This is a genomic window from Chryseobacterium pennipullorum, assembly GCF_003384725.1.
GTDB lineage: Bacteria > Bacteroidota > Bacteroidia > Flavobacteriales > Weeksellaceae > Chryseobacterium > Chryseobacterium pennipullorum.
In genome coordinates this window covers 230,687-346,029 of sequence record NZ_QNVV01000001.1, presented here as the reverse complement: position 1 = coordinate 346,029, position 115,343 = coordinate 230,687, and the positions used below count along the sequence as shown (strand labels likewise).

Sequence of the window (115,343 nt, the reverse complement as noted above, 5' to 3'; positions counted from 1 at the left end):
CAGAAGGCATTTCATAATTGATCTTAAGCTGAAAACGTCTTAAAAGGGCAGTATCAATAATCTCAGGATGGTTGGTAGCACATATTAAAAGCGCGTTTTCAGGATAATAATCAATCAACTGGATCAGGGTATTTACCAGCCTTCTCATTTCACCTACATCTTTATCATCACTTCCTCTTGCTTTACCGATCTGATCCAGCTCATCCAGAAAAAGGACAGATCTCTCCCTGGCAGCTTTATCAAAAATCATTTTAATATTCTGAGATGTTTCCCCGATACGGGACGAAACAATATTGCTGAGATTCAAAATGATAATGTTTTTCCCCAGGGCATTGGCAATGGCTTTTGCTGTCATCGTTTTTCCACATCCTGAGCTTCCCTGAAGTAAAATCTTATGGTTAACCGGGAGGCCATACTCCTGCAGTTCTTTTACATAAGTATATTCTTTGATAAGCTGTACCAGTTGCTCCCTGTTGTTTGTATTGAGAAATACCTCGCTAAGGTGTACTTGTTCTTTATCCTGAATAATGAGGTTATACAGATTCATAATGACGATTAAAATATTCAACAAAGATAAAACTTTACAGCATGAGTGAAGGAATCCTGAATAATAATAAAGAGGTAGACCAGGGAGTGACAACCGCAAAATATTTGGAGAAAAAAAATAAAGCCAGACTTGCGGCCGGCTTTATTCGTTGGATATAAAAATTTGTTATGAAACTAAGATCTTTCTGTTTATGTTTTTGGGCCCTTTTACTCCTGTTGAGTAAAAGAGCAATCTGATCTCTCAGACTAAAAACATAAAACAATATAATGAGTATAGATGTTCTATAGGCTTATTGTATTTTGAATTAGTTTCTTTCTCTTCTTGCTGTCATGAAATATGATGTGAACACTACTAAACATGTTGCGATACCGATGTAAGTTACCATTTTGTATTATTTTTAATTATTTGACTATTTTTTATTAATATTTCAATTGCAATATTACTACTTTCAAATCATGTGCCAAAGTAAAATACTATGATGTATATCAGTGTATTACAGTGCTTGTTGTTTAGGTATTGGTAAAATTTTGTTTACATTAAATTAATGTGTTATCGAAAATTTATTAACACTTTTATTGTTATTTATTTAAAATTATATAAAAATGATAATCGTTTATCGACTTCTATAGTGGAGTTGATAAAACAAATAATAAATAATGCAAAGCATAGTATTGCTTTGAATCGCATTTTCAGACTGAATATTTTCCTCCTGAAACAGAATTTGATGTTAAGAAAATTTATTTTTAATGCCTGTTTTTCGGCAGGAATTTTTGTCAGGTGTCACATTTCATGACAGAAGAAAATATAGAATGCTGGTCACAATGTAAGAATAAAGATGTTTGCCGGCGTATTTTCTGATGAACGGGATAGAGTGGTACAATTGAATTGACTTAAAAATACGTGACTTATGAAAAAAATACTTGCAGAAAAGAGCTAAGGGGATTTTTTGGAATTCATTATACCCAAAATGAAGCATATAGGCTGTCATTTAGAATAAATGGGTACACCAGTCAGTTTCATTTTTGGAATGACACCAGCACTTTACTACTTTTGTATAAATAATAAATATATGGGACGCAGTTATATTTTTCTTGCTTTGGCGATTGTATTTGAAATCATCGCGACTACTTTCCTTAAAAAATCTGAGGAATTTTCCAAGCTATTACCCTCTGTAATAACGGTAATCGGATATGCCTGCGCTTTTTATTTTCTGAGTCTTACCCTTCGCCAGATTCCTGTAGGAATTACATACGCCATCTGGTCCGGGGTGGGTATTGTTTTTATAACCATGATTGGAGTTATTGCATTCAAACAGGTTCCGGACCTTCCTGCCATTATAGGAATAGCCCTTATTGTAATCGGGGTGGTGGTTATCAACGTATTTTCAAAGATGGGGACTCATTAGATAATGATGTCCTGCCGCATTTGTTGTTGTTTCCAGTGGTGAGATCTGTTTTTGTATAAAAAGAATTTGCCCAGCTTATATTTGAATTTCAGATACCCGCGGAATTCAATTCCATCAAATATGGTAAAAGGAATATCCGAATCTTCTCTCAGTGCCTGCCTGATCCCTTTACTGAATACGGTGGGGCCTGTAGTAGCATGTACATCATTAGGGTAGCGGTGGTTTTCTATATTATCCAGCATGATTTCAAGGGTTTCCTTCAAAAACTTATGATCCTTATTGAAGATTAGCGCCCATTGAACGTAGAGATTGTCATGTCTTTCCCGACTGATAATCGCCTCATCATGCTCCTTAATCAACATTCTGAAAGGCTTTGTGACCGTACTGTCTATATCCAGATAGATCCCTCCTTTTTTATACAGGATGGCATATCTGAAAAAATCAGCCTTTGCCGCACCAATTGTTAGCTTGTTATAGTTTTCAATATACCGGGGCGGAAACTCCTCCGTGAGAAACTTTTCAATATCGCGGTCTGTGTAAAAGAAATACTGGTACTCGGGATTTTTTCTTTTCATCCGCCATATGTAATATCTGGTAATTAACGGAAGTTTTTCCGTTCTGAATGTTTGAAATATTTGTTTGGGTACAGGCATATTCTATTTTTTACTAAATTCTTATACTAAAATCCTGAAATCGTTTCATCAATCATTGGCATGCGAGGTAATAAGATTTTTCATGAAAGAGAATTCCTGGCTTGTGTTTTTATGAAGATTGGATTGTATTTTATAAGAATGGTTAAATGCAGGAGAGAAAAAATTTTAATTTTTTTTTAATCTCCCGATTTCGGAACTACGGAAATAAGTTCCGATATTGCAAAAATCAAAAATAAATTCAGTGGGGGCCATTTATTTTAGAAGTTTATTTTAAAGGGTGGATGACCGATTGAAAAAAATTGAAAGTAAAAATCTTTTCATAAAAGATATCCAGACTGTTTTCAATAATTGCATCTGTATAGATGGCTGTGTCCGGAATGGAGGTCTCCTCTACAAAAACAAACCAGAGCTCCGAGAGCCCGTACCTTCTTCTGAATTCCTCGGAAGCATTACTGTCCGGCACAGCAGCATGTTTCAGATCACAAAAAAGAATTCCTGTTTTAGTTCCCTGATACTCAATGATATTAATGGGATGGTGGAGGTAGCTGAGAATTTTTATGTTACGATCAAAGCATTCTACAAAATGGTGAAGATCAATGAGCTGTATCACCTTTTCTTCCTGTTGAGCTTCTGTCATAAAAAAGCATTCTGATGATATTTCCTGAGTCAGTTCGTGAAAATCTGTTAATTCCATATGTGTTCATTTTACAGCGCAAAGGAATACAGAAAAGTGTATGGCAAATTTGTTTTTATACCAAACGGCCAGTATTTTATACAAAATCCCCCAGGCAGATCATTGGTATAATAAAATAGAGGTTTTGTATAATAAAGCAGTTGTAATTTGCGTTATTGTGTATTTTTGTTAATGATAAAATAAGTCTATCGTATGAAATACAGTCCGTGGAAATTTGAAGAAACCTTTGTGATGGATTTTTTGGTGGAAGCGAAGTATGGATTCCGAAGGCATTTGCTCTTTCTTATCTTCTTTTTCTTTTTGCTGTACAGCGCGAGGTTCTGGCATTGGTATGCAGGAATGTATCAGTACTATGTTTTATTCTTTGTATATACCATACTCATTACGATGGTTTACATTAATATCTATGTGTTGGTCCCCCGGTTTTTCTTTAGAACAAAATATCTCACCTATCTTGTGCTGCTTGTACTTATGGGGGTGGTAGGGCTCAATTTTATTGGATTGGGTTTTAAACATCTCTTTGCAGACTTCCGGATAAAAAATATTTTGAGAGAAAACGAAAAAGGAGGCATCTATGAAGGGGTCCTGATGTGTATTCCGATTATTCTGACCACGACTACCATAAAGCTTCTGCAGAAGTGGATCAATGATAATAAACGGATCAATGAGCTGAGCAATCTTACCCTGAATATGGAGCTGAATGAGCTCAGAAACCAGATCAATCCCCATTTTCTGTTTAATATGCTGAACAACGTAAAAGCACTGATCCGTACCGATCCGACGAAAGCTTCAGTGGTTATCGTTAAGCTTTCAGAATTTCTCAGATATCAGCTGTATGAAAACAGTGAAGAAAAAACCTTGCTGACTTCAGAAGTTGAGTTTTTATCCAATTTTTTAAACCTGGAAAAAATAAGACGCGATCATTTCTCTTTTGATATTCAAGCCGATGTTGATAAAAGATTGATCAATAGTACTTTTATTCCACCCAATCTCTTCACTACTTTCGTGGAAAATGCCGTAAAACATAGTGTTGACATTAGTGGAGGGAAGTCGTATGTACATATCAGAATCAGTATTGAAAATAACCAGCTTCACTTTAGGTGTATCAATTCAAAAAGTGCAGGCTATGCTGTTTCAGACAAAAAAAGCAGCGGGCTAGGCCTTGCGAATATCACCAGAAGGCTGGAACTGCTCTACAGCAAAACGTTTAACCTGGAGATAGAATCAGGTGAAAAAGAATATATTGTCAATTTAAAAATTCCCGTGTGATGAATTGTATTATTGTGGATGATGAACCCCTGGCAAGAGCAGAAATGAGATCGATGATCACTGAAATTTCCAGTATTGAGATCCTTGGTGAATTTCCAAGTGCTCCCGCTGCGCTCGACTTTCTGAAAAACAATGAGGTGGATCTTATCTTTCTCGATATCGAAATGCCTATGGTAACAGGCCTTGAGTTTGCAGAAATGCTTCCTGAAAAATCATTGATCATCTTTACCACAGCCTATTCCCAGTATGCATTGAAGAGCTATGAGCTGGATGCGGTGGACTATATTTTGAAGCCTATAGATCCCCAGAGACTGAAAAAAGCGATTGACAAAGCGGTACTCTACACCGAACTTTTGTCTAGAGATACAGTGAAAAATACAGTAGAGTCGAACACTGCAGACTTTTTGTTCATCAAAGCAGATCGTAGATTTTATAAAATCAATTTTTCGGATATAAAGTTCATAGAAGGACTTAAAGATTATGTGGTGATCCACACCAAAGGCCAGAAACTGATTACTGCAATGAATCTGAAAACCATTCATCAGAAAATTTCCGGTGAAACCTTCATAAGAGTCAGTAAATCGTATGTTGTCAATATGAATTATATTGATTCATTCGATAACCATACCCTATACATCGAAGACTCCGAGATCCCTCTTGGCGAGGTCTACAGATCAGAGTTTTTTACAAGATTTGCCGGTGGTCATCTGAACTCAGACTAGCATCTGTTAATGAGTAAAAAGCGAGCTGCTAAGAACCTTCCTTTATTGAATAGCGTTTCTGATCTTTTTCACAATAGAAGCTTCTCCTTTTTCCAACCCCGGTTTGTTTCTTAACCAGCTTTTGTCCGCATATAGGACATACAGAGCGAGTATGGACGAGCCAGTGTTTTTTCAAAACAAACTCTCTTTTCCACTCCAGGAAGTCAAAGCTGTAGTTTCTCGCTTCGGCAATCAGTTCTTTTTTCTTTTTAAGGGGAAGGCCTCCGACCAGGCTTTCCGGCTGAACTTTAATTCTAAATAGAACCTCATTTTTAATAATATTTCCTACTCCCGAAAATATATTCTGATCCATCAGTGCATCACACACCATCATTTTGGGATTAGCCTTCAGTTTTTTCAATGCATTTTCAGGACTCCATGCATCACTCATTATATCCGCTTCCCAATCAATGGAGGCCAGGAATTCTAATTCAACAGATTTCACGGAGCAGGTATAAAAATACATTCCTCCCTTTGAAAAAAGAAGGGCCAGACGCAGACTTTTGTCGGGTTTTGTCTGCTCGTCAATGCTATAAGAACCGAACATCAGCAAATGGATCCTGACTGCGGCTTTTTCAAAAACAAGATAAGTCTGCTTCCCATAAGTACGGATTTCCAGCAGGGTCTGGCCAATCAACGGCTCTTTGTCAAACTTCGCATTTCCTGAAGCTTCTGTGACTTTCTGACCGACAAAAGGCTGCAGGTTTTCTTTCATTAATAGGATGGAGGGACCTTCAGGCATAATTTTATTTTAAGATAAAGATCCAAATAGCATTCCATACCGCATACAACCTGAAGTTTATCCCCAATAAACTTGTGTAAAATACCTGTGGTACCATTCAGACCGGCTTTTGGCCCACAAAGCGAACTACAGAACCTGTTCCGTTGTGATATAAGCCTTCCTTAAGTTCAATTTCAGTTTCCGATAATTCTATAATATGATAATCCGGGAAGTCAGTCTTAATTTCATCTATAGAGAATAATGATTCTATATCCTTCGGTCCGCCTACTTTTTCATTCTTTGCAATATATTCAAGATGATTTTTACTGAAAGCTTCGAAAATTATATATCCTCCCTTTCGAAGATATTGGTTTAACATCTGGTGTATAGGAGACTTAATCGCTGCCGGAAAATGAGCATAGATAAGGGCAATGGCGTCAAACTGCCCTTCCTGATAATTCAAAGCTGAAAGTTCTCCCACCTGATAATCGATTGTTGTTTTTTGATGTTGTGCCAGTTGTAAAGCTTTCTTTCTTCCATTGGCACTGATATCGAAAGCAGAAACCTGCCATCCCTGTGTTGCTGCAAAAACGGCATTTCGTCCTTCACCTTCCGCAGGAAAAAGTATGGAGCCGGGTTCTAACCGGGAGAGTTGTTCTTTCAGGTAATGATTGGGTTCTATACCATACGCAAACTCTTCGTTGCTGTATCGCTCATCCCATCTGTCTAGCCATGTATTGTCTGTCATAGTAAAAGGAATTTTAAAAATCCGGATGAAGACGAATCGTAGATGTTCACCGGTTTCATTCGTCTTATCAAATGTAGACTATTTTTCCAGCTTTATGATGCCTGAATAGTCGTGACCGCAATAGATTTTTTGAATGAAAGTTCTGTTTAATAAAAATCTAAATACTATTCCATACCATTAAAATTTGAAGTAATTTTGAAAAATGATGAATTTAAACCAGATTTTTACCAATCAGCGCACAGGAAACAATCCACATACCAAGGCTTCAAGAACTGATTTTCAACGGGATTTCGACAGAATCATTTTCTCCTCTGCCTTCAGGAGACTTCAGAATAAAACTCAGGTTTTTCCGCTTCCGGGAAGTGTTTTTGTACACAACAGGCTCACTCACTCACTGGAAGTATCATCAGTAGGCCGTAGTCTGGGAAGTATTATTGGTGAATTTATTGCCGAAGATTATAAAAATGATCTTACTGAAGATTCAAAAAACTTTTATCTCTATAATTTAGGAAATGTGATTGCGGCGGGATGTTTATGCCATGACGTGGGAAATCCGGCCTTCGGACATTCCGGAGAAGATGCGATTGCGAGCTATTTCGAAAGAAATGAAAAAGATCTGAAACCCAAATTCCACGAAAAAGAATGGGCAGATCTGGTCAATTTTGAAGGAAATGCCAATGCCATCAGAGTCCTGGCCCAGCAGCAGCAAGGGAAAGACGCCGGAGGTATTCAGCTTACCTTCTCTACTTTGGCCAGTATTGCAAAATATCCTTGTGAAGCGGTCGCTAAGAAAAAAGGAATTATTCACAGGAAAAAGTTTGGATTTTTCCAGAATGAAAAAGATATATTTCTGGAAATTGCTAAAGGAACCCATCTGATCTCAGAATGTGAGGAACCGCACATTTTCAAAAGACATCCGTTTGTGTGGCTGGTAGAAGCCGCAGATGATATCTGCTATAACATCATCGACATGGAGGATGCCCACCGGTTGGGAATTGTTTCAACTGCAGACTGTAAAAATTTATTTTTCGAACTGGTAAAATCTGAGACGGATGATGTTCAGAGAATCGAAACCAAACTAAGTTCGATCTCCAACGAAAATGAGCAGATTTCTTATTTAAGAGCAAAAGTGATCAATGCCCTTATCAATAAATCGATTGAGATGTATAAGGCTAACTTTGAAACCATTTTGGAAGGCAATCTTGACAATGGTCTGCTTGATATTTACAAAAAGGAAAATAAGGCGCTGCAGGATATTGCCGGTTTCTCTGTAGAAAAGATTTACAATCATAAAGCGGTTGTAGAAATTGAAAACGCAGGCTACAATGTAATGTATGAATTGCTGGATCATTTCATTCCCTCTATTCTTAAAGCAGAGGATGAAAGAAAATCCTATGATAAAAAAGCCTTGAAACTGCTTCCTAAGCAGTTTGTCTATGAAAATGGAACAGATTACCAGAAAGTCCTTGGCATCATTGATTTCGTTTCAGGAATGACGGATAACTATGCGACTGACCTGTATCGAAAAATCAAAGGAATTGACATCGGAATGACCGTTTAATTTTAAAATAAGTAGTATATTTATAACTGATGATAACTTATTGAAAAATAAGCCACAAAGATGAATTCGTACAAACCGTATACATCTCAATGCTTGTCAATAAATAAGGAGCAGGTTTTAACAAAACATGAAAAATTACTACTTATCAGAAAAAATTAAACTATGGGAATTTATTTAGCGCCCGTTATTTTCTTCGGGCTTATTATCTTGTTTGCTTCGTTTTTTGTGGTTAAACAGGAAACAGCAGCTATTATCGAGCGTTTCGGAAAGTTCAGGGGAGTAAAACATTCGGGACTTCACCTTAAGCTGCCCATCATCGATCAGATTGCAAAGAGACTGAATTTGAGAATACAGCAGCTGGATGTCATGATTGATACTAAAACACTGGATAACGTTTTTATCAAGATGAAAATATCTGTTCAGTACCAGGTGATCAGAAGCCAGGTGGGAGATGCCTATTACCGGCTGGAAAACCCGGAAAACCAGATCACCTCTTTTGTATTCGATGTGGTGCGTGCTGAGGTTCCGAAACTGAAACTGGATGATGTTTTTGTAAGGAAAGACGATGTGGCTATCGCAGTAAAAAGTGAGCTGCAGGATGCCATGAACAGCTACGGATATGATATTATCAAAGCTTTGGTTACCGATATTGATCCGGATGAGCAGGTAAAGCATGCCATGAACAGGATCAATGCTGCGGAAAGAGAAAAAACCGCTGCAGAATATGAATCGGAAGCACAGAGAATCAGAATTGTAGCTGTTGCAAAAGCTGAAGCAGAATCCAAAAAGCTTCAGGGACAGGGGATTGCCGACCAAAGACGAGAAATTGCTAAAGGACTGGAAGAGTCTGTAAGAATGCTGAATAATGTGGAAATCAATTCGCATGAAGCATCAGCACTTATCGTTGTGACCCAGCATTATGATACGTTGCATTCGGTAGGAGCCAGCAACAGAAGTAACCTGGTTCTTCTTCCTAATTCGCCTACCGCTGCCAGTAGTATGCTAAACGATCTTGTCGTGGCAATGACGACCGCCAATACGGTAGGAGAGGCGAGTAAAGGCAAATATCCGGATCCACCCAAAAAAGAATCAGATTTTTAATAAATAAAGAACGATGTAAAATAAAAGCGCTTCAGAAATTTCTGAAGCGCTTTTATTTTATTTTTTTGTTTTGGAAACCTGCTCTACCAATGTATATTTGATGGAAGAGGCATCTGCCGGTGGGTTGGCGATTTTTTCCGTTTTTACTTTTAGAACATACTCGTAGCCTGGCTCGTACGTGAAACCTTCGATGTTGCTGTAGAAGTTGCTCCAGCTGTCAGAAGTATTTTCTTTCATCTGCAGACACTTCATACGTCCAGCTCCTGCTGAACAGTCCACGGTCTGAGCTCCGATGATAAAGGTCTTTTCACTCGCTGCTGTTCCTTCTTTCTTCGTTTTGGAAACCTGCTTCACTAAGGTATATTTTATAGAAGATCCGTCTGCCGGCGGATTAGCAATTTTCTCTGTTTTTACTTTCAATACGTACTCATACCCAGGTTCGTAAGTGAACCCTTCGATATTGCTGTAGAAATTCGTCCAGTCTCCGGAAGTATTTTCTTTTACCTGCAGACATTTCATAGGAGCTACTCCTGTACAATCTGCTGTTTGTGGACCCACGATGAATGTTTTTTCATCACCGGATACACCTGCTGCCGTTGTACATTGTGTCATGGCAAATAACGCTAATGCGGGTACTGCCCCTTTTAGAATTGTTACTACATTTTTCATAAACTTGATTTTTAGCCCATACCTCGCAATTACCATGCCGGAATCCGATTTTCCTGAATTTGTCGTACTTCTGCTATTGTTTTTTAGCTTATTAATCGTTTAATTTGAAAGTTCTTAGTGAACATAACCAACAACATAATTCTTATAATAAATATGGAAAATCAAATTCAAGTTGAAAACTACAGGATTCAGAAACCTGAAATGTGGGCAGGAAATATTGGGGACCAGGAAATAACAGACCGAATCAAAGACTCCGAATTTGCCAGGAAACAGATTGATGAAGGCAGGGATTACTGCTATTTTTTAGATAAGAAATACTACACAAGCAATAAAGAAAACAGTGAATACCTGTGCATGGCCTATACACTGAATGAGCCCGGCAACCTTGAAAGAGCTTCTGTATCTGATATTATTGTGGAAGAAAATGAAGTCTATCTGATTCACAGGATCAGTGTTTTGAGAGATGGGGTTTTGATCGATAAGATCCCGGATACCAAAATTAAAGTTCTCGACAGTGAAAATCAAAGCAGCGGAGGAGTCTTAAGCAGTAACAAAAAAATCAATATTACGATTAAAGACCTCAGGCTGTATGATGTACTTATTTTGGAAGATTCCAGAATCAAGGTATTTACAGACCGTGATTTTCTCCGTAAAGAGTTTTCAAAATATGTATGGGTAAGTCCTGACAATTACTGGGCTTACGGAAGCTTTAAATTTACCTTTATCAATGAGCGTGAGCAGGCCATCGCTTATAAAAAAACATTTTTCAGAGATGAGCAGGGCAATGTTCTGGAACCTGAAATCAACCGTTTAAAGAAAGGGGAACGCTTTGTTATAGAAGAGCATAATTACATCAATCCGGTGGACTCGGGACGGGAGATTTTTCCTTACGTTGATTTTGCGACAGAAAGCAATTGGAAAGATTTATCGAATTATATTTTTCCGATCTATGAGGAGATTTTCACAGCATCTTCCCTGAAGGATTTTGCTCCAAATCTTATAGAGAAGCTGGACGCTGTTGCCGGCCAGGATGAAAAGATCCGGTTTGCAATAGAGTATGTACAGAACCATATCTATTACATCTTCAATGCTGATGAAATGAACGGGCACAAGCCACAGGCACCGGCAGTAACGTACGAAAACAAGCAGGGAGACTGCAAGGCAAAATCTGTTTTATTGAAAGTTATTCTGGATTATATCGGCGTGGAGGCATCAGTAGTGCTGGTTAATTTCAATACGGATTACTATATTAAATATTATCTGCCTTCTCTCTTAAGCTTTAACCATGTGGTTGTAAAAATAAACTATAAGGATCAGGAATATTTTATTGATGCTACCATTCGGGATGAATTTGGTTTGCTCGAAAACAGAGGCTTCATTTATTTTATGCACTACCTCGAAATAAAAAAAGATCAGGAGCTTCAGGTAAGAAAGCCACATCGTTTTTCTTACTACTGTGTTGATGAGAAAATCGATTTTAATGTTCAGGGAAATACAGGAAAGCTTCATCTGACAACCACCTATAAGGGGAACAGAGCGAACGCAATGAGAAAGTATTTTAAGAGTACCAACAAAAGGGAAATCATCGACAGCTGGAACAGTTTTCTCTTCTATGGCCTTAATTATTCCAGTGACAGGAATGGTACAGATGTAAGAAACATATTCAAAGATGCCGCTATTGATGTGGTGAGCGACGATAAAAAACTGAATGAAGTCAGGATTCAGTATACTGCGGTCGTGGATAATCCGTATTATGTGGATCCGCAAAATAACCGCTTCCTGATGTATTTTGACAGAAATGTAGTGAAGGCCAGTGCCCGGGATTTTATGCATAAAGATCTACCGTTCTGGCATAATTTCGACAGCGAGAAGTACGAAATCAATCTGTATACAGATCAGAAAATTGATACAGAAGAAAAATATACGGTTCAGGAAAGTACCATCAATAATCCCTATTTTGATTACAAAAGCCGCAAGAAAGTGGCTAAAAACGGAGCCAGTGTATTTATTGAATACAATCCTCTGACCAACCTTGAAATTCCGCAGGAGGAGTTTGAAAAGTTCAGAAATGATCACCACACTGTGGCGGACAGTAATTTCGGACTTGGGGTAGATATTATAGAGCCAGGGTTTCTTAACAGCCTTAAATTCAGCTTTAAAAAGAAATTTAAATAGTTTCCCGGCTGATATTGTCTAAGCTCGGGGCGGCCTTGCCGCCCCGAGCTTAGACCTACTGATTATTCGTTTAAACATACCATAAAGAATATATGATGAAAAGGAGTATTTTCCTTGTTTTTTTGATGACTCTATCTTCCCTGATGAGCGCTCAGAAACTCAAAAAAGAAGATGTTACCGGGTTCTGGAAACTGAAAGAAGCCGGATTTTATGAAAATAAAAAGAAAGTGGTCAAGGATTTTGACCGCTGCCGCCTGATGAGGAATTATGCCTTAAGGGAAGATGGCTTTGCGGTCTATAATTATATTGAAGGAAGTGTGGAAGATTGTCATCCGGGTGAGCCCAGGCTTTCCTTTTGGAAAATCGTAGACAATCGGATTCAGTTTTATGTGGATGATAAACATATTCTTGAGGAAGTTATCGTTACCATCAATGCTGATAAAACCATCACATTGACCAGTTACATTCCTGAACAGGTGGAAGTAAAGGGAGACGCTTTTGCCTCAAAAATAATGAATACCGTTCATTATAGTGTTCTGGAAAAACAATATTAAATGGGGAAGCAATGAATTATGTTAGCCTAACTTATCTTGCGAACCTGTTTTTATATTCACTTTATTTTTTGAGCAGAAATGGTGCGGAAACAGACGCTTCACCTTTGGCATATACCATTTCAGGAGTCTTATCGCTTTTCCTTATAGGAGCAGGGTATTGGAATGCAAAAAATAAAATGACTTACAGATCTGTATTGTGGATGTTTTTCGTGAATATTTTGCTGTTCATTATGTCTGGGGTGTTTGACCGGTTTGGTGAGGACTTCAATATTCTCTCAACGGCAGGCGATGAAAGTTTTATCTTTACATTGGTGCTCGTTGCCTATAACGGATATCTTTACCCTATGATCATTGATCTTGACGGGTCAGGGTTTCCACTGGTGCTGCCCGTGATATTGTCCGGTGTACTGCCTTCTCTGGGATATCTCGCAGGAGCTGGATATTTTTCAAAAAACCGTATTTCCGGAAACAATGATCAGCTGTTAAAAAAATAAAGCAGCAATGATCAATTTTCCGGCTGAAAATACTACTGCCACAGATGCTCTGTCTGTGGCATTTTTTTTATAAGGTTAACAGATAAAGATTTTTAGTGATTACTGTTTTTGAGGTTCGTTATGGTGTTCCCGGAATTTTTGTTTTCCGATCAACAGCTCGAAGAACAGCCTGAAATCTGAAATGAGTGACCATAATGGATATTTAAAAGTAGCCGGCCTGTTCTTCTCAATAACCGCATGGCTGAACCAGGCAAAGCCATACCCGAAGATGGGAATATACCACAGAAATCTTTCTTTTCCTGAACTGATAACGTATCCTATGACGACAAATATAAGCAAGGTACCGATGAAATGGAAAATACGGGTTCCCGTTTTACTGTGCTCAGTGAGATAGAACTGATAAAATTCTCTGTATGTTTTAATTCTTTCAGACATGGCTTTATAGTTTAAGGTTTCTGAAAAAATGAAAGCAATAATTCTGCCGGTTTTTCATCAGCTGGAAAAAACAAAAAAGGCAAAATGACAAATCAGTCTTTCTGTACATTCAACCTTTTTGCCATTTTGCCTTTATGCAATACTGTTCTTATGTTATTTATTCTTCAATTCTTTCCCCAGCTTACTGTTTTTATAGCCGTAGCAGAAATAGATCACCATACCGATCAGGAACCACATTCCGAACCAGAACCAGTTCTCGTGGCTCATTCCTGTGAGAAGATATAAGCATGAGCTTAAACCCACCAAGGGAATTAAGGATAAATTCTTTATAAAAGTCACCACACAAAGGATGAGGTTAATGATGATAAAAAAGAAAATGGATGCCCGGAATTCTCCCTCGTTAGGATCTGACCAATCTGTAAGATTCTGGAAAAACTCAGGCTGCCATTGGTAGAAAGCGATCAGCCCCCCGATAAAAACAACAGGAAAGATGATCTTACCATTTATATAAGGCAAGTGAAATCTTCCTTTTATTTTTTCCTTAGCCGGCAAAAGAAGTACTCCTGCGCAAACCAATACGAACGCGAAGATGGTACCGATACTGGTAAAATCCAGAATGAAGGTTTTATCTGTAAACAGAATAGGAATTCCTACCACAACTCCGGTTACGATAGTCGCGTAAGAGGGTGTTTTATATTTGGGATGGATTTTCTGAAACCTCTGAGGCATCAGTCCGTCACGGCTCATTGCGTACCAGATTCTCGGCTGTCCCATCTGGAATACCAATAATACCGTTGTAATGGCAACAATCGCTACAAAAGACACCACCAGTTCCATCCAGGCCACATTGGCATTTGTTTTTTCAAATATAAAAGAAAGCGGATCTCCCACACCGTCGAACTTTTTATAATCTACCATTCCTGTTAATACCAGAGTTAAGGCAATATAAATGGCAGTACACAATACAAGAGAGACGATCATTCCCTTCGGAAGTGTTTTCTGCGGATCTTTGGTTTCTTCAGAGAGAACACTTAAGGCATCAAATCCAATGTATGCGAAGAATACCCCCGATACCGCACTCATTACTCCTGCAAAACCATTTGGCATGAAAGAAGGCGTTCCGGTTGTAGGGCTTATCGGTGTCCAGTTTTCAGTGTTGATATATGAAAAACCAACAAGGATCACCAGGACAATAACGCCTAATTTTAAGATGACAAGAGAATTATTGAAATTTTTACTTTCTTTTACGCCTACATAGCAAAGCCACGTGATCAGGCCGTTGATGACCAATGCGGGAATGTCTACAATAAATTTCAAACTTCCGATGAGTGGGGCAGTCTTCCAGGCATTTAAAAGCTCTTTGTTTTCCGATCCGTACTGAACCGCTTTTCTGGCTTCTGTATAGCTGCAGGTAAGATAATCTGGAATATGCATTCCGAGACGTCCCAGAAAGCTGGTAAAATAATCGGACCACGAGAAGGCAACATAAATATTCCCGAAAGAATATTCCATAATCAGCGCCCAGCCGATAATCCAGGCAATAAGTTCACCGAAGCTGGCATAAGCGTAGGTATAAGCGGAGCCGGCAGTGGGAATTCTGCTGGCAAATTCAGCATAGCATAAAGCTGTAAATCCGCAGGCAAAACCGCAAATCAAATATAGAAGGATAACACCGGGACCGCCTCTGAAAACGGCTTCTCCCAAACTGCTGAAACTTCCAGCTCCGATAATAGCCGCAATACCAAAAAATACGATGTCCCATACACCTAAGACTCTTAAAAGTCCCGTTGAAGTATCTGTATCTGAATAGATTTTTCTTCTAAAAAGTTGACTCATTCAATAACTATATTTGATTTGAAAAAAAGCAAATGTAATGATTTTTTATTTTTGTGTTAACAGTCGTTAACGATATTTGGAAAAAATGCATTCCCGGAAGTCTTTAGTCTTTATAGACAGGGATTTCCACATAACTGTCATTGTACCATTTTATCTGGAGAGGTTCCCCGGAATCCTGTATCGTTTCATCACTTACATCCTTACCGGTTCCGTAATTGATCTGCCAGGCAGGGTTCTTATTAACGCCCACCACGAGCAGCAGCCTGCTTCCTTTTTCTATTTTCTTACTCATAAATATAGAATTGTTGATCGGGATCTGCTCTAATTTACCAGGCGCAAGAAGCTGTCGTACTTCATTGTTTTTTGAGTAGCTGGCTCTTACAATGTGAGTGGACAATAAGAACGACTGGCCATCCGGCTGGATCTGATAAAGGTAAGTATCCGTATCAAAATCTTTTTTATTAATGGAAACATTAAAGACTCCGGAAAGGTTACCGCTGATGATCATATCCTTATCCAGCACTTCACTTTCGAAATAAACCGAGTGGGTTGTCTTGATGCTGTCTTTCTTGCTGACGCGGTAATATAAATCCTTTTCCGATCTGTTTTTAAAATCAACCGTTTGGGTGGTAAAGCTTTTGTTTTGCGGTTTATTGAAAACAGAAGAGCTGTTTTTCCGGTCCTGCAGGTAAAACTTCAGAGTTGAGGTATGCATTTTGTCGAGGGTAGGCACATGCTTCCAGGTATTTGTATTCATGACCTGGAAATTGATCTTATCTTTCAGAATGTCCGGTTTTTTTCCACCTTTCAGAATATAGTCAAACCAGGAGAAGGCGAGATCGTCAATGCTTATTCTGGCCGCCGGATCTATTGGGTTTCCATTCACATAAGTGAATCCGAAGCTTTGAGCTCCTCCGTGATTATAAGGCCCGATCACCAGGTAATGGTCAGCATTTTTGTTGTATTGATGGTGCTTCTTAAAATAATATAATGCACCGATCTGATCATCATCATAATAGCCGGTTGTCGTAAGAACAGGAATGTTGATCCTGGAAAATTCCTCTTTATAAGGCACCATTTTCTGCCAATAGCTGTCATATCCGGGGTGATCCAGCCACCGCTGAAAGATTTTACTCGGTTTGCCGCTGATGGTATCCAGTGACCTGAATGATTTTCCACTTTTGTACCATGCGGTATTGATGGAATCCCATTTCGCAAAATTACTGAAATCAGCTTCATCTGTAAGCTTGTTATTCGTGACGTACTGGATCCACTGCAACATATAGCTCATAAAGATATTATTCTGCGCTGGATAATCTATCCCGATTCCTACTGCAACCTGTGGGACAATTGTTTTCAGAGCCGCATGAAGCTTCTTCACCGCCGCCCACTGGCTGAAACCCAAATAGCTTCCACCGATCATTCCCACTTTCCCGTTACTCCACGGCTGCTTGCTTACCCAGTCGATGACCTCATAAATATCCTGAGCTTCATGCTCAAACGGATTATTTTCATCGGGGCTGTTTCTTTTACCTCTGGTATTCACCACCGCGCCTACATAATTGTAAACAGCAGCCCGTTTTCCAAAAAACTCATCAAATGGACCCGCGTAGATATTGCTGGTAAGAATAACAGGAAGCGGAGATTTGTTTTCCTTCTTTCTCACAATCGTAATCGTTAGAGTATTGCCGTTTTTCGTTTTGAGATCTTTTGTTTCTGCAATGAACTTTTCCTGGTCTTTCACAGTCACCAGCTGGGTAACCTGCGGTTTGATGGCAGAGTAGGTGATAGCGTTCAGATAGCTTTTGCATAATGCCAGAGCAGCCCTGTAGTCTATACTGTCTTTTCCCTTTTGTTTGGCCAGCGTTTTTGTAAGAAGCTTCCGGGCTTCATTCACATCCCCATCCACAGCAAGTCCTATTCTGGGAATCTGTTTTTCAGGAATACTGCCATACTTTTTATTGAAGGCCTCCCGGAGTGCGTTGGGAAAAGAGGTCTTCTTTTCCGTGGCATCCATTTTTGCCATACTATAGAGTTCGTATCCTATAAATTTGTAGTCTGCCATATGATGATCAGCATACTGATTACGGTATTCGGAAAGGGTATTAATAGATTTTTTATACTCTTTTGCCACGATTTGCAACCGGAAAAGGGCATCTGAAAAATCTACATCATTTTTCGGTTTGTTTTTCTTCGTCTGAAGACTGGAGATGACCTGTAAAGCCAGACCCGGCATTTGCTTTTCTAAAATAACAGAGTCTGTTACAGTGGTTTGAGGAAAATAAAATTTTTGTGCCTGCAATAGGTTGACAAAAATTAATGCTAAAAGTATCTTAATTTTCATTTTATGGTATGTTTTTAGCTGCTGTTCAAAAAGTAAAAGCTCAAAATGTATTTTTGATAACTGTTTACTAAAATTGTTTACATTTTATCAGACTAAAGTAAGAAAATTTATCATGCCATGGTGAAATTGTTTCATTATGTTGCATTGATATTTTAAGGTAATAGGTCTGCTAAAACTTGCTTAAACAATAAGTTTTTAATATTTTCGTTAACTTATTTAGACTAATTTTCTTATATCGAGAAGAATGAAATCAAAAAAAATACTTTTAGCGGCTGCCGTGATCTATTTCGGAATCTCCGATGCTCAACAGTCCCAATATTTTACCCAGAAAGAAAATTACAGATTCAATCTAGCTGAAAATCTTTACCAGACCAAAATATACAACGCTTCCCAATACGAATATGCAAGACAGTATTTCTATAATCAGAATCTGCTTCGTTCGAAAAAGGAGGGGGCTCAGTTTTTTGACAACGTGATCGGGGTGATCCTCCAGAAAAATCATGCTGAGGAAGGATTAACAGCTTTTATGAAGGAGTATCCTAATTCTGCCTATTTTGCTCAGGCTAATTTGCCCCTGGCTGATTACTATCTGGCAAAAAAAGACTTTGACAAGGCATTGGAAACCCTGAAAAAAGTAAACCAATACCAGCTTTCGAAAGAGGAAAATACCCAGTATATTCTTAAACTGGGATACGCAAAATTCATGACGGGAGATTCCAAAGGAGCTATTGATGCCCTGGAGGAGGCGTATACAACGGCCGACCAGTCGCAGAAAGGAGACATAGCCTACATGCTTGGCCATTTATATTACAGCAATGGTCAGAATGATAAAGCATTCCAGTATTTTGATTCTGTAAAAGATCAGGAGAAATTCTCAAAGCTTGTACGTCCGTATTATGTTCAGATGTATTATAACGATAAGAATTACGATAAGGCAATCTCCGAAGGTACGGCATTGCTGAACGAAAATATTTCAGAATCCTATAAAGCTGAGGTGCATAAAATCATCGGTGAGAGTTACTTCATGAAAAATGATTATACCTCGGCCTATCCACACCTTAAAGATTATCTCAGCGTACAGCAGAACCCTTCAGAAAATGATCTGTATGAAATGGGATTTGTGGCGGCACAGCTGAAAAAATACGATGAAGCAGTTTCTTATTATAACCAGCTTCTTAACAGCAATTCTGCTCTGGCTCAGAATGCATATTACCAATTGGGGAACGCTTATCTGGCCGTAGACAAAAAGCAGGAGGCTCTTTCTGCATTCCGCTCTTCTTACCAGATGGACTATGATGCAAAAGTAAAAAAGCTGGCTCATGAGCAGTATGCCAAGCTCAGCTATGATATCGGGAATCCGTTTGAAAGTCCTTCAGGGGTTATTCAAAGCTATATCAACGAGAATCAGAATGCAGCCAATGCCACAGAAATGAGGTCGCTGCTTGTAAAATCATACCTGTATTCAGGAAACTACAAAGAAACCCTGAATGCGATCGACAGATTGCAGAGTTCTACTCCTGAGATCAACAAAGTTGACCAGGAGGTTTCTTATTTATTGGGGACGGAAGAATTCAATAAAGGGAATTATGACGAAGCAGAAAAATATTTTCTGAGAAGCCTAGGATTTAATATTAATAAAGAATTCAACAGCAGAGCATTGTATTGGCTGGCGCAGGTCTACTACCAGAAGGGAAATTATCCTTCTGCCATCGCACGCTACGAAAAGCTGCTAGGTGAAACCTTCCCTGAAAAACAGCAGCTGCCATACGATTTAGGATATGCTTATTTCAAAGCTAAAAAATTCGATCAGGCGGCTACCTATTTCAAACAATATCTTGCCAATCCGAAACCTGAATTTAAAAATGATGCAGAACTTCGTTTAGCAGATATTCATTATGCCAATAATGACCTGACGGAAGCGATCGCCATCTATGATAAAAACGAAGACGCTACGGATTATACCGTGTATCAGAAAGGAATGGCGCTTGGTTTTAAAGGGGATACTCAGGCAAAGATCAATACCCTTAAAAATCTTTTATCAAAATATCCGGATTCAGAATATTATGATGATGCCCAGTATGAAATAGGGACAGCTTATGCTGCTCAGGATGACTTTGCCAATTCCAATGATTATTTTGGAAAAGTGATCAAGGGATCATCCGATAAAGATCTGATCGCAAATGCTTCTATCTACAGAGCACAGAATTATATCGACCAGAATCAGAGCGATAAAGCACTTTCTGAACTGAAATCCCTGGGTGAGCAGTATAAAAACACGGCCTATGCACAGAAGATTGTTCAGGCTGCCAAACCTCTGTTCACGAAAAATGGTGATGTATCAGGATATGAAGCCTTTGCCCGAAATATTGGGGTGAATATAGATGCTTCGGAAATTGATGAGATCAACCTGTCTACTGGAAAACAGTATTTTGCGAAGAAAGATTATAAAAATGCAATTTCCTATTACGAGAAATACCTGACGCAGAATCCTACAGGAGAAGGTCTTTACCAGGCGAAATATGAGCTGGGAGAAAGCTATTATCAGACCAATAATTCTACGAAGGCTCTTTTGGTTTTACAGGAAGTAGCTGGAGTTCAGAACGATTATCAGGATGATGCACAGACCCGTTTGGCTCAGATTTTAATTGCTCAGGGAAATACAGCAGAAGCTAAAAAATATCTTGAAGGCATTAAAAACTCTTCCAATATCAGCATTAAAAACTATGCTAATGTTGAGCTGATGAAGCTCTACGCAGAAGAAAAGAATTTCTCAGAGGCCGAAAAGCTGGCCAATGCAGTTATTTCCAATTCTAAAAACTCTGCAGCGGTCATTGAGACTGCAAAAGTAATCAAAGCACGAAGCCTGATGAATTCAGGAAAAGATAAAGACGCCCAGTCTGCCTATACTTCACTGGAAAAATCTTCCAATACTTCCGTAGCTGCTGAAGCATTATATGCAAAAGCCTATTATCAGAATAAAGGAAAAGCCTTTAAATCTTCCAATGAGACGATCTTTAAGCTTGCCAATAATTACTCTTCAGAAGAATATTGGGGGGCAAAGGCGCTGATATTGATGGCAAAGAACTATGTTGGCCTGAAGGATAACTACCAGGCAAGCTACACATGTGATCAGATCATTGCCAATTATAAAGATTTCCCGGAAATTGTGGCTGAAGCCAAGGAAGTTAAAAAGCAGATAAAAAAGTAAAAATGCAGTATCCTATTCATGCGGGTATGGTAGAATACATCCTGCATGGATACTAAATACACTCATCGTAATGAACAAGAAAATTCAATTATTATCCATATTATTCTTAGGGGTTTCGCAGTTTGCGTTTTCCCAGATCAAGGAGGAAAAGCTGGTTCTTAACAAAAAGAGAGAGCCGGAAGTGAAGAAGATCGAGAAGAAGAAAACTTCTGTGGAAACGATTAAAAATTACCCGCCTGAGGAGAAGTCTCAGAATCCGGTAAAATATACGATCACGGATGTTCCTGCGGTATCAGATTTTAAAACCTCCACCATTCAGGGCGAAGATGTAACTCCAAAATTTGACGGAACCGCTCAGAACAATTACGTTCAGTTTGGAATGGGGAATTACGGAAAAATATTACTGGACGGAAATATTTCAAAAACCCTGGAAAATAAATTTGAAGTAGGTGCCGATGTGCATCTTCTTTCTACAAAAGGTCTTAGAAAGGACTATGACTGGAAATCAGGACAGACAGCAGCCACCATTGGGGCATTCCTTAACTCTTACGGAGAAAAAGGGAAATTCAATATCAATGCTGAATATGGTCTGGACAGCTACAATTACTACGGGATCTATGCTCTTCAGCCGGCTGGGGATGTAGACCTGAAACAAAAAGTAAATCAGTTTAAAGTCAATGGATATTATGATTTCTATTCCAACGAAATTCTGAATGATGTAAGGGTGAAGTCATATTTCCTGAAAGATCATTTTGATGCACAGGAAAACCAGGTCGGTATCCTTGCCAATTTTTCAAAACATGCCGTTGAGCTGGGGAAATCAGGAATCAACCTGAATGCTGATTTAGGAGTAGGGCTGGATGCTGTGAAAACAGACTTTGCCATCAGGGATAAAAACTCTGCCAACTTCTTCAATATGAATCTGGCACCGAAAGTGACGTTCAGAAAAGGAGAATCCTATTTGATGATAGGATCTTCATTCTCTTTCCTGAATGCCAAGAATTCAAATACCCTGATGCAGGAACAGCTTAAGAACAATAAAACCTATTGGTTCCCGCAGGCAGAATTCCAGGTAGCTGCTGCTAAAGAATTTAAATTTTATGGTGGGGTAGACGGAGGTCTAAAACTTAATACGTATGCCGATATGCTACAGGCCAACCCGTTTGCGCTTTCTGATCAGTATTTAAAGCCAACGGAGACAAAATATCACTTTTACGTAGGATTGCGGGGCGATATTGATGAGACCCTGAAATATGACTTCTCTGCAGGTTTCGGAAAAATGAAAGATATTATGTTCTTTAAGGCCAACAGCCTTTTCGACAATGTATATACCCTGAACCGTTCCGCCTATGATTTTGCCAATACCTTTTCTGCTGTATATGATGACGGAAATGTAAGTGATATCAAAGGAAGTGTTCAGTATTTCCCGTTGGCAAATCTTGTTTTAGACGGAGAATTAAGGTTCACAAAGTACAATCTGAAGAATTTTGACAATATTTATAACGTTCCATTGTTCAATGCAAGCATCGGAGCAAAATATACAATGCTCGACAAAAAGTTGCTGTTAGGGTTTAAAGGAATCTTTGCAAGTGACAGAACAACAAATTCTTACGCCATCGAAGGAGTAGACGCTCCTGGTATGATTTTTCAGTCTACCGAGAATACAAATGATAAAGTTGGGGGGTATGCTGATTTAAATCTTTCCGCAGAGTATAAAATTCACAAAAATTTCAGTATTTTTGCACTCGGAAATAATCTTCTGAGCTCAAAGTATCAGACGTACAAAGGATATAAAGTCCTGGGTGCCCAGATATTGGGAGGCGTAAAGATTACTTTCTAGATCATCGGTAATACGCAATGAATGATCGTAATCCTGGGATTACCCATTTTTATGCCTTATTACTTACGGATACGGCTGCATAGTTTAATGGATAGAACTTCGGATTTCGGCTCCGACAGTGAGGGTTCGAATCCTTCTGCGGTCACTTAAGGAGACAACTGTTTTATAGTTGTCTCTTTTTTTATTCATAAATATTTCAAACTTTTAAAATCTGACATTCTGTATTCGACATTTTAAGCTTAAATACTTAGTCTGTTTAAAATAAACAGATTAAAATACCATAATTGGCTTGTGATCTACAATCATTACGAGTTTGAAATCTCCTTAAACTCTCTTTTTTAATGCAATATTAAGTTAATTTTTATAGAACAAGAATCGAATCTTCAGGGTTATTATCTTCTATGAAAGTTTTCTTCTTGTCATCTTTACTATCCCGGAATTTTGAAGTTCTTCAAAAAGAACTTTTATGTTTTTATATGTTTGGGGCTGCATACCAAAACGACCATTTTCCCTAATACTACTAAATGTAAACACAACTCGTTCTTTCGCCCTTGAAAGAGCTACAAAGAATGCACATTTATCTTCATCAGGTTGGCGCTGAAAGTTCCAAAAAGCTCCGTCTTCGAGACCAATAAAAATTACGGTGTGATATTCTAAGCCTTTGCTTTTGTGAATTGTCATTACCGGAATTGTATCTTTTCCAACAAGCATGTCCAACGCAGTGATTATATTGCTTGAAATAGCATTGTTTTTAATTAATTCATCCTGAACATTATTAATTGAACTAGTGAGTTCTTTAAGATTACGATATTCGGGATAATATGCTAATATACGGTCTTCGTTGGCAAATATGATGATTTCGGAAATAAGCGCTTTAATGCTATCGTCATTCAACTTGGCCCCAGCATATTTTTTCCTTGCCTCCTTTATAAATTTCATTAGTTCATTTTCCAGTTTTAATAACTGTTCATCTTCTATTTCAATACGAATATTACTTATGAAATCGAAGACTTGTTTTTTTGCTTCAAAATCTTTTCTATTAAAAATTAGATAAAAAGCATTAATTATATACAGACAGACTTCCTTGGTAAGAATATCTTGAAACTTACTTTCGTCCCGGGCATTTATTCCGTTAGTATTGAAATATTCAATCAGTTTACCCGCATAGCTCTCCAAGTTTTGTTTAATAAGGATACAAATATCTCTTGGATTTAAACCATCATTCTTCACCCACTTCGATACGTCTTGGAAGAGTACTTCCATTTCTACATTAGGATTTTCAAATGTCCAAACAAAACACTCACCCTGATCAGGGTGCCATTTAGGCGATGGTCTGGCAAAATCTGTCTTGCCAAGCAAATGTTCAGTAAGGTAGTTTAATAGATGAACTAATCGAGGGGCACAACGAAAATTCATAGTAAGTGAAACGCGAGATGCTCCGGTATTTTTAGTGAAATCGTCAAACACTGTTTTTCTTGCCCCTGCCCACATCATAATTCTTTGTTTGTCGTCGCCAACTGCGGTAAAAAAACTTTCACTTCCCAGAAAGCAACTTTTAAATAACTCGTACTGCATATCTGTTGTATCCTGAAATTCATCAAGGAAAACATACTTGTAAGTTTGTTGCAGATATTGTTTAATCTTAGGATTTGAATTGATAATGAGTTCAGCCAATCTCATTATCATGGGAAAGGACAAAGGAGTAGGATTTGATTTTAATATTTTTTGCCATACTTTATTTCTAATATTTTCTGCAAAATTGTTACTACTCTGTGGTAATTTGCCACTATGTAATACCAATATTTCTTTATTACCCGTAGTATTAGCATAGTCAATGTTTTCGGATTTATAATAATCCAAAATAGCTGCGTCTTTAACTGCAACTTCATATTCATTTTCCATTTTATATTCATCTGGCAGTGCCTGCTTAAATCTATCTAAAATCTGCTTGGCAAACGAATCAAAAGTTAATGAATCAAATCTTTTTGAAAGCTCATCACCGCACCTTTCTCGTACCCGATCTTTCAAATTATAAGCAGCATCTTTTTTAAAACTGATAGCTAAAATTTTATAAGGAAATGGACAGGTATTTGTTTGTAAAAGGTAGCAGGCTTTTTGAGCCAGCAATTCTGTTTTTCCCGCTCCCGGTCCGGCAACGACTAAATGGTTTTCAGATGCCTTAGCAATATGAAGAGCACTCGGTTCGAGTTGCATATCATCCACAGGTATCCACAATTCTGGTTTAATTCGTTTCATCTTCTTAATGAGCTTTTAGAATAGAAGATATACGATCGAAAATTTCGGTAAATACAGGTGGTAAATTGTCTTTAATATCCTCATCAGTCATTGATGACAATACTTGAATATGAGTGGTTGGTTTTCCCCTGCCTAAAAAATGGTAGTGATACCAGATCATTAGTTCCTTTTCTTCCTCAGAATAGGTGTAACCGGTTGCTTTTTTTGATTTCAATGTGGCTTGTATAGACCCTGTTAATTTTTCTTCAAATTCCTCTGGTTCTTTATCTTTATCAGGGATTTGAGGGCCACCTCCTTTTGGTATGTTTTTTTTTATAAAACTCAGGATAGTGGGTAAGCATTAGAAAGTCCAGATCGAGTGGGGCAGAATAAAAAACGTCGTACTCTTTTAAGCGTCTAAGCCATCCTTGAAGCGTTTTAACTTTCGTTAAATCCCAAGTATTCATTTTTTCAAGTTGTTGTGCTGTTAATATGCTATTATCCTTTAGCTTTAATAACTCATTCTTTTTAATCTCAATTTCCAAAAGCTGTTTCAAAGCATATTTTATTCTTCCCCAACCACCTCCTTCCCTTTCTCTATCCAAGTCGAGTAACGTAACATAGGGAATATGCAAGGCGTTTAATAATTTCCAGATATGGTTAACAAACCTATGTCCCAAAGGAGCAAAAGTGATGATGTTATCATCAAAGTCAACATCCTTAACATCCATTAACCTGTTGAATAAAACTTCTTCACTATCGCCTTCACCAATAACAACCAATCTGGCAAAATAAATTTCAGGATAATTGCGAACGGCTTCTTTTACGTATTTATACGCTTCATCGGCCTTGTCAGGAAGTAATATCGGATTCACTTTAGTTTCATACTTTTCTGTAATTCTAAAATGAAGGATTTGTTCCGGATCAAGTCGTTTGATGATAGCAGGTGTATGGGATGATAATAATACTTGTGAATTTTCTTTTTCTGAAATTGATTGAAGAATTTTAATAACCCTTCCTAGCAACTGCGGAGCAATGTGGTTTTCCGGTTCTTCAATAGCCAAAATAGTAAGTAATGGTCTTGTTATTCCAATGGTTTCTTCGTCTTCTTCTTTGGCCAATTCTTCTTCTACGTCCAGTAACGAACATACCAGAGTCAGATAAAATAGCGAACGATAACCTTCACCCAACTCATCAATACCAAATGGTTTGTGCGTACCCGTAGGGCTAAAGGATATTTCCAGCTTTTTAAGAATGGAGTCAAGGTCACTTCCTCCAAAGCTTAACGTTGTTTCGCTATAACGTTCATCTTTGTGAAATTTTTGCCAAAAGGAAGTAATGGAAGTTTGAATAGTATTAAACTCTGACAATCCTTTGAAGGCATCATTGATCTCACTTATCTTGGCATCAAATTCTTCTTTGAAATCCTCCTTCCAATTGATTTTTTTTAATAGCCGGTGCAGGATACTACCAGACGCATACTTTAATTGTTCACCTGGCTTTCGGATTGCAGGAACATAATTTATTTGAATAAGGCCTCTAAGATGACTTGGGAAAATTTTCTTTGTGTCTGCCCCTTCCGGCACGCCTTCTGCTGCCTTGATGAAATAGGTCTTTACTTCTATTTCCCCTTGCTGTATTAGTTCTGATTTTCTCCAGCTTGATTCAAGTCGTATCCGTAAATAAGGATCTTCATCCGTATCGTCCACAACCATATCTGAAAAGAAATGAGGAACTGAATCATCTCCATTTGTTGGAAAATCAATTTTTACTTCAATAGAAAGTTCTCTTTCTGTAATATCTTCAGGCCTTTCATCTTTTCCGATGTGAAAGTCTGATGCGAATATTTCCCGTTCCATCAAAGATGATCCAAAAAGCTTTCTAAGTGCTTCTAATGCGGAAGTCTTTCCGGCACTGTTTAAACCAATAAAGCCGGCCAGCTTATCCTCTAAAGGAATGGTTACTCCTTTAGAACCATATGATTTATAGCCCCTTATTGTAACTGATGATATTCTCATAATGATATTTCGAGTTATTAGATTATTTTCTGTTCTTATCTATCACATTTTTAGTATAGATAGAAGTCTCTTTAACATTATACTTCAAACCAATTTATAAAAGTTAATGCTATTAAGGTTATGGTTTTCCGTAATTAATTTGGATTGTTATTGATTAAAGTTACTACCTAACATTTATGGTTAGTTTTATTAATTTCTTTAAAGTGTATTTTCCAAATTTACAAGGCATTATGCATATCTTTATAGAAGTCACATTGTCCCCATAAGTTTTTATTGCCGATGACATAGATTCGTTTCTTTGCACGGGTGAGGGCCACATTGAGCATATTGGGTTTTTGGGAAGCCCAGTTTCTGGCTCCCGGAGATTTTGGATCACTACCCAAAACAAGGAATACAACATCCGCTTCCTTGCCCTGAAATCTATGAATAGTTCCGCAAGATATTTTTGGATCATTTTTAAACTCCCATTCACAAAAGCCGGCGACCAAAGCAAAAGGAGAAATAATAAAAATTTCACCCTGGTATTTTTCACCTCTTAATTCCTGTATTTTTATTTTCAGCAATTCAATCTCACCTTTGAGTGTATGTTTGTTGACCAAGGTTGTATCCTCCACATGAAACCAAGTAGAGTTTCCAATAAATTTATTCATGGTATCATCTTCGGTATCTTTTACCATCTGCCCGTCATAAGCTATTTTGTTCGCAATATCAAACATCGGGTTATCGCATCTTCGGTGGGTACGAAGTGGAAAGCCTGTCCATATTTTTTCATCCGAATTCGCAAGCGGCATATAGGTTCCTTTTTCCGAGATTCGATCGGCTAATTGTTGCACAGAAGTGTGCACGGGCGACCATATTTGATCTACCTTCTCTTGTTGCATGAGTTTATAGACCAAGTTTTTCGGAATGGTTACGACCGGTTCAACCTGTAAAGGATCTCCAACAATCACGCATCGCTTAGAACGATAAATGATGCCCGCTGCCGATTGTGGAGTTGCCTGTCCGGCTTCATCAATCAATAACCATCCGATTTGATCTTTTTCTTTATTCGGGAATAAACGGCTAACTGAAGCGAGAGTAGTGGATACAACGGGTACGCATAAAAAGAAAGTACTCCATAAATTGCTAACAATATTCTCTTGAACATTTGTGTAGCCAGAAAGCATTTCAAAAAAGAGATTTAGATTATTGCGTACATATTTGGCATTTGCCATAATTGCATGTTGATGAAGCTCTATGCTTAATAGAAATATTTTGCTTCTCAATTGTGCAATTTGCGCAGAGTGATAGGGCATCCTTTTTTGCAGCTCACTCATTGGCAGAAAACTAAAATCAGTATCTACTAGATTTTTGTATTCAATACCGTAAAAAGTATGAAGCTCTTCCCGCTTATTAAGATAGAGTTGGATAGTATGTTTTAACGAATCTAATTGTTTTGAGATTTGTTGTAGTTTGTTTTGGACTATTGATAATTCTGTCTCACATTCTTGCTGTTCGATGCGAAGGGTTTTGTATTGTGATTGCAACTGGTCATACTGATCAAGATACTGTTCAACCTTCATATTCCATTGCTGATAAGATGACGTTTTAAATAATTTTTGGAAAAAGAATAATGAAGGTTTTGTGTTTTGTAATAATTGAAGGTTGGTTTGCAAATTCTGGATAGCCGATTCTCGCTCCGTTATTTGTTGTCCAAGTGCAGTGCTTTTTTCTGACAACACTTTTTTTTGAGCATCCAATGAAATTACTTCCTGTTCCAGGCCGGTTTTTTCTTTTACATCTTTTTGATACTTCACCAAACCATCATGAAATGCTGTTGCTTTTTGTTGAAATACCGCAAAGTCTTTCAAAAGAACAGTCAACTTTTCTTTGGTTGCTTCAAAATTTGCAAGATGTATTCCGCTCTGATTATCTTCTTTATTTTGATAAACATTGTAAAGTAAATCATGAAAGCCAATAAAGTTTTTGTTTGCGTCAGATTTCCAGAAAGCATCTCTGAAATTCTTTCTGTTTTCTGCATTTCCCAACGCAGCGCTTAACGTTCCCCAATTAGGGTTTTCTGTTAAATTCTGTGCCTGCTCCGTAAAATATGCTGCTTGGGGAAAAGCCTCGCTGTCTATCTTCTTCAGAGAAGGTAGTTCTTTGGTAATATTTTCCACTGCCGCATTATTATTACTGACTACTACAATACCATACCGATTAAGCAGGCTCTTGTGAAGATGAAAATAGCCGGCAAAGCCCTCATCTTTTTCTATTTTCTCATACTTCTTATGAAAAATATTATCACATCCTAATTTCATCATTTGTCTGGCTCTTTTGACAATCACTTCGGCCACAACATCAAGCAATAAAGTTGTTTTTCCTGTTCCTGGAGGGCCATTGATACCTTTTATTCCGCCATGTTCTTCAATAGAAGAAAACAAATTGTTTACCGCAGCAGCTTGCGCAGTGTAAAGACTATAAGACGGTGAGGAAGGCCATTTCCCGGCAGACATATTTTTAGGATGAATACAATCGAAAAAATATTTGCGATCAGCTAAAACATCTTTTCTTTGGCTTTCGTTATTTTGGGAATTCAGGTATTCCTGTAATGATCCATTGTAATTTTCTGGGTCTAAAGAACACAAGTAATTAAGATCATCTAAATAAAAACTGTTTAGAAAATTGACTTCCGGTTTACTTTTCTTGTGAACTTCTTTTGCTAATAAAAATATTTTAATAGGTTCCTCATTCCAAGTCCGTATTTGTTTTTGCAAGTAATCCAGTTCATGATGCAACAGTTCCCTTGTTACGACCTTTCCCTTTCTTGCAGGCTTTTCATCTTCATCAGTTATCTTTTCAGGAATAGGAGGAATGTTGTAACGGAGTTCAAAATCTGCTTGCACTGTGTTAAGCAATGATGAAACCAGCTCGCAATTTTTGTTTTGTGCCAGCGCTTGCATCCCGGCGATATAGGATGCAAGCACATAGCTTCTTTCATCAGGTCTGCCTTCGGCATCAAGAAGAATCGCAGCAAGACAAGTATCCCCGCTTACCTGTTGCTCCCAATCTGCCTGAACATTTTTCACCTCTAACAAGGCATCAATCTTTTCTATCACTTTTTTCTTCTCTAATTTTCCAAAAAGTAAAGTGTATTGCCAAACGTAATTTTTCTTTGCGGGTCGTTCTCCTTGTAGCCAAGGCAAAGGGCTATTTTCTATTAGTGGATAACTATCTTTATTAAATTGAGGAAGATCGAAAACCTCTACATTTCTCCAAAAATTAAGTACATGTTGCTCTGATGCGCTCATCATTTATTAGTTTGTGCCACTATATTACGAAAAATAAGTATATTTTTGGTTGGCAATTCTACTTATTATTGAACAACAAAGCAGTATAATTTATCGATTAGAAGGAGAAGAAGATGTAAGTGAGAAAATTATTAACTCCTATCAAAGGGAAGTCTCCCAAAACATAACAACCTCATAAAAATCGGTGTAAAGAAAAGACTAAACTACTTATGAGTATACCAAAGAACCACCATTATATTTCGCAAGCGCACATAAAAAATTTCTTCAATAAAGAAAAGAAGGAGATTTATCTTTTTGATAAAGATCAAAACCGGCACTTTAAAAAGAACACTACAAAAAGTATTTTTAGTGAAAAGAATCTGAACACAAAACGTACAATAAATGATGAATATGATTACTCTACAATTGAAGAAGAGTTGAATCAAAATTTTGAAAAGGATTTTCCGGGTTGTGTAGAAATTGTAAAGAAATTGGTAGAAACAGATAAGCTGGATGATGATGCCCATGAAGCGCTTCTTTATCTGGCAGGCTATGGCCTTATTGCAGAATTAAGAACTCCTGCCCGCAAGCGGGAAACAGATAATGCACTCAAAAATGGAATGAAGATTATAATGGAGATGGGAACCGAGGAATTAAAATCGGCATATAAAAGACACTTTGATTTCAATGATGAGGTAAAATATAGCAACAACCTTGACTATATTAAATTTGCTCACGATGTAATCAATGCAATGGGTGATCTCATTCTTTCTGTTGATATACCAGAAAATGAAAATGATTATTTCATTTTACCGGACTTTGGAGCTGCCACCATGCGCGGCCGCATCAATAATTATTTCAACCCTGATGCACTAGATAGGGTCTATATTGGGTTGCCATTAACAAGTAAGTTATACCTCCATTTTAGTTCTTCTAAACTGAAATCCCTGCCAAGACCTCCCGGAATTCATCGCGTTACCACTAATCACGTTTACTACCTTAATAAAGAAAATTATGATTACAGCAGACAAATCATAGCTTGTGAAAACGAGCACTATTTACAAGATTTTGTTAGAAAGATAAACCCTGAATATACCTAATAATTATAGGCACTCAAGTTCTGCAAGTTTTATTAAATCTTCTATAAAAGTGTTCGAAAACTGTACGTTTGGGGTCACAAAGCTCCTTTTTAAGGAGCTTTTTTTATGTGTGGTCACAAAATACTTCCTACTACTATCTGCTTTAAAAAAAGCATTACTAACAAAGTGAGATTTTTCTAATGCCAGCTACCTTATTGCTGCAAAAAAAGAGTCTATCCTGATTTTACACAAGATAGACTCCTATTGATACAAATAATATTTTCTAGAATGGATACGCTGTTGCAATGAATTGTTTGTCTGTAGGAGATAATACTGTATTATTACCGACACTGAATCCGTTGGTGGTCAACGTTGAGCTAATGCTGTAATGCATAATTGACAGCTTATCGTAAGCACTGTATTGTGTTTGTGAAGTTGAATATTTTGCAAAAAGATTATTGTCAACCTGGGCTTTAGTCCAGTAATTTGGATATCCTGCATAATATGAATATACTTTTGGCTTATCCCATGGAATAGCAGCTAGAGGATGCTGATGCTCATGGATCATACCAAGCGCATGTCCGAATTCATGAATGGTTGTTCTGCTGAATTCTGTATCACTTGTTGAATCATTAAACCATCCAAAATTCATGGTTTCCTTATTGGAAGCTATGCTGAGAGCATCTTTTCCAATATATGAATAAGATCCTGCATTGGGAGTGAAGGTAACACGGATCTGTGCTGTTCCACTGGTAATAAAGTTAAAAGTGATATTGGCATATTGAGACCATTCTTTAGCGTATTGCATCACTTTATTACGAACTTTAGTAGTACCTCCATTAAGGCTTACCGTGATTACACTTCCATTCGGCCATTTTTTACTGGTAATGACGGCTCCTTTTGAAGAGGTTCCCGGAATATTGCCCTCTCCAGGAAGATAAACATCTTTGCACATGTGCGTGTTTTCAAAACCTGCAGGAATATCTGATGCGGGTACGGCTAGCAATCCTGAGCTTGACTGTTGTTCTTGTGGTGTTTGTTCTTCTAAGGTATCGTTTGTCGTGTTACATGATACGATAGCCATTGAAATAAATGAGCCTAATAAAATCTTTTTGTTTAATTTCATAATAATATTTGGTATTTGTTGAATAATGTTTTGTAAATCGTTGAAAAAATTAATTATCATTTATATGGGAATTAAAACTATGATAAAAAATATAATTCTCTATTATTTTCTTTTGTAAATTAAGAACTGAGGATGTCTACACGGATACTACACTTCATTGAATGGCCTTTCTATAAAGAGATAGATGTATTTCAGAAAATGACGAAGACTGCGAAGTACTCATTTAATTTTTGGACAAAAAGAATGTGACTCTTAATAAAATAGTTGATGGACCAGCATTTTTAATTGTCTTAATTGAAGGACAGAAGGGACTAAAGTATTGATGCTTAAACATTCAGGGATTTGGAATTTTAACCTCTATTGAAGAGCCTTTTTTGTTATATTTGTGCAAAGCTACTCATCATGTCAATATCAAAGATTAAGTCTAATATATTTGTTGAGATCAAATTTAGATTTCTGTAAATATTTCTGTGTTGGCAATTCTTCCACGGTCAGTTTGAAATGTAAAAATAACGATGAAATTTATTTTAAAAGTATTTAAGTTTTTAGGTAAACTTATATTGGGAATTCTAATAGTAGTACTGCTCTTAGGGGTATTTTACCGATTATTATCTCCGAAACCCGTTCCGCCCGGCCAATTGGTTGATGTCAATGGAACTGGTATCCATATAAGAGCAGAAGGACAAAAAAAATCGTTACCTACAGTTATTATCGAAGCTGGGGCACATGCCAATACAGATATGCTGCATTGGATTGCGGAAGGTTTGAAAGATAAGACGAGAGTTATACGCTATGATAGAGATGGAAAATGGTTTAGCGAATTGACAGATACCGGTAGCAGGCCTCCTGAGTTTTATGCCCGTCAACTTCATGAATTATTAGAGAAAACTGGAGAAAAGCCGCCTTACATTTTGGTTGGCCATTCTATGGGAGGCCCATATAGCAGGATTTATAGAGATCTTTATCCCAATGAAGTTAAAGGAATGGTTTTCATAGATTCAAGCCATCCGGAACAATGGAATCGGTTAGCACAAAAAGAATTGGTTCCCAAAGGACAAGCAAAATTATTTAAGATAGGATCCATACTGGCGGATTTAGGTATCTTGGGTATTTATAACAAAACATTTGGTAAAGCACCGTATCAAGGAGATGATTTGCCAAAAGAAATGTATAGTCGCTCACAACTGCTAACCTATCATTCTGGTGATGTTTTTAATATGTTTCTGAGAGAGAATAAGCTTACTCATGATGTACTCAGACGTGCAGGACAAGCAAAGAAATTAGATTCATTACCTGTTTTGGTTTTTACTGCCACAGAACAGTACAAAGAGTTCCAAAAAGAAAAATACAGAAAAGCCGGAATCGATCCCGAAAAACAGCTTCAGTTATGGTTTGATATGCAAAGAGAAATAAAGGAACTTTCTTCAAATGGAAAACAAATCATAATGAACGCAAGTCATGGCAGTATCATTACGAAAAAAGCAAATGCAGAGGCAATCAATAAAGAGATTCTTCTATTATCAGAAAATATTGGAAAAGAAAAATAAAAGTAAACAATAAAGCCCCAATCAAGGGGCTTTAATTATTGGGTACTATATCGGCCATGGGAAAAAATCCATGGCTGATGGGTAGATAAATTGGTTGTCATCAACATGTAGCATTGACGAGACGCTCATGATGATAAATATTTTGCATTCATTATTTTTTTGGGGTCAGCGAAAGATTGTCCATATAAACTGCCTGGTGGATGCCGTTCAGTAAAACTTTCAGCCCCAGATGGGTATCTTTTTTCAGGGAAAGATTATATGTTTTTTTATCTCCTGTGATCTTTGAAGGTTTGGCTATTGAAACATAGGATTTGGGATCAGATGAATTGTTAACTGAAAAAAGTTCCAGTGTTGTTTCTCCGCCGTTGTCCGAAACATCAAAAGTAAGCGTATAGTTTCCGGCTTTTATTTTTGGAGTGACCAGATACATATTCTCTCCGGGACTCATCATCGAATAGAATACGATTCTTTTATCACTTGCATATAGCATCGCCTTTCCTGGTTGTGCGGTCCAGCATTTGTCAATGTCTTTCCAGGTATCAAAATTTTCCACCAGTGTGGATGTGGTTTTACACTGTGCATTAACTGTTAGAAGTCCTCCAAAGGCTATTATTCCGGCAAGTATGATTGTTTTCATGTATTAGATATGTATAATGAGGTAAAAATAGCGAAAAAAGATGGCTTTGAGAACCCTGTATACAGAAATTTTCACCAGATGATCAAGAGGAAAACGGTTTGGTTACAAATAGTAGGTTTCAAAACATGATTATTGTTCGGAGGAGTATATTTTTAACGTATATTGGCGTATAAATTGATATTGTAAAGTCTGTTGAAATTTTTGATGAATAATGACTAAACCGACTGTAATTCTGATGTTCCTCGTAAGCTGCTTTTTTTGTATCAAAGCACAGGAAAAAAAAGATTCACTGTACTACAAAATAGAAGAATTTTCTGATCAGAGAAAAGTGACCAAATTCATTCACCGGCTGATATTCCGTAGGGAAGCGGATTCTACCTCCGTAAAATCCAGAACTGAAAAACTGCTTCAGGAGACCCACAATAAAAAATACATCAGAAATATCCGTGTAGAAACCATAGACCCGTTCGGATACGGCTCCCAGGACAGTAAGGAAAAGCTGAAATGGTACGACTGGCTGACGGACCATCTTCACGCTACCACAAAAGTATCAACCGTTAATCATTATTTGCTTTTTGAAGAAGGCGAAGAATATAATGCTCAGAAACTGTACGAATCGGAACGTCTGCTCAGAACAATGCCTTTCATCAACCGGGTAAATATCAGTGTTTCCGACAGTACATCAAATAAAGACTCCATCGATGTTGTTGTCAAGATCCTCGATTCATGGAGTTTAAAGCCGAGGGTCAGTTATTCCGGTAGTAAAATTGGTTTGGGCGTGACAGAAGAAAATGTTCTTGGGCTGGGTCATACATTGGATTTTCTGTATAGAAACGACTCTAAAGAAAAGCAAAATTACCTGTTGGGAAGCTATACAGCCTATAACCTTTTTGGTTCTTATATCAATGCCCAGCTTCTTGGGGAGCGTGATTTTTTCAGAAACGAAAGAATCAATTTCAATGTCAGACGTGATTTTTTCTCCCCATTGACGAAATGGGCGGGAGGCCTCAGTTTTGAATATTTTATGCGGAATGTTTTACTTCCGGTAGAAACAGATACCGCTTATCCTGAAGTTCAGATTAAGGTGTACAGCCAGGATGTATGGGGAGGTTACCAGATCCCTGTTTCATCTGATCCCCGTGAAAAAGTATCCAGCAATATTGCCGTGATTGGTAGATTTCAGAACTATCAGTATAAAGACAGCCCTGGAATTGACCGCTACGACTATTTTAAGTCGTACAGCAGCTTTCTGATGTCCATCGGATTTATCCGCAGAAACTTTTCAGTGCAGAGGAATATTTTTCAATATGACCTTCCGGAGGATATTGCATATGGCAATTCAGTGAATATAACTGCCGGAGGTTTGTCAAGAAGTAATGAAGTGAAGCCTTACGTGGGAATTTCCGCATCGTATGGAGATTTTACAAAGATCGGTTACTTCAACGTGAGAGCTCAGTTTGGTAGGTTTTTTAATGAAGACAGCCGCAACCGGGAGTCTTTTCGTCTGGATGGTACCTATTTTACCCCTCTCCAGGATTGGAAGTTTGCCAAAGCCAGACACTTCTTTTCACCTACTTTGGCATTGGGGAATCCACAGCACAATTATTCTTACAAAGACAGGATTAATCTTACTGCTGCTGACGAATTTCCAGTGTACAATGCAGATTATATCGGAACGAAAAAACTGGTTTTAAGATACCAGCTTCAGCTGTTTATCAATAAGACATGGAAAAACTTCCATTTCAGTCCTTATCTGACGGCGGCAGTCGGCTGGCTGGGAATGCCCGACGACCAGCTTCTGAAAACAAATGCAAATACAAAAATAGGAATAGGAGTCCTGATTAATAATCCGTTTCTGGTTTTCAACAGAATTCAGATTTCCTTTACCTATTATCCGAAGGTTCCTTTTGATAATCATTCGGTCTTTGATTTTAACAGCAATAGAAACAACCTTATGCCATTGAATAATTTCGGTACAGACATTCCACGTTTTGTGAATTTTGGAAATTGATTCTGAAACCTTTAATAGGCTAAAAAAAAAAATAAAACCTTTCCTTTTGGGGAGGTTTTTTTCTTTCCGGTCTTTCCTATCGGGTAAATAGTATGAGCACTATATTTCCTGTTTATATTTCTTTGTTAAATATTCATTCATAACGTTTTATATTTTGATGAAGAAAGATCATATCCTGATTTTGGCAGATTAATTGTTGCATTATCGGGAGAAGTAGTAATTGACTTCATTATTAATCACCATTTAAAATTATTATTATGAAAAAATTTGTTGTAACACTTTTTGCAGCAGCTGCATTAACAGCCTGTAAGAAAAACGAAACGACGACAGTAGACCGAACCACAGAAAGCACAGGAGTTGCGGCTCCTATAGATTCCGGAATGCCGGCTACCGATACTGCTAATACTTCCCATCCAACAGGCAAAATGAGTGACCTGAGTGATCAGGATAAAAAATTTGCAGATGCCGCTGCCAGAGGAGGAATGATGGAAGTAATGATGGGTAAACTGGCAGAAACCAACGCTTCCGGTCAGGCTGTAAAATCGCTGGGTGCCATGATGGTAACAGATCATACCAAAGCCAATGATGAGCTCAAGGCATGGGCTTCAGCCATAGGGTATACTTTACCCAACAGTCTGGATGCTGAAAAGCAGAAAATGTATGATGATTTGAAAGCAAAGAAGGGGGTGGATTTTGATAAGAAGTATACCGATCTTATGGTGACTGATCATAAAAAGGATATCGCAGAGTTTAAAAAAGAAGCTTCAGACGGTAAAGAGGCTTCTCTAAAGTCTTTTGCCAGCAAGACCTTACCTACGCTGGAACATCACTTAAAAGAATCAGAGAAAACTAAAAATGGGGTGAAATAACAAGCTCATAAGTACTTTTATGACCTGTGTCATAATCTCACAGGAATAAGTTCAGTACTTTTGATTTACTTATCTATCATTTTTGTATTCGATTAACGTGCTCCTCTTTCATAAGGGGAGCTTTTTTTATTCAGGTAAAGAGCTGTTTTCTTTAACCCTTTTCCTTAAAAGCTATCTGATTGATGCATGAAAAATTTGAACTGAATAAGTTTATATGGATTATTTTATAAACATGATGTCCGCTAATATCATAAAATAGCAATACCTTTGACGGTCTCATTTAATTTTTTGATGTATACCATGCAGGGAAACGAACTTGCTTATCAGATTTATTCGCCCGGATCTGTACTGGGATTGTTCAGTAATGCGCTGAAGCTCAATGCAACGGTTAATCTTATTTACCTGAAGGGAAGGTATGCCTTCGGTGGGGGAAAAGCGTATGGCAGCTATTATTATGACAATCTTTTTTCAGAATCGGACAATATCTCTATAGGGATACGTATTTCCGCATTATTACGAAGTAAAATCGAAAATAATGACGTGTATACGCTGAGAGGCTATATTGAGAAAAGCATTAAAAACTCTTCGGTGGAACTGCGATTTGTAGTTGATGAGATTATTCAGCAGGAGGAGCGGGCGATTTCGGAGGAAGAACTGCTGCGCTATGAGCTTATTCAGAAAAAACTTGAAAAAGGATCGAAGGATCTGGAAACGATGATCAGGGATAAAATTCTTAAAGACGAGCAGATCAGGGTTGCTAATATATATGGCAATAATGCCATTGTTCAGCGTGATTTTGCAGAAGGTCTGGATGTTTCACAGAAATATTTCAGCGTTTCTGACTATACATGCAATATCACTTCATCTACATCTATTGCTGCCAGGATCAAAGAAATTGCTTTGTCAGAGTATGATATCATTGCATTGGTGAGGGGTGGGGGCGACCGCCAAAGCATGGAGGCCTTCAATGATATACAGCTTTCCGAACTTTTTATAGGTCTGGATGCAGTAACTGTAACGGCTATTGGTCATACGGTGGATGAAACTTTGCTGGATAAGCTTGCCGATAAAAGATTCCATTTACCACATGATTATGGAGCCGGACTGCATGCGGTCGTAGAAAAGCTTTCACACGAAAAGTCGAATTCCAGGGCACTGCTGATTGACGAGGTGAAAAAAGATGTGACCAAGCAGTTTGCAGAGCAGGTGGGAACCCTCGAAAAGCAGCTTAAAAAGAAAAATGAAGAGTTTACAGAAGCGCAGAAAACCTTCAAAGAGCAATCGGAAAACCAGGCTAAGGCTTTTACTGACCAGCTAAAGGTACGGAATGAAGAAGTGGAGAAGCTTAAAAAAGACCTTTCAGAAAAACATGGCGAGCAGGTAAAGACCCTTACGGAGCAGCTTTCGAAAAGAACTGAAGAGTTTCAGAAGTTTCAGGAAACCTCAGCCAGGCAGCTTCAGGAGACCCAGAAAAATTTTGCCGAGCAACAGAAACAGCGGCAGGAAGAGATGGACAGTTATACAAAAGAAATAATGCTCCTTCATGATAAAAATATGCAGTCTGCCATTAATGAAAAGACAGCTTCCTTAAAGGCCGGAATGGAATCTTTACAGCAGGAAAACGCCAGGTTGATTACTGAAATAGAGAACAGTAAAACTGATTATGTAAAAATTATTATGGCTGCGGTTGTGGCTTTGATACTAGGATTTGTTGCTGCAAAAATGATATGAAATTTTTGAGGCGCCCTCCCTGCAAACGGTGGAAAGGCTATGTCTTTTCTGAAAACCGGAACCCTATCCCATGAATATTTTCAATCAGTATATTGGACTCATGAATCAGAATTTTCCGCAGTCTTGAGATGAATACATCCAGGCTCCGTCCCATAAAATAATCATCATCACCCCAAATGGATTGTAAAATATCCTGTCTTTTTAAAACCGTATTTTTACGACGGATAAAATATAAAAGCAACTCAGATTCCCGTTGGGTAAGTGTAATGTGCTCGTTACCACAGGTGAGGGTGTAATTTTCAGGATCAAAGCTGAACTTCCCGACTTTGTACTGTAAAGGCAGGATCTGGGTTTTCCGGGAACGCTTCAGGAAAACTTCAATTTTCAGCATCAATTCCTCGATACTGAATGGCTTTACCAGGTAATCATCTGCCCCGATTTTCAGACCTTTGATCCGGTCTTCTTTTAAAGCTTTGGCAGAAATAAAAATAATGGGGATTTCAGTATTGTCCTCACGGATTTGTTTGGCCAGATCAAAACCATTGATCTCAGGTATCATAATATCCAGTAAGCAGATATCAAAACTCTGTTTGTGGAATGCCTCCAGTGCAGATCTTCCGTTGGAGTAGTGGTTGATGTCATAATAATTTTCCAGACTGTCCTGGATCAGGAAAGCGATGGTTTCATCATCTTCGGCATATAGAATCTTTGATTTTTCCATGATAAGCAGTTTAAAAATTAAGACGAAAATGAAAGTCTTGTGGTAATTCCATGATCCGCATTGTTTTCAACAGATATTTTCCAGTGATGCTGCTGCACTATTTTTTTTACGTAAAACAAGCCCAAGCCAAAACCGTTGACCTCCTCACTTTTAAAGGTGTTGATCCTGTAAAATTTATCAAATATATAAGGAATATTTTTAGCAGGAATTCCGATTCCGTTATCTTTAAACATCAGGTGGAGACCTTTAGAATCGCTGATGGAAGAAATATGGATCTGAGGATCAGATTCACAGTACTTGATCGAGTTGTCTACAATATTATACACAATATTGGCAAAATGGAATTCATCAGCCATGATGGAAATTGAGGGATCAATATCTAAACGGATACTGACGTTTTCATTTTTCTGTAAAACAGTGCCGGCAATATCTTCAATAAAGGGCAGTAAAAATATCTTCTGGGGCTTCAGCTGAAGTCCTGAAGCTTCATTTTTTGCAATATTCAGTATTTTTTCAATGTGACTGTTCAGTTTCAGACTCTGGTTGGTAATAATGGAAGTGTAGGTTTGCAGTTTGGAATTTTCAAGAACAAGCTGTTGCTTGCTCAATGATTCGGATGCCAGCAGGATGGAAGATAAAGGCGTTTTGAATTCATGCGTCATATTGTTGATGAAATCACGCTGCAGCTCTGAAAATTTTCTCTGCTGGATAATCGTATAAATGGAATAGACATACACCAGGAGAATAATAATAAGGGCAAAGGTGAGCAGGTACCAGAACTTGAGTGAACTGATCAGATAGGTATTTTTATCGGGAAAGCGGATCGAAAAATAATAGACCAGATTTTTATGTTTCGGAAATTTGATCACTTTGGTTTTTGAATTTTTCTGAGCAGAAGATACATATTTCCCGTAGATCATTCTGTCGTTGTGACAGTTGTATAAGGCATATACATAATCGGTATGGATCTGGAAACGGGTAAACTCTGTCTTCAGATAGTATTCCAGAATGGTTGGATGAATTTCTTTATTGATGCTGACCAGATAATAATCATTGGCGATATTCTGAACCGGATTTTCGGTAAATGTACTGTCTCCGCCGGATAATTTTTCAACGACCTCCATCAGCGCGATATTGACTTTCTGATTGAACTTCTGATCTTCGAGATGATAAGCCTGCCGGGTCCAGAGAAGCTGCGCTATCAAAATGCCGATAATCGCTACAAACCCCAGGGTGATGATGATATTAAGTTTTTTTATTTCCATTAGCCGAAGCAATATTATCCAAAAATATCTATTAATTCTCTGTTATTAACAACTCGTTAACAAATGTTTGAAAGTGGTTAACAATATCTAGGGACCTCCTGCTTTACATTTGCTGAAACAAAAGGTAACAGCGGTTATCTGAATGTAACAATTAAAATGTATCCCTATGAAAAACTTAAAGATCTCGGCACTTCTTGCCGTTTTAGCATGTTCTCCTTTCTATGCCAGCACAATTTCTGATGGCGGCCCTTCACTTATCCATGTCATTGCAGATGCGGTGAAGTGGAATAAAGAATCCATTGATGTAGGAAAGATTCCTCAGGGTAAGCCAAAACTGATCCGGTTTGAATTTACCAATACCAGTTCAAAACCGGTGATCATACAGAATGTAGCACCATCGTGCGGATGTACAACAGCGGACTACACAAAAACACCTATCCAGCCTGGTAAAAAAGGATTTGTAGAGGCCAGTTACAACGCAGCCGCTGCAGGAGCATTTATGAAAACAGTGAATGTGACAACCAGCGACAGCAAAACGCCAAAGACCCTTTCGTTCAAAGGGGTGGTCATCTAATACAGTATGCGGATGGTCTTCCTCTTGTATGCAAGGCCATCTTTTTTTACCGCTTTAGCGCAGAAGGTTATCGTTACCATTCACCGCTGAAGGTGATGTCTATCTTATGATCAACTTCAATACATTTATAGAGCCGGATTGTTTATCACGGCTTTTTTTATTTTCATTCAATGCCTTTTTTTTAAGTCTCCCAAATCATCACTTCTCTGAATGGGAGTGGTATGATTTCTCCAGAATTACGGTTTCTGTTAATGCCAGGCTGCTCTGACGGGCATGTATCTCTTTCCAGATGTATTGATATGCATATTCTTTAAATATAATGAGAGCATATCACTGCTTCTGTTTGTGGTACATTCAGGGTAGCATGCAAGAGGATATATAGTACTACCTTTGAAATCTTGTTAAATTTATAGTATTACTATTATATGGTTATTGATGAAGATGTACTTCTCGAAAATGGTGCCGAAATTGAAAAATATACTGCCGGGCAAATTATCTTTCCCGAAGGAGCATTACCCAGGTTTTATTATCAGATTTGTTCAGGACTCGTCAAGTTAAATTCTATCAGGGATGACGGCAGCGAAATCATTTACAGTCTGCCGTCAGCAGGCCATTGTTTTGCAGAAACCTTTCTGTGGCACGATGTACCTTATTGTCTCAATGCTGTAGCCATAGATAATACAGCTGTTTTAAAGCTGCCAAGACCTAACTTTATGCAGATTGTCAACTCGAATATAAGCTTAATGAAAACCTTGATGACGTATACTTCGGAAAGGATGTTCTACCGATACAGGATGCTTGATATCCTCTCACTGAACAATCCGTCACGAAGAGTCTATGAAGTTTTGTCTTTCCTGAAATCTCATTATAAAGTGAAGGAACCGTTTAAGTATATCGTTCCACTCACCAGGCAGCAGCTGGCAAGCATTACAGGACTTCGCGTGGAAACAGTAGTGCGCACGGTGAAAAAGCTGGAAAAAGAAAACCTGCTGATGATCTCAAAAGGAAAAATATGCTTATAGATATTCAAATTGACCTGTCTGCTAAAAAAAATTCCGTACTCTGTCGTCGTAGAAGCAATATATAGTCATTTTTCTGAATTTATTTCTTTATTTGATGAATTATTTAATATATTTACAATATGCAAAAATAAATGATAAGGATAATGGAAATTATTGATTGAGTAAAATAAGTTCAACAATAATTTAAAATTTACCATTATGATTATCAACAGATTCATCTTTTTCAAAAAGCAGTTCTTTTTGCTTTTTATCTTCACTATGGCTTGTTCTTTGAAAGCGCAGGTCGGTATCGGAACGACGAGTCCCGATCCCAGCTCGCTTCTGGATCTTACTTCTACTACAAAAGGCTTGCTTGCCCCACGGATGACAACGGTCCAGCGAAATGCAATTCCCACACCGGCTGATGGTTTGATGGTGTACGATACCACCGCAAGGCTTTTTTATTATTATGTTGCTGCCACCAATACCTGGTCTTCGGTAAGCAGCAGCTCTTCCGCGAGACAGAATTTCAAGCGGATAAAATCGACCGATGTTTTATCAACCGTGCTTTCTGCAGAATTGGCTGCAGGTGGTGGTGCACGATATGTTTTGAACGCTGCAACGCTGTATGAGATCAACGGTCAGGTGGTTCTTGATCGGCCTGTTGAGCTTAATAATGCATATGTTCAGGGTCTGGATACCAATGAAGATGTCATCGTGCGAACCAGCGGTAATATTTTTGAAGGGGCAACAGGAGGAAGTATCAGAAGTGTTACACTGAGCGCTCCTGCTGGAAGTGTATTTAATATTTCCGGAGCACCCACCCAAAACCTGATATTCAGGGATGGTATAGTCGCAAACTCAAACAGTGTAGGAACTGTTTCCGGCATGGGACTTGTATTTTTCAGCATTATCCAGTTTGCCGGTAATTCTAATGGGATCACCTATAACAATATCGGACAGCTTCTCCTTAGCAATATGGGATGGGCCGCGAACAATTCCGGGACCTACGAAAGACTTACAGGAACTTTCACTTCGGTAGAAAAGCAGGGAGGCTTTAGTCAGGTTAATGGCTCAGCCGTTGGTTTTGATGTGTCTGCCAGCGGACTTACAATTACCGGGGATGCGGTGATGGAATCCGTTGTTTTTACGGGAACCAATACGGCGGGTTATATCAGGCCTTATGCCACAGGGACTTACCCGGGATATAACTTTAACAACAGCTGGACGGTAAGGGCAGCAGGAATTCCAACCGAAGCTGATACCAATGCGGTAGGGGACTTTTCTGTGGATTATGCGGTAGGAACAGGTATTGGCGTCTCATTCAATAACTCCAATCCCAGCAATATTGTGAAGATCGGTACAGCATCGTCTGTTTCCACCTCCTTGAATCTGTTCCGTTTTTCTACAGATGGTGTTCCCAACAGGCTTAAATACCTGGGAAAAAAGAAAAGAATTTTCCAGATAACGGGATCCGTTTCGTTTCAGGTACCTGCTTCCGGAACATACATTATTTATATTGCCAAAAATGGCAGCGCCATCAGCCAATATAAAGTGTACGGAAGAGGAGCTGCCATTAACGATATTGTGGTGCTTCCCATTAACGGAACCACCGAGCTGGCAACGAACGATTATGTAGAGATATTTGCACAGCGGTATACAGGGATTATCGGTGATATCGTTGTTCCGAATATGACGATTACCATAAAATAAATAACTATAGAGTTACCATCAACTCTTATTAACAAAAAAAAATACCTATGAAGTATAATGAAGCATTAAAGTACAAGAACGAATCGGTAAAAAAAGCAGATCATTCTGTACTTGAGAACTATCATATTGTTATTGTTCCTGCTGATACAGATGAGAGTGCCAGATATATTGCAGACTACTCCAAAGAGCCTGATCAGTTTAAAGACAGCAGCTGTAAAGAATATTGCTCAAACGGAGAATTTGAGGTGGTCAGTTTCAGAAAGGAGCCTGAAGCCGAATAAGATTGTAATATTCTGACCATTCCGGCAGTTGGATTTACTCATAAAAATTAAAGAGACCTGTGGGGTCTCTTTAATTTTTTATCAAAATGGATAGACTTACACAGCCTTACTGTTGAGGGCGGTATCTGCTACTTTTGTAAGAAGCTCATCACATTTTTTCTCTTCACCTAAGGTATCGGTGAAATTTTTAAGACATTTCTTTTCCTTCAGTACTTTGGCAAATGCAGCAAGCGTACCATATGTTGCGATTTCGTAATGTTCCACCTTCTGAGCAGCGGCTATAATTCCGGCATCTCTTACAGCGCCCGGTTTCGTCTCTTTGACGATACTTTTGCCTTCATCAAGAAGTCCCTGCATCGCGTCACATTTCTTAGCCTGGGCTTTCTTACCGATTGCTTTAAAACAGTCTTCCAATCTCTGTACATGAACTTTTGTTTCAGCGATATGATTTTCAATGGCTGTTTTTAGCTTTTTATCGGTTGCATTTTTCATCATGGTCGGCAATGCTTTTACCAATGCTTTTTCTGCCCAATAAATATCTTTTAGGGATTCTTCAAAAAGATCCTTAAGATCCTTGGCCGCATCTTTTTTTGCAGGTGTTTTGGAAGTGCTTCTTGCCGGTGATTTAGCTGCTGATTTTGTTTTTGCGCTTGCCGTTCTTTTTACGGGTGCTTTTTTCTTTTCCATAATCAATAAATGTTGTGGTTAGTTGGATATAGAGCTGCAAGTATAAGGCCATTATAGCGTGGAATGCATCGAATGTGGTATATAAAGACATAGCTATTCCCGTAACGATGGTACCGGGAACAGATAACCGTCCGGATAATAGTATAGAAACATTCTCATTATTTCTCTTGACGCCAGATGGAAATCCTTTTTCCGGCAACGGTCTGCATTGAGATCTATTTCAGATAATTCTTTTCGGATAAAGAATGATCTGCAGGCCGGTCTGCTTATTTTCTGCTGATCTTCCCGGGAGTAAAACCGAAATGTTTTTTGAATGCAGCTGTAAAATTCGTCGAATCGCTGTAGCCCATCATAAATGCTGTTTCATTCACGTTCATGTCTTCGTTCAAAAGAAGACTTTTTGCTTTTTCCATTCTTCTGCTGATGGTATACGAATAGATACTTTGGTGATAAAGTGCTTTGAAGCTCTTTTTCAGATGGTATTCATTGATGCCGGCGAGCCGTGACAGTTCAGAAATAGAATAGGGATGCGGCAAGTTCTGATCGATCAGCTCCCTGATCCCGGAGATTTTCTTTTCAATGACTGAGGGCACCGGCTTTTCATTTTTCTCAGACAAAGCACTATATTGTTCAATCTGCAGAAAAAGCAATTCATAGACACAGTTTTCAATATAAAGCCTTCGAAGCCCCCCGGCATGTCTGTTGGCAATAATTTCATTAAGTAACAGGTGCATTTTGGGAGTGATATTCAGATGATGATCAAAAAGAGCGGTATTTCTCTGCCGTTCCATATTCTTTAAAAAATCGCTGTACTGTACTCCTTTCAGATACCGGGCAATATTTTCAGGATAGATGGTGATGGTGACGGCTTTTTTGCCTTTACCACACGGCCAGACGCTTCGATAGCCGCTCTGCGAATAATACACAATATTATGCTGGTTGCTGTCTATCGATACCGAATCTGAGTTTCCGTCCAGGTAAAGAACCGTACTGCCGGAAAGGAAAAACATCATTTCGATCACCGGCTGATCTGCCTGAACATAAAAATCAATATCCCGTAATGCATCGATCTCTATATTGGAAATGCAGATATCGGAAAGAGCAAGAATAAGATTCCGGTCTTGGACGCCGTCCGCAAAACTGGTTCTCTGAGTTTCTACAATTTCCAGAAAATCTATCTTTTTTGGGATACCGTTGATGACCGAAATACCCGTGGGGGACAAACTGTCTACTTTAATCTTCATTTTTACTTTTTTCATCGAAATTATTCCATCTTTCATCTTATGGGATCTTGCTGGAATAAATATCTTAGCACTTACAAATTTATTTAAAATTATTCTAAATAAAAAGAACATAAGTTTTTAATAATAGAATAATACCAACAAAGTCATTTTGCTCAGAACCGTTATATTAATATTATTTTTAATTTTTTTATCTTTTGTCTCACTTTTTGTTGGGGCAAAAGATATTTCAATAGCAGATATTATCCGTCAGGAGCCGTTGGAAAGTCTTGTCATGGCAGTCAGCAGAGCTCCCAGAACATTTAGTGTTATTCTGGCTGGTGCAGGACTGAGCATTTCCGGACTGATCATGCAGCAGATCACACAGAATAAATTTGTTTCTCCCAGTACGGCAGGCACACTCGAAGGTACGAAACTCGGTCTGCTTCTGGCAGCCGTTTTTATCCCCACTTCGGGTATTCTGCTCAAATCTGTATTTGCCTTTGTTTTCACTCTTCTCACCACCCTTGTTTTTCTTAAAATGATCAGGCATATCCGCTTTCGGAACGTTATTTTTATTCCGCTGGCGGGATTGATGTTTGGGGGAATTATCAACTCGGTTACAACGTTCTTTGCGGTGAATTTTAATATCGTTCAGACCGTTAATACCTGGATGCTCGGTGATTTTTCTGGTGTTCTGCAAGGACGTTATGAAATGATATACCTCAGTATTCCACCGGTAGTCATTACCTATTTCTACGCAAACCGCTTTATGGCAGCAGGAATGGGCGAAGACTTTTCGAAAAACCTTGGGCTCAATTATCAGGCTGTTCTTTATCTGGGAATGGTATTAGTTGCCGTCACCGTCTCTGTTATTACCGTTACAGCCGGAGCTATATCATTTGTAGGGCTGGTGGTTCCTAATATCGTAAGTCTCATCTCCGGAGATAATACCCGCAAAATCTTACCCTATGTTGCCCTGTCGGGTGCCTTGCTCTTGCTGGTATGTGATCTGATCGGGCGTATTGTTATCTTTCCTTTTGAAATACCGATTGGCCTGATGGCCGGCTGTCTTGGCGGGGGTATATTTCTAATCCTTTTACTGCGCAAAAGATGAAACAGAACAAAAAAATAGGAGGTCTTTGTGCGCTTGCTGTTATCAGCGTGTTGTTTTATCTGTTCTTTGGGCTCAGAGGAGACTGGAGTTTTTCTTTAGAACTGCGCTCTTTTAAAATCCTGGCTATTGCCTTGGTTGCCTGTTGTATCGGATATTCATCGGTTGCATTTCAGACTATTACAGCCAACAGAATTCTTACCCCTTCCGTTATGGGCTTTGAAGCGGTATATATGCTGTTGCAGACTATACTGGTTTTTGCCTTTGGCGAAAAGATGGTAACGGTTGTGAACAGCCTGCAGAGTTTTGCGCTGTCTGTGGTGTGTATGGCTGCCTTTTCTGCCGTTGTATATGTTGTAATGTATAAGAGGTCAGGAGCCAACATTTATCTTATGGTCCTGGTAGGCCTGGTATTCGGAATGGTAATGGATTCTATGAGCTCTTTCATGCAGCTGATCATCGATCCCAATGATTTCTTTATCCTGCAGGGTAAAATGTTTGCTTCCTTCAATAAGATCAACAGGGAAATTCTATGGTATGCTGCTTTTTTGATTATTCCTGTGCTGGCAATAGGCTGGCGTATGAATAGCAAACTGGATATTATTTCTCTCGGAAAAGAAAATTCGGTGAGCCTGGGAGTACATTACAAAAAAACGGTCCGTTATGTACTCATGCTGATCGCGGTAATGGTTTCTTCCTCTACTGCGCTTATCGGCCCCGTAGGTTTTCTGGGATTGCTTACGGCAAACCTTACCTATGTGGTGCTCAGCACGTATAAACATAAAATACTGATTCCGGGTTGCTGTCTGGTAACCTTCATCACCATTGTGCTGGGGCAGCTGATTACGGAGCAGGTATTCAATCTGAAAACACCGCTTTCCACAATTATCAATTTTGTGGGCGGAATATACTTTATGGTGCTCATCTTAAAATCTGAAAAGCTGTGATAGAAATTAAAGATATTTATAAAAGTTTTGGAACCCGGGATATTCTTAATGGGATCAACCTGAAAATTCCTGAGGCTAAGATTACTGCCCTGATCGGGAGTAACGGTGCCGGTAAAAGTACGCTGCTCTCTGTCATTAGCCGATTGCTGAAGCAGGACAGTGGTTTGGTTCTGGTAAATGAAAAGAATATACAGGATTTTAAAAATAAAGTCCTTGCCCAAAAGCTGTCAGTTCTTAAGCAGTTTAACCATATTACCATAAAAATAACCGTACGGGAGCTCATCAGTTTCGGACGGTTTCCTTATTCAGAAAACCGATTGTCCGATCATGACCTGCAAAAAATAGAGGAAGCCATCCGGTTCTTGAACCTTGAAGATATTGCGGATTCCTATCTGGAAGAGCTCAGCGGCGGACAGAAACAGAGAGCTTATCTTGCGATGGTGGTAGCTCAGGATACACAGTATATCCTTCTGGATGAACCCCTGAATAATCTGGATATGAAACACGCCGTTCAGATGATGAAAACTTTAAAGAAACTTACCGAAGAATGGGGGAAAACTATTATTGTGGTTTTGCATGACATCAATTTTGCTTCCGCGTATTCCGATTATATTGTTGCCTTAAAGAATGGGGAAATCTGCTGTTTTGATGAAACCAATAAAGTGATCGATGAAAAGACACTTGCCGAAATTTTTGAAATTCCTTTTACAATTTCAATGTTGAACAATAAAAAATTCTGTAATTACTATAATACTGATTAATATGAAAAAACTATCGCTAGTGGTGGCTGCCTCAGCAGCTTTTCTTTTTACGCAATGTAAAGAGAGTTCTAAAAATACAGCTTCCAATAATGAATCTGTAAAGATCGTTCACCAGCTTGATACGGTCTCCGTAGTTAAAAATCCTCAAAGAATGGTGGTGCTGGATTACAGTGCTCTCGAAAACCTGGATTATATAGGAGCAAAGGTGGTCGGAATTCCTAAATCTGGCTTGCCCTCCCATTTAAAAAAGTATGGTGATGATCCTTCAGTCACCGATCTTGGTAACCTGGTGGAGGTAAACATCGAAAAAATTAATGAACTTCATCCGGATGTTATTATAATGGGTGGCCGTCTTCGCGATTCCTATGCTCAGATGTCAAAGATAGCACCTACTGTTCTGGTGGAATGGGATACCAAAAACCCAATGGGTGCACTGAATAAGAACCTGGATAACCTTGGAGCTCTTTTCAACAAAAAAGAAGAATATACAAAAGGGTATAAGGATCTTGTGGAAAAAGGAAATAAGATCAGATCCAAGGCTGAAAAAGCAGATAAAAAAGCATTAATTGTCTTGCATAATAAAGGCAGAATGAGTGCGTATGGAAGCGGTTCCAGATTTGGGATGATTCATGACGTGCTTGGGGTAAAGGAAGCGGCAACGGGACTTGGAGTGCACTTGCACGGGACCAGTGTTTCCAGTGAGTTTGTAATGGATAAAAATCCGGATATCCTTTTTGTCATCGACAGAAGTGATGCCATTGGAGATAAGGCGCTGAATAAAGAAGAGTTTGAAAATAAGCTGATCAAGAATACCAATGCTTATAAAAACGGCAAGATTGTGTACCTTAATTCTTCTGTATGGTACCTTTCCGGAAATGGCATTGAGTCAGTCAATATGATGATGGATGAGGTAGAAAAAGCATTAGACTGATATCAGTTTCAATACTTGTTTCTTCTGTAAATAGATGGCCTGCCATGTACATATCGGGTATATGGCAGGCCATATTATATGGTGTCAACAGAAGGTTGTCGTTTTCTTTTGCTGTTGCTGATCAGTGATGTCTGGTCCCTTTTTTGTGATAGTTGATGTTTTTGACCGGTACGGGAGCCTTGGCTGAAAAGCTGTTTTCTGAATTGAAGGAACGGTTTTCACTATGTACTTTTTGATGATCCTCCGGAACATCAAAATGAATTTCTTTCCCGTTTTGATACAATTTATGATCGTACGTCTGATATATTGAATCTTGCTCATACGTATTTCCATCTGGGGCTACAAATCGTTGCCGTTGAGGTTTTCTTCTTTTTGAAAGGCCCCACAGAACGATACCGCCGGTACCTATAAGTGCTAAGGCTAGTTTTACTTTAGTATCCATAATAATAAATTTGGTGGTGAGAATAATGTTGTGCTTTACAACATACTCTATGACCATCAAGGAACATTCCAAGTTGTGAAATGTGGTATTTTTTATTTAGTACATAAACAGGGTAAAAACCTGCAGGAAATTGAGGATTTAAATTTTAAGAAAATTTTAACAAAGTATTTCTCTTTTAGGTATGGATGTTGTTTATTTATATACCAAATACTTAATTATAAATATTATGAACAATTCAGATTACAACAAAGCGGAAAAAGCGGTTAATGAAACGGAAAACTCTTTAAAAAATGCAGCGACTGATGCCAAATGGAAGGTGAGTGATCTTGCAGATAAAGCAAGAGATTACATCAATGAAAAAAGAGAAGGTGATCAGGAAGCAAGCCAGGAAGGTTGGCTGGAAAAAGTAAAAGCCAATGTATCTGACGCTTGGGAAGATATTAAAGATAAGGCAGATGAAGCTTGGGAAAAGACCAAAGATGCTGCAGAAGACGTTAAGGCAGAATGGAATAAGAAAACCAATTAATTCTATTCTCAAAACCATAAAAAAACCAGAATCACAAGATTCTGGTTTTTTATTTGGTTTATTTATGTACCACATTTTTGGTGGCATATCTCATTAAAAAGTAGGTAACTGCTCCTCAATTTTGCATCAGGACTGGTGTGGTCTGAGTGTCTTTTTTGATTGTAAATCCTGGAAGTTGAGCATTTAAATTTCACCCATCACATACATATTCTCCATGGTAGGAGCAGGGCTTCCCCCTTCTTTTTCAAGCGTGATGGCGAAGGCCTGTGCCTTGGAGATACTGGCAAGAGCTATCTGGCTGTCTTTTTCCTCGGTATACATTCCTGCACTTACGGGTTTGCCGTCTTCAATGGCCCATAGTTGGTACTGCATTCCCGCCGGAGCCTCAGGGAGACTTTCCGCATTCAGGTACACTTCTTTTGTTTTCTGATCCCAAAAAACCATAGCTTTAGCATCCTGATGTTTTTCGACTCCTTTTAGCATGACCCTCTGCATATCCGGATTGGAAAATAAGCTCAGCTTCCTGTTCATCTTCTGCATTGCTGCATCCTGAGAATTATTTTCTGCTGCCAGTTTTGTCATTTCCTGCTTGGCAGCAGACTGTTGGTTTATCCAGAAAACATTGCCCGCTATACTTAAAAGCAACAGCACCGATGCTGCAATAGCGTACGGCTTCCAATTGGCCTTGGCCTGGATCTGCACAGGGACAATCCTTTCATTATATTCTTTACCCTCCGTACTCTCTTTGGAAATAAGCTTTTCTTCTTCAGCAGGCTGTTCCTGAATTTTCTTCCAGATCTTGGATTTTAAATCTCCGGAAGGGCTTACTGCCTGTGCCGTAGCAAGAGTTTCCAGGGTTTTCTGCGCCTCCTCAAAAGCCGCTTTTACTTCAGCATTATTCTTCATCACACACTCCAAAATACCCGCTTCCTCGGGAGAAGCATGGCCAAGAATATAAGATTCTATAATTCCGGATGATATGTATTCTTTAGTGTTCAATTTATTGATAATCTTTTAACAAATCCTTTAATTTCATCAATGCATTCCGCATTTTCGTTTTTACCGTTCCCAGCGGGATCTTCAGTTTCTCAGATATTTCGTTTTGGGTATAGCCCTGATAATAGGCAAGATCAATAAGTTCCTGCTTATCATTTTCAAGACCTTCAAGCACGTTGTTGAGTCCGATATAATCGGATGAATTGTTTGTGGTTGAAAGTTCTGCAGTGTTATATACGAAATCCGGAAGTGATTGGTTTTTAAGATCGTTTTGAAATCCTTTAGACTTCAGATAATCGATCGCAGTGTTTCTGGCAATATTGATCATCCAGGTATAAAACCTGCCTTTGGAAGCATCATATTGATGAATAGAATTCCATATTTTAACAAAAACATCCTGAATCACCTCTTCTGTACATTCTTTAGACTGAACAATACGGAGAACGATTCCGTAGAGCGCACCAGAATAGTGGTCATACAGATAATGAAAACCATTTTCGTTTTTTTCTTTTAATAAAACGATAAGTTCCGCTTCCGAATAGGTTGTTTTAATAGTTGTTATTTTTCCATCCAAATGTAATCAAATAAAACATATACGCAACAAAATCCGGATAATATTTTATTGTTCGTCTGACAGTAAGAAAATTTTTAATGAAAATGCATAGATCAGAAACACATCCTCAAAGTAATGCTGAATCATTCTATGACAGCTTCTGCAGAAATATTCAAAACAGACTTTTTACAGCAAAACCTTTATGTACTGGTTGCAGAAGTCTATTGAAAATAAGCATTATGAAGAGAATGAAATTTTGTAAACAGAGCGTTGTGGCCGGCCGGGGATGAAGACGTAGAAAGTCTTTTGACCGAAGCGTATTATTTCTTTTTACTTCTTCAACGATGCTTCTGACCATAGCTACAGAAGCTGTAGGTTACAGATGTTTTTCTCGTCTTTACTGATTTTTGATAACGGACAAAATCAACAGAAAAATAGCTCCGGATGAACTCAGATTGCATTTTTTTAGATTCGGATGAAAAATAATATACTGATTTACAGTTATTTATATTTTATTTTGTTTTTTTTCAATCTAAACTGAAGCCAAGCTCGTAAATGATTTTAAGAACACAAATTACATATACTAATTAAAAAATCAATCTAATGAACACACGATCAACAATCACAATTTTAGCAATGACAGCATTATCATTTGCTTTCGGCGGGAAGGTAAGTGCACAAACGATGAAAGAAAAAACAGTAATGGTAGGCGGTGCCCCCATGTATCCATCAAAGAATATTATAGAAAACGCCGTCAACTCCAAAGATCATACAACACTTGTAGCCGCAGTAAAAGCTGCAGGGTTGGTAGAAACATTGCAGGGAGCAGGACCATTTACCGTATTGGCACCTACTGATGCAGCTTTTGCAAAGCTTCCGAAAGGAACTGTAGAAAACCTGGTGAAACCTGAAAATAAAGCAATGCTTACCGGCATATTAACCTATCATGTTCTGCCTGGTAAATATAATGCGAAAGAAATATGGGCTGCTGTAAAGGCTGGAAACGGGAAAAGCATGATGAAAACATTACAGGGAGAAGGGCTTACATTCTGGACTAAAGGTAAAGACCTCTATGTAACGGATGCTAAAAATAACAGTGCGAAAGTAACCATTACGGATGTGAACCAGTCTAACGGAGTCATTCATGTAATAGATACGGTTTTAATGCCGTAATCTCACAGAAACCAAACAGCATATCAACGTGCTGTTTTTCCATTTTCAAGTAATCAAACACTTAAAAATCAATATTATGAAAAAAACAATTCACGTTTCCAATCAGGGGGCAACCCTTGATACAGGCAGAAGAAACTTCCTGAAACTGGGTGGTGTAGGATTGGCGATTGCCGGCCTCACATTAATAGGTTGTGACGACGATGATTTTCAGATGGTGGATGACAGCAAGACCTTTGATCTGGGAACCGGGGATGTAGGGATATTAAATTATGCCTACGCGCTGGAACAGCTGGAAGCCGATTTTTATACCAAGGTGGTTAATAATTTTTATACCGGTATTTCCAGTGTAGAAAAAGAGGTTTTTACAGATCTTTATCATCATGAAGTAATTCACCGGGACTTTTTCAAAGCGGCCATTAGTGGTGCGACCCAAAATGTACTTCCGAAGCTTGACTTTCAGTACCCCAATGTAAACTTTAGTGACAGAAACTCGGTGCTGGCAACTGCCAAAGCATTGGAAGATACCGGAGTGGCGGCATACAATGGTGCCGGAAAATATATTACCAATCCCGAATATCTTGTGATTGCCGGGAAAATCGTTTCTGTAGAAGCGAGACATGCTTCTGCAATAAGAAATCTGATCAATCCCGGATCGGCAGATTTTTCCGGAGATGATGTAGTGGATGCTAATGGGCTTGATCCTGCCAAAGAACCGAAGGATATTGTTTCGGTAGCAGGAGGCTTTATAAAAACCCGTTTCACATGGAAAGAACGGGGTATCGTTTAATTATTCATCTTCAAAAATTGGTATTATGAACATTCTTAAATTATTAGATAAGCTTTCTCATGATAAATTTTTTACCACAGAAGCTTCACGATTAGAAACGATCACAGAAATGTCTTTATTCGGAAAAAAAGCAGCGGTAGCTGCTGTACCTCTGGGACTGGGAGTGATGATGGCGACTCCCGCAAAAGCAGAGACCGGGAATAATAAATTTACAGGAGCAGCCTTAAAAAGTACCTTGACTGATGCCTTACAGCTTGCCCTGGTCCTGGAATACCTTGAAAATGAGTATTACAGTATAGGATTGGCTGCTCCGGGACTGATTCCTAATGGAGACAGAACCGTTTTTATGCAGATTTCCAAGCACGAGTCAGCGCATGTCAATTTCCTGAAAAGTACCCTTACCTCACTGGGAACGACTCCCGGAGCTAAGCCGACATTTGACTTTACCGCTAGCGGGAATTTTTCACCTTTTACAGATTATAATCAGTTCCTGATTCTGGCACAGGCTTTTGAAGATACCGGTGTACGGGCATATAAAGGACAGGCGGGAAATGTGATGTCCAATAAGGTGGTCCTTCAGGCTGCCTTACAAATTCATTCTGTAGAAGCAAGGCACGCTTCGCAGGTGAGAAGAATGAGGGCCAATAAAGGCTGGATAGAACTGGCTAACGGTGGGAATATGCCAGCCGCTACCAATCCTGTCTATGCAGGTGAAGACAATGTGAATCAGGGAGGCTTCAATACCGGAACCTTATTTGGTGCAGCAGCAGGTTCTGCTGCCTATGATGAAATTTTAAGTGGCAGTGATGCACAGGCTATCGCTTCACTGTTTATCGTATAGTTGTGATTGATGATGGTGTTGTGGTGTGGTCCTTTTCCGGTATGTCCGGGAAAGGACTTCTTGTTGATATCGCCGGGGGCGGTGTCTAAGGCTGTACCTTTTTCCTGACCACTGTTATTTCTCCCGTATGTTCTATATAAACAGCTTTAATTAAGCTGAGATCATCTGTTAATGCCGACTTCCTGATACCTTGCAGAATATCTTCTTTACAGATCAGCGCTCTGTTCATATTGGACTGCAAAAATCGTCCGTCCTCAAAAACAAGGATTTTTTTTCCCTCAATCGCTTCTGTGAACCGGACACTCCTGCTTTTCAGCCAACTAATGAATCGGTGAAGCACTACGATAGCCAGACAGGTGACAGCAACCGGTACAAAAGGGGAGGCTCCTACCACAGCACGACTTAAAATTGCTCCCAGAAGGATCACAATAATATTATCAACAGGTGAGCCGATGCCGAAAGATCTGCGGCCTGAAATACGTATGAATAATAAGGCCAGTATGAAAACCGTAATCCCACGAATCACCATCTGAAGACTATCAGGCGAATCCCCGACACCCCAAATTTTTTCCAGAATATGCATAACTGAACTTTTAAGACAGGGTACAAAAATAATACCGTGGTGTAAAAGAAGAATAGCCAAAAGCGTAACCCTAATGATCCTTCAGACGATCAACTGCTGATGAATAAAAATAAGCTTTCCGGTGAGGAAAGCTTATCTGATTTCAAGTAAGATGCAAATTATAAACAATTTGTTCAAAAGTAGACGATATATTCCTTGCAAGTTATGATCCTGGTCATAATAGCACAGTGTCGGAAACGTATCAGATAAACAGATACAGCGGCCGGATCAGTAGCTCTGTTCTACGTAATCACTGTCATTCTTCCTAATATATGGTAGGTGTTTAGCAATCTGAAATAGCCTATTTCAGTGGTTTTGTCTTCCATAAATTTAATTCAATAATGTGGGATTAATAGTATAATTATATAACGCATGTTTAATTTTATTATGTTAAGTTTGATTATTGTATTGTTATTAATATTTAATTATGCATACATTTTAAATATTAATATTGTGTTTTTAATATTGTATATTATGTTTTTGTCTCAACTGTTGTTCTTTCTCCGGAATTAACCTTTTAAGATAATCACAAAGAATGAAATGATCCTTTTAACCATAAAAAACTTTAACCAAATTACTTATGAGCATGTCAAACACAAAACAAACACCGGGGGCTCAGCCATTGGGGGCTGCCAACGTATTGCTGTCTGCTGAGGACAGAGAGAAACTTTTAACCGGATTTAATAAAACAGGCTGGGAATACGATGACAAGGAAACATTGGTATCTCGATTCCGGACACAGGCGGAATTGCATCCCGGAAATATTGCTGCTGTCTTTAAAGACAGGGAAATCACATACAGAGATCTGGATGTAAAAAGCAACCAATTGGCACAGGCTTTATTATCCAAGGGAATAAAGGAAGGAAAGTTTGTTCCGGTATGGTTCGACCGCTCTTTGGAGTGGGTCATTGCTATTCTGGGGGTTCTAAAGACAGGAGCTGCGTATGTGCCTGTTGATCCCACTTATCCTGCAAAAAGAGTAGAGTACATAGTCTCCGATACCGGCGCCTCTGTTATTCTTACCAACAATCGTTTGGGAGGAATTCTGAAAAGAAACGATCATGTTGAGATCATAAATCTGGATGACGGGAAAGTCTTTGATTCTTTTTCTTCCGGACAGCCAGAGGTCGCCATTCCCCATCATGCAGTGGCGTATACCATTTACACGTCGGGTTCTACCGGAAAGCCCAAAGGGGTTATGGTAGACCACCAGGCTATTCAGCATCTTGTCACCTGGCACAATCATCATTTTCATGTAGATTATACTTCCAAATTGACACTTGTTGCAGGGCTTGCATTTGATATTTCCGTATGGGAAACATGGTCTTCGCTTACATCGGGTGCTACACTTTTTATTGCGGAAGATGAAGAAAGAACAGAACCTTCTGCTTTAGTAAGGTATTTTCAGGCAAACAGCATTACCCATGGCTTTGTACCCGCTGTTTTGGCTCCTGCTGTAGTAGAATACAGCAAAAGTTTTCATATACCCTCTATGAAGTATCTCTTTACAGGAGGCGAAAAGCTTAAGCCCGTACTGACCACCGAATTGAGCTACGAATTAGTAGATTATTACGGCCCCACAGAATGTACTGTATTTGCTACATTCAGAAAAGTGAAGGACGTGAAAGGACAGTATATCTCTTCCATAGGAAGGCCTATAGCCAATGCCAAAGCTTATATATTAGGAGAAAACAGGGAAGTACTGCCTGTGGGAGCAACCGGTGAACTCTATATTGGAGGCAATATCCTGGCCAGAGGCTATCTTAATAACGAAGAGCTTACCGAAGAAAAATTTATTAGAGGTCAGTTTGACCCGAATGAAAGATTGTATCGGACGGGAGACCTGGCCCGGTGGCAACCTGATGGAAACATAGAATTTTTGGGAAGGATTGATAATCAGGTCAAGATCCGGGGATTCAGGGTTGAGCTTGGTGAAATAGAACGTACGCTTCTCGCACAGGAAGGTATCCGTGAAGCAGTAGTGCTGACGAAAGATACTGCCGGGACTAATAAATATCTTGTTGCCTGTATTGTAGCGGATCCTGAAATGGTAAAGGATGCTTCGCTGGTAAGAAACCGGCTCAAAGAAGAGCTGCCGGGATACATGATCCCCGCACAGATGATCTTCATAGATAAAATACCATTAACAGCAAATGGAAAGACAGATCATCAGGTTTTGAAGGATCTGGCTGAGAAGGAGGCGAGAGAAATGGTGTCTTTTGAGCCTCCCGCTAATGAAATGGAAAGAATCGTTGCGGAGGTATGGGCTGAAGAACTGGAGCAGCCTGTAATTAATATGACAGATAATTTCTTTGATATCGGAGGGAATTCACTTTTGGTAGCCGTGGTAGCTGTAGCGTTACAGACACGGCTGGATCTGAAAGTATATCTAAGGGATATTTACCAGTACCCGGTACTCCGTGATCTCTCAAAAATACTGATAGAGCGATCCAGGGTGGCTGGAGATGCGATTCCGGTGGAGGATGTGGAGCCTTATGTGGCATTAAAAAACGATGTCTATCTGGCTCCCGGAACTGTTTTCGCGGGAGGTTTTGATCCTCAGCAGCTCGAAGACCCTAAAGTGATATTTTTGACAGGAGTTACAGGATTTGTAGGTATTCATCTGCTGCAGGAGCTTCTGGATACTACTGACGCTGCGATCTACTGCCTGGTACGGGCTCAGGATGAGTTCCATGCTCTTGAAAAGATCGACCGCTGTTTCAGTCAATATCATATAGAACGTAAAGAAGATCAAAAAACAAGGATACTTCCTGTTATCGGTGATCTTGCTCTTCCTTCTTTGGGGCTTTCCGATGATACATTCAGGATGATTGCAAAAAAAGCAGATCTTATTTATCATTCGGGAAGTTCAGTGAATTTCATTGAGCCGTATTCTTATATGAAAGCTCCCAATGTGGAAGGATTACGGGAAATCATAAAACTGGCAGGAGCGGAAAGAACGAAATGTCTGGCCTTGCTGTCAACCATATCGGTCTACAGCTGGGGGCATATTTTCACTGAAAAAAAGATAATGACGGAGTCAGACGATATAGAGCAGAACATACTGTCGGTGAGCAAGGATATTGGCTATGTAAGAAGCAAATGGGTGATGGAGGCGGTCGCAGACCTGGCCGCACAGCAAGGCCTTCCTTTAATAACCTACAGGCTCGGGTATGCCATGTGCCACAGTGAGACCGGGGCCAGTGCTCCTTATCAGTGGTGGTCGGGGCTTGTGAAAAACTGTGTGGAATTCCAGTCATATCCGGCATTGACTGAACTTCGTGAAGGATTGATTACTGTTGATTATATGACCCGTTCAATGGCTCATATCACTAAAAATAAAGATGCAGTAGGGAAGAAGTTCAATCTCATTGCAAGTCCTCAGGCTAATCTGACCCTGGAAGATTTCTTTGGACTGATCAAAAAGCATTATCCTTTTAAGCTTACGGCTCTTCCGTACAAACAATGGCGCGCGCAATGGGAAAATGATAGTAAAAACCGCTTATATCCACTAACGAGCCTTTTTAAAGATAATATGCATGAAGGGTTATCCACAGTGGAGCTTTATCAGAATACCTACGTCTGGGATTGCTCCAATGTGATAGAGTTTCTGAAGGGCTCAGGAATTACAGAGCCTGTTTTCGACAAGAAAATACTCGATGCCTATTTACAGTATCTTGGAATAGCTTTATCATAAAAATGCCTGATGTTATATTCTAAGTGAAGCCTCTGATTTCAGGGGCTTTATCATTGGCAGTAATCAGCAATAGGAAAGTGGTCTCTATAATCGTTTAAATTTTATGTTTATTTATAAACTAATTATTTTAAAATAGTATATTTGTATACTTTTATGATCCGTGCAGAGGATTCAATAGTAACTCAGAAAAAGATGAAATGAATAAGATTAATATTTTTTGGTTCAGACGGGACTTAAGGCTCGAAGACAACACAGGACTTCAGCATGCGCTCAACTCCGGTCTGAAAGTGATTCCCTTATTTATATTGGATACGGATATTCTTGATAAGCTCGAAGACGACTATGATAGAAGAGTGGATTATATCCACCAGGCATTGCAAGACATTCATATGGAATTGCGGTCATTCAGGACTGGGATTCATATACATCATGGGAGGCCATTGGAGGTTTTCAAAAAACTTGTTCAGGATTTAGAGATTGATACCGTATTCTGTAACCGGGATTATGAACCCGGGGCTATACGGAGGGATCAGGAGATTCATGATTTTCTTCAATGTCATCACATCAAATTCCAACAATATAAAGACCAGGTAATTTTTGAAAAAAGCGATATTGTAAAAAGCGATTTTTCACCGTATACCGTATTCACTCCCTATTCCAAAAAATGGAAGGAAAAACTGATAAAAACGGAGTTCAAGACGGTTGACCTGACGCATTTTGCTGAATTTCACGGTTCCTCAGAAATCATTTCTCTTGAGGAAATTGGTTTTAAGAAGACCGATATGCAGTTTAAAAAGCCAAAACTCAATAAAGCACTTATAGAATCTTACCATCTGTATAGGGACTTTCCGGCGATGAACTGTACCACCCACCTTGGAATTGCGCTTCGCTTCGGAACCCTCTCTGTAAGAGCATGTGTTGATTATGCTCTTAAGCATAATGAGACCTGGCTGAATGAACTGATATGGCGGGAGTTTTTTATGCAGATTCTGTATCATTTTCCCAAGGTGGTCACGGGCTGCTTCAAAGAAAAGTATGAGAATATTGTCTGGAGAAATAATGAAAAGGAATTCAGGGTCTGGTGCAGCGGCAATACGGGATACCCAATTGTAGATGCCGGAATGAGAGAGCTTAACGAGACGGGCTTTATGCACAACAGGGTAAGAATGATTACGGCCTCCTTTCTTACCAAACATCTTCTGATCGACTGGCGTTGGGGAGAAGCTTACTTTGCTTCGAAGCTTTTAGATTATGATCTGGCGGCCAACAACGGCAATTGGCAATGGGCTGCAGGATGCGGTTGTGATGCCGCTCCGTATTTCAGAATATTCAATCCTTACGAGCAGGCCAAAAAATTTGATAAAGAATCTGAGTATATCAGAAAATGGCTGCCTGAAGATGAGCAGAAGCTCCCTATAGTAGAACATAGAGAGGCAAGGGAGCGGGCATTGAAAACTTACAAAGAAGCATTGGCATAATCGCGGTATAATTTAATTAATAATCACAAAAGTATATAGAACAGTGGCAAAAAAAGGAATTTTACTCATCAATCTCGGTTCGCCAAGATCAACTGATGTAAAGGATGTAAAGGAATATCTTGATGAATTCCTGATGGATGAAAAAGTGATTGATTACCGGTGGATATTTCGTGCGCTCTTGGTCCGGGGAATTATTTTAAATACCAGGCCTGCGAAATCTGCAGAAGCCTACAAAACCGTTTGGACGGAGGAGGGCTCGCCATTGATTGTCATTACCCGTAAAATACAGAAAAAACTTCAGGAAGTAGTTGATGTCCCTGTTGAAATTGGAATGAGATATGCGGAACCCAGCATCGAGACAGGGATCAGACGTCTGGTTGAAAAAGGCGTTTCAGAAATTGTTCTTTTTCCCCTCTATCCGCAATATGCGATGAGCACCACGGAAACGGTAATTGAAAAGGCGGAAGAAGTAAGAAAGAAGAAATTTCCCGGACTGAAAATCAAGTATATCCAGCCCTTTTATCATAGGGATATTTATATCAACTGTCTGGCGGAAAGTATTCGTGAAAAACTTCCCGAAAGTTTCGATGCCCTGATGTTCTCTTATCATGGCGTCCCCGAAAGACATATTTATAAAACGGATCCTACCAAAACCTGTAATATGAACGACTGTTGTTATAAAGAAGTAAATCCCAGTCATCAGTTCTGTTACCGTCATCAATGCTTCAGTACAACCGAACGTGTCATCCGCAAACTTGGATTGCCTGAAGAAAAAGTAATGGTTTCGTTTCAGTCCCGGCTGGGGAAGGATAAATGGATAGAACCTTATACAGATCAGACTCTTGAGACTGTTCCGGCGAAAGGAATTAAAAACCTGGCAGTAGTTTGCCCTGCTTTTGTCTCGGACTGCCTTGAAACCCTGGAAGAAATTTCTGTCGAAGGAAAAGAACAGTTTTTAGGTGCAGGGGGCGAACACTTTTACTATATCCCGTGTCTAAATGATGATGACCGGTGGATCGACGTAATTAGGACTTTATGTGAAGAAAAGCTCAGCCAGTTTTATCTGGTATAATGCTGTTCTCGTTAATACATACGATTTACCACGGGGTCATGAGCTATATTCATTGCAAAGATGAATATAGCTCGTTTTCCAGATCATCAATAGGCTAAGTGACTGCCACTCAATGCGGAGAAGTCAGTAGGCTTTTAATAGAATATTTTTCTGTTTTGAACCTTCACCAGATTGATATTATGCATTTTTTTAATCGTTCTGATGACAGTTTCTACGCGAAGTCCCGTGAGGTTGGCAAGCTGCTGCCTGGTAAGCGGGATCTGAAACGAATGTTTGTGGGTATTGTGATCGCCTTTAAGGTGATCCATCACCGTTTTAATTTTAAGAACGGGGTCCGGTGACGATACATTGAACAGCATAACGTATTTGTAATACAGCCGGTCCGCAATGCATTTCAGCATTCTGGAAGAAATTTCAGGATGCTGATTCAGCAAATTGAAAAAGTCTGTCTTGGAAATTTTAAGGATGTTGCAGCTGGTTTTAGCAGTAGCATTAGTAGGATAAACTTTATCATCAAACAAAAAAGATTCCCCAAAACTTTGTCCGTCAGACAGAATATTTTGAGTGAATTCTTTACCGTCTTCATGGTAGTTGTTAAGTTCAACAATACCATGATTGATCTGAAAATAAAACTTAGGCAAATTTCCTTCTGAGAAAATGGTTTCATTCGCATCAAAGGTTTCATAATTTGCACCATAGGCTAATAATAAATCTTCACTTATTATCATGTCTCAAAATTTTATAGGTTAATGATGTATTGTGTTAACTTTTCGTTTCAGAGATTGCAAATAATAAACCATATTGCCGGTTCATTTTGAGAAAATATACCATATTTTGTTTATTTGTATTGATTTTATTCATAAAAATATGACTTTTAAAGAAGTAAAGTCCTGAGGACCATGTTTATTTAAGCCTTAAATCTTTTGTTTTTAGATTTTATAAATACACTAATGAAATTTAAAAGGTATATTTGTAAACTATTTATATTGAAATGAATTATACTCTTATCAAAGACATGATGGTTTTGCTGGAGCAGTTTGAAACGGAAGCTCAAGTGCATCCCCATTCCTATCCCGATACAATTGATGGTTTTAAAGAGTGGATGTTTGCTCAGAAAGAGACTCCGGGGCCACAAAACCTTGAAGAACCTTACTGGGAAGGGAAAGAAAACGGAAGAACAGCGGAAAGTGCTATCAATACGCTTCTCGTTCACCTCAACCGTTATGCAAAAACGTACTCCAAATCTGCGATTTCAAACTCAGAATTTTCTACGCAGGAGGACTTTATCTATCTGATCAATCTTAAGGCTTTCGGACAGATGACAAAAATGGAGCTCATTAAAAAAAATATTCATGATAAGCCTGTTGGTATGCTTATTATTGCCAGACTGCTTCGTCAGGGCTGGATTGTGCAGACGGAATCCGATACCGATAAACGCAGCAAGCTGATTCATATTTCGGAAGAAGGATTGCGCGCATTGGAAGAACAAATGGAAAAAATAAGACAGGCTACTCATATTGTTGCAGGTAATCTCAGTCATCATGAGAAAATGGATTTAATCAGAATTCTGAATAAACTGGATCGTTTTCATTATCCTATATTCTCAAGAAATATTGATTCGCACCACTTGATTTCAACGGTATATGAAGAATATAGATTCACAAAAGTATAGTGAAAAAAAATCCCCGGAGAAATCCGGGGATAAAAACTAATAACCATGAAAACTCAATTAAACATGAGAATCAGCTGCAAATGTAGGGTAATTTTTAGAAATTTAAAAATTAAAATATCAGCTATAGACGCACTCTATAGCGGAAATCGCCTGATAGAGCTGAAAATCTGCTGGCCAGGTTTAAAAAATTAACTCTACTTTAACAGACTTGGTTTTTTTTAATAGAGGATTCTCCTTCCCTCAAGTTTTATGGTTTTATCATTGACCATCTTTTTGACAGTGCGGATTACTGTTTCAACGCGTAGGCCGGTAAGATCGGCAATCTGCTGGCGGGTAAGCTCTACCGGAAAACATTGCTGGCAGTCCCCATCATAGTAACTCTTCAGATAATCCATTAATCCCTTTAATCGGTCAACCGGATTCTGAGAAGCCATATATCTTACCATTAAGCTGTTATAGTATAATCTTTGTGATAAACAGGCATTGAGCTCCAGAGATAGATCGGGGTGCACTTCAAGCATCTCAAGGAAATTGTTTTTTGGCATTCTGACAATTTCAGCTGCTTCCAGGCATATGGCATTGGTAGGATACAACCGGTCAATAAAAAGGAGGGGATCACCAAAGCTTTGATTTTTACCAAGGATATTCTGGATAAACTCCTTGCCTTCATCATTAAATGTATTGAGTTTTACCTTCCCGCTTACGATTTGATGATAATAAAGTGACCGTTCTCCTTCTCTGAAAATAAATTGTTTGGTTTTGTATTGTATGCTTTCGCCGCCGAATGAACGAAGAATATTGCTGTCAATATTCATACAGCTTATTGTTTTTTTCATAATTTTAATCTATTAACCTTAGCAAATCGGTGCTCATGGAAACAACTTCAGAAAGTGAAATCCGGTAGATTTTTCAAACCATGAAGTTAGCTTGTTCTTTACAGATATGCAACCTATTTTTATCATATAGGAAATAAATTCCTATACAATTTCAAGAATCTTTTTACTTATAGAAAGCAAAGGTATTCATGCCATAAAATGTGGTACGAAATAAAAAATCATAATCGCTAAAAATTACTTTTTTTTGAAATATTGTGAGTATTTTTGAGCCTAAAGTAAATATAATTAATTATTGATTTTAACTTCATATGATTTTAATTGTTGATGACAACCAAAGTAACCTTTACTCACTGCAAAAGTTACTCGAATCCAAAGATTTTCAAGTAGATACGGCTGATTCCGGTGAGGTGGCTCTGGGCAAAGCACTGAAAAATGATTATGCCCTGATTATTTTGGATGTTCAGATGCCTGACATGGATGGATTCGAAGTAGCTGAAACTTTGGCGGATTACAGTAAAACAAAAGAAGTTCCCATTATATTCTTATCAGCTGTCAATACAGATAAAAAATTTATTACAAGGGGATACGCATCCGGAGCTAAGGACTATGTGACGAAACCTGTAGATCCTGAAATCCTATTGCTTAAGGTGAAAACTTTCTATAACCTTCAGGAGCAGAATGTAGCGATGAAGAAAACGCAGCAGAACCTGGAGCTTGAAGTGAAGGGAAGACGGGAGTCCCAGGTTACTATGAAATCACAGATCGACCACTTTCACCTGATGCTGGAGTCGCTTCCGCAAATTGCATTTACCCTGAATGATCAGGGAATAGTAGATTTTGTGAATGGTAAATGGTATCAGTACTCTGATTCTGAACAGAATTTTCCCGAGACCCATCCGGATGACCCTGTTATCCTGGAAGAATTTGAACGCTGCAGGAAAAGAGGAAAAGCTTTGGAACTGGAAATCCGTATCAAAAATGTAGGGTCGGAAGATTACCGCTATCATCTGCTTCGGGTAACCCCGGTGTACGATGAAGGGCGTATCAAAAACTGGGTAGGAACATTTACGGATATAGACGGCCAGAAGAAAGCAGAAAAAGAGAAGGATGAATTCTTAAGTATTGCAAGTCACGAACTGAAAACTCCTTTGACAAGCATTAAAGCTTATGTGCAGCTGCTGGACAGGAAGCTGAAATTGGATAAGGACAGCTCAGAAGCCGGTTTTGTAACCAAAGTGCAGGGACAGATTGAAAAACTTAATACCCTGATTACCGACCTTCTGGATGTTTCCAAAATAGAAAACGGAAAACTGAAGATTAACAAAAAACCTGTTAATCTCGAGAATGTCATCAGCAACGCTATTGAAACCATTCTGCAGACCCATGACGAAAATAAAGTGAAAATAGGCCGTCATGGAGTGAAGCCGGATATTCTGATTCCATTGGATGAAATCCGTATCGAACAGGTATTAATTAATTTCCTTACCAATGCCATTAAATATTCTCCTCATAACAATCAGGTGATCGTTACCACTTTTGTAGATGAAGAAGCACAGGAAGTAAGGGTAAGCGTTACCGATTTTGGAATTGGTATCCCGGATTTTAAACAGGCGGCTGTGTTTCGCAAGTTTTATCGTGTAGAAGAATCTTCGCTTCAGTTCCAGGGAATGGGGATAGGCCTGTTTATCTGCTCTGAGATCATCAAACAGCATCACGGAAATGTTGGGGTCTCCAGTATTTTAGGCGAAGGATCCACCTTTTATTTCACTTTACCATTAAATTAATTTCCATGCCGAAAAAAATTATACGAAATCTTCAGTTCGGAGTAGGACTTTCGCTTTTGATTTTAATTGCGAGTTCAATAGCTTCCTACTGGAGTATCCAAAACCAGATGAACCACAGGGAAAGCCTGTCGAAAAGCAGGCGCTCTGTCACAGCCGTTAAAGATGTCCTGGTGGCATTACTGGATGTGGAAACAGGAAACAGAGGTTATCAACTGACGGGAAGAGAAGATTTTCTTGATCCCTATAAACGGTGCTTACAAGAATATCCTAAGGCATTTGAACGGGCCAAGGCCTTAGGTTTGCAGGATAAAGTGCAGGTGGAAAGGCTTCATCTCCTGGAACAGAACATCAACAGCACCATTGCTAATCTTAAAAAGCTTGTGGAAAACAGGCGGAAAGGAGCCATTATGACCCAGCAGCAGATCATTGCCGGTAAAGTGTATATGGATCGGTGCCGGAAGCTTGTGGGTGATTTTGTACAGTATGAGGAAAGCCAGCTTGAGGCTAAAAACAAAGATCTTAACCGTTCCTCCAGTACCACTGTTTTATTCATCATCTTCTCGGCATTGGCAGCGGTGGTAGTGACTGTCTTTTTCTATATTAAGATGCGGGCAGATCTTATCCGCAGAGATAAGCTGGAAAAGATGCTTAAAGCAAAAGATGAGGAGATGACCCGCCGGGTAAGTGCCATCCAGAAGATAGCCAACAGGGTTGCCAATGGAGATTATAGCGAAAGGGCAGTGGATACTGCACAGGATGACTTGGGCGACCTGGTAGAATCTCTGAACAATATGACAGAGTCCCTGAAAATATCATTTGATAAAATTAATAAAAGCGACTGGCGCCAGAAAGGGCTGGCCTTGCTGAACGAATCCCTGGTCGGTAATAAAACCGTAAAGGAAGTTTCGGAAAAATCTCTGCATCAGCTGATCGATTATGGAAACTGTATCAACGGCTCGCTCTATCTTTATGATGAAGGCATCCTGAAGCTTTGCAAAGCTTTCGGATTGGAAGGGAACATGAAGCAGACTTTTGAACCTGGAGAAGGTATGGTAGGCCAGGCATTTATGACTGCCAAAACACAGGTTTATAATAACCTCCACGAAGAAGATTTTGTAGTCACTTTTGCCAGCAGTACCATCAAAATTTACGGAATTCTGTTGATTCCTGTTTTCGCAGACGGTCACGCGATCGGAGTGCTTGAACTGGGGTCAACGTCCAATTTTGATCAGGACAGAATCAGCTATTTTGTGGAATGCTGTATCAATATAGGAATTGCACTGAGCGCTGCCAAAGGAAGAGAAAAAGAACAGCAGCTGCTGGAGGAAACCCAGGCACAGTCTGAGGAATTGCAGGTTCAGCATTCTGAGCTAGAAAATCTGAATACGGAACTGGAAGCCCAGACCCAAAAGCTACAGGCTTCGGAAGAAGAATTAAAAGTACAGCAGGAAGAGCTGATGCAGGCGAATGCAGAACTCGAGGAACGATCTAGATTGCTGGAAGAAAAAAATCACCTGATTGCTGAGCGTAATAATGAAATTCAGAAGAAAGTAGAAGAGCTGGCTCTAAGTACCAAATACAAATCGGAATTCCTGGCTAATATGTCCCACGAATTGCGTACTCCTCTGAATTCAATCCTTCTGCTGTCCAGGCTGATGGCAGAAAATCCTGACGAAAACCTGAATGAAGATCAGGTAGAATCTGCGAAGGTAATTCAGAGCTCTGGAACAAGCTTATTAACCCTGATAGATGAAATTCTGGATCTTGCTAAAATTGAATCCGGTAAAATGACCCTTGAATACCAGGATGTGGTCATAGAGGATGTGGTTAAAGATTTAAAAAGCCTCTTTAATCCTGTATTTCAGGAGAAGGCACTGCAGTTTAATATCCGGATAGAAGAGAATGTTCAGAAAATTATAGAGACCGATCGCCTTAGGATAGATCAGGTATTGAGAAATTTACTGTCCAATGCCCTGAAGTTTACGAACGAAGGAAGCATAGGCCTTCATATTAAGAAGCATTCGGACAAACCCGGCTTCATTGTGATGGCTGTGAAAGATACCGGAGTGGGAATTGCTGCAGATAAGCAAAAAATTATTTTTGAGGCATTCCAGCAGGCAGACGGTTCTACCAAAAGAAAATTTGGGGGCACCGGTTTGGGATTGTCTATAAGCCGGGAGATCGCAAGGCTGTTAGGAGGTGAGCTGGTACTGAAAAGCGAACTTAATGAAGGAAGTGAATTCAGTTTTATCATTCCTGTTCATGCCGTAACGGAGATTGTTCAGCATGAGACAGATCAGGATCTGGTGGAAATTATCCGTGAAGATGTAGAAGAAATTCAAAGCATTCTGGATGATGGTGAAACTGAAACGGCTCAGGTTCTGAACACCTTGGAAATTCCTGAAGATGTAGCCGATGACAGAGAGCGCATCAAAAAAGGTGATAAGGTGATTCTTATAATAGAAGATGATGTCAATTTTGCAAAAGCACTTCTTAAATATGCCCATCGGCAGGATTATAAAGGAATTGTGGCCGTACGGGGAGATCATGGCCTTGCCGCCGCACAGAAATACCGTCCTCATGCTATCCTGCTGGATGTTCAGCTTCCGGTAAAAGACGGATGGGAGGTAATGGATGAGCTTAAATCCCACGCGGATACAAGACATATTCCCGTTCACATGATGTCTGTACTTCACCTTAAAAAAGAAAGTCTGATGAAAGGTGCCGTGGATTTTATCAATAAACCGGTAGCGCTGGAAAAGATGACTGATGTTTTCAGAAGAATCGAAGATGCTCTGCAGAAAGGTTCCCAAAAAGTTCTGATTGTTGAGGAAAATGCGAAACATGCCAGTGCTTTATCTTATTTCCTGAGTAACTTCAACATTTCTCTATCTGTGGAACACAATGTGGAGGATAGTGTGAAAGCATTGACTGCAGATCATGTAGACTGTGTTATTTTAGATATCGGCAAGTCCAAAGGGAACGAATTTCAGGTCCTGGAATCCATAAAAAGCAATGAAGGTCTTGAAAACCTTCCCATCATTATTTTTACAGAGAACAGCTTATCAAGGGACGAAGAGCTTAAAATAAAACAGTACGCAGACTCTATCGTCGTAAAGACAGCACATTCTTATCAGAGGATTTTAGATGAAGTAGGTTTATTCTTACATTTGGTAGAGGAAAAAAATAACCATTCCGAAAATAATGCAGGCAAAATGCTGGGCACATTAACGGAGGTTCTCAGCTCTAAAAAAGTATTGATTACCGATGATGATGTACGGAATATTTTTTCTCTGACAAAAGCACTGGAAAAATATAAAGTGGAAGTTGTGGTAGCGATGGATGGCAAAGATGCCCTCCAGCAGATCAAGCAGCATCCGGATATAGATGTTATTTTAATGGATATGATGATGCCGGAAATGGATGGCTATGAAACCATAAAGGAAATTAGAAAAATGCCGGCGTTTACCAGATTGCCGATTATTGCGGTCACGGCAAAATCAATGATCGGGGACCGTGAAAAATGTATTACGGCGGGTGCTTCGGATTATATCTCAAAACCTGTAGATATCGATCAGCTGCTGTCCCTTCTTCGCGTTTGGTTATATGAAAGTTAAACAGATACAACTCTGATGAATAAAAAAATTTTAATTGTGGATGATGATCCACGTAATATCTTTGCATTAAAGCTAACCCTGAAGGCCCGTGGTTATACCATTGAAAGCTGCACAGCGGCACAGGAGGCCCTTGACATCCTGAAGTCGGACCCGCAGTTTTCGGTAGTACTTATGGATATGATGATGCCGGGAATGGATGGTTATGAAGCGGTGAAGATTATAAAAAAGACTGCAGAAACGGCGCATATTCCTGTGGTGGCGGTGACTGCACAGGCAATGCCTGAAGACCGCCAGAAATGCATAGAGGCTGGAGCTGATGATTACGTCTCTAAGCCGATTGATGTGGATCTTTTGATAACAGCTATAGAAAAACTGTCATAAATGCTGGAACCTAGTATCATAAAGGACGAAGAAGTTGAATTTCTGATCAATGACGTCTATGAAATGTACGGCTATGATTTCTCAGGCTATAGCAGGGCTTCTTTCAAGAGAAGAGTTAACCGTATCTGTCTGCTGGACCGGTTTACCAGTTTTGCTGAGCTCCGGTATACCATTATGAACGACCCGGATTATCTGAAACGTTTTATAGAAGAAGTAACGGTAAATGTTACTGAAATGTTCCGTGATCCGTCTTTCTTTAAAACAGTACGTGAGAAAATCTTACCCCAGCTGGGGACCTATCCCCTGATCAGGATCTGGGTAGCGGGCTGCTCTACAGGTGAGGAGGCTTATTCGATGGCCATCCTGCTGAAAGAAGCGGGTCTGTATCACAAATCGCTGATCTATGGAACAGATCTGAATCCCTCTGTCCTGGAAACTGCACGAGCCGGTGTTTTTCCTTTGCAGCAAATGAAACTCTATTCTGAAAACTATATCTTATCCGGAGGGGTAAAGGATTTTTCAGATTATTATACTGCTAATTATGACAGCGTAAAATTTGATAAAAGTTTGCAGGAAAAGCTCATTCTGTCTACTCACAATCTGGTTTCGGACAGCTCTTTTAACAGCTTTCAGCTGATTGTCTGCCGAAATGTACTGATCTATTTTGACCGTGAGCTCCAGGAAAGGGTATTCCGGCTTTTTGACAACAGCCTTGAAAATTTAGGTTTTCTTGCGTTGGGAGCTAAGGAAACCCTGAAATTTTCTACGATCGATAAAAATTATCATCAGATTGAAGAACAGAAAATCTGGAAGAAACTGGATCACCACTAAAAGATCCCATTATGAAAACACAAAAAAATACAGAACTCATTATTATCGGGGGCTCAGCAGGAAGCCTGCAGGTTATTATTGAGATGATTAAAAAATTAGAAGAGACGGTACAGATTCCCATATTGTTGGTGGTACACCGCAAAGCGCAGTCCGGAAATATTTTGCAGACTCTTTTGCAGCAGTTTACCGAAATACCGGTTATTGAAATTGAAGATAAAGCAGAAGTGCGGAACCGTACCATATACATCGCACCGGCAGATTACCATCTGCTGTTTGAAAACAAAAAAAATATGTCACTGGACAGCTCAGAGAAAATGAACTATTCCCGTCCGTCTATTGATGTTACCTTTAGATCTGCAGCGGAAATTTATGGGGAGAATATGATCGGAATCCTGTTGTCAGGCGCCAATGCGGATGGAGTAGAGGGGCTGGCTTACATTAAGAAAAATAACGGGCAGGTATGGATACAGGACCCGGAAACAGCTGAAGTGGACTATATGCCCAAACATGCGGTAGAAAAAATTGATTATGATTTAATTGTTAAACCTGCTAATTTAGCGGATTATATTAATCATTTATACTCTATATAACTTAAATAAATCTAACGTATATGACTAAAAAGAGAATTTTAATTTTTGATGATGATGCTGCTATTTTGGAGGTGGTTACGATCATTTTTGAAGAAAATGGCTATGATGTTAAAATTTCGGAAACGTCACATGACATTCTGGAAAAAGTGGCCGAGTACCAGCCGGACGTCATTTTAATGGATAACTGGATTCCCAAAATCGGTGGAGTGGAAGCAACAAAGCTTTTGAAAAGCAATGAAGAATTTAAACATATTCCGGTCATCTATGTAACCGCAAATAATGATATTGTTGCCCTTGCCAATGAAGCTCAGGCTGATAATTATGTGTCAAAACCTTTTAACCTGGAGGACCTTGAAGATATGGTGGCCAGATATATGAAAGAACAGGTATAAGACCCAAAAAACATTCAATGCTTATTCCATCCTGGCATAACGATGAGTCAGAAAAAGGCCTCAAAATGTATTGGGGCCTTTTCTTGTCAGATCTTCTGAAGTACTATTTTTTGACTACAAAAGCTTTCAGCTCTGCCATCAGGTTATTTTCAAACCTCCATACATCACAGTAGTCATAGTCGGTCCATTCACCGTTTTCCAAAAGGCTTATTGTTCCTACTGCTGTCACAAAGTTCCCTTCAGCAATCATATGCTCCACTTCAAACCGGGGCGGTTCCCGGTAAGCTTCTTTCATATATCGACGTACCTCCTCTTTTCCAGAAAGCACCTGGTCTCCCGTAAATATCCATCGCGTATCATCCGTGCAGTACGAAAGAAACGTCTCATGGTCACCCTCTGATACTGCAGTATTTGCTTTTTCCAAAATCGTTTTATAATTCATAAGGCAGTTTTTTATCAACGAATACAAATGTCAATATCACAGCCGGCCTTTCACTGGTTGATCTCCAGAGTTCTCACTTATAATGAGAAAAATTTCTCATCGAAATAAGGTGAAAAAGATCAACTAAGCTGGTAATTGACAATAACTAAGCCCAAAATGAAATGAACATAATCCTGCTCAGATTCCTGTCTGTTGATCAGTTTGTTTTTAAATTCGTAAGAGTTCAATACCCTTACCAGCTGCTGGTATGTTTCAAATTGATCTCCTTTGATCTTCACCCTTCCGTTATCTTCTCTTGTTTTAATAATAACATCATCCAGGGTTCGGACTTTGAATAAGACATGACATAACTTTGGATTAAAATTCATCCGCCCCGTGTATCTTTCAATTATATTAACCTTGAAGGAATCAAATACGATCGTATTAAACACAATATTAGAATCTGGTTTCTGCGTATTGAGCTCAAGTGTGTAATTCATAACTTTATTTTTATGCAAATTTACCCAGAAGCTGAAAAGAATCAAAGTAAAATAAGACGAAACCTTAAAATAACTAAGCATAAAAAGTTTTTTTTTACAATTGAAGTAATTTTTTGTGGTATTTCAACAGAAGATGAATGGTTTTTCGTCAGTTATCCCATATTGTGAAAACAGGTAAGCGGTTCTTTTTTTGTTTTTTTTTATTAAAAAATATTCCAAAAGAAACAGGGCCATCAGATATATGACGGCCCCGCTGCATTTAGTGTTTTTACCTTAGTGATTTGTTTCGAAACTGTGTGTAGGGTATCGTAAAAGCTTTTTATGGCCATAATCCCTATTCATCATTGTGTTCAAATCATCATCCTTCATTGTCTTTCTATCACTGAAGCAATTTTAAGTTGAAGTTCCTTGGTGCATTACCATACACCTGAATTTTTAACGTTTTCAACTTACCTAGTGTTTAAAAAATATATAGAATGGTTTTTAGTTATTGCAAATATACAAATAAGACACTTCTAAGTGTCTAAAATGTCAAAAAATTTCTTAAACTTGTAGAACTGAACGAATAAGCATGGAAAGAAAATCAGCAGGAGGCAGTATACGTAACAAAGAACGCAGTAAAAAAAAGTTTTTGGATGCGGTTGGAAAAATTCTGAAAACCAATGGATATGCTGCTTTAAAGGTGAATGATATTGCTGCTACCGCGGGAGTAGATAAAAAAATGATTTACACTTATTTTGGAGGAATGGATGGTCTGATGGATGAATATATCCGGTCACAGGATTACTGGAGCAGAATAACCGTTGAAGAAATTAAAAAAATAAAGCCCAGAACAGATGACGGAGGAAAATCTTTTATGTAAGAAATGCTGATTTCTCAATTTGACCATGTATATAAAAATAAAGAAGCTCAAAAACTGTTGTTATGGCGGTTGTCTGAACCGAGAAAATCGCTGGCTAAACTTACGGCGATACAGGAAGAGAATGGAGAATATGTTTTTAAGCTGATGATGGATGCTCATTTTGGAAAACAGTCTGAAGATTTTCGTTCCATCATGGCCATCATGGTTTCCGGCCTTTACTACCTGAATGTTTATGGTGGTGTGAACAGCCGTATTTTTTGCGGTATAGATGTCAGTACATCCGAAGGACGTCATCACATAAAAAAAGCAGTCTCATTTTTATTAGAACAGTCGTATAAGAACCTGCCCTGCCCAGATTAACGGTATGATGATCAGATCCATTATTTAATGTATAAAAATAAAAACAGCTGTATTAGATTTCTAATACGGCTGTCCGTTTGTCGTGTTTTTACCTCAGTGTTTCGTTTCCGAAAATGTCTTAAAGTAAAGGAACAAAATAATACAATCTGTTTTTCACTCTATATAGTGTTTATATAAAATGGTTATTAGTTTGATGCAAATATACAAAATAAGACACTATGAAGTGTCTAAAAATAATTTATTTTTCAAAATTTACATCGCGAGATAACCGTATTTCAAAAAAATCGTTTGTAGAAGCGATTTACACCCGTATTTTTGCAAAAAATAAATAGGAAAATTGGTGAAATTCAGCTTAATCCGGATGATATTCCGTTCCATTGTTAAAAAAAATCATATCTATTTTTATCTCCTGGGGGCAGAAACCGGAAGATGAATATTCAGGCTATATTCTGATCAGAATTCTGCGCGAGAAATAATAAAGTTTTTCATAAAAAGAAAAGCAGTATCGTTACAATCGTAATGATACTGCCTATGTGATTGTTTTTACCTTAGTTGCTTAGTGTTTGAAATTATTTAAAAATTGAGGGAACATAATTACGGTCTGAATCATTTTAATTTCTCAACATAGGTGCATTTCTCTATATATAATGGTTTTAGTTTGTGCAAATATATGAAATAAGACACTTGCCAGTGTCTAAAATAATAAAAAATTTCTTAAACTTGTATCATTGAATGATTAATCATGGAAAGAAAATCAGCAGCAGGTAGCATCCGGAATAAAGAACGCAGTAAAAAGAAATTTCTGGATGCAGTGGGGAAAATCCTTAAAACAAAAGGATATGCAGCGTTAAAGATCAATGATATTGCCGCGACAGCTGGAGTGGATAAAAAAATGATCTATACCTATTTTGGCGGAATGGATGGTCTGATGGATGAATATGTCCGTTCGCAGGATTACTGGGTGAAGGTAACCAGTGAAGAGGTGGAAAAAATGAAACCACTAGCCGATGATGGTGGCAGAGCTTTTATAGAAACAATGTTATTGTCACAGTTTGACTATGTCTATACCAACAAGGAAGCACAGAAGCTGCTTTTGTGGAGTATCTCTGAACCGCGAAAATCATTAAAGAAGCTCATCGATACTCAGGAGGAAAACGGAGAATATATTTTTAAACTGATGATGGAATCTCATTTTAAAGACAATATGGAGGTGTACCGTTCTATCATGGCCATCATGGTTTCAGGGCTTTATTATTTGAATATGTTTGCCTCCGTCAATGGCAGTATTTTTTGCGGAATTGATGTCAATACCCCTGAAGGACGTAAAAACATCAAAAAAGCAGTGTCTTTTATGGTAGATCAGACGTACGAAAACCTGAATGATCAACAGGAAGAGTAGGAGATTCTAAACGCTTTTAGCGTTACACCGGTTCATAAGCAAAAAGTGGCTGTCTCTTATGTTGAAAATAGAACCAAAAAGGTCCCCGTTGATGGCGGAGACCTGTCTGAAATTATTTTTTGTGTTGCCCCGGTGCATAGGGTTTTGCTGATTTGGATCCGGTGACTTTCTTTACCTGGCCCGGTGGAAGTCCGTGGTTGCCATTAGGTTTCAGTCTGGGTGCACATGAAAAAACAAAGGCGCCGAGAAGAAACATTAGTCCGATTTTTTTTGTGGTACTCATGATGCTTTTTTTACATTCATTAAAAAACAATGCCAAAGTATAATTTTCAGGACAAAGGAACAGGTCTTGCTGTGGTGATTACAAATTCATCATTATGTCTGTTATTGCATTGAAAAGGATTTACGAGCAGTCTTCTCCGGAGGATGGCTACCGTGTGCTGGTAGACCGGCTCTGGCCTAGAGGAATATCTAAAGAAAATGCTGATATCAGTGAGTGGAATAAAGCCCTTGCTCCTTCTACAGAACTTCGGGAATGGTTTCACCATGATCCTGGATTATGGACAGAATTTTCAGAAAGGTATATGAAAGAACTTAATCAGGGTAATCTGGGAAAAGAATTTCTGGAACGAACTCGGGATCAGGAAAAAATTACACTTGTGTATGCGGCCAAGGATGAAGCACACTGCCATCCGCTTATTCTCAAAAAATATCTCGAAAGCCTTAGCTGATCATAAAAGAAAAAAAACAGAGATCAATGCTCTGCTTTTTCTTTTTTTACGGCCTGGTGCATCATGAGGATAATGCCCAAAAGTAAAAGGGCAATCACCAGATAACGCCAGGAAAGATCTTTTTGCGCTGTTACTGTTCCACTGATAGAAATCAGAAAACTGGTAACAGAGGTTATCACATACACCAGTCCACCCATCAGGCCGCCCGCGGTTCCTGCATTCTTAGGAAAATACAGCATGCTTGTGGTGAAGAATGAGGTAAACAGGATTCCTGAACAGATATGAATGAAAAAGGCAAAAGGAATCATAATGAAAAGACTCTCCGCAAAATAACTGGTCGTGATCAGTCCTGCAATAAGGATCAGCTGCAGCATGACCGGCTGTAAAATGCGTGGTTTAAAATCGAGTGTGAGACGTCGTTTGCCAATGAAACCACCAATCATCCAGGAAAAACCTAAGATCAGGGTACAGTATCCGATCACAACCGGAGTAAAGTGAAAGGTATTTTCAATAATAAAAGGTCCGGTGATATTGAACAGCATGACAATAGAATAGCTTAGCCCTAAAATGAAAATCCCCAGCATGAAGATTCTGTTTTTAAGCATCATTTTGTAAAGGCTGATATTTTCCGAAAGATCAAGTTTCTTTTTCTGTGGAAGACTTTCACCGCTGAAAAACCATTCGAACAAAAACAAAACTCCCGCATACACCGCCAGAAAATAAAAATTAGCATGCCAGTTAAACAGTTTTTCGAGGTATCCACCCAGAAACGGAGCCAGAATAGGTCCGCAGGACCATACGATCGTAAAATAGCTCAGATAATGCTTTACTTTTTCTGCATCATAAATATCTACAAAAATAGCACGGGTGGCCACTACCAGTACAGATACAGCGGCTCCCTGGAGAATCCGGAGGAGGCAGATCAGGAAAATGCTATTGGTCATTGTAATCAGGATGCTGCTCACAATCAAAAGGAAGAGTGCGACCAATTTGGGACGGTAACGTCCGATGCTGTCCAGGATACCCCCTACGAAAAGCTGGGAAATCCCATAGCTCAGCAGGTAAGAGGTGAGGGTGATCTGGATGTCCTTCTCGGAAACCATCATTCCTTTCGCCATAGAAGGAAATGACGGTAGATAGATATCTGTAACGAATCCGGAAAGCGGAATCGACACAAATGCCATGATGGTTATTAATCTGATGCGTTGCTCAGATGCTGCTCTCAACATATTCATTCTTTTTTTACTCTGCAAAAATAGGATAAGAAATATGAATTCGGATTCTAAAAGACAAAGTAAAAATTACAAAAATCAAATATTATACTGAATTCTTAAATTTCAAAGGTGAAGTTTGGGCATGTTTCTTAAAAAAGTTATTAAAATGAGCGGGCTGATCAAACCCCAAAGTATATCCTATCTGGGCAATATCCCAGTTGGTGTATTTCAGCAGGTTTTTGGATTCCTCAAACATTTTTTCCTTAATGATCTGTGTGGTAGTGAGGTGGGTTACAGATTTTACAGATGAATTGAGGTGATTCACATGTACATTAAGATGTTCTGCAAAGTCTGATGGTGTTTTTAAAGCCAATGGATAAGCAGGAGAGTCCAATGGAAACTGTTTATTCAGCAATTCATCAAATAATCTGTACAGGCGTACGTTGGCAGGCAATTCATGAGGGTGGATGTCTTCCATACGATTTTCCAGGGCCAGATGGAGAACCGCCGCCAGATTATTTTTGATGCTGTTGCAGCGGAACGGATACGCAGAATTATTCATTCTGTAAATCTGGTCAAAATAAAGCGTAGCCAGCTGCGTCTGATCCTCGGTAAGGAAAACCACGGGCTTGCTCCATTCTTTGAATATTGATGTTTTTTTAAACAGATTAAACTCCGAATTGCTGTTGAAAAACTCCTGGTTAAAAAGACAGAAATAGCCTTCCTGAAGGTCACTGTCGCACTCCCAGGAATATGGGATGCTGGGCGATGGGAAAAATAAAGCCGGCCGGTCGATATACAGCTGGTGCGTACCATAATGGATTGTCCCTTTTCCTATAATAAAGCTGATTTTGTAATAATCACGCCGGTTGTATGGACTCTTGAAACTGCAGTACTTCCGCATGGATATATTGAAATGGGATTTACCCTGTTCAAAATCCTCAGAATCAAATATTTTGACCTGGTCATTACGGATGCGTCTGTAATAATCTTCTATGGTTTCCAGCTGATCACTCATGGGCGTAAATTATAAAAATCAAAGATACGTAAATATGTAGAATCCAAAGCAAATGAATTCTTATCAATAACAAATCCTTATTGAGCGGTCATCTTAGTTGGGTAAAATAGCTCTTTCCTTTAGTTTTTTTGAATGTCCATTTCCAAAATTTGGGAGGGAAGCTGAAAAGGGCCGGCTTGAGCAGTGCCGGTTACGGAGAATCCGGACTCTTTAAAAAATTCCATCAGTGGATCGTGATCCAGCATATTGATCCACACGATATCGGTAAAACTGACTGCGGATCTGGATTTTTTCCAAAGCGACTGCCGGACTTCCGCCGTATTAAATGCAGGAATAATAACGAAACTCATTTCCGTTGTTCTTTTCCCTTCAGATCCGTTGGGAGGCAATGCACCGCTTTTTATGATGCTGTATCCTACCGGCTGTCCGTCTGCATAGGTCATGATAAGCTGGTTGGAGAGATCATTGAGGTCGTTGATCATTTTCCTCGGGTCGATCCCGGTGCTGATGTATTTTTTGATTTCTTCGGTAGGAATCATCTTTTGATGAAGAGCTTCGACTGAAGAATCGATAATGGTGATAAGATCAGAAATTCCCTCTTCCGAACCCACTGTAAATTTTGAAATGATCTCCATGGAACTTTTTTTATTCAAAATTATAAGATTATTTCTTACATAAGGGATACAGTTTGTAAAAATATAACCGGTACAGTTGAGTATTTTCGTAAATTTACCATATACAGTTGAAAATACCATGGCGAAGCCTTACAAGTATGAAGTTTTTACACATATTATCGAACAGCAGATTCTCATTGGAACCCTCAGGGCTAAGGACAGGCTTCCCTCTGTAAGGGAGATCAGGTCCCTGTACAAGCTCAGCATGACTTCCGTTCAGAATGGTTTTGAATACTTGGTTATGAAAGGCCTGGTCATGAGCAGTCCCGGTTCCGGCTATTTCGTGCGTGAGGTCAAGGATGAAAATATCCCGGATATACAAACCCATTTTTCTCCGGTGATCAGGGATGAATCATTTATGAAAAATATGATTCTTACCTCTCAACAGACTTCAGATGTGAGCTCCTTTAATCACGCAGTGCCGGGAGATCTTCTGATTCCCCAGAAACTTATTTTAAGGACCATGCAGGAGGTGATCCGGGAAAAAGGCGCCACCCTGCTCAGATATTATCCTTCCAACGGATTGGAATTGCTGAGGCGGTTGATAGCACAGCAGATGGCTAAGTACGGCTGTACATTGAACCCCGACGAGCTGATCATTACCGACGGAGCGCTGCAGGCCCTGACGATTGCATTGAGGTCCGTAACAGCAGCCGGTGATATTGTAGCAGTAGAAAGTCCCTGTGTATTTTCTGTGCTGGAGGTGTTATCCAGCCTTGGCCTCAGGGTGGTGGAGATTCCGGTGCATTACAGGCATGGCTTTGATGTGGAATATTTCCGGAAGATCTGTACAGGACATCATGTAAGGGCTCTTATTGTCACACCTAATTTTCATAATCCTACGGGAATTCTGATGAAAGATGAAGTTAAAAAAGAGCTTCTTGCTATTGCCGGCGATCATCAGATGTGTATTATTGAGAACGATATGTATTCTGATCTCTATTTTGGTGAAGAAAGGCCACGCTGCATAAAAAGTTTCGATACAAAAGGTATTGTCATGATGTATTCTTCATTTTCAAAAACATTGGCTCCCGGGATCCGTCTGGGATGGCTGTATGCCGGTGAATGGTATTCCAGATCCGAGCGGGTGAGGTTTGTTTTGGGGCGTTCCGTTTCACCTGTTTATCAGGAACTTGTTCTGAAACTTTTACAGGGAAGCAGCTATGAAAGACATCTGCGAACGTTCCGGAAGAAGCTGGAGGAGCAGGCTACCCGGGTACTCGATGTCGTCAGGAGGTCTTTTCCTGAAGGTTCTTATTTCCACAGACCTGAGGGAGGATACAGTATCTGGGGCCAGTTGCCGGAAGGTGTCCCTATGGAAAAGTTCTGGCGGTATTGTGACAGGCATCAGATTTTATTTACCCCCGGCTATACATTTTCATTTGCAGACCAATACCCTCATCATTTCAGGATCATTTTTGCGGAAAGAATTTCTTCAGAAAGTATTGCATTGCTGGAAAAAACAGGGGTAAAGGCCCACGAGCTCCTTTTGGAACGATAAGCTCTGCACAGCAGAACGGAAATGATTTCGAAATTCTTACCCTTATATAATAGGAACCCGCTGTCCATAAAAGCCTGATCAGCCCGATTTTTTTTGAAAATTAAAGTGAATCCGGAAATACCTCATTAATTTTAATGAAATTTCTCAGTTTTTTTCTACACAATTAGGCTGGAATCACCATAAAACCTATATTTGCAGCCTAAATTTTTAAATAAATGAAAGAACTAATTGAAAAAATCAACGCGGAAATTGAGGCGTTCACAACTGAGGCAAACCAACAAGCGGAAAAAGGGAACAAGGCAGCGGGTACAAGAGCTCGTAAATCAGCTTTAGAACTAAGCAAACTGTTCAAAGAATTCAGAAAAGTTTCTGTAGAAGAAGCTAAAAAATAATTCACCTTTAGCCGGCTTTTGGAGCCGGTTTTTTTATGCCTTATTGGTTTTGTTCTTAAAAAACCTTCAAAACGTTCCTGTTTATAGTCTTTTTTACTTTATTTCTTTACCATTTCCGTAATTTCTTTTATCTTTAAACCAATCAATATATACTATGAGGATAAATAGATTTTTTGCAGTGCCTGCAGTAGTGCTGGCTGCCCAGTTTTCATGGGCTCAGGTAAAGGTAGACCCGAAAGAAAGGCTCGACCCTATCGTAAAAAGTTTTGTAGATGAAGTCAATAGCAATTCCCAGCTTGAAAACATGGCGTATGAGCTGCTGGACGGTATAGGCCCGCGCCTTGTGGGAACACCGGAAATGCTTGCTGCTAATGAATGGAGTGCCAACAAGCTTCGTTCCTGGGGGGTAGATGCCAATCTCCAGCAGTTCGGAACATGGAAAGGCTGGCAGAGAGGGACCACCCATGTAGATATGGTATATCCGCGCGTAAAATCTTTGTCAGCGACACAGCTGGCGTGGAGTCCTGCTACCAGAAAAGCGTTAGAAGCAGAAGTGGTGGTTCTTCCCAAAGTGTCTTCCAAAGCTGAATTTGATAAATGGCTTCCTTCAGCCAAAGGAAAAATAGTGCTTATGGCACAGTATCAGAAGATTGGCCGTTCAGATGAGCAAATCAAAGAGTTTGCAACTCCCGAGCTGTACGAAAAGCTGAAAGCAGAAAAAGAGCAGGCTGCTAAAGATTTCACTGCCTATGTAAAAAATATCGGCTACGACAACAATTCCTTGCCTGAAGCTTTGGAGAAAGCAGGAGCGGCAGGGATCGCGATCTCCAACTGGACGGGAATCATGGGAGCCAACAGGATCTTTGGTGCCAAAACATCAAAAATTCCTATGATTGACATCGATGTGGAAGATTACGGAATGCTGTACAGAATGGCAGAAAAAGGAGCTCAGCCAAAAATTAAGATCGATGCCCAGTCCAAAATACTGCCGGATGCCAAAAGCTTTAATACCATCGGAATGATCAAAGGAAAGGAAAAACCGGACGAATATGTTATTCTTTCTGCCCACCTGGACTCTTGGGATGGTGCTCAAGGTGCTACAGATAATGGAACTGGTACCCTTACGATGCTTGAAACGATAAGGATTCTGAAAAAATATTACCCGAACAACAAAAGAACCATTATAATCGGGCTGTGGGGGAGCGAAGAACAGGGACTGAATGGGTCCAGAGGTTTTGTTGCAGATAATCCACAAATCATAAAGGGCGTACAGGCGGCTTTCAACCAGGATAACGGAACCGGACGTGTGGTGAACATCAGCGGCCAGGGGTTTGTAAAAGCCTATGATTATATCGGGAAATGGCTTGACGGGGTTCCGAAAGCTGTAAAAAGCCATATCAAAACCGATTTTCCGGGAATGCCGGGCGGTGGCGGTTCAGACCATGCTTCTTTTGTAGCGGCAGGTGTACCGGGGTTTTCCTTAGGTTCTCTGAACTGGGGATACTTCGGATATACATGGCATACCACAAAAGATACCTATGACAAGATCGTTTTTGATGAAGTGAAAAATAATGTGGTTTTAACGGCAGCATTAGCGTATATGGCTTCTGAAGACCCTGAATTTACAAACAGGGAAAAAAGAGCGATGCCACAGGATGATAAAGGGCAAACCATACAATGGCCGGAACTGAAACAACCTAGAAGGGACTCTAAGGAGTATAAGTAATTGGAGTAAACTTTTATAGTACCGAATACCAGGAGGCTGACTCATTTTGAGTCAGCCTCCTTTTTGATATTGTACAATATTCATCTGTTTTTGCGATGATGTTGTACATTTTTTTTGCACAAAAAATACAACCGCTTGCAGCCTTTTCTGAAGGTGAGATTTTTAATTTTAATGGTCTTTTGACATTTAAAACGCACAAATTATGATGGAAAAAAATACAACAAATCAGGAGACCCCTGATCCGGGGACAGATTATGGAAATATCTGTTTTGCAGGAACCGGAGAGACACTGGAAAGTATATCATGGGGCCTGAAAATTCAAAACCCGGCTTACCTTCGGCAATACCATAACGCACGGTGCAGTCCTTTTGATATAATTCCTGAAGAGGGAACCTTACGGTTCTTACAGAAAATTTACATTCCCTGCCCGGAAGAAGTTGCCGAAATGAACGGGAAGATACAGCAGCAGGGTGAAAGTTTATGTTATCTGCTTCCTTACGGGAAAATTCCGTTTAATATCACGTCTGTTAGCGGAGATTATGAAGTACGGCAAACCGAAAATGAGGATGGGATCCAAAAGCTTGAATATACCTATACGGTACATTTGAGCTATATCAAAGAAGAGGAAAACAACCATTACCTGTACTTTTCGATGAGCGATTTAAAAAAAGACGGTGAAGAACCGGAGCAGAAGATCAATAGCCTGGCCACAGATTTCATGAAAATAATTTATCCTATACAGTTAAGGATTGACGGGCATGGAAGTTTTGTGGCTGCTGAAGCTCATACAGAAATCAAAGAAATACTCTGCCAGATAGAAGAATTAAAAAAATATCATGGAGGACCTTATGCTGCTCTGCACATTGAACAGATGAAAAGCAAAATGGCAGATTCCCGGGTGATGTATGACAGCCTTAAAGATTTAATTGTGCTGCAATTCTTTTTCGGACGTTTTTATCAGGCAGAATATCACTCCAAAGATATGACCTCTGCCTATCACGATGAATTTTCATGGCTGGCTCCGGCCTCACCCATGAAACTGGAAATGGTTCACCGTACTTTACCGCAAGAAGATACCTGCTTTATCGAAATGGTACAGACGGGTAGAGCCACAGATTATCGTACTCTTCAGGAATTATACCATACAGATAAAGAATACGATCATCTTGCACAGCCGCACGCGCGGTCACTGAAAGGAAATCATAAAGCAACCTATACCTTGGCTTTTCCGGACTTCTCTGTCCGGAAGATCAGCGCAGAATTTGAGATGGAAGTCGCGGATTACAGGAAAAAAATGACTTTCGAACTGGTAAGAAGAACTGAACAGTTTGGAGAATATCAGTCATAAAAAAACACAATGCTATGTCAGAAAATTTATCGGCCCACGATGGTAAGCACTTTATCATCCGCAAAGGAAGGGCTCAGTGCAGCGAGGGAAATCAGTTTCCCCAGTTTAAGGTAACCTCGCATCAAAAACATTACTGGAACAGCAAAGGAGGCGATGCGGATTATCTGGCGGTAACAGAGGATGATGTGATGTTTGATCCTTCAGGATCCAGCTTTGGAATATGCAGACTAAGACCGTCTTCAGGAGGGTATTTACCCTGTGTATTTGCTCCTGCCGGAACATGGCAGAAAACCTATGAGAAGGTAAAAATAATGGATAAGAGCTGTCTTTCGGAAATTTCTGAGCTGATGTGCTGTACAGGCGGAAAGATTACCATAAAAGAGCACGGACAGCAATCTGTAATGAATCAGCAGAACATCATCTTTGCCGATCCCGATACCTACCGCCTCATTAATCCCTTTATAGATCTGAGGGATCTGAAGGAAGACCTGGAAGACTCAGATCAGATATATGAATAAACCTCACAAGAAACACATGACAAAATTAACTATTACAGGCAGTAAGCGGCCTATTGTTGGGAATGCTGAGGCTTATTCGCTTTCGGTATTTGATAATTTGCTGACCTCCAATTCATTTTCTTTTCCATCACCAAAGGTTCAGTGGAGTATTCACGTTCAGGACAGCAAAGGATGGCGTATTGCCCGTGGAAATATAAAAGAGGGAAATCCTGTCATCTATACTTTTACAAATAAAAGCCTCAAATATAAAGCGATAAAAATAGAAGCGGTAAGAGGAAACGATAAAGGAGCCTTATACATCCATCCAAAGGAAGCCGAAGAACCAAGAATAATAAGTGTGGAATTGCTTGATGTCTATTCCAGGCGCCTTCCAAAAGGAAAGCTGCTTCATTATACGGATACGGTCATCGCACAAGCCAATTGTGTAGGTATGCTTGGACAAAAAATAGCTTTCACTTTATGGGAAGATGACGCCATAGGGAAAGGACATGATCCGGTGGTGAACATGATGAATAAGATCAACCAGATTCCACTGATGGGTGAGGTGGATGATGAAGGCATTGCCCGGGTTGTTTTCAGGCTGTCTGCTTATACGATGGCCGTTCAGATTGCCAATGCTCGAGTAGCCAAAGGAGATCAAGAGGAGGGGCAGACTCATGAATATTATGCGACCGCTGAAGTGATGGCAAAATATATGCTAAAAGCGAGTCCCAATATCCCGGTGGCCAATCCGGAGTATGTTCCCCATCCGAAAAAAATCCCTGATGCAGGAACAGGAAAGAGAAAAGGTAAGCCCTCACCCCTAAAGGAAACGGCCAAATTTCCACAAACTTCTGCGGCAAAAAAACAGGCTGATCCAGAAGGGAAAATACTGAGCGCAGTGTTTACAGATAATACAGGAAGGCCCCTGAAAAACGCGAGAACCGGAGATAAGGTAGCCATTAAAATAACCGCTCAGCACATGAGGGGAAAAAATGTAACGGTAAGGATATGGGAAGAAGACCTTTGGCGCTACAGCCATGATCTCCTGTACGAAGAATCGATAACTCTTCCTTATGATGTCAACTTTATCAATACGATTCTTCTTACCCGGGAAATGTATAACAAAAGCCATGATTTTGGGGAAGGAAAAGACCGTGAATACTTTATTGAAGTTGAACACCTCAATACGTCAGTGACTTCTCAGGTGATCCCGGTAAGCCCCGATGCAAAGCCTATGAAAGTTGAGGCTAACAATTCTCCGGTTATGATTAAGGAACAGAAACAGCAGGTGAAAAATTGCGGAGGTCAATATTGCATCGATAAAAATTCTGCTCCCAACGAGCTGATCAGGGAAATTAATATACGCCTCGCAGGTTTTGGAGGCAATGTACCGACAGACCGGTTTACAGACCGAACAGAGAAAATGATTAAGCAGTTTCAGCGAGACTATATGAAAGTGCCGGAAACCGGAAAGGTTTGTGGACATGTGCTGAGAGCGATTGATGAGTTTTGTAGAAATTTTGAGATCAGCATCACCTTATGGAATCAGTTAAAATGCTCTTGCAGTACAAAAGGAAAAAGAGTAACAAGTGCCTTAAGAGGAACTCTGGAAACTAATAATTGCAAAGGGTTCGGAGATGGAACGGGCAAAAATACCTATAAAGGCAATGTGAGAACCGAGGCTATGAATAAGTATGAATATCCCGGCCTTCACAGGTCTCTTTTATATGGTTTCAAAGCATTACAGTTTTATTTTAGTCAGCAAAAGACTTATACCATTGATCATTTTACGTCCGGATACAGATGTAGATTTAAAAATTATACAACAACTAACCACCAGGGAAAAGCTATCGATATACAATTTAGTAAAGGCAATTGGGCAATAAGAGGAGGAAATAAAGAAAACCTCGCGGAATTAAGGATGATACGCGATTCTATCTTTATAAAATATTTGGGGGCTCAGAAAGAATGGCCTGGTAAAAATTTATTCTCGATAGAGCCTATCGATTTACGATACAGTAATAAAGGAAAATTGCGATATGACCATACTTTCAGTTGGATCCATATGGATGTAAGACAGTTTGATTCACAATATTTAGAAGATCAATATTTTTGCAAAAGTCTGTCTGATTTAAATGAAAAAAGTATTGTTCAGTTAGCTACTGAATTGGGCTTTGCAAATACCTGCAGTTGTTATGGGGCATATCAGTCTCAACACAATAAGTCAGAGCGTCATCATCCAAATACATGTGAAGACAGATTTAAAAAAATAGCGCCTATCATTTTGAAACATGAAGGAGGCTATAAAAATGAACCCTCTAAAGATAAGGGTGATCCAACCAATAGAGGGATATCCTGGCCGGTTTGGCAAAAGTATGCAAAGGAGGACTTAGGTATTGAGCCAACAGAAGAAAATCAAAAAAAACTTACCGAGGAGCAGGCTACTGTTATTTATAGAAAACGTTACTGGGAGCCTAACGGATATTGTGAGATCAATAACCTGAAGGTAGCCCTTATGGTGTATGATTGGAGCATTACCTCTGGTGGAGCAATTAGAGAAGTCCAGAAACTACTCGTTAATGAATTTAACCAAACCCTTACTATTGATGGAGGAATGGGAAAAGAGACGGCCAATGCATTGAATCAGCCGAAAGATCAGGAACAGCTACTTACACGGATAAGTGAGATAAGAAAAGAGTATTATGACTACGGCGCTTCTCAAAATTGGTTTTCTGCTGATTATTTAAAGGGACTCAAAAGAAGAGTAGATCAATGCAGACACTACACATTATAAAACTTTAACCATGGTATATCAATTTTTACTATTTATTGGTCTTACAGGGATCTTTATTTCTTGCAAAGGAAACGATTCTAAGGAATACAATCTTGTTAATAACATAACCGTAAATAAGGAAAAAATCTTTTCCGAAACATGGCGTTGGAAATCAGAAGATAAAAGTCAGGAGTTCACGTTGAAAATTCTTGAAATAACCAATGATTCATTATTCGCACAATATTGCGCAGTATATAATTACGGACAAAAGCTTGATTGTGATTTTGAGAAAAACATCAATATAAAAGCCGCTTTTAATAGAGGGGAAAATGCATATGTAGGTGATTTTCACAGTTTCTTCAATTCAGGAAAGGGGAAATGCCTTATTAAAGTAACTGATCAGGCTTTAAGTTGGTCAATTTTAAAAATTCCTGACGGCGAATATTATGCTCCGGACACATGCATCCTGAAAAAAGAAAGCAGTATACTCATCAAAAAAGAAAAGGGATCAGCTGTGGGTACGGTTCATCTGCCATTTGATTATGAAAACTACAAACAAACCTGCATACAGTCAAGCTCCGCTGATTGTCAAGAGAAATATCCTCTCTTAAATACATCTGAATATGACAAAATCATCAAGATTTTAGATCGTAACGAAGGCCGTCCACAAGCTATATTTCCTATACAGTCAATCTTCAACAGCGATATAGCTGTATATGTCCTCAATTTTGAGGGAGATTCCAGTTTACAGGAAATAGTTACCGTTAAAAATAACAAAATCGTAAGCAGTCAATCTATAGGATATGCAATGCCTGACGAAGAAACCTACGAAACTTTTATCATTAATTCTGATATGACTATTGACGTCTATGAAATCAGTTTTGCAGACCATTTAAACAAGAAAAAAAAGGGAAAATATAAACTATCAGCCCATGGTAATATTGAGGAGATGAGTTTGTACTAGCAGGCACAGGCGAATTAATTTCATCAGAGAACAAAAAGAGTGAAATAGCCAAGGTCCATGAGGAAGATATGTAAGGTCTGGTTCTATAAAGAATAGACTCTTATAGGTTTATAATACCTTGCTCGTCACTTTTGCCTGTGAAAGAAGCTCACGGATTTCTTTGATTTTACTTTGTTTAACAATATATGTTTTACAGATTTTGTTGTTTAGGTTCATACTGAATTTCAGTTCGGTGCTTTCCGCTTGCCATGTTTGGTTAGGTGGTGGAATAAAATCTGCAAATTCAGGACAGAAATTGATAAAACATAAGATATTTCGTTTCAAAGAGAGCCAGAGGCCGGGAAAGTTGCCAAAATCATCAATAACGTTGATCTTAAACATCCTCTTTCCCAATGTAGTGCCCCAATACATCTCAGAGATCGTTCCGGCTACGAGAATGCAGGGTAGAGAGAGGATAACAGATATAAAAAGCGGATATTTCAGCAGGCAAAAGAAAATGAAAATAAACGGAAGAGCATCGATGATCTTCGCATAAAGCCGTTCTCTTCCACTGCCAGGATAAGAAGGATCATAGGTGAAGTCATACTCAAAGACTTTATAAATTCTTTTCCCTTCATGATCAAAATCACTGGTTGGCCTGTGAATGATTCTTCTCTCTTTTAGTTGGGAAATTCTCATGGTAGTCATCAGTCTTCACGATTCTTATGATTCTCTACTTCCAAACAGACACGTTCCTAAATCTGAAAATCTGGAAATGGAAGGGGTGTAGGCTGCATCAGCCAGTTTTCCAAAACCATAGGCACAAAAAATAAAAGGAAGACCATTGACCTTGGCAGCGTCATAGTCGGTCTGGGTATCTCCGACGTATATGGAATTTTCGGCAGACAACTGATTCCGTTCCATAACAAGCTGTATGTTCTCGGATTTGCGCTTGGTCGTTCTACCGTGAGATTCGAAATCAACAAATAAATGCTCCAGCTGATAATACTCTAAAAATGATTCGATATATCCGTCCTGGCAGTTGCTGACAATAAACAGGCGATGGGTTTCTGAAAGACTCTTCAGTGTTTCTTCAACACCATCATACAGAAGGCCACCCTGTATGCGCAGGACCTTATTTTCCTGAGCCACTATCTCCGAAAGAATCTCCTGAGCCTGCTGGTCTGAAATACCCGGAACGATATCTTTTACAATATCATGGGCCAAAAGTCCCATATACTGATCCATATCTTCGGGTTTTAATTCTTTTGGAATCAGCTGATGCTCCAGGAGCACTGCATTCCATATTTTGATGATGGTAGCTCTGGGGTCCCATAAAGTACCGTCCAGATCGAAAATTAAGTTTTTATAATTCAAAGTGTTTCTTTTTAATTACGATTTTTTTATTTCATTAAGCAATTATTTGACTATTAAAGCAGGTACAGAGCGTAAAATATCTTAAAGCGAAGCTCAGCTTACGATTCTCAACCCTTAAAATAATCTTAATGGTTAAATAATAATAGATATTGCTTACAAAATCATGCTCAATTGTACTCTTTTCCTTGCCTCATCCACTTCCGTCACTTTTACCCTGACGTGCTGGTGAAGTTTCACCACCTCATTGACATCCGAGACAAAACCGTCTTTCAGCTGTGAGATATGAACCAGTCCGCTTTCTTTGATCCCCATATCCACGAAACATCCAAAGGCGGTAATATTGTTTACAATACCGGGAAGGATCATTCCTGCTTTCAGATCCTTAATGCTTTTAACAGTGGGATCAAATTCAAATACCTTAGCCGCTTTTCGGGGATCCAGGCCTGGTTTTTCAAGCTCTTTCAAGATGTCTTTGATCCCCAGAATTCCGATCTCACCGGTCATATAGTTTTCCGGTTTTACAAGGGCAATTTTTTCTTTATTGGCAATCAGTTCATGGGTTTTAATTCCCAGGTCTTTTGCTATTTTTTCTACCACTCCATAAGCTTCAGGGTGTACCGCTGAATTATCGAGAGGATTTTTAGCATTGGATATCCTGACGAAAGCAGCAGCCTGCTGGAATGCTTTTTCGCCCAGCCGGGGCACTTTTTTAAGCTGTTTACGGTCTTCAAAAGCTCCGTTTTCTGTACGGTAATTAACGATATTTTCGGCCATTTTTTCGCCGATACCTGAGACATAGCTCAACAGTGACTTACTGGCTGTATTCAAGTTGATGCCCACAGAATTTACACAACGCATGACCGTAGAATCCAGCTCGCTTTTCAGCTGTGTCTGATCTACGTCGTGCTGATACTGGCCCACACCAATAGACTTCGGGTCAATCTTTACCAGCTCGGCCAGCGGATCAGAAAGCCTTCTCCCGATAGAAACCGCACCACGTACCGTAACGTCATAGGATGGGAATTCGTCCCTTGCAATTTTGCTGGCGGAATAAACTGATGCTCCCGCTTCCGAAACCACAAAAACCTGCAAAGGCTTATCAAAAGCAATTTTCTTAATGAAAAATTCAGTTTCACGACTTGCTGTTCCGTTTCCGATAGAAATAGCCTCAATATTGTATGCATTCACCATAGAACGGATCTTTTTCATTGCCATTCCTGATTCATTCTGTGGAGCGTGAGGGTAGAGGGTCTCATTATGCAGCAGATCACCCTTCTCATCCAGGCATACCACTTTGCATCCGCTCCGGTATCCCGGGTCGATGGCTAAAATTCTCTTTTCTCCCAATGGGGGCGCCAGCAGCAGCTGGCTGAGATTTTCAGCAAAGATCTCAATAGCTTTTTTATCTGCTTTTTCTTTGGCTTCCTGCAGGGCTTCATTTGAAATAGCGGGTTCTAAAAGTCTTTTATAACTGTCTTTTACCGCCAGCGCTATCTGCTCAGCACTTTCATTATTAGATTTGATAATTGCTTTTTCTATAAAGTCAATCGCTTCTTCTTTATCGATCCCTACATTTGTTTTTACAAAACCTTCCGATTCTGCTCTCAGCATCGCCAAAAGCCTATGAGAAGGAGTTCTGCTGAGGTTTTCTTCCCATTCAAAATACTGCGAAAACTTCTGGGCATCCTCTTCATCCTTTTTTGCCTTCACCACTTTAGAAGTAACAACAGCCTTACGCTGGAACAAGCGACGCAGGTTCTTACGAACATACATATTTTCATTGATCCACTCCGCCATGATGTCTCTGGCTCCCTGCAGCGCATCTTCTTCAGACGGAACCTCATTATTTAAATATTTTGATGCTAAAAACCGAACATCATTATTTTTTTGGCTCATGATGATTCTGGCTAAAGGCTCCAATCCTTTTTCCTTGGCGCTGTCCGCTTTGGTTTTCTTCCTCTTTTTGAAAGGCAGGTAAAGATCTTCCAGTTCCTGAAGGTCAAAGCTTTGTTCTATTCTTTGCTGAAGTTCCGGCGACAAAGCATTCTGCTCTTCTATAGATTTTAAAATAGATTCCTTCCGCTTCATGATCTCCTCAAACTGCCTGCTGATCTTACCGATCTGCTCGATCTGGATCTCATCAAGATTCCCGGTCTTATCCTTTCGGTAACGAGCTATAAAAGGAATGGTACAGTCTTCTGCTAATAGTTGTAAAGTATTGTTGATGCTCTTCTCAGAAATATCGAGCTGCTTCTGTATAAATGCTACGGTCGTCATTGTTATGTTTTCGGATCGCTAAAATAGGGTTTTGGAATGAGAAAAAGGACTGTTCTTATACAAATAAAAATCCCACGAATTACGCAGGACTAAAGATATTCTTCGGCTTATAGCCTTATTGTGAATTGCTTTGTTCAAAAATAGTAATAATTTTCAACAGGCCAATACGGAAAGCCGTAATTGTGAAGAAATATTTATTTTTACTTTTAAATCAATAACAAGATAATACAAGATGAAAATATTAGGAATTGATCTTGGTACAAATAGTACGGGATGGGCAATCAGAAATACAGAATTATCAGAAAATCAGATTGAAGATTGTGGGGTCATTACTTTTGAAAAGGGAGTGGCTTCAGAAAAGGGTGTTGAGTTTCCCAAAGTTCAGAAAAGAACAGAAAGCCGAGGGAAAAGAAGAAATTATCAAGCAGAAAAATATAGAAAATACGCGTTATTGGACTTTTTGATAGAGAAAGAAATGTGCCCATTGACAAATGAAGAATTAAATCGCTGGAAGAAATATGCGAAAGGAAATAAGAGAGAATATCCTCAGTCTAAAGAATTTATTAATTGGTTGAGATTTGATTTTGATGGAGATGGTAAACCTGATTTTAATTTACTCGGAAAAGATAAAAATGAAAGCTATTATGTTTTTAGAGCCTTATCCATTGATGAAAACTATAAAGATGTTTTTGATAGCAATCCTCATATTTTAGGAAGGGTGCTGTATCAGTTAGTGCAAAGAAGAGGATTTAAAGGTAGAGATGAAGAGGAAGCTAGGACAATGCTTGAAGGAAGTGAAAAAAATAAAACAAAAGGGAGGGATGAAATAGAAAAGTACATTATGCACTATCAATCATTGGGAGCAGCTTTGTATCATTTTCAAAAGGAAAATGGTGGAAGAATCAGGCAGCGCTATAACCTTCGAAAAGATTATGAGACAGAATTAAAATTGATTTGTGAAGTTCAGAATATTTCTACTCCCGAATATGAAAAACTTTGGAAAACCATTATCTGGCAAAGACCTTTGAGAAAACAAAAAAGTTTAATTGGGAATTGTATCTATGAAAAAAATAAGAGGAGAGTTGCGGTGAGCCATCCGCTATATGAAGAATACCGTACCTGGGTTTTTATCAACAATTTAAATATTATTCCTCCTTCCGAAACAGAATTGTCAGATTATCTTTATGGGAAGATTTATCCTCTCTTTTTTAGATCCTCTTCAGATTTTGATCTTGATGTGATAGATAAACAACTCAACAAAGATGGTGCTTACAGATCTTCCAGACATTCTGGAAAGACAAAGGTGATCTCAGTAAAACTGCTGAAAAACTTTCTGGATATTTTTGGAACGGATTGGAAAGATTTATTACACTGGGATGTTAGTGGGGACCGAAGTGCACAACCTCAGAGAAAAAATGGAGCTGAGTATACGTTCGAGGATTTATGGCATATACTTTTAACTTTTGACGGACAGGAAAATCTTAAAAAATTTGCGAGAGAAAATTTGCATTTAGATGAAGAAAAGGCAATTAAATTTTCTAAAATTAAATTACAACAGGGATATGCTACAATGAGTCTTTCTGCTGTTAAAAAGATGCTCCCTTATCTGCAAAAAGGATTTTTGTATAGCCACTCCGTATATATGGCTAATCTACACAAAATTTTAAGTGAAAATAATATCTCGCAAGGCATAGTCAATCATTTTGCAGAAGAAATCACATCTCTTCTAAAGAAAGATGTATCCGAAAGAAAAAATACCACAATTGTTAATAGTCTTGTTTCTGATATGCTTAATAGCCGTGATAGATATTATATTTCTGATAACAGAGGATTGGATATGGAGGAAAAAAAACAGATTCTTAGTAAAATTACAGATAATTATGGGACATCAAGCTGGGAAAAAATGAATGAAGAAGAGAAATTGGCTGTAATTAATAAGGTATCAACCCAATATTTGGAGTTTTTGAAAAAGCCATTATTCCCTAAAGCCAACTTTTTCATAAAACCCACAAGAATTCATGATAGAATTTTTGAATTCCTGAAGAATACTTATCATGTTACAGATGATAAAAAGAAGCACCTGTGGCATCCTTCAGAACAGGAGAATTATATGGTGGCTAAAGATTATTTTGAGTATTCCCTAGATAAGAAAAAATACTATATTGAAGAACATGAAGTTTCCAGATTTGTTTCAAGAAACGCTGAAGCAGAATTTGAGGGGAGGCAAATCAGACTTCTCGGAAATCCGGAACCATTAAACAAAGGATTCAAAAATCCAATGGCTTTAAAATCATTATATAAGCTTAAAAATCTAGTTAATTATCTGTTGCAGGAAAGAAAAATTGATGAAGATACCAAAGTTGTTGTTGAAATAGCCAGGGAACTGAATGATAAAAACAGACGTAAAGCAATTGAGATCTGGCAAAAAGAAAAGGAAAAAGAGAATGATTCCTACCGAAAAGAAATCAGGGAGTATAGAGATCTGTTTTCCAATATTGCATTAATTGACGAAAATATACTAATCCGTAAATTAAGACTATGGCATGAACAGAATAAAATTTGTATTTATACAGGAAAATCCATTTCTCTGACAGATCTTTTTTCTGGCAATAAGTATGATTTTGAACATACAATTCCTGCAAGTATAAGTTTTGACAATGAACTTAAAAATCTTACCATTGCTGATGCTGCTTATAACAGAAAGTATAAAGCGAAAAGACTTCCAACTCAATTGCTGAATTATGAATCAGAATCTGTTTTTAATGGAGAAGCTTTTAGTTCGATCATCAGAAATATGGAATTTCTTTTTGGAGAAAGAACTGTTCAACGCAAAGAAACTAAAGGTAAAGAACAGGTTATCATAAAGTGGAAAAAAATCCACGACCTTGAAAAATTATATGATGACTGGAAGAAAAAAGCATCTTATGCCAGTTCGAAAGAAATAAAGGATAATTGTATTGTAAAGTACCATACTATCAAATTGGAATTAGACTATTGGAGAGCTAAATTAGCTGCTTTCACTATTACTGAATATAAAGCTGGCTGGCGGAATAATCAGCTTAAAGATACCCAGCTTATCACAAAATATGCACTTCCCTATTTTAAAACATTATTCAAAAACGTTTCGGTAGAAAAAGGTACAGTAACCGATATTTTTAAAAAGGTATACAAAATCCAATCTGTCAAAGAACGGAAAAATAGAAGTAGACATAGTCACCATGCGGAGGATGCCGCCATTCTTACCTTAATACCCAATGCTTTTCACAGGGAAAGAATTATCAAACTATATGAAGAAGAATTAGATAATCGGACAGGAAAAGTTTATCACGAGAAACCTATGGAGTGGGAAACTTTTTCTGATAAGTATATTTTGGAGATTCAACATCGAATTCTAATCAATAATCTTGTTGACAATAGAACGGTTACCCAAACTTATAAGATATCGAGAAAAAGAGGTAAAATAGATTACACTAAGCTTAAGGATGATAAAGATGTCTATCATTATAAATTGGATGATGAAGGGAGGAAGATCCCTAAAATAGCAAAAGGAGATACGATCAGAGGACAGCTGCATGGTGAAACATTTTACGGGGCTATAAAACAGCCGTTAAGAAATGATGATGGTCAGATTCTTTTTGATGAAAATAAAAATATGATTTTGAAGGATGACGTTTTTCTAGTATTGAGAAGACCCTTAATATATAAGAATGATGCGAATTCACCTGGTTTTAAAACAATAGAAGAAATAGAAAAAATTATTGTTGATAAAGCTTTATTCGAAATGATAAAAAAGCAGGTTGATGATTCGGATTTCAAATCAGCCCTTATGAATGGGGTTTATATGCTGGATTCAGAAGGAAATAAAATAGGAGAAAAAATAAGAAAAATCAGATGCTTTGAACGGCAATTGAAATATAGCACTGCAGTGAAAGTGCATCAACACCAGTTTGAATCTAAAAAAGAATATAAAAAAAGAACATTAGCTGTTAATGGAGAAAATCCATACTGTCTTTTTTATAAAAATGAAGCAGGCAAAGCAATGAAAGTATTATCTATTATTGAGCTGTCAGAATTAAAACTGAAAGATATAAAAAGCTTGTATAATGAACCTGAATTTTCTTCAATTGAAGTAGGTAGAGGGAAAAATAAATCAATTATTCCATTATACACTGTTCTGAAAAAAGAGGATAAAGTCATTTTCTATAAAGATTCTTTTAGTGAATTAAAAGAGCTTGATAGTGAGGAGATATCCAGACGGCTATTTAAAGTGTACCAATTTGAGGCAGATTCCGGGAGAATGAAATTCAGACATCATTTAGCGGCGGGAATAGATACTGAACTCAAAAAAGAAAATAAGGAATATTCATTATTTGACTTTAAAGAGAAGCAAATATTTCTAAGATTGAGTCAGGGACAATGGAATTTTGCTGTTGAACATAAAGATTTCGAAGTTACACTTGATGGGAAAATAAAATGGCATTAATAATTATAATATGATCATCCGCTCAATTTACATCGGCAATCCTGCTTATCTTAAACTCAAAGATGAACAAATGTATATTTTAGAACCCTCCACTAAGGAAACGAAAGGTAAAGTTCCGGTGGAAGATTTGGGATTGCTGATGTTGGATCATTTCCAGATTACCATTTCTCATCAGTTAATTCAGAAAATGATGGGAAACAATGTGGTAGTAGTCAGTTGCGACAGTCATCATTTACCTCACGGAATGATGCTTCCGCTGTATGGACATACTGAGCATTCTGATCGAATCAAAGACCAATTAGAAGCCAGTGAACCCCTTAAAAAACAGCTTTGGAAACAAACTGTGGAATGTAAAATTGAAAACCAAAAAGAAGTTTTAAGGCGCTTAGGAAATTATTACGAGCCGATGATTGATTACCAAAATAACGTGAAAAGTGGTGATATTACCAATATGGAAGGTATTGCAGCACAACATTACTGGAAATATCTTATCAGCCTGGATTTTTTGAGACAACGTTTTGGAGATTCACCCAATCAGTTTTTTAATTTTGGATATTCAGTTCTCAGAAGTATTGTCGCCAGAGCAATTGTTGAAACCGGTTTACTTCCCGTTCTCGGAATTTTTCATAAGAACAAATACAACCCTTACTGTCTGGCTGATGACCTGATGGAGCCTTATCGTCCTTTCGTCGACTTATTGATAATGCAATGGCTGGCAATCAATTCAGAGTCTGAGGAATTAACTAAAGAATTTAAAGCCTTCATGTTGCAGATTGCGACCAAAGATGTAAGAATAGATGATAAGACCAGGCCCTTATTGGTTGCAGTAAAAACAACTGCTACATCACTGTATAAATGCTATACGGGAGAAAAACGCCTGATCTCTTATCTCGAACTGATATGAATGCCGAAAGGTTTAATGCGTACCGAATTATGTGGGTTTTAGTATTATATGATCTCCCGACAGAGACTAAGGCCAATATGAAAGATGCCAACCGCTTTCGTAAATCTTTACTTGATGATGGTTTTACATTATTTCAGTTTTCAATGTATGTAAGACATTGCCCAAGTCGTGAAAACGCTGAGGTTCATATTAAAAGAGTGAAGTTTATGCTTCCCAAAGCTGGAAAAGTGGCTATTATGTGCATCACTGACAAGCAGTTTGGAGATATTGAAATATTCTTTGCCAGAAATAAAGAAGAACCTCCACCAACTTTCCAACAACTTGAATTATTCTAATTTTTAAATCCTGATTCTATAATAAATCCGTTGAATTTCAACGGATTAAATTTTGAGGTTGTGGTTAATCACAAAGTTAGTGATTTATGAAAGCAATTCACAACAAGGGCGTTCCCATGTTTCAGGCGTATAGGTTGTGGTTAATTACCAAGTTAGTGATTTATGAAAGCAATTCACAACTACGATTTAGAAACAGGAAAAGAGAATTTTGTTGTGGTTAATCACAAAGTTAGTGATTTATGAAAGCAATTCACAACAACGCTGGTCAATTTGGTCAAATTCATCTTGTTGTGGTTAATCACAAAGTTAGTGATTTATGAAAGCAATTCACAACTGCCACGTCAATGAATTTAAAAAATCATGAGTTGTGGTTAATCACAAAGTTAGTGATTTATGAAAGCAATTCACAACTCAAGCTTCGTGAGTGACACGGATGGTCAAGTTGTGGTTAATCACAAAGTTAGTGATTTATGAAAGCAATTCACAACTTAATTGCTGTAATCGCTGCAGCAAATGTTGTTGTGGTTAATCACAAAGTTAGTGATTTATGAAAGCAATTCACAACGGCTTTTCGAATGACTGGTAATGAGTAATAGTTGTGGTTAATCACAAAGTTAGTGATTTATGAAAGCAATTCACAACTCAATCGAGGAAGTCTCTGCAGCCTTGGCGGTTGTGGTTAATCACAAAGTTAGTGATTTATGAAAGCAATTCACAACCATTCGGTGCAATGTGCCTCTTGATCTTCTGTTGTGGTTAATCACAAAGTTAGTGATTTATGAAAGCAATTCACAACTCATAGATGTTTACGTAATTTGAATAGTCTGTTGTGGTTAATCACAAAGTTAGTGATTTATGAAAGCAATTCACAACGGTAAAGGCGTACTACCATTATGAAACGGGGTTGTGGTTAATCACAAAGTTAGTGATTTATGAAAGCAATTCACAACTGAAGTTTGGGTACGATCGTAACAAAAATGGTTGTGGTTAATCACAAAGTTAGTGATTTATGAAAGCAATTCACAACTATATGCGAACCTCGAAATTTTTCATATAGTTGTGGTTAATCACAAAGTTAGTGATTTATGAAAGCAATTCACAACTGCTTGCAGTGTGTACATTTTAATGTTGAGGTTGTGGTTAATCACAAAGTTAGTGATTTATGAAAGCAATTCACAACTACAGAGATTATAAGAACAACAGTAATTTCGTTGTGGTTAATCACAAAGTTAGTGATTTATGAAAGCAATTCACAACTGTCCTACACTTTTAGCACGTGCAAGAGCTGTTGTGGTTAATCACAAAGTTAGTGATTTATGAAAGCAATTCACAACTCCAACAATGCGCAATTTATTTTCTCGTCTGTTGTGGTTAATCACAAAGTTAGTGATTTATGAAAGCAATTCACAACTAGTAATCCTGTGGGTTTGTATTAGGTGAAGTTGTGGTTAATCACAAAGTTAGTGATTTATGAAAGCAATTCACAACTAATTTATCAAAATTAATATCTTGAATATCGTTGTGGTTAATCACAAAGTTAGTGATTTATGAAAGCAATTCACAACCAGCAACCAGTGCTGGATCATAAGCCGGGGTTGTGGTTAATCACAAAGTTAGTGATTTATGAAAGCAATTCACAACTACTTTACCTTTCTACCTCTTGTTGCCATAGTTGTGGTTAATCACAAAGTTAGTGATTTATGAAAGCAATTCACAACTACTTTACCTTTCTACCTCTTGTTGCCATAGTTGTGGTTAATCACAAAGTTAGTGATTTATGAAAGCAATTCACAACTGCGCTGTAAATCATAGTTTTAAAAACTATGTTGTGGTTAATCACAAAGTTAGTGATTTATGAAAGCAATTCACAACTATAAAAAGACATTAACGGATGAAGAAGAAGTTGTGGTTAATCACAAAGTTAGTGATTTATGAAAGCAATTCACAACTCAGGGTTCTTTGCTTAAAATCAGAGGAATGTTGTGGTTAATCACAAAGTTAGTGATTTATGAAAGCAATTCACAACCATTTCTAAGCTTATTCCTCCAGCCTTCTAGTTGTGGTTAATCACAAAGTTAGTGATTTATGAAAGCAATTCACAACCACAGCACTTTAATACAAATAAAAGTAAAAGTTGTGGTTAATCACAAAGTTAGTGATTTATGAAAGCAATTCACAACTGGAGAATGATTTCCCTAGCCTGTTCACTTGTTGTGGTTAATCACAAAGTTAGTGATTTATGAAAGCAATTCACAACTCCTAAACCCTTCGGTCAATTTTTCTTGTCGTTGTGGTTAATGACAAAATTAGTGATTTATAAAAACAATTCACAACAAAAGAATAATTGTGTAGATGATGGGAAGTTCTTTGAATAACAAGTATAACAAAACTCTCCTTTTGAGGGGAGAGTCAATTGTACTAAGATTCTGTACAACTATTATGGTTGTGTAAATATAGAAGGTACCACATGTATAGTTTATGAGTATCATCATAAAAAGTTCAGACAAATTAATGTAATTACGGGAACACGTATTTTATCTATGCCTACAGTATATAGTTTTACAGCAGTTAAAAATATTGTACGATGAAAAAAATGATTATACTATTTGCGATAGGTATTGCAGCAATCTCTTGCGGCGGTGGTGGATCTGATTCCGGCGGGTGTTCTTATAACGGAAAAACATTGCACGTAGGAGAAAAAGGAGGTTGTTATTATGTTAGCTCTTCGGGAAATAAAGAATACGTAGATAAAAAATACTGTAGGACTTGTTACTGAAATAAAAATCCCCACATAGCAGTGGGGACTTTTGTAATCTTAAACATTCATTAGAAGTGCATAGCCATCAAAAGGGGTGTTAACGACAAGTTTAACTATCTCGGGATAGTCATAAATGTCTGTAATTACTTCGCCATAAATATCTCCTTCTTTACCATATACTTGTACGATGTAATATGCATAAGGCTTTTCTTTCGGAATAGAAAGCTCATAGCCATTGTCTGTTTTGTTCCACTGATTTTCAGAAAAGTCAAATTTCATAGTTGATATTTTTTAGTTCACTTCTAATATACAAATAATATAAATACAGCCATTATAATTTGCCATATGATCGTAACTGTGGAATCTCATCTAGATCAAGTTGAATGGAGTTCATGGGACCGAGTTTGTAGATATTCAAGTGGGCTGATCCCGGATAAAATTTTATGGCCTAAATAAAAAAGGAGATGCACTGAATCTTTTGGAATATGCAGCTGTAAATTATAAGAATCGATAATTTCGTACTTCCAGTTATATAATAGGCAGTGATGCATCATATCTTGTAAGTCCTTACTGAGAAGTGCAAGGGTTACCGTAATTTCATTATTTTTTACTTCATGGGGTACAGGTTCCATTGGTGTTGAAATTTTTTGTATCCATTATCAAGCAATAGGCCAAAATACCAGTTGGTTTTATAATGTGGTATTTATTTTTTTTAGATACCACAAATATGATCATTTCATTAAACGGTGATACTTCTGGCATGCGCATTGTTATGATCAGTGCGGGTTTGTAAGGGAACCTTTTATATAACACCACATCACTTTTTTATAATTCATTTATATTCTAACCCCCATTTCGGGGGTTTTTGTTATTTGGACTATCCGGTCAACCCGAACCTGACAAGAGCCTCAATCTATATTTATATTACTGGTGAAACTGCAGGCAATAAATAGCCGAGGAGCTTATCCAGTATTCATTTCAAACCACTTCAAAGCCCATTCATTTTCCACCATACACTGTAATCTTAATTTCTTGATGTATGATAAGGGATTGGTAATTTGGTTTTTTATACTTTTGGAATCTGAAAAATAATTAATTTCGATAAACTTTTAAAACAATTCAATAATATGAAAAAACTTAGTGTAATTGCATTAGTAGGAGTAGGATTGCTGGCAGCATCATGTAATAAAGAAAAATCTGCAGATTCTGCAGCTACGGCTCAGGAGCAGACGGTAGCGGAAAGCAAAGGAGAAGTATTAGCTGTTGATACGGTAACTTCTGTTGTCAACTGGAAAGCTTTCCACAAAGGAGGAATGGCTCCACGTTGGGGAACTCTTACGGTAAAGTCCGGAGATATCAGTGTGGACGGTGGTCAGGTTTCCGCTGGAAACTTTGTGATCGATATGGGTTCTATCAAAGTAGATCCGGCTTCAGTAACTGAAAAAGATAAGAAACCGGCAGATCTTGAAACACACCTTAAAAGTGCCGATTTCTTTGATGCAGCGAAAAACCCTACCTCAGATTTCAAAATTACAAGTGTAACAGATTTAGCAGCAGCACCAGCAGAAGCTATTGCAGGCGCTAACAAAACAGTAAGCGGAAATCTTACATTATCAGGAAAAACAGTAAATGTTACTTTCCCTGCTAAAGTAGAGGTAGCTGAAAATTCAGCTTCTGTTCAGGCTAAATTTACAGTGAACAGAGCCGATTGGGGAATTAAATTCGGAACTTCCGAAGCAGATCCTGCAGAATGGATGATCAGCAAGGACATCGAAATTGCTCTTGATGTAAAAGCTAAAAAATAACTGTAACCGATACAGGATGTACAGGGGCCGCTTTTAAGTAAAGCGGCTTTTTTGTGGTATATTTTTAACTTTTTTTGGCATTCACTAACTGCCGGACGGCATTATTTTTTCTCTTAAGTTAACATAATACCTAAAATCATATATTATGTCAAAAAAGATTGCAATTCTGGCCACTCATGGCTTTGAGGAAAGTGAACTTCAGTCACCGAAAGAACATCTTGAACAGCAGGGCTGGACTACCCATATTATAAGCCCGGAACCGGGGGCCATTAAAGCGTGGGCAGAAAAGGATTGGGGAAAAGACTATCCTGTAGATAAAACCCTGGATGAGGCAGCTGCTTCGGATTATGATGCTTTGGTTCTTCCCGGTGGAGTAATCAATCCCGATCAGTTAAGAACCAATGATAAAGCTTTATCTTTCGTCAAAGATTTCTTTGTGCAAAGTAAGCCGGTGGCGGCCATCTGTCACGGACCACAGATCCTGATCAATGCTGAGGTGGTCAATGGTAGAAATATGACTTCTGTCAACTCGATTAGCAAAGATCTTATAAATGCCGGTGCCCATTGGGAAGATCAGGAAGTGATTGTTGATCAAGGGCTGGTGACAAGCAGAACCCCAAAAGATCTGCCTGCCTTCAATGCTAAAATGGTTGAGGAGATCAACGAAGGCAAGCATTAAAATACCACTGTGTAAAAATATGAAAGATTCGGAAGTAGAACACCGGATCTTTTTTTATGACAGTGTCGTTTCCATCATATCAGGGATAATATTTTATATTTGTGGCAAATTGAGACTGAAGATGATTTTTTTTCTGCTGATTATAAACCTGCTTACCTTTGGAATTTTTGGCTTGGATAAGTATAAGGCAAAGCGGCATCATCGGAGAATTCCGGAGCATGTCCTTTTAGGACTTTCACTGGCAGGAGGCTTTGCAGGCGCTGCCTGCAGCATGATCCTCTTCAACCATAAAGTTTCTAAAAAATCATTTCTTGTAAAATTTATCCTGGTGGTTTTGATTGATCTGGTTGTATTGTACAGGCTAATAAGGCATTGATTGACCTATTCTTCGAGATAAACCTGTACATTTTTAAAGAATTTCCTCTGATTATCATACAGATATCATTTTCCTTTGTTAGTGTTCCTGCGGAAATATCATTGATGGTGGAATGCTTATCAATAGTTGAATCTTTTTAAGATAAATAATCTTTTATAGATGTTTTTTTTGATATCTTTATTGTTGAAAACCAAAAGATTATGCTATGACGAAATTTAGGAAAATTTTCGAAAAGTGACATAAAAACAGTTCATGGAGGAACTGTAAAAGAAATGGTAAGATGCCAGGATCCGGACTCACGCTTTGTGAGATGGGATGGGGAACAGAAGTTTCCGGCAGTGCGTGAGTTTGCCATTGCATGTGGAGAACCACCTGTAACCGATTCATGTGAATTAATAGGTGTATATAAATGACCTTAAACGATACTTTTTGAGCAGTATTTTTTATCAGTCTGTAAATAAGTATTTTAAACATAATATTAAATATTTATATAACAAAACTATTTTTCATTTAAAATCACTATTTTTGCACCCGTAAAAATCTTTTATGCAAAACATTAGAAATATTGCGATTATCGCACACGTTGACCACGGGAAGACGACTTTGGTTGACAAAATCATTCACGCTACCAATATTTTCAGAGAAAATCAGGAGAGTGGAGAGTTAATTATGGATAACAACGATCTTGAAAGAGAAAGGGGGATTACCATCTTATCCAAGAATATTTCTGTTACTTATAAAGACACAAAAATTAACGTAATTGATACTCCTGGTCACGCGGATTTCGGTGGAGAAGTAGAGAGAGTATTAAAAATGGCTGATGGAGTTATTTTGTTGGTGGATGCGTTCGAAGGACCGATGCCGCAAACGAGATTCGTGCTTCAGAAAGCTTTGGAGTTGGGATTAAGACCATTGGTGGTGATCAATAAAGTAGACAAACCAAACTGTCGTCCTGACGAAGTTCACGATAAAGTATTTGATTTGTTCTTCAACCTTGATGCTACAGAAGAGCAGCTGGATTTCCCTACATTCTACGGATCTTCAAAACAAGGTTGGTTCAACACTTCATTAGAACAGACGGAAGATATATTACCATTATTGGATGGTATCCTGCAATACGTTCCGGAACCAAAAGTAACGGAAGGAAGCCTTCAGATGCAGATTACTTCTTTGGATTTCTCTTCTTTCTTAGGAAGAATTGCAATCGGGAAAGTAACTAGAGGAGAGATTAAAGAATCCCAGTGGATCGGTCTTGCTCAGGCAGATGGTAAAATTGTAAAAGGAAAAGTAAAGGAGCTTTATGTTTTCGAAGGATTAGGAAAGAAAAAAGTAACTGAAGTACAGGCAGGAGATATCTGTGCTGTAGTAGGTTTTGACGCTTTCCAGATCGGTGATTCATTCGTAGATCTTGAAAATCCTGAACCATTGGAAAGAACGGCTATTGATGAGCCTACACTGAACATGACGTTCTCTATCAACAACTCACCTTTCTTTGGTAAAGACGGTAAATATGTTACCTCTAATCACCTGAAAGAAAGATTAACAAAAGAACTTGAGAAAAACCTTGCATTAAGAGTTCAGCAAACTGATGATGCCAACACATTCCTTGTTTTTGGTAGAGGTATCCTTCACCTTTCCGTTTTGATCGAAACCATGAGAAGAGAAGGATATGAAATGACCATCGGTCAGCCGCAGGTTATCTTCAGAGAAATTGATGGGGAAAGATGCGAGCCTTATGAATCTTTGGTTGTAGATGTTCCTGAAGAATTTGCTTCAAGAGTAATCGATTTGGCAACACAGAGAAAAGGTGACCTTCACATTATGGAAACCAAAGGTGAAATGCAGCATATGGAATTCGAAATTCCTTCAAGAGGTTTAATCGGATTGCGTTCTCAGATGTTAACGGCTACTGCAGGGGAAGCTATTATGGCACACCGTTTCACAGAATATAAGCCTTACAAAGGAGCTATTCCTGGAAGAAACAATGGGGTACTGATCAGCAAGACGACAGGTCCGGCTACAGAATATTCTATTGCAAAACTACAGGATAGAGGGAAGTTCTTTGTGGATCCGGGTGAGGAAATCTACACAGGGATGATTATCGGTGAGCAGAATAAGCCTGGAGATCTTGTGGTAAATATTGTAGAAGCAAAACAGCTGAACAACATGAGAGCTTCCGGAAAAGATAAAGATACCGGTGTTGCTCCGAAAATCTTATTCTCACTGGAAGAATGTATGGAATACATCCAGGGTGACGAAGCCATTGAGGTTACTCCGAACTTTATCAGAATGAGAAAGAAAATCCTTTCTGAAGAAGAAAGAAAAAGATTGGAAAGATCAGCGAAAGCTTAATACAATTCTTATCTATAAAATCAAAGCCTCGATTTTTCGGGGCTTTTTTTCTGTGATAACCTATTAAATGATTATTTTGGCATAATAATCTCTAAGAAATAAAAAAATAAACGTAAAGTAGTTTTGAAACTATGAGAATGAAGAAATTAAAGCTAATTGTTTTATCAGGTGTTTTAGCATCATACAGCATTTCATGTTCAGTTCAGAACAATGTTGTAACAACTCCTCCCTCCAAAAATACCACTCAACCTAAAAACAATACCACACCCCCTAAACCCATAACTACAATTCCCGCTTCTGCAGACGACACTTTCAGAACCACACTTCCGGAAATAAAACGTGAATTTCGCGGTGCATGGATCGCAAGCGTTGCCAACATCAACTGGCCATCAAGAAATGACCTGACCGTAGATCAGCAAAAAGCTGAGGCCATCAGCATGCTGGATATGCTGAAAGATAACAATTTCAACGCGGCAATTTTTCAGATCAGACCCTCTGCAGATGCATTGTATACAAGTAATATAGAACCCTGGTCATACTTTCTTACAGGATCCACCGGAACAGCGCCATATCCGAATTATGATCCGCTTCAGTTTTGGATAGAAGAAGCTCATAAAAGAGGGCTGGAGCTGCATGTATGGCTCAACCCTTACCGTGCCCACCATACCAATGGAGGTACAGTAAATAATCTGTCAATGGCCAGCAAGCTTTCCGATATTGTCGTGAGACTGAAGAACGGAATGTATTGGTTTGACCCTGCCAATCCAAAGACTCAGGGGCATGTGTCGAATGTGGTAAAAGATATTGTAAAAAGATATGATATAGATGCCGTTCATTTTGACGATTATTTCTATCCGTATGCAACCTATAACAGGGGAGCTGACTTCCCGGATCATGCAAGCTGGAATGCTTATGTGAGCAGCGGAGGTACCCTGTCAAGGGCAGACTGGAGGAGAGATAACGTGAACAAATTCGTTGAGCGTATCTACAAAGAAATACATGCAGAAAAAAATAATGTGAGATTCGGGATCAGCCCGTTTGGGATCTGGAAACCGGGATATCCGGCAGGAATTGTTGGTTCTTCACAGTATGATGAGCTCTATGCAGATGCCAAACTGTGGTTAAACAGGGGCTGGGTAGATTATTTCTCACCCCAGCTGTATTGGCCGATAGATTCCAAAGGACAGGGATTTGAATCCCTTCTCAGCTGGTGGCAGGGTGAAAATACCATGAACCGCCATCTTTGGCCGGGATTGAATACCGTTGAAATCAAAGTGTCAGACCGCCCTTCGGAAATTAAAAATCAGATTGAAATCTCAAGACGTATTCTGAAAAATGATGCCGGGGAAATTCACTGGAGTATTGCAGGTCTTACAAAAAACCCGAATATGCTGCCGGCTCTTAAAAACGGGCCTTACACTGAAAAGGCACTGGTACCGAAGTCTCCCTGGATAAAAACCGTTCCACTCCAGACTCCGACGCTTTTCATTGCAGACAGCGGGAGCTCTGTACAGGCTAGCTGGAGTACAAAAAAGATCGGTGATGTGTTTCAGTGGGTGCTTTTTACCCAGTACAACGGAGTATGGCAGACCGAGATTCTAACATTGGATACCCTTTCAAAAGATATTCCTAAGTTTAAAGACGGAAAAAAATTAAACGGAGTTGCAATCAAAGCAATTGACAGATTAGGAAATGAAAGCGATTATATGGCGAAGAAAATAAAATAGTCTTCTGAAAAAATGTAGCAGGTTCTGTTACCAACAATATGACTCCCGGTCCTGCAGGACCGGGTTTTATTTTAGAATAGCTATAAATTAAGAGTTTAAACTCTTGTTTTTCAGTTGAATAAAAAGCGGGAATAAAAGATTATGGTTGCATGATACATGGTAGCGGAATCATTTTTGCATGATTAGATCCATAATCACCAAAATGTAACATTATGAATACTAACAGACTTTCCGCAAACATGGAAAAAGCACTTAGTGATCAGATGAATAAAGAAATTCATGCATCACACGTTTTTTTATCTTATGGAATATGGGCAGATGACAAAGGCTACCAGGGGATTGCCAATTTCCTGTACAGACATGCCCAGGAAGAAAGAAACCATTCACTCAAATTCATGGAATATGTTCTAAACAGAGGCGGAAAACCAAAAGTAGATGCAATACCGGCGCCACCGGCAGATCCTGAAAATCTTACAGCCTGTTTTGACGGCGTTTTTAAACATGAAGTAGACAATACAACAGCTATTTACAGAATTGTGGACCTGTCCATGGAAGAGAAAGATTGGGCAACATGGAACTTTATGCAGTGGTTTGTGCAGGAGCAGATTGAAGAGGAGACCCTTGCTCAGAATTTGATCGACAAGTTGAAAATTGCAGGCGGAGACAGAGCGACAGATGAGTCTTTATTTACGCTGGACAAAACCCTGCAGGAAGCCCCTAATGATGTTCCGCTGGCTCAGGAGGCTACCGGAAACAATCCATAAACACAAAACTCGAAATAAAATTATTTGAAAATCTGCCAGACTTCTGGTAGATTTTTTTATTATGAAACTCCCTTAAAATTCACTATCTTTGCACGCTGAAAGTTCAACAGCGCAGATAAAAAGCACATGCAGCTTTATTCCTCACGCATTGAACCTCAAACCTAAACCTTAAACTTTGAATTTTACAATATGAAATGTGGAATCGTAGGCCTGCCGAATGTAGGTAAATCAACTCTTTTTAACTGTCTGAGCAACGCAAAAGCTCAGTCGGCAAACTATCCTTTCTGTACTATTGAACCTAACCTTGGGACGGTATCAGTACCGGATCAGAGATTGTTTGAACTGGAAAAAATCGTAAAACCAGAAAGAGTTTTACCGGCTGTTGTAGAGATTGTTGATATTGCAGGTCTTGTAAAAGGAGCCAGCAAAGGAGAAGGATTGGGGAACCAGTTCCTGGCGAATATCAGAGAGTGTGAAGCAATCATCCACGTTTTAAGATGCTTCGATAATGGTAATATTGTTCACGTTGAAGGTTCTGTAGACCCTTTGAGAGATAAGGAAATTATTGATATTGAGTTGCAGCTGAAAGACCTTGAAACGGTAGGAAAAGCAGTTGAAAAGGCTAAAAAATTCATCAAATCCGGGAAAAAGGAAGATATTCTTACATATGAAACGCTTCAGAATCTTCAGAAATTCCTTGAAGATGGAAAGAATGCCAGAGAATTTGCGACTGATGATTTCACACAGTCAATAATAGGAGAAGTTCAGCTGTTAACGAATAAGCCGGTGCTTTACGTTTGTAATGTAGATGAAAATTCTATCAAAAACGGAAACGACTGGATTGCTAAGATCGAGGAGATGGCTAAAAATGAAGGAGCTGAAGTTGTAGTATTAGCAGCCCAGATAGAAGCTGATATCAACGAGCTAGAAACCTTTGAGGAAAGAGAAATTTTCCTTGATGAGCTAGGTCTTACTGAGCCGGGAGTAAACCGTCTGATCAGAAAAGCCTATGACCTTCTGAAACTTCAGACCTATTTCACAGCAGGAGTAAAAGAAGTGAGAGCCTGGACAATCGGGCAGGGATGGACAGCGCCTCAGGCAGCTGGAGTGATCCACACAGACTTCGAAAAAGGTTTTATCCGTGCAGAAGTGATCAAGTACAATGATTACATCCATTACGGTTCTGAAGTAAAGATCAAAGAAGCCGGAAAGCTTTCTGTGGAAGGTAAAGAATATATCGTTCAGGATGGAGACATCATGCACTTCAGATTCAACGTATAAAAGAAATATTAAAGTTAGTTTATAAAAAAGCGCTTCCATGAATGTGGGGGCGTTTTTTGCATTCATATACTCAACTTTTAGGATGAAAATTGTCACAGCCGGTATGATAGGCCTCAACGATATAATTTAATTTTCGAGAATAAGAGCAAACAAACTTACTTGGCTGGAATGACAGACTTAACAAACAGAAGCATTTCCAGAATCCAGAGAAATGATCAGGATCCGGATGTCTTTTATATCTATGCTTCTGACCGCAGCTCCACCTCTGATGATACTGTGGAATATGTAAAAGGAAAATGGATCCTGGAGAGGGTAGGACAAACTGTTGTTTAGCCATAAAAAAATCGCTTTCCAGCCGGAAAGCGATTTCATACTTATTGATGATGCTGACGGATCTTTTGTTTAGATCCGGGATCATTATCATTTTTATAGTTCTTAAATTTCAATACCCGGCTGGCATTGCGGTTCTGCACAGGCAAACGAAATTCTTTTGCAGGTCAGGTCAGCGAGTAAGCACATTTCTTTTCCTCCCGTAATGACCCTTAATTGTTTTTTATTCAGTTTTTTTCCGTTGTTTAGATTGTGATTTTTCATAATATTGATGATTTATAAGTTATTTTTATTGAGCTCACTGTCGAATTAAGGCAAGTGAGGTTCCGGGACAAATCTGCATTGGCGTTCAGCACAGATGGTGCCTGTTATTCTGCATCGGCCGGTTGTCAGGTCAACACAGCTGATCAATCCGCCTGTGATGGTCTTTAATTCCTTTTTGTTTAATTTTTTTCCTTTATGGAAGGGTTGGTTTTTCATGGGGTTCGTTTTTAATGGGTTAGAATTATTCTTACTCTATAGGTTGTGGTCTGCACTCCTTTTGTGCACATGCCATCGAAATAATCGTACATCCATACGGGTCTGAGGATGGTTCGCAGGGCAGCACAGGACATAATACCGGCTGTATACAGTTGAGCAATCCTCCTTTAATGGTTTTCAATTCTTTTTTGTTGAGCTTTTTTCCTGTGTTTAGATGAGTGTTTTTCATAGGGTTGGTTTTAGAATGATTATGGTGTTTACTCAATAGGTGTTTCATGCGGTCTGCATATTTTCTGTGCACACCCTACCGAAATTTTAGTACAGTTCCGTGGGTCATCCGGTGGGTAAGTCTCACAAGGCCAGTCCGGGCATAAGGTAGGCTGCATACAGTCGAGCATACCGCCGGTAATAGATTTTAGCTCTTTTTTGTTGAGCTTTTTCCCTTTGTTTACGTGTTGATTTTTCATACTAATATTGGATTTAGTTAAGGTCTACAGATCTTTTGGCCACAATGTGGAGAAATCAGGGTGCATCCGTTGGCGTCTGCAGTTGATTCGCAGGGTGGACATGGAACAAGCATCATACAGTTCAGTAATCCTCCGGAGATGGATTTTAGCTGATGCTTAGTCAGTTTTTTAGCTTCGTGTAAATTCTGCTTTTTCATAGTTTTTCTTTTAGTGGAATGGACTTAAAAAATCATTAGGGTCTGCATATTTTCTGTCCGCAACGTGGATGTATCATGGTGCATCCATTGGCATCTGCATGAGATTCACAAGATCCCGGATAAGGTTGGCAGGGTTCCGGCTGCATGCAATCATACATTCCTCCGGTAATTGTTTTCAATTCTTTTTTATTGAGTTTTTTGCCGATGTTTGAAATTTGGTTTTTCATTGACTTGATTTTTAATGGGTTAGTTTTAACGAATGTAAGAAAAATAATTAAGTGTATGTCACTTTGCTTAGAAAAAAATAAATCATTCTATGAAAAATAATGATTATTACTCTATAAGGAAGACGACATCCTGAACCATAGAAAAAATCAGGAAATCTGACGCGAAGTTGGTCATCTATTCAGGATCGTATAATATTCTGTAAGTTTGTATATTTGAATTTTACAAATCATCTGCCATGGAAAAAATCGTACATACCTCATTGGAAGATTTTTACAGAGAGATGGCTGCCAAACTGGGGAAAGATTTGGAGAGCATTTTTCCAAAAGGTCTTCACAAGGACATTGGCCATTTTAATGTTTTCGATATTGCCCAGACCATTGAAAAAGTAAAAATTACTGCCGAAATGCCTTATAACAGGCGGAAATATTATAAAATCAGTTTCATCAGGGGAAAGAATAAGGCTGAATATGCCGATAAAGTCATTGCCATACAAAAGAATGCTTTGCTCTTTGCGACACCGAAGGTTCCTTATCACTGGATTCCTGAAGATGCTCATCAATCCGGGAGTTTCTGTGTATTTACAGAAGACTTCTTCGTCAGAGACAGATGGTATAACAGTCTGGAGGACCTGCCGATTTTTCAGCCGGGAGCAGTGCCCATATTTGAAATTGATGATGAATCGGCAGCAGAAATTGAACTCCTTTTCGCAAAAATTAAAAAAGAAATTGATTCTGATTATCTCTTTAAATATGACCTGATCAGAAATTATGTTCTGGAGCTGATCCATTACGGACAGAAGCTGCAGCCCGCAGCAAAGATATCAGCATCCAATGATGCCTCCGTACGGGTCGTTTCCCTATTCATTGAATTGCTGGAAAGGCAGTTTCCCATCGAATCCCGGGAGCAGAGACTGCAGCTGCGAACCGCGAAAGAGTATGCAGACCGGCTGGCGGTACACGTCAATTATCTGAATAAAAGAATAAAAGAAGGAACCGGAAAAACGACCACGGAATTCATCGGCGACCGTATTATTCAGGAAGCGAAGATCCTTTTAAAACAGACTCAATGGAATGTTTCCGAAATTTCCTATACTCTGGGGTTTGAAGAGATAGCGCATTTTTCAAACTTTTTCAAAAGAAAAACCTCACTTACTCCTTTGGAATTCCGGTCTTGATTTGAATTTTGCAAATTTCAGATTGATTCTGGCAAACCATTCACCGTGAAAATGCCTCAACTTTGTATCATCAAAAACAATCAAAATAAAAACAATGAGTACAAGAACAAATATTGCACTGGTGACCGGAGGAAGCCGTGGCCTGGGGAAAAATTCCGCGCTTAAAATTGCTCAGCGCGGGCTTGATGTGATTATTACCTACAGAAGCAATCAGGAAGAGGCTGATGCCGTCGTTGCCGAAATTAAATCGATGGGCAGAAATGCCGTTGCTTTTCAGCTGGATACCAAGGATCGCAAAAGCTTTAATGCATTTGTAAAACAGGTAACCGGATATTTGCAGGAAAGTACAGGAAACCCTGTTATAGATTATCTGGTCAATAATGCCGGAACCGCTCTATATTCACCAATTACCGAAGTTACCGAAGAGCAGATGGATGATATGGTAGACATCCACTTCAAAGGTGTGTTTTTCCTGACACAGAAAATGTTACCCTTTATCAATAATGGCGGTGGGATCATTAATGTATCTTCAGGACTGGCTAGATTTGCTACCCCCGGGTCTTCCGTATATGGATCTGTAAAAGCAGGTGTGGAAATGCTTACCAGATATATGGCTAAAGAACTGGGCCCGAGAAAGATTAAAGCTAATGTAGTGGCTCCGGGAGCCATTGAAACCGACTTTGGAGGCGGAAGGGTAAGGGATAATGAAGAGATTAACGCTGTCGTTGCAGGAGCTACAGCTTTGGGAAGAGTAGGGCTGCCTGATGATATCGGTGGGGTAGTGGCATTCCTGTGTACGGAAGATGCACGGTGGATCAACGGACAGCGAATTGAGGTCTCAGGTGGGATGTTTTTATAAAATATCTGGATCTTTAAGAGGCTGGTTTAAAAGAAAATTCTTACCCTTGCTCCTCTCTAAGAAATAATCACCACAAAAAAGAACCAACCGTCTGGCTGGTTCTTTTTTGTGACCATTTATAAATGTCCTCCTTCCACAGGATCTATAGCCTCTATCGGCACCGGAAGCTGGCATTTTTCTTCTTGACAGCCTGGGCCAATATACTTACAGTACCCTGTAGAAGTGGTACATCTTACGGTACCAAGACCGCCATTGACAGTTTTTAGTTCTTTCTTACTGAGTTTCTTTCCTTTTGATAAAATTCTGGTATTCATGGTTTGTTGTATTGGTTTTGTTTTCAATTGAATATCTTTTCGATGAGGGTCTGACTGGTTTCGCAATAAGAACCACCCGGATTTGGAGTGGTTCTTGTTTTTTAGATGCCGGAATCAGATGAATGGCTCCATCGGCACGAGCGGTCTGCATCTTATTTCAGCACACGAATAGCTGATTTCAGAACATGTACGGTTGGGCAGAAGACATTTCAAAAGGCCTCCTGTAATGATTCGTAATTCTTTCTTGTTTAATTTTTTGCCGCTGTTTAAATGTTGCATTTTCATGGTTTTGTTTTTATGGTTAAAAATATTAATTGCAGTTGAGCAATACATCGGATTGCTACGGTAGAATAACCGGTGGAATCTTACACTCAGGTTCGCCACAGAATTTACCGAAATAAGCGCAGTCTGTAGTCCCTGGAGGAATACATATTCTGAGGCCTCCTTTGATCATGTTCAATTCCTTTTTGTTTAATTTTTTTCCTTTCTGTGTAATTTGATTTTTCATGGTTTTGTTATTTTTTAAGTCATTGGTAATGACGAATATACTAAAAAAATAATAAATCACGTGGCAAAGAAAAAATAAGTAATGATAAGAAATAGTGATCAAAAAAAATAAGAGCTTCTTTCTTTGCATGGTAACAAACGAAATCTTTTGCTGGAAGAAAATACAAAGACCACCGGGTTGGGTGGTCTTTGTATTAATGATACCTGATGATCTGTAATGGATGAGAAACGGATGGATTAGATTTTTGAAAGATATTCAATCGCT

At 38.8% G+C, this 115,343-nt stretch carries 105 protein-coding genes, 1 tRNA gene and 1 CRISPR repeat array (2 of these 107 running past the window's edge); of the genes, 63 read left to right on the top strand and 43 right to left on the bottom strand.

Going from position 1 to position 115,343, the window contains the following annotated elements; translation table 11 throughout:
• Positions 1 to 547 carry the 5' portion of an AAA family ATPase gene (locus DRF67_RS01580; RefSeq protein ID WP_115926073.1) on the bottom strand. Its footprint begins 173 nt before the window's first position, so only the first 547 of its 720 coding nucleotides appear in the window; the start codon lies at positions 545 to 547; the stop codon falls past the left edge of the window.
• Positions 548 to 1,616: 1,069 nt separating this feature from the next.
• Here DRF67_RS01580 and DRF67_RS01575 point away from each other — a divergent pair.
• Positions 1,617 to 1,952 (top strand): DMT family transporter, encoded by a 336-nt coding sequence (locus DRF67_RS01575; RefSeq protein WP_115926072.1) that lies wholly within the window; start codon positions 1,617 to 1,619, stop codon positions 1,950 to 1,952.
• Here the strand turns inward: DRF67_RS01575 and DRF67_RS01570 are convergent.
• A complete protein-coding gene (locus DRF67_RS01570) occupies positions 1,949 to 2,605 on the bottom strand; it encodes a glycosyltransferase family 32 protein (RefSeq protein ID WP_115926071.1) in 657 nt (218 codons plus the stop codon). The two genes, DRF67_RS01575 and DRF67_RS01570, sit on opposite strands and share 4 nt — an antisense overlap.
• Positions 2,606 to 2,870: 265 nt before the next feature.
• Positions 2,871 to 3,299: a hypothetical protein gene (locus DRF67_RS01565; protein ID WP_115926070.1), complete on the bottom strand. Its 429-nt coding sequence runs from the start codon at positions 3,297 to 3,299 to the stop codon at positions 2,871 to 2,873.
• Between the two features lie 192 nt (positions 3,300 to 3,491).
• Between DRF67_RS01565 and DRF67_RS01560 the strand changes: the two genes are divergently transcribed.
• Positions 3,492 to 4,568, top strand: coding sequence for a sensor histidine kinase (locus DRF67_RS01560; RefSeq protein WP_115926069.1), 1,077 nt, complete (start codon positions 3,492 to 3,494; stop codon positions 4,566 to 4,568).
• Positions 4,568 to 5,290, top strand: a complete 723-nt coding sequence (locus tag DRF67_RS01555) for a LytR/AlgR family response regulator transcription factor (protein WP_115926068.1) — start codon at positions 4,568 to 4,570, stop codon at positions 5,288 to 5,290. The genes DRF67_RS01560 and DRF67_RS01555 overlap by 1 nt, the downstream gene beginning before the upstream one ends.
• 28 nt (positions 5,291 to 5,318) lie before the next feature.
• On the opposite strand, the gene DRF67_RS01550 is transcribed toward DRF67_RS01555, so the two are convergent.
• Together DRF67_RS01550 and DRF67_RS01545 are read right to left on the bottom strand one after the other, a co-directional pair.
• Positions 5,319 to 6,071, bottom strand: coding sequence for a DNA-formamidopyrimidine glycosylase family protein (locus tag DRF67_RS01550; RefSeq protein ID WP_115926067.1), 753 nt, complete (start codon positions 6,069 to 6,071; stop codon positions 5,319 to 5,321).
• 97 nt (positions 6,072 to 6,168) lie between these two features.
• Complete coding sequence (locus tag DRF67_RS01545) at positions 6,169 to 6,798, bottom strand: class I SAM-dependent methyltransferase (protein ID WP_115926066.1); 630 nt, start codon at positions 6,796 to 6,798, stop codon at positions 6,169 to 6,171.
• Between the two features lie 205 nt (positions 6,799 to 7,003).
• On the opposite strand from DRF67_RS01545, the gene dgt reads away from it, so the two are divergent.
• Positions 7,004 to 8,359, top strand: a complete 1,356-nt coding sequence (gene dgt / locus DRF67_RS01540) for a dGTP triphosphohydrolase (RefSeq protein ID WP_115926065.1) — start codon at positions 7,004 to 7,006, stop codon at positions 8,357 to 8,359.
• A gap of 162 nt (positions 8,360 to 8,521) precedes the next feature.
• On the top strand, positions 8,522 to 9,460 hold the full coding sequence (locus DRF67_RS01535) for an SPFH domain-containing protein (protein ID WP_115926064.1): 939 nt from the start codon (positions 8,522 to 8,524) through the stop codon (positions 9,458 to 9,460).
• A gap of 57 nt (positions 9,461 to 9,517) precedes the next feature.
• On the opposite strand, the gene DRF67_RS21740 is transcribed toward DRF67_RS01535, so the two are convergent.
• A complete protein-coding gene (locus tag DRF67_RS21740; protein ID WP_228435710.1) occupies positions 9,518 to 10,129 on the bottom strand; it encodes a DUF4377 domain-containing protein in 612 nt (203 codons plus the stop codon).
• A gap of 153 nt (positions 10,130 to 10,282) precedes the next feature.
• Here DRF67_RS21740 and DRF67_RS01520 point away from each other — a divergent pair, with 153 nt between their 5' ends.
• The 3 genes from DRF67_RS01520 to DRF67_RS01510 all read left to right on the top strand — a co-directional run bounded on the left by DRF67_RS01520 (position 10,283) and on the right by DRF67_RS01510 (position 13,352).
• Positions 10,283 to 12,304 (top strand): hypothetical protein, encoded by a 2,022-nt coding sequence (locus DRF67_RS01520; protein WP_115926063.1) that lies wholly within the window; start codon positions 10,283 to 10,285, stop codon positions 12,302 to 12,304.
• Between the two features lie 92 nt (positions 12,305 to 12,396).
• The gene (locus DRF67_RS01515; RefSeq protein WP_115926062.1) at positions 12,397 to 12,858 is read left to right on the top strand and encodes a lipocalin-like domain-containing protein; all 462 of its coding nucleotides are present in this window, start codon (positions 12,397 to 12,399) and stop codon (positions 12,856 to 12,858) included.
• A gap of 11 nt (positions 12,859 to 12,869) precedes the next feature.
• The gene (locus DRF67_RS01510) at positions 12,870 to 13,352 is read left to right on the top strand and encodes a hypothetical protein (RefSeq protein ID WP_115926061.1); all 483 of its coding nucleotides are present in this window, start codon (positions 12,870 to 12,872) and stop codon (positions 13,350 to 13,352) included.
• Positions 13,353 to 13,451: 99 nt separating this feature from the next.
• Here DRF67_RS01510 and DRF67_RS01505 read toward each other — a convergent pair whose 3' ends face one another.
• The 3 genes from DRF67_RS01505 to DRF67_RS01495 form a co-directional block, all read right to left on the bottom strand.
• On the bottom strand, positions 13,452 to 13,787 hold the full coding sequence (locus tag DRF67_RS01505) for a DUF962 domain-containing protein (RefSeq protein ID WP_115926060.1): 336 nt from the start codon (positions 13,785 to 13,787) through the stop codon (positions 13,452 to 13,454).
• 153 nt (positions 13,788 to 13,940) lie between these two features.
• The gene (locus tag DRF67_RS01500; RefSeq protein ID WP_115926059.1) at positions 13,941 to 15,623 is read right to left on the bottom strand and encodes an APC family permease; all 1,683 of its coding nucleotides are present in this window, start codon (positions 15,621 to 15,623) and stop codon (positions 13,941 to 13,943) included.
• A gap of 103 nt (positions 15,624 to 15,726) precedes the next feature.
• Positions 15,727 to 17,967 carry a CocE/NonD family hydrolase gene (locus DRF67_RS01495; protein WP_115926058.1) on the bottom strand — a complete coding sequence of 747 codons (2,241 nt, stop codon included), beginning with the start codon at positions 17,965 to 17,967 and terminating at the stop codon, positions 15,727 to 15,729.
• A 244-nt stretch (positions 17,968 to 18,211) separates the two neighbouring features.
• Here DRF67_RS01495 and DRF67_RS01490 point away from each other — a divergent pair, with 244 nt between their 5' ends.
• The 3 genes from DRF67_RS01490 (at position 18,212) to DRF67_RS01480 (ending at position 23,160) form a co-directional block, all read left to right on the top strand.
• On the top strand, positions 18,212 to 21,175 hold the full coding sequence (locus DRF67_RS01490; RefSeq protein ID WP_115926057.1) for a tetratricopeptide repeat protein: 2,964 nt from the start codon (positions 18,212 to 18,214) through the stop codon (positions 21,173 to 21,175).
• A 70-nt stretch (positions 21,176 to 21,245) separates the two neighbouring features.
• Complete coding sequence (locus DRF67_RS01485; protein ID WP_115926056.1) at positions 21,246 to 23,015, top strand: TonB-dependent receptor; 1,770 nt, start codon at positions 21,246 to 21,248, stop codon at positions 23,013 to 23,015.
• A gap of 73 nt (positions 23,016 to 23,088) precedes the next feature.
• A tRNA-Arg gene (locus tag DRF67_RS01480) sits at positions 23,089 to 23,160 on the top strand.
• Between the two features lie 254 nt (positions 23,161 to 23,414).
• Here the strand turns inward: DRF67_RS01480 and DRF67_RS01475 are convergent.
• The 3 genes from DRF67_RS01475 to DRF67_RS01465 form a co-directional block, all read right to left on the bottom strand.
• A complete protein-coding gene (locus DRF67_RS01475; protein ID WP_115926055.1) occupies positions 23,415 to 25,271 on the bottom strand; it encodes a UvrD-helicase domain-containing protein in 1,857 nt (618 codons plus the stop codon).
• Between the two features lie 272 nt (positions 25,272 to 25,543).
• A complete protein-coding gene (locus DRF67_RS01470; RefSeq protein ID WP_228435709.1) occupies positions 25,544 to 27,268 on the bottom strand; it encodes an ATP-dependent nuclease in 1,725 nt (574 codons plus the stop codon).
• 218 nt (positions 27,269 to 27,486) lie between these two features.
• Positions 27,487 to 30,561 (bottom strand): DEAD/DEAH box helicase, encoded by a 3,075-nt coding sequence (locus DRF67_RS01465; RefSeq protein ID WP_228435708.1) that lies wholly within the window; start codon positions 30,559 to 30,561, stop codon positions 27,487 to 27,489.
• Positions 30,562 to 30,767: 206 nt separating this feature from the next.
• Here DRF67_RS01465 and DRF67_RS01460 point away from each other — a divergent pair, with 206 nt between their 5' ends.
• Positions 30,768 to 31,637 (top strand): DUF4238 domain-containing protein, encoded by an 870-nt coding sequence (locus DRF67_RS01460; RefSeq protein ID WP_115926054.1) that lies wholly within the window; start codon positions 30,768 to 30,770, stop codon positions 31,635 to 31,637.
• A gap of 262 nt (positions 31,638 to 31,899) precedes the next feature.
• Here DRF67_RS01460 and DRF67_RS01455 read toward each other — a convergent pair whose 3' ends face one another.
• Positions 31,900 to 32,742 carry a M12 family metallopeptidase gene (locus DRF67_RS01455; protein ID WP_115926053.1) on the bottom strand — a complete coding sequence of 281 codons (843 nt, stop codon included), beginning with the start codon at positions 32,740 to 32,742 and terminating at the stop codon, positions 31,900 to 31,902.
• A 515-nt stretch (positions 32,743 to 33,257) separates the two neighbouring features.
• Between DRF67_RS01455 and DRF67_RS01450 the strand changes: the two genes are divergently transcribed.
• Positions 33,258 to 34,289 carry an alpha/beta fold hydrolase gene (locus DRF67_RS01450; RefSeq protein WP_115926052.1) on the top strand — a complete coding sequence of 344 codons (1,032 nt, stop codon included), beginning with the start codon at positions 33,258 to 33,260 and terminating at the stop codon, positions 34,287 to 34,289.
• A gap of 151 nt (positions 34,290 to 34,440) precedes the next feature.
• Here DRF67_RS01450 and DRF67_RS01445 read toward each other — a convergent pair whose 3' ends face one another.
• Positions 34,441 to 34,926 (bottom strand): hypothetical protein, encoded by a 486-nt coding sequence (locus tag DRF67_RS01445; RefSeq protein ID WP_115926051.1) that lies wholly within the window; start codon positions 34,924 to 34,926, stop codon positions 34,441 to 34,443.
• Positions 34,927 to 35,137: 211 nt separating this feature from the next.
• Between DRF67_RS01445 and DRF67_RS01440 the strand changes: the two genes are divergently transcribed.
• The 3 genes from DRF67_RS01440 (at position 35,138) to DRF67_RS01430 (ending at position 39,537) form a co-directional block, all read left to right on the top strand.
• Complete coding sequence (locus DRF67_RS01440) at positions 35,138 to 36,937, top strand: BamA/TamA family outer membrane protein (RefSeq protein WP_115926050.1); 1,800 nt, start codon at positions 35,138 to 35,140, stop codon at positions 36,935 to 36,937.
• A 257-nt stretch (positions 36,938 to 37,194) separates the two neighbouring features.
• Positions 37,195 to 37,806, top strand: coding sequence for a DUF4142 domain-containing protein (locus DRF67_RS01435; protein ID WP_115926049.1), 612 nt, complete (start codon positions 37,195 to 37,197; stop codon positions 37,804 to 37,806).
• Positions 37,807 to 38,106: 300 nt separating this feature from the next.
• Complete coding sequence (locus DRF67_RS01430; protein WP_165851720.1) at positions 38,107 to 39,537, top strand: exodeoxyribonuclease VII large subunit; 1,431 nt, start codon at positions 38,107 to 38,109, stop codon at positions 39,535 to 39,537.
• Between the two features lie 37 nt (positions 39,538 to 39,574).
• Here the strand turns inward: DRF67_RS01430 and DRF67_RS01425 are convergent, their stop codons facing one another.
• Entirely contained in the window at positions 39,575 to 40,258 is a 684-nt protein-coding gene (locus DRF67_RS01425; RefSeq protein ID WP_115926047.1) for a response regulator transcription factor, read from the bottom strand.
• 17 nt (positions 40,259 to 40,275) lie between these two features.
• Entirely contained in the window at positions 40,276 to 41,523 is a 1,248-nt protein-coding gene (locus DRF67_RS01420) for a sensor histidine kinase (RefSeq protein ID WP_115926046.1), read from the bottom strand.
• Positions 41,524 to 41,689: 166 nt separating this feature from the next.
• On the opposite strand from DRF67_RS01420, the gene DRF67_RS01415 reads away from it, so the two are divergent.
• The 4 genes from DRF67_RS01415 (at position 41,690) to DRF67_RS01400 (ending at position 45,092) form a co-directional block, all read left to right on the top strand.
• A complete protein-coding gene (locus tag DRF67_RS01415) occupies positions 41,690 to 42,097 on the top strand; it encodes a DUF1573 domain-containing protein (RefSeq protein WP_115926045.1) in 408 nt (135 codons plus the stop codon).
• A gap of 425 nt (positions 42,098 to 42,522) precedes the next feature.
• Positions 42,523 to 43,119, top strand: coding sequence for a Crp/Fnr family transcriptional regulator (locus tag DRF67_RS01410; protein WP_115926044.1), 597 nt, complete (start codon positions 42,523 to 42,525; stop codon positions 43,117 to 43,119).
• A gap of 198 nt (positions 43,120 to 43,317) precedes the next feature.
• Positions 43,318 to 44,811 (top strand): hypothetical protein, encoded by a 1,494-nt coding sequence (locus DRF67_RS01405; protein ID WP_228435707.1) that lies wholly within the window; start codon positions 43,318 to 43,320, stop codon positions 44,809 to 44,811.
• A gap of 47 nt (positions 44,812 to 44,858) precedes the next feature.
• Complete coding sequence (locus tag DRF67_RS01400; RefSeq protein WP_115926043.1) at positions 44,859 to 45,092, top strand: hypothetical protein; 234 nt, start codon at positions 44,859 to 44,861, stop codon at positions 45,090 to 45,092.
• Positions 45,093 to 45,188: 96 nt separating this feature from the next.
• Here the strand turns inward: DRF67_RS01400 and DRF67_RS01395 are convergent, their stop codons facing one another.
• Complete coding sequence (locus DRF67_RS01395; protein ID WP_115926042.1) at positions 45,189 to 45,779, bottom strand: YciE/YciF ferroxidase family protein; 591 nt, start codon at positions 45,777 to 45,779, stop codon at positions 45,189 to 45,191.
• 266 nt (positions 45,780 to 46,045) lie between these two features.
• Entirely contained in the window at positions 46,046 to 47,059 is a 1,014-nt protein-coding gene (locus DRF67_RS01390) for a helix-turn-helix transcriptional regulator (protein ID WP_165851719.1), read from the bottom strand.
• Between the two features lie 112 nt (positions 47,060 to 47,171).
• On the opposite strand from DRF67_RS01390, the gene DRF67_RS01385 reads away from it, so the two are divergent.
• Genes DRF67_RS01385 through DRF67_RS01370 form a run of 4 tightly spaced genes read left to right on the top strand, consistent with a single transcriptional unit; the run spans position 47,172 to position 50,752 of the window.
• Positions 47,172 to 48,116, top strand: a complete 945-nt coding sequence (locus tag DRF67_RS01385; RefSeq protein ID WP_115926040.1) for an ABC transporter permease — start codon at positions 47,172 to 47,174, stop codon at positions 48,114 to 48,116.
• The gene (locus tag DRF67_RS01380; RefSeq protein WP_115926039.1) at positions 48,113 to 49,060 is read left to right on the top strand and encodes an iron chelate uptake ABC transporter family permease subunit; all 948 of its coding nucleotides are present in this window, start codon (positions 48,113 to 48,115) and stop codon (positions 49,058 to 49,060) included. The genes DRF67_RS01385 and DRF67_RS01380 overlap by 4 nt, the downstream gene beginning before the upstream one ends.
• The gene (locus DRF67_RS01375; protein WP_115926038.1) at positions 49,057 to 49,821 is read left to right on the top strand and encodes an iron ABC transporter ATP-binding protein; all 765 of its coding nucleotides are present in this window, start codon (positions 49,057 to 49,059) and stop codon (positions 49,819 to 49,821) included. The genes DRF67_RS01380 and DRF67_RS01375 overlap by 4 nt, the downstream gene beginning before the upstream one ends.
• Before the next feature lies 1 nt (position 49,822).
• On the top strand, positions 49,823 to 50,752 hold the full coding sequence (locus DRF67_RS01370; RefSeq protein ID WP_115926037.1) for a siderophore ABC transporter substrate-binding protein: 930 nt from the start codon (positions 49,823 to 49,825) through the stop codon (positions 50,750 to 50,752).
• Positions 50,753 to 50,873: 121 nt separating this feature from the next.
• Here DRF67_RS01370 and DRF67_RS01365 read toward each other — a convergent pair whose 3' ends face one another.
• Positions 50,874 to 51,194, bottom strand: coding sequence for a hypothetical protein (locus DRF67_RS01365; RefSeq protein WP_123912693.1), 321 nt, complete (start codon positions 51,192 to 51,194; stop codon positions 50,874 to 50,876).
• Between the two features lie 226 nt (positions 51,195 to 51,420).
• On the opposite strand from DRF67_RS01365, the gene DRF67_RS01360 reads away from it, so the two are divergent.
• On the top strand, positions 51,421 to 51,720 hold the full coding sequence (locus DRF67_RS01360) for a hypothetical protein (protein ID WP_115926290.1): 300 nt from the start codon (positions 51,421 to 51,423) through the stop codon (positions 51,718 to 51,720).
• A 183-nt stretch (positions 51,721 to 51,903) separates the two neighbouring features.
• Here DRF67_RS01360 and DRF67_RS01355 read toward each other — a convergent pair whose 3' ends face one another.
• Both DRF67_RS01355 and DRF67_RS01350 read right to left on the bottom strand, forming a co-directional pair.
• The gene (locus DRF67_RS01355; protein ID WP_115926035.1) at positions 51,904 to 52,719 is read right to left on the bottom strand and encodes an anti-sigma factor; all 816 of its coding nucleotides are present in this window, start codon (positions 52,717 to 52,719) and stop codon (positions 51,904 to 51,906) included.
• 1 nt (position 52,720) lies between these two features.
• Complete coding sequence (locus DRF67_RS01350) at positions 52,721 to 53,290, bottom strand: RNA polymerase sigma factor (protein WP_228435706.1); 570 nt, start codon at positions 53,288 to 53,290, stop codon at positions 52,721 to 52,723.
• A 582-nt stretch (positions 53,291 to 53,872) separates the two neighbouring features.
• Between DRF67_RS01350 and DRF67_RS01345 the strand changes: the two genes are divergently transcribed.
• From DRF67_RS01345 to DRF67_RS01335, 3 genes are all read left to right on the top strand, one after another.
• Positions 53,873 to 54,442, top strand: coding sequence for a fasciclin domain-containing protein (locus tag DRF67_RS01345; RefSeq protein ID WP_115926034.1), 570 nt, complete (start codon positions 53,873 to 53,875; stop codon positions 54,440 to 54,442).
• A gap of 76 nt (positions 54,443 to 54,518) precedes the next feature.
• On the top strand, positions 54,519 to 55,229 hold the full coding sequence (locus DRF67_RS01340; protein WP_115926033.1) for a ferritin-like domain-containing protein: 711 nt from the start codon (positions 54,519 to 54,521) through the stop codon (positions 55,227 to 55,229).
• 25 nt (positions 55,230 to 55,254) lie between these two features.
• Positions 55,255 to 56,070, top strand: coding sequence for a ferritin-like domain-containing protein (locus DRF67_RS01335; protein WP_115926032.1), 816 nt, complete (start codon positions 55,255 to 55,257; stop codon positions 56,068 to 56,070).
• Between the two features lie 85 nt (positions 56,071 to 56,155).
• Here DRF67_RS01335 and DRF67_RS01330 read toward each other — a convergent pair whose 3' ends face one another.
• Positions 56,156 to 56,653 (bottom strand): DUF421 domain-containing protein, encoded by a 498-nt coding sequence (locus DRF67_RS01330; protein WP_115926031.1) that lies wholly within the window; start codon positions 56,651 to 56,653, stop codon positions 56,156 to 56,158.
• A gap of 625 nt (positions 56,654 to 57,278) precedes the next feature.
• Between DRF67_RS01330 and DRF67_RS01325 the strand changes: the two genes are divergently transcribed.
• The 3 genes from DRF67_RS01325 (at position 57,279) to hemH (ending at position 62,939) form a co-directional block, all read left to right on the top strand.
• Positions 57,279 to 60,389, top strand: a complete 3,111-nt coding sequence (locus DRF67_RS01325) for a non-ribosomal peptide synthetase family protein (protein ID WP_115926030.1) — start codon at positions 57,279 to 57,281, stop codon at positions 60,387 to 60,389.
• A gap of 197 nt (positions 60,390 to 60,586) precedes the next feature.
• A complete protein-coding gene (locus DRF67_RS01320) occupies positions 60,587 to 61,867 on the top strand; it encodes a cryptochrome/photolyase family protein (RefSeq protein ID WP_115926029.1) in 1,281 nt (426 codons plus the stop codon).
• Between the two features lie 43 nt (positions 61,868 to 61,910).
• The gene (hemH, locus tag DRF67_RS01315; RefSeq protein ID WP_115926028.1) at positions 61,911 to 62,939 is read left to right on the top strand and encodes a ferrochelatase; all 1,029 of its coding nucleotides are present in this window, start codon (positions 61,911 to 61,913) and stop codon (positions 62,937 to 62,939) included.
• A 134-nt stretch (positions 62,940 to 63,073) separates the two neighbouring features.
• Here hemH and DRF67_RS01310 read toward each other — a convergent pair whose 3' ends face one another.
• Positions 63,074 to 63,667, bottom strand: a complete 594-nt coding sequence (locus DRF67_RS01310) for a Crp/Fnr family transcriptional regulator (protein WP_115926027.1) — start codon at positions 63,665 to 63,667, stop codon at positions 63,074 to 63,076.
• Positions 63,668 to 63,930: 263 nt separating this feature from the next.
• On the opposite strand from DRF67_RS01310, the gene DRF67_RS01305 reads away from it, so the two are divergent.
• Positions 63,931 to 64,611: a MarR family winged helix-turn-helix transcriptional regulator gene (locus tag DRF67_RS01305; protein ID WP_115926026.1), complete on the top strand. Its 681-nt coding sequence runs from the start codon at positions 63,931 to 63,933 to the stop codon at positions 64,609 to 64,611.
• A gap of 218 nt (positions 64,612 to 64,829) precedes the next feature.
• Here the strand turns inward: DRF67_RS01305 and DRF67_RS01300 are convergent, their stop codons facing one another.
• The gene (locus DRF67_RS01300) at positions 64,830 to 65,447 is read right to left on the bottom strand and encodes a Crp/Fnr family transcriptional regulator (RefSeq protein WP_228435705.1); all 618 of its coding nucleotides are present in this window, start codon (positions 65,445 to 65,447) and stop codon (positions 64,830 to 64,832) included.
• 308 nt (positions 65,448 to 65,755) lie between these two features.
• Between DRF67_RS01300 and DRF67_RS01295 the strand changes: the two genes are divergently transcribed.
• From DRF67_RS01295 to DRF67_RS01270, 6 genes are read left to right on the top strand one after another with little or no spacing between them, the layout of a single operon-like run.
• Positions 65,756 to 67,231 carry a hybrid sensor histidine kinase/response regulator gene (locus DRF67_RS01295; protein WP_115926025.1) on the top strand — a complete coding sequence of 492 codons (1,476 nt, stop codon included), beginning with the start codon at positions 65,756 to 65,758 and terminating at the stop codon, positions 67,229 to 67,231.
• Between the two features lie 5 nt (positions 67,232 to 67,236).
• The gene (locus DRF67_RS01290; RefSeq protein WP_115926024.1) at positions 67,237 to 70,848 is read left to right on the top strand and encodes a response regulator; all 3,612 of its coding nucleotides are present in this window, start codon (positions 67,237 to 67,239) and stop codon (positions 70,846 to 70,848) included.
• A gap of 36 nt (positions 70,849 to 70,884) precedes the next feature.
• Entirely contained in the window at positions 70,885 to 71,229 is a 345-nt protein-coding gene (locus DRF67_RS01285; protein WP_317047988.1) for a response regulator, read from the top strand.
• A complete protein-coding gene (locus DRF67_RS01280) occupies positions 71,230 to 72,060 on the top strand; it encodes a CheR family methyltransferase (protein ID WP_115926022.1) in 831 nt (276 codons plus the stop codon). It begins immediately after the preceding gene.
• A gap of 11 nt (positions 72,061 to 72,071) precedes the next feature.
• A complete protein-coding gene (locus tag DRF67_RS01275; RefSeq protein ID WP_115926021.1) occupies positions 72,072 to 72,650 on the top strand; it encodes a chemotaxis protein CheB in 579 nt (192 codons plus the stop codon).
• Positions 72,651 to 72,670: 20 nt separating this feature from the next.
• Positions 72,671 to 73,042 carry a response regulator gene (locus DRF67_RS01270; protein ID WP_115926020.1) on the top strand — a complete coding sequence of 124 codons (372 nt, stop codon included), beginning with the start codon at positions 72,671 to 72,673 and terminating at the stop codon, positions 73,040 to 73,042.
• A 103-nt stretch (positions 73,043 to 73,145) separates the two neighbouring features.
• Here DRF67_RS01270 and DRF67_RS01265 read toward each other — a convergent pair whose 3' ends face one another.
• A complete protein-coding gene (locus DRF67_RS01265; RefSeq protein WP_115926019.1) occupies positions 73,146 to 73,484 on the bottom strand; it encodes a nuclear transport factor 2 family protein in 339 nt (112 codons plus the stop codon).
• Between the two features lie 119 nt (positions 73,485 to 73,603).
• Complete coding sequence (locus DRF67_RS01260; RefSeq protein WP_115926018.1) at positions 73,604 to 73,963, bottom strand: prevent-host-death protein; 360 nt, start codon at positions 73,961 to 73,963, stop codon at positions 73,604 to 73,606.
• Between the two features lie 571 nt (positions 73,964 to 74,534).
• Between DRF67_RS01260 and DRF67_RS21735 the strand changes: the two genes are divergently transcribed.
• The 3 genes from DRF67_RS21735 (at position 74,535) to DRF67_RS01250 (ending at position 76,584) form a co-directional block, all read left to right on the top strand.
• Entirely contained in the window at positions 74,535 to 74,825 is a 291-nt protein-coding gene (locus tag DRF67_RS21735) for a TetR/AcrR family transcriptional regulator (RefSeq protein WP_228435704.1), read from the top strand.
• Positions 74,826 to 74,828: 3 nt separating this feature from the next.
• Positions 74,829 to 75,185 (top strand): hypothetical protein, encoded by a 357-nt coding sequence (locus tag DRF67_RS21730; protein WP_228435703.1) that lies wholly within the window; start codon positions 74,829 to 74,831, stop codon positions 75,183 to 75,185.
• 742 nt (positions 75,186 to 75,927) lie between these two features.
• Positions 75,928 to 76,584, top strand: a complete 657-nt coding sequence (locus DRF67_RS01250; protein WP_115926017.1) for a TetR/AcrR family transcriptional regulator — start codon at positions 75,928 to 75,930, stop codon at positions 76,582 to 76,584.
• A gap of 112 nt (positions 76,585 to 76,696) precedes the next feature.
• On the opposite strand, the gene DRF67_RS21415 is transcribed toward DRF67_RS01250, so the two are convergent.
• Positions 76,697 to 76,867 carry a hypothetical protein gene (locus tag DRF67_RS21415; RefSeq protein WP_165851718.1) on the bottom strand — a complete coding sequence of 57 codons (171 nt, stop codon included), beginning with the start codon at positions 76,865 to 76,867 and terminating at the stop codon, positions 76,697 to 76,699.
• Between the two features lie 94 nt (positions 76,868 to 76,961).
• Between DRF67_RS21415 and DRF67_RS01245 the strand changes: the two genes are divergently transcribed.
• Positions 76,962 to 77,315 carry a DUF488 domain-containing protein gene (locus DRF67_RS01245; RefSeq protein WP_115926016.1) on the top strand — a complete coding sequence of 118 codons (354 nt, stop codon included), beginning with the start codon at positions 76,962 to 76,964 and terminating at the stop codon, positions 77,313 to 77,315.
• Between the two features lie 23 nt (positions 77,316 to 77,338).
• Here the strand turns inward: DRF67_RS01245 and DRF67_RS01240 are convergent, their stop codons facing one another.
• From DRF67_RS01240 to DRF67_RS01230, 3 genes are all read right to left on the bottom strand, one after another.
• On the bottom strand, positions 77,339 to 78,544 hold the full coding sequence (locus DRF67_RS01240) for an MFS transporter (protein WP_115926015.1): 1,206 nt from the start codon (positions 78,542 to 78,544) through the stop codon (positions 77,339 to 77,341).
• A gap of 88 nt (positions 78,545 to 78,632) precedes the next feature.
• A complete protein-coding gene (locus DRF67_RS01235) occupies positions 78,633 to 79,547 on the bottom strand; it encodes a helix-turn-helix domain-containing protein (RefSeq protein WP_115926014.1) in 915 nt (304 codons plus the stop codon).
• A gap of 119 nt (positions 79,548 to 79,666) precedes the next feature.
• Positions 79,667 to 80,182 (bottom strand): hypothetical protein, encoded by a 516-nt coding sequence (locus tag DRF67_RS01230; protein ID WP_123912692.1) that lies wholly within the window; start codon positions 80,180 to 80,182, stop codon positions 79,667 to 79,669.
• Positions 80,183 to 80,300: 118 nt separating this feature from the next.
• On the opposite strand from DRF67_RS01230, the gene DRF67_RS01225 reads away from it, so the two are divergent.
• The 7 genes from DRF67_RS01225 (at position 80,301) to DRF67_RS01195 (ending at position 89,425) form a co-directional block, all read left to right on the top strand.
• Complete coding sequence (locus DRF67_RS01225) at positions 80,301 to 81,722, top strand: aminotransferase-like domain-containing protein (RefSeq protein ID WP_115926012.1); 1,422 nt, start codon at positions 80,301 to 80,303, stop codon at positions 81,720 to 81,722.
• Positions 81,723 to 81,937: 215 nt separating this feature from the next.
• A complete protein-coding gene (locus DRF67_RS01220) occupies positions 81,938 to 82,114 on the top strand; it encodes a histone H1 (RefSeq protein ID WP_115926011.1) in 177 nt (58 codons plus the stop codon).
• A gap of 154 nt (positions 82,115 to 82,268) precedes the next feature.
• Positions 82,269 to 83,840 carry a M20/M25/M40 family metallo-hydrolase gene (locus DRF67_RS01215; protein WP_115926010.1) on the top strand — a complete coding sequence of 524 codons (1,572 nt, stop codon included), beginning with the start codon at positions 82,269 to 82,271 and terminating at the stop codon, positions 83,838 to 83,840.
• 202 nt (positions 83,841 to 84,042) lie between these two features.
• On the top strand, positions 84,043 to 85,188 hold the full coding sequence (locus DRF67_RS01210) for a hypothetical protein (protein WP_115926009.1): 1,146 nt from the start codon (positions 84,043 to 84,045) through the stop codon (positions 85,186 to 85,188).
• 14 nt (positions 85,189 to 85,202) lie between these two features.
• The gene (locus DRF67_RS01205; RefSeq protein ID WP_115926008.1) at positions 85,203 to 85,706 is read left to right on the top strand and encodes a DUF4280 domain-containing protein; all 504 of its coding nucleotides are present in this window, start codon (positions 85,203 to 85,205) and stop codon (positions 85,704 to 85,706) included.
• A gap of 16 nt (positions 85,707 to 85,722) precedes the next feature.
• On the top strand, positions 85,723 to 88,482 hold the full coding sequence (locus DRF67_RS01200) for a glycosyl hydrolase 108 family protein (protein ID WP_165851717.1): 2,760 nt from the start codon (positions 85,723 to 85,725) through the stop codon (positions 88,480 to 88,482).
• A 10-nt stretch (positions 88,483 to 88,492) separates the two neighbouring features.
• A complete protein-coding gene (locus DRF67_RS01195; RefSeq protein WP_115926006.1) occupies positions 88,493 to 89,425 on the top strand; it encodes a hypothetical protein in 933 nt (310 codons plus the stop codon).
• Between the two features lie 108 nt (positions 89,426 to 89,533).
• Here the strand turns inward: DRF67_RS01195 and DRF67_RS01190 are convergent, their stop codons facing one another.
• The 3 genes from DRF67_RS01190 to DRF67_RS01180 form a co-directional block, all read right to left on the bottom strand.
• Entirely contained in the window at positions 89,534 to 90,112 is a 579-nt protein-coding gene (locus DRF67_RS01190) for an RDD family protein (protein ID WP_115926005.1), read from the bottom strand.
• A gap of 15 nt (positions 90,113 to 90,127) precedes the next feature.
• Positions 90,128 to 90,781, bottom strand: a complete 654-nt coding sequence (locus DRF67_RS01185) for an HAD family hydrolase (RefSeq protein WP_115926004.1) — start codon at positions 90,779 to 90,781, stop codon at positions 90,128 to 90,130.
• A gap of 153 nt (positions 90,782 to 90,934) precedes the next feature.
• Positions 90,935 to 93,058 (bottom strand): Tex family protein, encoded by a 2,124-nt coding sequence (locus DRF67_RS01180; RefSeq protein ID WP_115926003.1) that lies wholly within the window; start codon positions 93,056 to 93,058, stop codon positions 90,935 to 90,937.
• A gap of 232 nt (positions 93,059 to 93,290) precedes the next feature.
• On the opposite strand from DRF67_RS01180, the gene cas9 reads away from it, so the two are divergent.
• From cas9 to DRF67_RS01160, 4 genes are all read left to right on the top strand, one after another.
• Positions 93,291 to 97,541 (top strand): type II CRISPR RNA-guided endonuclease Cas9, encoded by a 4,251-nt coding sequence (cas9, locus tag DRF67_RS01175; protein ID WP_115926002.1) that lies wholly within the window; start codon positions 93,291 to 93,293, stop codon positions 97,539 to 97,541.
• A gap of 10 nt (positions 97,542 to 97,551) precedes the next feature.
• Positions 97,552 to 98,445: a type II CRISPR-associated endonuclease Cas1 gene (cas1, locus tag DRF67_RS01170; RefSeq protein WP_115926001.1), complete on the top strand. Its 894-nt coding sequence runs from the start codon at positions 97,552 to 97,554 to the stop codon at positions 98,443 to 98,445.
• Positions 98,442 to 98,780, top strand: a complete 339-nt coding sequence (gene cas2, locus DRF67_RS01165) for a CRISPR-associated endonuclease Cas2 (RefSeq protein WP_034678328.1) — start codon at positions 98,442 to 98,444, stop codon at positions 98,778 to 98,780. The genes cas1 and cas2 overlap by 4 nt, the downstream gene beginning before the upstream one ends.
• Positions 98,781 to 98,837: 57 nt before the next feature.
• Positions 98,838 to 101,114: direct repeats of the CRISPR family, unit length 47 nt; unit sequence GTTGTGGTTAATCACAAAGTTAGTGATTTATGAAAGCAATTCACAAC.
• Positions 101,115 to 101,373: 259 nt separating this feature from the next.
• Complete coding sequence (locus DRF67_RS01160; protein ID WP_123912691.1) at positions 101,374 to 101,556, top strand: hypothetical protein; 183 nt, start codon at positions 101,374 to 101,376, stop codon at positions 101,554 to 101,556.
• Between the two features lie 39 nt (positions 101,557 to 101,595).
• Here the strand turns inward: DRF67_RS01160 and DRF67_RS01155 are convergent, their stop codons facing one another.
• Complete coding sequence (locus DRF67_RS01155) at positions 101,596 to 101,817, bottom strand: hypothetical protein (RefSeq protein ID WP_115925999.1); 222 nt, start codon at positions 101,815 to 101,817, stop codon at positions 101,596 to 101,598.
• 848 nt (positions 101,818 to 102,665) lie between these two features.
• Between DRF67_RS01155 and DRF67_RS01150 the strand changes: the two genes are divergently transcribed.
• The 8 genes from DRF67_RS01150 to DRF67_RS21410 all read left to right on the top strand — a co-directional run bounded on the left by DRF67_RS01150 (position 102,666) and on the right by DRF67_RS21410 (position 110,855).
• A complete protein-coding gene (locus DRF67_RS01150; RefSeq protein WP_115925998.1) occupies positions 102,666 to 103,343 on the top strand; it encodes a YceI family protein in 678 nt (225 codons plus the stop codon).
• A gap of 145 nt (positions 103,344 to 103,488) precedes the next feature.
• Positions 103,489 to 104,022: a type 1 glutamine amidotransferase domain-containing protein gene (locus tag DRF67_RS01145; protein ID WP_115925997.1), complete on the top strand. Its 534-nt coding sequence runs from the start codon at positions 103,489 to 103,491 to the stop codon at positions 104,020 to 104,022.
• Positions 104,023 to 104,041: 19 nt separating this feature from the next.
• The gene (locus DRF67_RS01140) at positions 104,042 to 104,398 is read left to right on the top strand and encodes a DUF1294 domain-containing protein (protein ID WP_228435702.1); all 357 of its coding nucleotides are present in this window, start codon (positions 104,042 to 104,044) and stop codon (positions 104,396 to 104,398) included.
• A gap of 546 nt (positions 104,399 to 104,944) precedes the next feature.
• On the top strand, positions 104,945 to 106,750 hold the full coding sequence (gene typA / locus DRF67_RS01130; protein ID WP_115925994.1) for a translational GTPase TypA: 1,806 nt from the start codon (positions 104,945 to 104,947) through the stop codon (positions 106,748 to 106,750).
• 131 nt (positions 106,751 to 106,881) lie between these two features.
• Positions 106,882 to 108,477: a glycoside hydrolase family 10 protein gene (locus DRF67_RS01125; RefSeq protein ID WP_115925993.1), complete on the top strand. Its 1,596-nt coding sequence runs from the start codon at positions 106,882 to 106,884 to the stop codon at positions 108,475 to 108,477.
• 212 nt (positions 108,478 to 108,689) lie between these two features.
• Positions 108,690 to 109,241 (top strand): ferritin, encoded by a 552-nt coding sequence (locus tag DRF67_RS01120; RefSeq protein WP_115925992.1) that lies wholly within the window; start codon positions 108,690 to 108,692, stop codon positions 109,239 to 109,241.
• Positions 109,242 to 109,430: 189 nt separating this feature from the next.
• Positions 109,431 to 110,522 carry a redox-regulated ATPase YchF gene (gene ychF / locus DRF67_RS01115; RefSeq protein ID WP_115925991.1) on the top strand — a complete coding sequence of 364 codons (1,092 nt, stop codon included), beginning with the start codon at positions 109,431 to 109,433 and terminating at the stop codon, positions 110,520 to 110,522.
• Between the two features lie 168 nt (positions 110,523 to 110,690).
• Positions 110,691 to 110,855, top strand: a complete 165-nt coding sequence (locus DRF67_RS21410; RefSeq protein ID WP_165851716.1) for a hypothetical protein — start codon at positions 110,691 to 110,693, stop codon at positions 110,853 to 110,855.
• 102 nt (positions 110,856 to 110,957) lie between these two features.
• Here the strand turns inward: DRF67_RS21410 and DRF67_RS21405 are convergent, their stop codons facing one another.
• The 6 genes from DRF67_RS21405 to DRF67_RS01095 are packed head-to-tail and all read right to left on the bottom strand — an operon-like array spanning position 110,958 to position 112,223.
• Positions 110,958 to 111,116 (bottom strand): hypothetical protein, encoded by a 159-nt coding sequence (locus DRF67_RS21405; protein ID WP_165851715.1) that lies wholly within the window; start codon positions 111,114 to 111,116, stop codon positions 110,958 to 110,960.
• A gap of 45 nt (positions 111,117 to 111,161) precedes the next feature.
• On the bottom strand, positions 111,162 to 111,332 hold the full coding sequence (locus DRF67_RS01110) for a bacteriocin (RefSeq protein WP_115925990.1): 171 nt from the start codon (positions 111,330 to 111,332) through the stop codon (positions 111,162 to 111,164).
• A 31-nt stretch (positions 111,333 to 111,363) separates the two neighbouring features.
• Positions 111,364 to 111,561 (bottom strand): bacteriocin, encoded by a 198-nt coding sequence (locus DRF67_RS01105; protein ID WP_115926284.1) that lies wholly within the window; start codon positions 111,559 to 111,561, stop codon positions 111,364 to 111,366.
• 28 nt (positions 111,562 to 111,589) lie between these two features.
• Entirely contained in the window at positions 111,590 to 111,799 is a 210-nt protein-coding gene (locus DRF67_RS01100; RefSeq protein WP_115925989.1) for a bacteriocin, read from the bottom strand.
• Between the two features lie 17 nt (positions 111,800 to 111,816).
• Positions 111,817 to 111,996, bottom strand: a complete 180-nt coding sequence (locus tag DRF67_RS21340) for a bacteriocin (protein ID WP_123912690.1) — start codon at positions 111,994 to 111,996, stop codon at positions 111,817 to 111,819.
• Between the two features lie 35 nt (positions 111,997 to 112,031).
• Positions 112,032 to 112,223, bottom strand: coding sequence for a bacteriocin (locus tag DRF67_RS01095; protein WP_115925988.1), 192 nt, complete (start codon positions 112,221 to 112,223; stop codon positions 112,032 to 112,034).
• Positions 112,224 to 112,459: 236 nt separating this feature from the next.
• Between DRF67_RS01095 and DRF67_RS01090 the strand changes: the two genes are divergently transcribed.
• The gene (locus tag DRF67_RS01090) at positions 112,460 to 113,398 is read left to right on the top strand and encodes a helix-turn-helix domain-containing protein (protein WP_115925987.1); all 939 of its coding nucleotides are present in this window, start codon (positions 112,460 to 112,462) and stop codon (positions 113,396 to 113,398) included.
• 94 nt (positions 113,399 to 113,492) lie between these two features.
• Entirely contained in the window at positions 113,493 to 114,257 is a 765-nt protein-coding gene (locus DRF67_RS01085) for an SDR family NAD(P)-dependent oxidoreductase (RefSeq protein WP_115925986.1), read from the top strand.
• A gap of 116 nt (positions 114,258 to 114,373) precedes the next feature.
• Here DRF67_RS01085 and DRF67_RS01080 read toward each other — a convergent pair whose 3' ends face one another.
• From DRF67_RS01080 to DRF67_RS01070, 3 genes are all read right to left on the bottom strand, one after another.
• Positions 114,374 to 114,571, bottom strand: coding sequence for a bacteriocin (locus DRF67_RS01080; RefSeq protein ID WP_115925985.1), 198 nt, complete (start codon positions 114,569 to 114,571; stop codon positions 114,374 to 114,376).
• Between the two features lie 340 nt (positions 114,572 to 114,911).
• Positions 114,912 to 115,079, bottom strand: a complete 168-nt coding sequence (locus tag DRF67_RS21400; RefSeq protein WP_165851714.1) for a hypothetical protein — start codon at positions 115,077 to 115,079, stop codon at positions 114,912 to 114,914.
• A 236-nt stretch (positions 115,080 to 115,315) separates the two neighbouring features.
• A protein-coding gene (locus tag DRF67_RS01070; protein ID WP_115925983.1) for a methionine aminotransferase crosses the window boundary here: on the bottom strand, positions 115,316 to 115,343 show its 3' end. The gene runs 1,121 nt beyond the window's last position; only the last 28 of its 1,149 coding nucleotides appear in the window; its start codon lies beyond the right edge, outside the window — the gene reads right to left on this strand; it ends in the stop codon at positions 115,316 to 115,318.

Excerpts from the sequence above, each read along its gene's own strand:
- DRF67_RS01575 (WP_115926072.1), top strand. The coding sequence starts at position 1,617 with ATGGGACGCAGTTATATTTTTCTTGCTTTGGCGATTGTATTTGAAATC.
- DRF67_RS01570 (WP_115926071.1), bottom strand. The coding sequence starts at position 2,605 with ATGCCTGTACCCAAACAAATATTTCAAACATTCAGAACGGAAAAACTT.
- DRF67_RS01565 (WP_115926070.1), bottom strand. The coding sequence starts at position 3,299 with ATGGAATTAACAGATTTTCACGAACTGACTCAGGAAATATCATCAGAA.
- DRF67_RS01560 (WP_115926069.1), top strand. The coding sequence starts at position 3,492 with ATGAAATACAGTCCGTGGAAATTTGAAGAAACCTTTGTGATGGATTTT.
- DRF67_RS01555 (WP_115926068.1), top strand. The coding sequence starts at position 4,568 with ATGAATTGTATTATTGTGGATGATGAACCCCTGGCAAGAGCAGAAATG.
- DRF67_RS01550 (WP_115926067.1), bottom strand. The coding sequence starts at position 6,071 with ATGCCTGAAGGTCCCTCCATCCTATTAATGAAAGAAAACCTGCAGCCT.
- DRF67_RS01545 (WP_115926066.1), bottom strand. The coding sequence starts at position 6,798 with ATGACAGACAATACATGGCTAGACAGATGGGATGAGCGATACAGCAAC.
- dgt (WP_115926065.1), top strand. The coding sequence starts at position 7,004 with ATGAATTTAAACCAGATTTTTACCAATCAGCGCACAGGAAACAATCCA.
- DRF67_RS01535 (WP_115926064.1), top strand. The coding sequence starts at position 8,522 with ATGGGAATTTATTTAGCGCCCGTTATTTTCTTCGGGCTTATTATCTTG.
- DRF67_RS21740 (WP_228435710.1), bottom strand. The coding sequence starts at position 10,129 with ATGAAAAATGTAGTAACAATTCTAAAAGGGGCAGTACCCGCATTAGCG.
- DRF67_RS01520 (WP_115926063.1), top strand. The coding sequence starts at position 10,283 with ATGGAAAATCAAATTCAAGTTGAAAACTACAGGATTCAGAAACCTGAA.
- DRF67_RS01515 (WP_115926062.1), top strand. The coding sequence starts at position 12,397 with ATGATGAAAAGGAGTATTTTCCTTGTTTTTTTGATGACTCTATCTTCC.
- DRF67_RS01510 (WP_115926061.1), top strand. The coding sequence starts at position 12,870 with ATGAATTATGTTAGCCTAACTTATCTTGCGAACCTGTTTTTATATTCA.
- DRF67_RS01505 (WP_115926060.1), bottom strand. The coding sequence starts at position 13,787 with ATGTCTGAAAGAATTAAAACATACAGAGAATTTTATCAGTTCTATCTC.
- DRF67_RS01500 (WP_115926059.1), bottom strand. The coding sequence starts at position 15,623 with ATGAGTCAACTTTTTAGAAGAAAAATCTATTCAGATACAGATACTTCA.
- DRF67_RS01495 (WP_115926058.1), bottom strand. The coding sequence starts at position 17,967 with ATGAAAATTAAGATACTTTTAGCATTAATTTTTGTCAACCTATTGCAG.
- DRF67_RS01490 (WP_115926057.1), top strand. The coding sequence starts at position 18,212 with ATGAAATCAAAAAAAATACTTTTAGCGGCTGCCGTGATCTATTTCGGA.
- DRF67_RS01485 (WP_115926056.1), top strand. The coding sequence starts at position 21,246 with ATGAACAAGAAAATTCAATTATTATCCATATTATTCTTAGGGGTTTCG.
- DRF67_RS01475 (WP_115926055.1), bottom strand. The coding sequence starts at position 25,271 with ATGAAACGAATTAAACCAGAATTGTGGATACCTGTGGATGATATGCAA.
- DRF67_RS01470 (WP_228435709.1), bottom strand. The coding sequence starts at position 27,268 with ATGAGAATATCATCAGTTACAATAAGGGGCTATAAATCATATGGTTCT.
- DRF67_RS01465 (WP_228435708.1), bottom strand. The coding sequence starts at position 30,561 with ATGATGAGCGCATCAGAGCAACATGTACTTAATTTTTGGAGAAATGTA.
- DRF67_RS01460 (WP_115926054.1), top strand. The coding sequence starts at position 30,768 with ATGAGTATACCAAAGAACCACCATTATATTTCGCAAGCGCACATAAAA.
- DRF67_RS01455 (WP_115926053.1), bottom strand. The coding sequence starts at position 32,742 with ATGAAATTAAACAAAAAGATTTTATTAGGCTCATTTATTTCAATGGCT.
- DRF67_RS01450 (WP_115926052.1), top strand. The coding sequence starts at position 33,258 with ATGAAATTTATTTTAAAAGTATTTAAGTTTTTAGGTAAACTTATATTG.
- DRF67_RS01445 (WP_115926051.1), bottom strand. The coding sequence starts at position 34,926 with ATGAAAACAATCATACTTGCCGGAATAATAGCCTTTGGAGGACTTCTA.
- DRF67_RS01440 (WP_115926050.1), top strand. The coding sequence starts at position 35,138 with ATGACTAAACCGACTGTAATTCTGATGTTCCTCGTAAGCTGCTTTTTT.
- DRF67_RS01435 (WP_115926049.1), top strand. The coding sequence starts at position 37,195 with ATGAAAAAATTTGTTGTAACACTTTTTGCAGCAGCTGCATTAACAGCC.
- DRF67_RS01430 (WP_165851720.1), top strand. The coding sequence starts at position 38,107 with ATGCAGGGAAACGAACTTGCTTATCAGATTTATTCGCCCGGATCTGTA.
- DRF67_RS01425 (WP_115926047.1), bottom strand. The coding sequence starts at position 40,258 with ATGGAAAAATCAAAGATTCTATATGCCGAAGATGATGAAACCATCGCT.
- DRF67_RS01420 (WP_115926046.1), bottom strand. The coding sequence starts at position 41,523 with ATGGAAATAAAAAAACTTAATATCATCATCACCCTGGGGTTTGTAGCG.
- DRF67_RS01415 (WP_115926045.1), top strand. The coding sequence starts at position 41,690 with ATGAAAAACTTAAAGATCTCGGCACTTCTTGCCGTTTTAGCATGTTCT.
- DRF67_RS01410 (WP_115926044.1), top strand. The coding sequence starts at position 42,523 with ATGGTTATTGATGAAGATGTACTTCTCGAAAATGGTGCCGAAATTGAA.
- DRF67_RS01405 (WP_228435707.1), top strand. The coding sequence starts at position 43,318 with ATGATTATCAACAGATTCATCTTTTTCAAAAAGCAGTTCTTTTTGCTT.
- DRF67_RS01400 (WP_115926043.1), top strand. The coding sequence starts at position 44,859 with ATGAAGTATAATGAAGCATTAAAGTACAAGAACGAATCGGTAAAAAAA.
- DRF67_RS01395 (WP_115926042.1), bottom strand. The coding sequence starts at position 45,779 with ATGGAAAAGAAAAAAGCACCCGTAAAAAGAACGGCAAGCGCAAAAACA.
- DRF67_RS01390 (WP_165851719.1), bottom strand. The coding sequence starts at position 47,059 with ATGAAAGATGGAATAATTTCGATGAAAAAAGTAAAAATGAAGATTAAA.
- DRF67_RS01380 (WP_115926039.1), top strand. The coding sequence starts at position 48,113 with ATGAAACAGAACAAAAAAATAGGAGGTCTTTGTGCGCTTGCTGTTATC.
- DRF67_RS01370 (WP_115926037.1), top strand. The coding sequence starts at position 49,823 with ATGAAAAAACTATCGCTAGTGGTGGCTGCCTCAGCAGCTTTTCTTTTT.
- DRF67_RS01365 (WP_123912693.1), bottom strand. The coding sequence starts at position 51,194 with ATGGATACTAAAGTAAAACTAGCCTTAGCACTTATAGGTACCGGCGGT.
- DRF67_RS01360 (WP_115926290.1), top strand. The coding sequence starts at position 51,421 with ATGAACAATTCAGATTACAACAAAGCGGAAAAAGCGGTTAATGAAACG.
- DRF67_RS01345 (WP_115926034.1), top strand. The coding sequence starts at position 53,873 with ATGAACACACGATCAACAATCACAATTTTAGCAATGACAGCATTATCA.
- DRF67_RS01340 (WP_115926033.1), top strand. The coding sequence starts at position 54,519 with ATGAAAAAAACAATTCACGTTTCCAATCAGGGGGCAACCCTTGATACA.
- DRF67_RS01335 (WP_115926032.1), top strand. The coding sequence starts at position 55,255 with ATGAACATTCTTAAATTATTAGATAAGCTTTCTCATGATAAATTTTTT.
- DRF67_RS01330 (WP_115926031.1), bottom strand. The coding sequence starts at position 56,653 with ATGCATATTCTGGAAAAAATTTGGGGTGTCGGGGATTCGCCTGATAGT.
- DRF67_RS01325 (WP_115926030.1), top strand. The coding sequence starts at position 57,279 with ATGTCAAACACAAAACAAACACCGGGGGCTCAGCCATTGGGGGCTGCC.
- DRF67_RS01320 (WP_115926029.1), top strand. The coding sequence starts at position 60,587 with ATGAATAAGATTAATATTTTTTGGTTCAGACGGGACTTAAGGCTCGAA.
- DRF67_RS01310 (WP_115926027.1), bottom strand. The coding sequence starts at position 63,667 with ATGATAATAAGTGAAGATTTATTATTAGCCTATGGTGCAAATTATGAA.
- DRF67_RS01305 (WP_115926026.1), top strand. The coding sequence starts at position 63,931 with ATGAATTATACTCTTATCAAAGACATGATGGTTTTGCTGGAGCAGTTT.
- DRF67_RS01300 (WP_228435705.1), bottom strand. The coding sequence starts at position 65,447 with ATGAAAAAAACAATAAGCTGTATGAATATTGACAGCAATATTCTTCGT.
- DRF67_RS01295 (WP_115926025.1), top strand. The coding sequence starts at position 65,756 with ATGATTTTAATTGTTGATGACAACCAAAGTAACCTTTACTCACTGCAA.
- DRF67_RS01290 (WP_115926024.1), top strand. The coding sequence starts at position 67,237 with ATGCCGAAAAAAATTATACGAAATCTTCAGTTCGGAGTAGGACTTTCG.
- DRF67_RS01280 (WP_115926022.1), top strand. The coding sequence starts at position 71,230 with ATGCTGGAACCTAGTATCATAAAGGACGAAGAAGTTGAATTTCTGATC.
- DRF67_RS01275 (WP_115926021.1), top strand. The coding sequence starts at position 72,072 with ATGAAAACACAAAAAAATACAGAACTCATTATTATCGGGGGCTCAGCA.
- DRF67_RS01270 (WP_115926020.1), top strand. The coding sequence starts at position 72,671 with ATGACTAAAAAGAGAATTTTAATTTTTGATGATGATGCTGCTATTTTG.
- DRF67_RS01265 (WP_115926019.1), bottom strand. The coding sequence starts at position 73,484 with ATGAATTATAAAACGATTTTGGAAAAAGCAAATACTGCAGTATCAGAG.
- DRF67_RS01260 (WP_115926018.1), bottom strand. The coding sequence starts at position 73,963 with ATGAATTACACACTTGAGCTCAATACGCAGAAACCAGATTCTAATATT.
- DRF67_RS21735 (WP_228435704.1), top strand. The coding sequence starts at position 74,535 with ATGGAAAGAAAATCAGCAGGAGGCAGTATACGTAACAAAGAACGCAGT.
- DRF67_RS21730 (WP_228435703.1), top strand. The coding sequence starts at position 74,829 with ATGCTGATTTCTCAATTTGACCATGTATATAAAAATAAAGAAGCTCAA.
- DRF67_RS01250 (WP_115926017.1), top strand. The coding sequence starts at position 75,928 with ATGGAAAGAAAATCAGCAGCAGGTAGCATCCGGAATAAAGAACGCAGT.
- DRF67_RS21415 (WP_165851718.1), bottom strand. The coding sequence starts at position 76,867 with ATGAGTACCACAAAAAAAATCGGACTAATGTTTCTTCTCGGCGCCTTT.
- DRF67_RS01245 (WP_115926016.1), top strand. The coding sequence starts at position 76,962 with ATGTCTGTTATTGCATTGAAAAGGATTTACGAGCAGTCTTCTCCGGAG.
- DRF67_RS01240 (WP_115926015.1), bottom strand. The coding sequence starts at position 78,544 with ATGTTGAGAGCAGCATCTGAGCAACGCATCAGATTAATAACCATCATG.
- DRF67_RS01235 (WP_115926014.1), bottom strand. The coding sequence starts at position 79,547 with ATGAGTGATCAGCTGGAAACCATAGAAGATTATTACAGACGCATCCGT.
- DRF67_RS01230 (WP_123912692.1), bottom strand. The coding sequence starts at position 80,182 with ATGGAGATCATTTCAAAATTTACAGTGGGTTCGGAAGAGGGAATTTCT.
- DRF67_RS01225 (WP_115926012.1), top strand. The coding sequence starts at position 80,301 with ATGGCGAAGCCTTACAAGTATGAAGTTTTTACACATATTATCGAACAG.
- DRF67_RS01220 (WP_115926011.1), top strand. The coding sequence starts at position 81,938 with ATGAAAGAACTAATTGAAAAAATCAACGCGGAAATTGAGGCGTTCACA.
- DRF67_RS01215 (WP_115926010.1), top strand. The coding sequence starts at position 82,269 with ATGAGGATAAATAGATTTTTTGCAGTGCCTGCAGTAGTGCTGGCTGCC.
- DRF67_RS01210 (WP_115926009.1), top strand. The coding sequence starts at position 84,043 with ATGATGGAAAAAAATACAACAAATCAGGAGACCCCTGATCCGGGGACA.
- DRF67_RS01205 (WP_115926008.1), top strand. The coding sequence starts at position 85,203 with ATGTCAGAAAATTTATCGGCCCACGATGGTAAGCACTTTATCATCCGC.
- DRF67_RS01200 (WP_165851717.1), top strand. The coding sequence starts at position 85,723 with ATGACAAAATTAACTATTACAGGCAGTAAGCGGCCTATTGTTGGGAAT.
- DRF67_RS01195 (WP_115926006.1), top strand. The coding sequence starts at position 88,493 with ATGGTATATCAATTTTTACTATTTATTGGTCTTACAGGGATCTTTATT.
- DRF67_RS01190 (WP_115926005.1), bottom strand. The coding sequence starts at position 90,112 with ATGACTACCATGAGAATTTCCCAACTAAAAGAGAGAAGAATCATTCAC.
- DRF67_RS01180 (WP_115926003.1), bottom strand. The coding sequence starts at position 93,058 with ATGACGACCGTAGCATTTATACAGAAGCAGCTCGATATTTCTGAGAAG.
- cas9 (WP_115926002.1), top strand. The coding sequence starts at position 93,291 with ATGAAAATATTAGGAATTGATCTTGGTACAAATAGTACGGGATGGGCA.
- cas1 (WP_115926001.1), top strand. The coding sequence starts at position 97,552 with ATGATCATCCGCTCAATTTACATCGGCAATCCTGCTTATCTTAAACTC.
- cas2 (WP_034678328.1), top strand. The coding sequence starts at position 98,442 with ATGAATGCCGAAAGGTTTAATGCGTACCGAATTATGTGGGTTTTAGTA.
- DRF67_RS01160 (WP_123912691.1), top strand. The coding sequence starts at position 101,374 with ATGATTATACTATTTGCGATAGGTATTGCAGCAATCTCTTGCGGCGGT.
- DRF67_RS01155 (WP_115925999.1), bottom strand. The coding sequence starts at position 101,817 with ATGAAATTTGACTTTTCTGAAAATCAGTGGAACAAAACAGACAATGGC.
- DRF67_RS01150 (WP_115925998.1), top strand. The coding sequence starts at position 102,666 with ATGAAAAAACTTAGTGTAATTGCATTAGTAGGAGTAGGATTGCTGGCA.
- DRF67_RS01145 (WP_115925997.1), top strand. The coding sequence starts at position 103,489 with ATGTCAAAAAAGATTGCAATTCTGGCCACTCATGGCTTTGAGGAAAGT.
- DRF67_RS01140 (WP_228435702.1), top strand. The coding sequence starts at position 104,042 with ATGAAAGATTCGGAAGTAGAACACCGGATCTTTTTTTATGACAGTGTC.
- typA (WP_115925994.1), top strand. The coding sequence starts at position 104,945 with ATGCAAAACATTAGAAATATTGCGATTATCGCACACGTTGACCACGGG.
- DRF67_RS01125 (WP_115925993.1), top strand. The coding sequence starts at position 106,882 with ATGAGAATGAAGAAATTAAAGCTAATTGTTTTATCAGGTGTTTTAGCA.
- DRF67_RS01120 (WP_115925992.1), top strand. The coding sequence starts at position 108,690 with ATGAATACTAACAGACTTTCCGCAAACATGGAAAAAGCACTTAGTGAT.
- ychF (WP_115925991.1), top strand. The coding sequence starts at position 109,431 with ATGAAATGTGGAATCGTAGGCCTGCCGAATGTAGGTAAATCAACTCTT.
- DRF67_RS21410 (WP_165851716.1), top strand. The coding sequence starts at position 110,691 with ATGACAGACTTAACAAACAGAAGCATTTCCAGAATCCAGAGAAATGAT.
- DRF67_RS21405 (WP_165851715.1), bottom strand. The coding sequence starts at position 111,116 with ATGAAAAATCACAATCTAAACAACGGAAAAAAACTGAATAAAAAACAA.
- DRF67_RS01110 (WP_115925990.1), bottom strand. The coding sequence starts at position 111,332 with ATGAAAAACCAACCCTTCCATAAAGGAAAAAAATTAAACAAAAAGGAA.
- DRF67_RS01105 (WP_115926284.1), bottom strand. The coding sequence starts at position 111,561 with ATGAAAAACACTCATCTAAACACAGGAAAAAAGCTCAACAAAAAAGAA.
- DRF67_RS01100 (WP_115925989.1), bottom strand. The coding sequence starts at position 111,799 with ATGAAAAATCAACACGTAAACAAAGGGAAAAAGCTCAACAAAAAAGAG.
- DRF67_RS21340 (WP_123912690.1), bottom strand. The coding sequence starts at position 111,996 with ATGAAAAAGCAGAATTTACACGAAGCTAAAAAACTGACTAAGCATCAG.
- DRF67_RS01095 (WP_115925988.1), bottom strand. The coding sequence starts at position 112,223 with ATGAAAAACCAAATTTCAAACATCGGCAAAAAACTCAATAAAAAAGAA.
- DRF67_RS01090 (WP_115925987.1), top strand. The coding sequence starts at position 112,460 with ATGGAAAAAATCGTACATACCTCATTGGAAGATTTTTACAGAGAGATG.
- DRF67_RS01085 (WP_115925986.1), top strand. The coding sequence starts at position 113,493 with ATGAGTACAAGAACAAATATTGCACTGGTGACCGGAGGAAGCCGTGGC.
- DRF67_RS01080 (WP_115925985.1), bottom strand. The coding sequence starts at position 114,571 with ATGAATACCAGAATTTTATCAAAAGGAAAGAAACTCAGTAAGAAAGAA.
- DRF67_RS21400 (WP_165851714.1), bottom strand. The coding sequence starts at position 115,079 with ATGAAAAATCAAATTACACAGAAAGGAAAAAAATTAAACAAAAAGGAA.